The organism is Arthrobacter sp. CC3 (assembly GCF_039907775.1).
Taxonomy (GTDB): domain Bacteria; phylum Actinomycetota; class Actinomycetes; order Actinomycetales; family Micrococcaceae; genus Arthrobacter.
Window position 1 is genome coordinate 1 of record NZ_JARCCY010000017.1, and the last position, 107,072, is coordinate 107,072.

At 64.5% G+C, this 107,072-nt stretch carries 88 protein-coding genes and 4 pseudogenes; 49 read left to right on the plus strand and 43 right to left on the minus strand.

Features of this window, described 5'->3' with window-relative positions:
- The 14 genes from PV761_RS11870 to PV761_RS11935 form a co-directional block, all read right to left on the minus strand.
- Nucleotides 1-441 (minus strand): VanZ family protein (locus tag PV761_RS11870; protein ID WP_347896939.1); only part of this gene is annotated, 441 nt, incomplete at its 3' end.
- 324 nt (nt 442-765) lie between these two features.
- Complete coding sequence (locus tag PV761_RS11875) at nt 766-1,368, minus strand: LPXTG cell wall anchor domain-containing protein (protein ID WP_347896941.1); 603 nt, start codon at nt 1,366-1,368, stop codon at nt 766-768.
- Between the two features lie 171 nt (nt 1,369-1,539).
- A complete protein-coding gene (locus PV761_RS11880; RefSeq protein WP_347896943.1) occupies nt 1,540-2,733 on the minus strand; it encodes a DUF4012 domain-containing protein in 1,194 nt (397 codons plus the stop codon).
- Nucleotides 2,734-3,443: 710 nt separating this feature from the next.
- Entirely contained in the window at nt 3,444-4,757 is a 1,314-nt protein-coding gene (locus PV761_RS11885) for a UDP-glucose/GDP-mannose dehydrogenase family protein (protein WP_347896945.1), read from the minus strand.
- A 48-nt stretch (nt 4,758-4,805) separates the two neighbouring features.
- Nucleotides 4,806-6,245 (minus strand): sugar transferase, encoded by a 1,440-nt coding sequence (locus tag PV761_RS11890; RefSeq protein WP_347897071.1) that lies wholly within the window; start codon nt 6,243-6,245, stop codon nt 4,806-4,808.
- Between the two features lie 108 nt (nt 6,246-6,353).
- The gene (locus tag PV761_RS11895; protein WP_347896947.1) at nt 6,354-7,547 is read right to left on the minus strand and encodes a glycosyltransferase; all 1,194 of its coding nucleotides are present in this window, start codon (nt 7,545-7,547) and stop codon (nt 6,354-6,356) included.
- Nucleotides 7,531-8,832: an oligosaccharide flippase family protein gene (locus tag PV761_RS11900; protein WP_347896949.1), complete on the minus strand. Its 1,302-nt coding sequence runs from the start codon at nt 8,830-8,832 to the stop codon at nt 7,531-7,533. Before PV761_RS11900 ends, PV761_RS11895 begins: the two co-directional genes overlap by 17 nt.
- Nucleotides 8,829-9,791: a glycosyltransferase gene (locus tag PV761_RS11905; RefSeq protein ID WP_347896951.1), complete on the minus strand. Its 963-nt coding sequence runs from the start codon at nt 9,789-9,791 to the stop codon at nt 8,829-8,831. The genes PV761_RS11900 and PV761_RS11905 overlap by 4 nt, the downstream gene beginning before the upstream one ends.
- 11 nt (nt 9,792-9,802) lie before the next feature.
- Complete coding sequence (locus PV761_RS11910; RefSeq protein WP_347896953.1) at nt 9,803-10,873, minus strand: O-antigen ligase family protein; 1,071 nt, start codon at nt 10,871-10,873, stop codon at nt 9,803-9,805.
- 196 nt (nt 10,874-11,069) lie between these two features.
- Nucleotides 11,070-11,834, minus strand: a complete 765-nt coding sequence (locus tag PV761_RS11915; RefSeq protein WP_347896955.1) for a WecB/TagA/CpsF family glycosyltransferase — start codon at nt 11,832-11,834, stop codon at nt 11,070-11,072.
- Nucleotides 11,827-12,393 carry a hypothetical protein gene (locus PV761_RS11920; protein ID WP_347896957.1) on the minus strand — a complete coding sequence of 189 codons (567 nt, stop codon included), beginning with the start codon at nt 12,391-12,393 and terminating at the stop codon, nt 11,827-11,829. Before PV761_RS11920 ends, PV761_RS11915 begins: the two co-directional genes overlap by 8 nt.
- Nucleotides 12,394-13,455: a glycosyltransferase family 4 protein gene (locus PV761_RS11925; RefSeq protein WP_347896959.1), complete on the minus strand. Its 1,062-nt coding sequence runs from the start codon at nt 13,453-13,455 to the stop codon at nt 12,394-12,396.
- 117 nt (nt 13,456-13,572) lie between these two features.
- Complete coding sequence (locus PV761_RS11930) at nt 13,573-15,108, minus strand: polysaccharide biosynthesis tyrosine autokinase (protein WP_347896961.1); 1,536 nt, start codon at nt 15,106-15,108, stop codon at nt 13,573-13,575.
- A gap of 404 nt (nt 15,109-15,512) precedes the next feature.
- A complete protein-coding gene (locus tag PV761_RS11935; RefSeq protein ID WP_347896963.1) occupies nt 15,513-15,977 on the minus strand; it encodes an Lrp/AsnC family transcriptional regulator in 465 nt (154 codons plus the stop codon).
- 159 nt (nt 15,978-16,136) lie between these two features.
- Here PV761_RS11935 and pdhA point away from each other — a divergent pair, with 159 nt between their 5' ends.
- From pdhA to PV761_RS11955, 4 genes are all read left to right on the plus strand, one after another.
- Complete coding sequence (pdhA, locus tag PV761_RS11940) at nt 16,137-17,360, plus strand: pyruvate dehydrogenase (acetyl-transferring) E1 component subunit alpha (RefSeq protein WP_347896965.1); 1,224 nt, start codon at nt 16,137-16,139, stop codon at nt 17,358-17,360.
- The gene (locus PV761_RS11945; protein WP_347896967.1) at nt 17,357-18,469 is read left to right on the plus strand and encodes an alpha-ketoacid dehydrogenase subunit beta; all 1,113 of its coding nucleotides are present in this window, start codon (nt 17,357-17,359) and stop codon (nt 18,467-18,469) included. The genes pdhA and PV761_RS11945 overlap by 4 nt, the downstream gene beginning before the upstream one ends.
- A 4-nt stretch (nt 18,470-18,473) precedes the next feature.
- On the plus strand, nt 18,474-20,012 hold the full coding sequence (locus PV761_RS11950; protein WP_347896969.1) for a dihydrolipoamide acetyltransferase family protein: 1,539 nt from the start codon (nt 18,474-18,476) through the stop codon (nt 20,010-20,012).
- Nucleotides 20,013-20,135: 123 nt separating this feature from the next.
- Nucleotides 20,136-21,119, plus strand: a complete 984-nt coding sequence (locus PV761_RS11955; RefSeq protein ID WP_347896971.1) for an acyltransferase family protein — start codon at nt 20,136-20,138, stop codon at nt 21,117-21,119.
- Between the two features lie 1,355 nt (nt 21,120-22,474).
- Here the strand turns inward: PV761_RS11955 and PV761_RS11960 are convergent.
- Both PV761_RS11960 and PV761_RS11965 read right to left on the minus strand, forming a co-directional pair.
- Nucleotides 22,475-23,638, minus strand: coding sequence for a hypothetical protein (locus PV761_RS11960; RefSeq protein ID WP_347896973.1), 1,164 nt, complete (start codon nt 23,636-23,638; stop codon nt 22,475-22,477).
- A 779-nt stretch (nt 23,639-24,417) separates the two neighbouring features.
- A complete protein-coding gene (locus tag PV761_RS11965; protein ID WP_347896974.1) occupies nt 24,418-24,546 on the minus strand; it encodes a hypothetical protein in 129 nt (42 codons plus the stop codon).
- A 274-nt stretch (nt 24,547-24,820) separates the two neighbouring features.
- Between PV761_RS11965 and PV761_RS11970 the strand changes: the two genes are divergently transcribed.
- From PV761_RS11970 to PV761_RS11985, 4 genes are all read left to right on the plus strand, one after another.
- The gene (locus PV761_RS11970) at nt 24,821-25,168 is read left to right on the plus strand and encodes a hypothetical protein (protein ID WP_347896975.1); all 348 of its coding nucleotides are present in this window, start codon (nt 24,821-24,823) and stop codon (nt 25,166-25,168) included.
- Between the two features lie 415 nt (nt 25,169-25,583).
- On the plus strand, nt 25,584-26,399 hold the full coding sequence (locus tag PV761_RS11975) for an MBL fold metallo-hydrolase (RefSeq protein ID WP_347896976.1): 816 nt from the start codon (nt 25,584-25,586) through the stop codon (nt 26,397-26,399).
- An 811-nt stretch (nt 26,400-27,210) separates the two neighbouring features.
- A complete protein-coding gene (locus PV761_RS11980; RefSeq protein ID WP_347896977.1) occupies nt 27,211-27,501 on the plus strand; it encodes a hypothetical protein in 291 nt (96 codons plus the stop codon).
- 187 nt (nt 27,502-27,688) lie between these two features.
- Entirely contained in the window at nt 27,689-28,258 is a 570-nt protein-coding gene (locus PV761_RS11985) for a hypothetical protein (RefSeq protein WP_028271538.1), read from the plus strand.
- 89 nt (nt 28,259-28,347) lie between these two features.
- On the opposite strand, the gene PV761_RS11990 is transcribed toward PV761_RS11985, so the two are convergent.
- Entirely contained in the window at nt 28,348-28,890 is a 543-nt protein-coding gene (locus PV761_RS11990; RefSeq protein WP_347896978.1) for a hypothetical protein, read from the minus strand.
- 381 nt (nt 28,891-29,271) lie between these two features.
- On the opposite strand from PV761_RS11990, the gene PV761_RS11995 reads away from it, so the two are divergent.
- The 3 genes from PV761_RS11995 (at nt 29,272) to PV761_RS12005 (ending at nt 29,986) form a co-directional block, all read left to right on the plus strand.
- Nucleotides 29,272-29,433 (plus strand): hypothetical protein, encoded by a 162-nt coding sequence (locus PV761_RS11995; protein ID WP_347896980.1) that lies wholly within the window; start codon nt 29,272-29,274, stop codon nt 29,431-29,433.
- Nucleotides 29,434-29,496: 63 nt separating this feature from the next.
- The gene (locus PV761_RS12000; protein WP_347896982.1) at nt 29,497-29,640 is read left to right on the plus strand and encodes a hypothetical protein; all 144 of its coding nucleotides are present in this window, start codon (nt 29,497-29,499) and stop codon (nt 29,638-29,640) included.
- Nucleotides 29,641-29,848: 208 nt separating this feature from the next.
- Nucleotides 29,849-29,986, plus strand: a complete 138-nt coding sequence (locus tag PV761_RS12005; protein WP_347896984.1) for a hypothetical protein — start codon at nt 29,849-29,851, stop codon at nt 29,984-29,986.
- A gap of 398 nt (nt 29,987-30,384) precedes the next feature.
- Here the strand turns inward: PV761_RS12005 and PV761_RS12010 are convergent, their stop codons facing one another.
- The 3 genes from PV761_RS12010 to PV761_RS12020 form a co-directional block, all read right to left on the minus strand.
- A complete protein-coding gene (locus PV761_RS12010) occupies nt 30,385-31,809 on the minus strand; it encodes a hypothetical protein (protein WP_347896986.1) in 1,425 nt (474 codons plus the stop codon).
- Between the two features lie 102 nt (nt 31,810-31,911).
- Nucleotides 31,912-32,382, minus strand: a complete 471-nt coding sequence (locus tag PV761_RS12015; RefSeq protein ID WP_347896988.1) for a hypothetical protein — start codon at nt 32,380-32,382, stop codon at nt 31,912-31,914.
- A gap of 135 nt (nt 32,383-32,517) precedes the next feature.
- Entirely contained in the window at nt 32,518-34,458 is a 1,941-nt protein-coding gene (locus tag PV761_RS12020; protein ID WP_347897073.1) for an O-antigen ligase family protein, read from the minus strand.
- A gap of 1 nt (nt 34,459) precedes the next feature.
- Between PV761_RS12020 and PV761_RS12025 the strand changes: the two genes are divergently transcribed.
- From PV761_RS12025 to PV761_RS12035, 3 genes and pseudogenes are all read left to right on the plus strand, one after another.
- Nucleotides 34,460-34,672, plus strand: coding sequence for a hypothetical protein (locus PV761_RS12025; protein WP_347896990.1), 213 nt, complete (start codon nt 34,460-34,462; stop codon nt 34,670-34,672).
- A gap of 77 nt (nt 34,673-34,749) precedes the next feature.
- Nucleotides 34,750-35,136: pseudogene (locus tag PV761_RS12030) on the plus strand (carboxypeptidase-like regulatory domain-containing protein); the annotation flags it as partial.
- 2,202 nt (nt 35,137-37,338) lie between these two features.
- Nucleotides 37,339-39,306: a carboxypeptidase regulatory-like domain-containing protein gene (locus tag PV761_RS12035; RefSeq protein ID WP_347897075.1), complete on the plus strand. Its 1,968-nt coding sequence runs from the start codon at nt 37,339-37,341 to the stop codon at nt 39,304-39,306.
- Here the strand turns inward: PV761_RS12035 and PV761_RS12040 are convergent.
- On the minus strand, nt 39,303-39,860 hold the full coding sequence (locus tag PV761_RS12040; RefSeq protein WP_347896992.1) for a MarR family transcriptional regulator: 558 nt from the start codon (nt 39,858-39,860) through the stop codon (nt 39,303-39,305). The genes PV761_RS12035 and PV761_RS12040 overlap by 4 nt on opposite strands.
- A 162-nt stretch (nt 39,861-40,022) precedes the next feature.
- Between PV761_RS12040 and PV761_RS12045 the strand changes: the two genes are divergently transcribed.
- Entirely contained in the window at nt 40,023-40,253 is a 231-nt protein-coding gene (locus PV761_RS12045) for a zinc-ribbon domain-containing protein (protein WP_347896994.1), read from the plus strand.
- Between the two features lie 117 nt (nt 40,254-40,370).
- Here PV761_RS12045 and PV761_RS12050 read toward each other — a convergent pair whose 3' ends face one another.
- On the minus strand, nt 40,371-40,628 hold the full coding sequence (locus PV761_RS12050; RefSeq protein WP_028271545.1) for a hypothetical protein: 258 nt from the start codon (nt 40,626-40,628) through the stop codon (nt 40,371-40,373).
- Nucleotides 40,629-40,882: 254 nt separating this feature from the next.
- On the opposite strand from PV761_RS12050, the gene PV761_RS12055 reads away from it, so the two are divergent.
- Nucleotides 40,883-41,575: a TetR/AcrR family transcriptional regulator C-terminal domain-containing protein gene (locus tag PV761_RS12055; RefSeq protein WP_347896996.1), complete on the plus strand. Its 693-nt coding sequence runs from the start codon at nt 40,883-40,885 to the stop codon at nt 41,573-41,575.
- A gap of 75 nt (nt 41,576-41,650) precedes the next feature.
- Here PV761_RS12055 and PV761_RS12060 read toward each other — a convergent pair whose 3' ends face one another.
- Nucleotides 41,651-42,385, minus strand: a complete 735-nt coding sequence (locus PV761_RS12060; protein ID WP_347896998.1) for a GAF and ANTAR domain-containing protein — start codon at nt 42,383-42,385, stop codon at nt 41,651-41,653.
- Between the two features lie 292 nt (nt 42,386-42,677).
- Here PV761_RS12060 and PV761_RS12065 point away from each other — a divergent pair, with 292 nt between their 5' ends.
- Nucleotides 42,678-43,952 carry a MinD/ParA family protein gene (locus PV761_RS12065; protein WP_347897000.1) on the plus strand — a complete coding sequence of 425 codons (1,275 nt, stop codon included), beginning with the start codon at nt 42,678-42,680 and terminating at the stop codon, nt 43,950-43,952.
- Between the two features lie 24 nt (nt 43,953-43,976).
- Here PV761_RS12065 and PV761_RS12070 read toward each other — a convergent pair whose 3' ends face one another.
- From PV761_RS12070 to PV761_RS12080, 3 genes are all read right to left on the minus strand, one after another.
- Complete coding sequence (locus PV761_RS12070) at nt 43,977-44,732, minus strand: NAD(P)H-binding protein (RefSeq protein WP_347897002.1); 756 nt, start codon at nt 44,730-44,732, stop codon at nt 43,977-43,979.
- A gap of 16 nt (nt 44,733-44,748) precedes the next feature.
- Nucleotides 44,749-45,489: a GAF and ANTAR domain-containing protein gene (locus PV761_RS12075; protein ID WP_347897004.1), complete on the minus strand. Its 741-nt coding sequence runs from the start codon at nt 45,487-45,489 to the stop codon at nt 44,749-44,751.
- A 119-nt stretch (nt 45,490-45,608) separates the two neighbouring features.
- On the minus strand, nt 45,609-47,204 hold the full coding sequence (locus PV761_RS12080) for a carboxypeptidase regulatory-like domain-containing protein (protein WP_347897006.1): 1,596 nt from the start codon (nt 47,202-47,204) through the stop codon (nt 45,609-45,611).
- Between the two features lie 287 nt (nt 47,205-47,491).
- Here PV761_RS12080 and PV761_RS12085 point away from each other — a divergent pair, with 287 nt between their 5' ends.
- On the plus strand, nt 47,492-48,817 hold the full coding sequence (locus PV761_RS12085) for a DUF2079 domain-containing protein (RefSeq protein WP_347897008.1): 1,326 nt from the start codon (nt 47,492-47,494) through the stop codon (nt 48,815-48,817).
- Between the two features lie 14 nt (nt 48,818-48,831).
- On the opposite strand, the gene PV761_RS12090 is transcribed toward PV761_RS12085, so the two are convergent.
- Nucleotides 48,832-50,139: a CAP domain-containing protein gene (locus PV761_RS12090; protein ID WP_347897010.1), complete on the minus strand. Its 1,308-nt coding sequence runs from the start codon at nt 50,137-50,139 to the stop codon at nt 48,832-48,834.
- A gap of 255 nt (nt 50,140-50,394) precedes the next feature.
- Between PV761_RS12090 and PV761_RS12095 the strand changes: the two are divergent.
- The 3 genes and pseudogenes from PV761_RS12095 to PV761_RS12105 all read left to right on the plus strand — a co-directional run bounded on the left by PV761_RS12095 (nt 50,395) and on the right by PV761_RS12105 (nt 52,990).
- Nucleotides 50,395-51,613 (plus strand): annotated as a pseudogene (locus PV761_RS12095) (MFS transporter).
- A gap of 78 nt (nt 51,614-51,691) precedes the next feature.
- The gene (locus tag PV761_RS12100) at nt 51,692-52,315 is read left to right on the plus strand and encodes a dihydrofolate reductase family protein (RefSeq protein WP_347897012.1); all 624 of its coding nucleotides are present in this window, start codon (nt 51,692-51,694) and stop codon (nt 52,313-52,315) included.
- 114 nt (nt 52,316-52,429) lie between these two features.
- A complete protein-coding gene (locus tag PV761_RS12105; protein WP_347897014.1) occupies nt 52,430-52,990 on the plus strand; it encodes a DUF1579 domain-containing protein in 561 nt (186 codons plus the stop codon).
- Between the two features lie 139 nt (nt 52,991-53,129).
- Here the strand turns inward: PV761_RS12105 and PV761_RS12110 are convergent, their stop codons facing one another.
- Both PV761_RS12110 and PV761_RS12115 read right to left on the minus strand, forming a co-directional pair.
- Complete coding sequence (locus PV761_RS12110; protein WP_028271557.1) at nt 53,130-53,741, minus strand: carboxymuconolactone decarboxylase family protein; 612 nt, start codon at nt 53,739-53,741, stop codon at nt 53,130-53,132.
- Between the two features lie 153 nt (nt 53,742-53,894).
- Entirely contained in the window at nt 53,895-55,112 is a 1,218-nt protein-coding gene (locus PV761_RS12115; protein ID WP_347897016.1) for an aminotransferase class I/II-fold pyridoxal phosphate-dependent enzyme, read from the minus strand.
- A gap of 345 nt (nt 55,113-55,457) precedes the next feature.
- On the opposite strand from PV761_RS12115, the gene PV761_RS12120 reads away from it, so the two are divergent.
- Entirely contained in the window at nt 55,458-56,297 is an 840-nt protein-coding gene (locus PV761_RS12120) for a hypothetical protein (RefSeq protein ID WP_347897018.1), read from the plus strand.
- Here the strand turns inward: PV761_RS12120 and PV761_RS12125 are convergent.
- Nucleotides 56,275-57,216 (minus strand): phosphatase PAP2 family protein, encoded by a 942-nt coding sequence (locus tag PV761_RS12125; protein WP_347897020.1) that lies wholly within the window; start codon nt 57,214-57,216, stop codon nt 56,275-56,277. The genes PV761_RS12120 and PV761_RS12125 overlap by 23 nt on opposite strands.
- 429 nt (nt 57,217-57,645) lie before the next feature.
- Between PV761_RS12125 and PV761_RS12130 the strand changes: the two genes are divergently transcribed.
- From PV761_RS12130 to argS, 4 genes are all read left to right on the plus strand, one after another.
- Nucleotides 57,646-58,290 carry a hypothetical protein gene (locus PV761_RS12130; RefSeq protein WP_347897022.1) on the plus strand — a complete coding sequence of 215 codons (645 nt, stop codon included), beginning with the start codon at nt 57,646-57,648 and terminating at the stop codon, nt 58,288-58,290.
- Between the two features lie 422 nt (nt 58,291-58,712).
- Entirely contained in the window at nt 58,713-59,753 is a 1,041-nt protein-coding gene (locus PV761_RS12135; RefSeq protein WP_347897024.1) for an o-succinylbenzoate synthase, read from the plus strand.
- A 65-nt stretch (nt 59,754-59,818) separates the two neighbouring features.
- Entirely contained in the window at nt 59,819-61,903 is a 2,085-nt protein-coding gene (locus tag PV761_RS12140; RefSeq protein ID WP_347897026.1) for a PhoX family phosphatase, read from the plus strand.
- A gap of 284 nt (nt 61,904-62,187) precedes the next feature.
- Nucleotides 62,188-63,990: an arginine--tRNA ligase gene (gene argS, locus PV761_RS12145; protein ID WP_347897028.1), complete on the plus strand. Its 1,803-nt coding sequence runs from the start codon at nt 62,188-62,190 to the stop codon at nt 63,988-63,990.
- A gap of 96 nt (nt 63,991-64,086) precedes the next feature.
- Here the strand turns inward: argS and PV761_RS12150 are convergent, their stop codons facing one another.
- From PV761_RS12150 to PV761_RS12175, 6 genes are all read right to left on the minus strand, one after another.
- On the minus strand, nt 64,087-65,712 hold the full coding sequence (locus PV761_RS12150; protein ID WP_347897030.1) for a glucoamylase family protein: 1,626 nt from the start codon (nt 65,710-65,712) through the stop codon (nt 64,087-64,089).
- Entirely contained in the window at nt 65,709-67,643 is a 1,935-nt protein-coding gene (locus tag PV761_RS12155; RefSeq protein WP_347897032.1) for a glycoside hydrolase family 3 N-terminal domain-containing protein, read from the minus strand. Before PV761_RS12155 ends, PV761_RS12150 begins: the two co-directional genes overlap by 4 nt.
- A gap of 52 nt (nt 67,644-67,695) precedes the next feature.
- On the minus strand, nt 67,696-68,673 hold the full coding sequence (locus PV761_RS12160) for a carbohydrate ABC transporter permease (protein WP_347897034.1): 978 nt from the start codon (nt 68,671-68,673) through the stop codon (nt 67,696-67,698).
- 12 nt (nt 68,674-68,685) lie between these two features.
- The gene (locus PV761_RS12165; RefSeq protein WP_347897077.1) at nt 68,686-69,576 is read right to left on the minus strand and encodes a sugar ABC transporter permease; all 891 of its coding nucleotides are present in this window, start codon (nt 69,574-69,576) and stop codon (nt 68,686-68,688) included.
- 86 nt (nt 69,577-69,662) lie between these two features.
- On the minus strand, nt 69,663-70,937 hold the full coding sequence (locus PV761_RS12170; protein ID WP_028271568.1) for a sugar ABC transporter substrate-binding protein: 1,275 nt from the start codon (nt 70,935-70,937) through the stop codon (nt 69,663-69,665).
- Between the two features lie 419 nt (nt 70,938-71,356).
- Nucleotides 71,357-72,478: a LacI family DNA-binding transcriptional regulator gene (locus tag PV761_RS12175; protein WP_347897036.1), complete on the minus strand. Its 1,122-nt coding sequence runs from the start codon at nt 72,476-72,478 to the stop codon at nt 71,357-71,359.
- A gap of 363 nt (nt 72,479-72,841) precedes the next feature.
- On the opposite strand from PV761_RS12175, the gene PV761_RS12180 reads away from it, so the two are divergent.
- From PV761_RS12180 to PV761_RS12200, 5 genes are all read left to right on the plus strand, one after another.
- Nucleotides 72,842-74,263 (plus strand): extracellular solute-binding protein, encoded by a 1,422-nt coding sequence (locus PV761_RS12180; RefSeq protein ID WP_347897038.1) that lies wholly within the window; start codon nt 72,842-72,844, stop codon nt 74,261-74,263.
- Nucleotides 74,260-75,219, plus strand: coding sequence for a sugar ABC transporter permease (locus PV761_RS12185; RefSeq protein WP_028271571.1), 960 nt, complete (start codon nt 74,260-74,262; stop codon nt 75,217-75,219). Before PV761_RS12180 ends, PV761_RS12185 begins: the two co-directional genes overlap by 4 nt.
- A gap of 8 nt (nt 75,220-75,227) precedes the next feature.
- Nucleotides 75,228-76,130, plus strand: coding sequence for a carbohydrate ABC transporter permease (locus tag PV761_RS12190; protein ID WP_347897040.1), 903 nt, complete (start codon nt 75,228-75,230; stop codon nt 76,128-76,130).
- 23 nt (nt 76,131-76,153) lie between these two features.
- Nucleotides 76,154-77,596, plus strand: coding sequence for a glycoside hydrolase family 32 protein (locus PV761_RS12195; protein ID WP_347897042.1), 1,443 nt, complete (start codon nt 76,154-76,156; stop codon nt 77,594-77,596).
- Between the two features lie 353 nt (nt 77,597-77,949).
- A complete protein-coding gene (locus PV761_RS12200) occupies nt 77,950-79,056 on the plus strand; it encodes an IS110 family transposase (protein ID WP_347897044.1) in 1,107 nt (368 codons plus the stop codon).
- Between the two features lie 330 nt (nt 79,057-79,386).
- Here PV761_RS12200 and PV761_RS12205 read toward each other — a convergent pair whose 3' ends face one another.
- Nucleotides 79,387-80,499, minus strand: coding sequence for a LacI family DNA-binding transcriptional regulator (locus PV761_RS12205; protein ID WP_347897046.1), 1,113 nt, complete (start codon nt 80,497-80,499; stop codon nt 79,387-79,389).
- Between the two features lie 169 nt (nt 80,500-80,668).
- On the opposite strand from PV761_RS12205, the gene menD reads away from it, so the two are divergent.
- Nucleotides 80,669-82,495 carry a 2-succinyl-5-enolpyruvyl-6-hydroxy-3-cyclohexene-1-carboxylic-acid synthase gene (menD, locus tag PV761_RS12210; protein ID WP_347897048.1) on the plus strand — a complete coding sequence of 609 codons (1,827 nt, stop codon included), beginning with the start codon at nt 80,669-80,671 and terminating at the stop codon, nt 82,493-82,495.
- A gap of 159 nt (nt 82,496-82,654) precedes the next feature.
- Entirely contained in the window at nt 82,655-83,647 is a 993-nt protein-coding gene (locus tag PV761_RS12215; RefSeq protein ID WP_347897050.1) for a hypothetical protein, read from the plus strand.
- Nucleotides 83,648-83,728: 81 nt separating this feature from the next.
- Here PV761_RS12215 and PV761_RS12220 read toward each other — a convergent pair whose 3' ends face one another.
- The 4 genes from PV761_RS12220 to PV761_RS12235 all read right to left on the minus strand — a co-directional run bounded on the left by PV761_RS12220 (nt 83,729) and on the right by PV761_RS12235 (nt 87,856).
- On the minus strand, nt 83,729-84,541 hold the full coding sequence (locus tag PV761_RS12220) for an amino acid ABC transporter ATP-binding protein (protein ID WP_028271577.1): 813 nt from the start codon (nt 84,539-84,541) through the stop codon (nt 83,729-83,731).
- Nucleotides 84,542-84,552: 11 nt separating this feature from the next.
- Nucleotides 84,553-85,344, minus strand: a complete 792-nt coding sequence (locus tag PV761_RS12225) for an amino acid ABC transporter permease (RefSeq protein WP_347897052.1) — start codon at nt 85,342-85,344, stop codon at nt 84,553-84,555.
- A 94-nt stretch (nt 85,345-85,438) separates the two neighbouring features.
- Entirely contained in the window at nt 85,439-86,242 is an 804-nt protein-coding gene (locus tag PV761_RS12230) for an ABC transporter substrate-binding protein (protein ID WP_347897054.1), read from the minus strand.
- Nucleotides 86,243-86,428: 186 nt separating this feature from the next.
- The gene (locus PV761_RS12235; protein ID WP_347897055.1) at nt 86,429-87,856 is read right to left on the minus strand and encodes a chorismate-binding protein; all 1,428 of its coding nucleotides are present in this window, start codon (nt 87,854-87,856) and stop codon (nt 86,429-86,431) included.
- A 108-nt stretch (nt 87,857-87,964) separates the two neighbouring features.
- Between PV761_RS12235 and PV761_RS12240 the strand changes: the two genes are divergently transcribed.
- The 5 genes from PV761_RS12240 to PV761_RS12260 all read left to right on the plus strand — a co-directional run bounded on the left by PV761_RS12240 (nt 87,965) and on the right by PV761_RS12260 (nt 93,035).
- Nucleotides 87,965-88,750: a demethylmenaquinone methyltransferase gene (locus tag PV761_RS12240; RefSeq protein WP_347897079.1), complete on the plus strand. Its 786-nt coding sequence runs from the start codon at nt 87,965-87,967 to the stop codon at nt 88,748-88,750.
- Between the two features lie 11 nt (nt 88,751-88,761).
- Entirely contained in the window at nt 88,762-90,096 is a 1,335-nt protein-coding gene (locus PV761_RS12245) for a geranylgeranyl reductase family protein (RefSeq protein ID WP_347897056.1), read from the plus strand.
- 9 nt (nt 90,097-90,105) lie between these two features.
- Nucleotides 90,106-91,209 (plus strand): polyprenyl synthetase family protein, encoded by a 1,104-nt coding sequence (locus PV761_RS12250; RefSeq protein WP_028271583.1) that lies wholly within the window; start codon nt 90,106-90,108, stop codon nt 91,207-91,209.
- Nucleotides 91,210-91,254: 45 nt separating this feature from the next.
- Nucleotides 91,255-91,776: a HEAT repeat domain-containing protein gene (locus tag PV761_RS12255; protein ID WP_347897057.1), complete on the plus strand. Its 522-nt coding sequence runs from the start codon at nt 91,255-91,257 to the stop codon at nt 91,774-91,776.
- A gap of 377 nt (nt 91,777-92,153) precedes the next feature.
- Nucleotides 92,154-93,035 (plus strand): DUF559 domain-containing protein, encoded by an 882-nt coding sequence (locus tag PV761_RS12260; protein ID WP_347897059.1) that lies wholly within the window; start codon nt 92,154-92,156, stop codon nt 93,033-93,035.
- A gap of 149 nt (nt 93,036-93,184) precedes the next feature.
- Here the strand turns inward: PV761_RS12260 and PV761_RS12265 are convergent, their stop codons facing one another.
- Together PV761_RS12265 and PV761_RS12270 are read right to left on the minus strand one after the other, a co-directional pair.
- Nucleotides 93,185-93,610 carry a hypothetical protein gene (locus PV761_RS12265; protein WP_028271585.1) on the minus strand — a complete coding sequence of 142 codons (426 nt, stop codon included), beginning with the start codon at nt 93,608-93,610 and terminating at the stop codon, nt 93,185-93,187.
- A 14-nt stretch (nt 93,611-93,624) separates the two neighbouring features.
- The gene (locus PV761_RS12270; RefSeq protein WP_347897061.1) at nt 93,625-94,296 is read right to left on the minus strand and encodes a TRIC cation channel family protein; all 672 of its coding nucleotides are present in this window, start codon (nt 94,294-94,296) and stop codon (nt 93,625-93,627) included.
- A 61-nt stretch (nt 94,297-94,357) separates the two neighbouring features.
- Here PV761_RS12270 and PV761_RS12275 point away from each other — a divergent pair.
- The 11 genes and pseudogenes from PV761_RS12275 (at nt 94,358) to PV761_RS12325 (ending at nt 106,871) form a co-directional block, all read left to right on the plus strand.
- A pseudogene (locus tag PV761_RS12275) lies at nt 94,358-95,162 on the plus strand (CbiX/SirB N-terminal domain-containing protein).
- 54 nt (nt 95,163-95,216) lie between these two features.
- Nucleotides 95,217-96,962, plus strand: a complete 1,746-nt coding sequence (locus PV761_RS12280) for a nitrite/sulfite reductase (RefSeq protein WP_028271587.1) — start codon at nt 95,217-95,219, stop codon at nt 96,960-96,962.
- Nucleotides 96,959-97,690, plus strand: a complete 732-nt coding sequence (locus PV761_RS12285) for a phosphoadenylyl-sulfate reductase (protein WP_028271588.1) — start codon at nt 96,959-96,961, stop codon at nt 97,688-97,690. Before PV761_RS12280 ends, PV761_RS12285 begins: the two co-directional genes overlap by 4 nt.
- Nucleotides 97,687-98,634, plus strand: coding sequence for a sulfate adenylyltransferase subunit CysD (gene cysD, locus PV761_RS12290; RefSeq protein WP_028271589.1), 948 nt, complete (start codon nt 97,687-97,689; stop codon nt 98,632-98,634). Before PV761_RS12285 ends, cysD begins: the two co-directional genes overlap by 4 nt.
- A complete protein-coding gene (locus PV761_RS12295) occupies nt 98,634-100,067 on the plus strand; it encodes a GTP-binding protein (protein WP_028271590.1) in 1,434 nt (477 codons plus the stop codon). The genes cysD and PV761_RS12295 overlap by 1 nt, the downstream gene beginning before the upstream one ends.
- A gap of 166 nt (nt 100,068-100,233) precedes the next feature.
- Nucleotides 100,234-101,244: a hypothetical protein gene (locus tag PV761_RS12300; RefSeq protein ID WP_347897065.1), complete on the plus strand. Its 1,011-nt coding sequence runs from the start codon at nt 100,234-100,236 to the stop codon at nt 101,242-101,244.
- A 68-nt stretch (nt 101,245-101,312) separates the two neighbouring features.
- Nucleotides 101,313-102,479, plus strand: coding sequence for an RtcB family protein (locus PV761_RS12305; RefSeq protein WP_028271591.1), 1,167 nt, complete (start codon nt 101,313-101,315; stop codon nt 102,477-102,479).
- Nucleotides 102,436-103,830, plus strand: a pseudogene (locus tag PV761_RS12310) (aspartate aminotransferase family protein); the annotation flags it as partial. The gene PV761_RS12305 and the pseudogene PV761_RS12310, both read left to right, overlap by 44 nt.
- Nucleotides 103,831-103,932: 102 nt before the next feature.
- Complete coding sequence (locus PV761_RS12315) at nt 103,933-105,096, plus strand: ABC transporter substrate-binding protein (protein WP_347897067.1); 1,164 nt, start codon at nt 103,933-103,935, stop codon at nt 105,094-105,096.
- 64 nt (nt 105,097-105,160) lie between these two features.
- Nucleotides 105,161-105,886 (plus strand): ABC transporter ATP-binding protein, encoded by a 726-nt coding sequence (locus PV761_RS12320; RefSeq protein WP_028272786.1) that lies wholly within the window; start codon nt 105,161-105,163, stop codon nt 105,884-105,886.
- Nucleotides 105,876-106,871 (plus strand): ABC transporter permease, encoded by a 996-nt coding sequence (locus PV761_RS12325; protein ID WP_347897069.1) that lies wholly within the window; start codon nt 105,876-105,878, stop codon nt 106,869-106,871. Before PV761_RS12320 ends, PV761_RS12325 begins: the two co-directional genes overlap by 11 nt.
- Nucleotides 106,872-107,072: the final 201 nt, after the last annotated feature.

Sequence of the window (107,072 nt, forward strand, 5' to 3'; positions counted from 1 at the left end):
GAACCGCCGTATGCGAGGCCCGCACGTACGGTGGTGTGAGAGGTGGGTCGGGAAACCCGACCCACCTACTCGATTAAGCTCCAGGACTCCAGCCCGGGCCGCCAACGCTCCTATGACACAGCCGGCTGTATTTGTGACAAGGTCCAGCGGGCTTGCGAACCGATCGTGAAGAAAGAGCTGCTGCCCCAACTCCATGCAGCCGGAGACCATCAGCCCAAAGGCGCAAAGCTGCCAAAGCCGCTTTGCCGGGTATGCCTGTGAAGCCACTGCGCCGAGCGGCACGAAGAGCACCACGTTGGCTGTGGCCTCGATGAACGCATAATCCACCCAGCCGGGAATGCCCAGGGCGTGGACGAGGAAAAGAAACCCCGCCAACTCGCCTTGGACGGGTTTGTCTACGGGGCTGGGCCAGAAGGCCACCAACGCCAGCGGGGCCAGCATGGCTATGAGGATTGCACGCCAAAGCCAAGGCTGCTCTAGGCGCTTCAAACAGGCCTCAGGACATCCGGAGGAGTGCCAGGGCTGCCACTCCCAGAGCAGCGGCGGCTAGGAGCCCCAAGAGGATGTAGGGGAGTGCCTGCGGAGGGGGGAGCGGTACGGCGAAATTGATTTGCCAGCGTGGTCTGCGCCAATGTCTCCCCATAACTCCTATGAATACCACAAAGGTCGAAAAGTTGGCCTGCGATCTTCGTTAAAAACAGAGGGTGGGTGGTTCTCCGGTTTCCCGGAGAACCACCCACCCTCTTTGGTGCTTGTAGGTTAGCCTTACGCTGCGGCTTCAGCCTTGGCGCGGCGGCGAACCACAACTACCGAGGTTGCGCCGGCAGCCAGTGCGCCTGCGCCCACCAGGGACCAGAGGATCAGGCTGGCATCTGCACCCGTGTTGGCGAGGGCTGCGCCACCACCGGTGTTTGCCAGCGGGCCGCCGCCGGTGTTTGCCAAGCCGGTGCCTTCAACGGTGACGACTGAGGTCGCAGTCTTGCCTGAGGTCAGGCCGGTTGCGGTCAGTGTGTAGGTGCCAGCTGTGTCGAGGGTCAGCGGGACGGCGAATGAGCCGTTGGCGTCAGCCGTTGCGGAGAACGTCTGGGTTGCCAGCGGCAGCGTGATCTTGGACGGTACCGTGCGGCTACCGTTTGAGACGCTGGAGCCGTTTGCTGCCGGGGGGTTGCCCGGAGTCACGGTGATGGTCAGGCCTTCACCGGCAAGGAAGCCGTTGCCGCGGAAGACGAACTGCTCGCCCGGGCCAACAGTGCCGTCAGAAACTGCGGCGTTGGCCGGCGGTGCCGGGTAGGTTGCAGCCATGGAAGGAGCTGCGCCGATAAGTGCAATGGTTCCGGCAAGTGCGAGTGCCGCGAGTGATTTCTTCATGAGTCCCCCTGAGACCGAAATTACGATTGTTGTCACGCATTAGGTGGAGATTTCCGATCCCCCGAGTGACCGTAGGTTGAAATCTCATTTGCTGCCCAACTAGAAGGTAGCACCCCGTGACGGGTGTTACCAAAGTGAATCAAGTCGCTTTACATACTGTTAACGCGATGTCTACTTCCCCGGAATGCATTCTGCCAGTTTCGTCCCAAGAACAACGTCCTTGACTGGCTGCACAGTCGGAGTGACAACCAAGTTCGGTTCGGTGTGCTGGACAATCTTTCCGAAGGTGAGCTCGACCGTGCTGCTTTGGCCAGGCGCCAAAGTTACAGTCACTGATCCAACGGGTCGGTTACTCTGCCTATGCGCGGCGAAGTCCACCTTCCTTCCGTCCACGGTCGACGTTTCAACATTTGCCTGCACGGGACCGTAGGCAATGACGTTTGTCTGTACAGTCCCTGGCGGAACACCGAAGGCACCGTCTCCGGTGACGTAGGCGGGCAGGGATCGGGCGGCGTCCGCGGGTGCTGTGTTGGTACTGGTGACTCGAACTTTAACCTGCCCGTAGTCATCGTCCGTACACTCTTGGATGAGTTGCACTGTGCGCTTGACGTAGTAGTCCATCTTCGCGCCAGTGCCATCGTTGAAGTAGACACCGAACTGTGCTGGAGCGATGCTGGGGCCCGTGACTGAACCTCCTAGAGCGTATTTCGCGATCACTGTCTGTTCGCTGTTATGGGCCGACCAAACAATAACTCGGCCCTCGGCTGTTCCGCGTGTGATTCCCTGGATCAGACCTTTAGGGTCTCCACTACCGCTGGACAGCGCAGCGAAGATTTCCTTCGCCACGCCGGCAAAGTATGCATCCTGTAATTCAGGCTGCCGAATCTTGGCGTAGACATCGGACAGCAGTGTTGGAACAACATTCTTCCCGTTCAACTCAGTAGGCAACCCGTCTCCTGCTAAAGCTATGAGCTCGGGGCTTTTCAATTTGACCGGACCAGTTGCATCTAATACGTACCCAAGGGCGACGGGGTCCAAGGAGAGTACGCCATCCACACGCTGTCCGGTTTTCCTTTCCCACATCGCTTGGGCACTCGTGGCTGCGGTTGGAAAGTCAGGCGTCAGGTTTACGTCCTGCATGAACTTCCCCAGCCGTCCCGAGAATATCTGTGTCTGTTCCGGATCTACTGACAGAGTCGGTGACGTAGTTCCGATGGCACCGGCTGTACTTTGGGCTCCCAGCGTCAGTTTCCCTTTGTCGAGGGTGAGAACAGCCAACGCACCAGGGATTCCACCGGAAGCCCGGACCTCAGCGTTGTTCTGGATCATGATCAAGTAGTTGCGTGGTTGTTCTGCTCCAAGCATGGGAGGAACGATTTGGGCAGCACTAGCCGATGCATCCAATGCGCCCGTCACTGCACGCAACTGCCCCCGGGCTTCAGTCAGTGGCTCAGCTACTTGAGGTAAGAGTCCGCGTACTTCGATTCCGTCTAGTCGTTCAGCCGATGCCCGGACCGCGTGAGCAGCGGAAATAACATTTGGGGAGGCCCTTTGGATCGGTTCCAAGTCCGTCCCGGCACTTTTCGGTAGAAGGCTATCCCAATTAAGGGAGGTGAACACGTTCACCAGAGGCGCCACCCCAAGGGTGGTTACGTCGTCCGCCGCGCGCGCGACTTCGGCTACAGCGCTGAAGTTGGGGCCAATTCCCGGCATTGCAGAAGCCAAGGTCCACAGGGGGTCTCCTGCCGCCTCGTTCGCGGCCGCCGTGTGTGAACGAAGTTTATTGACCGTTTCGGCCGCTTGCTGCGGGTTATCGTTAGCGATGTTCTCCTTAAGAATCGGAATCAACTGAGTTGCGGCTTCGAGCTCGGTCTTTACGACGTTCGCCTTAACGCCTAGCCAAACCGTGGCTATCGCTATCAGAACGGCCACGGCAGCGACCCACACTGTTGTCAATATCAAACGACGGCGCCTCTGACCACGCCTAATCCGGACGCCCGTGGATCTTATGGAGCCGGTTCTCGTGTCATCAGTCTCTGAATCTGTATCGGACCACTCTTCAGTGCGCGCCACGGCTAGGGTCGTCCCAGTCCACGGTAGGTCCAGCCAGCAGCCCGCCATTTTGCAGAGTCGAGGACGTTTCGGCCGTCCAGGATACGCAAGGACGAGACTCGCGATCCGAGTTCGTACGGGTCCATGCTTCGGTATTGCGGCCATTCCGTCAGAAGCAGCAGGACGTCAGCGTTGCCGATTGCTTTATCGAGGTCGACTTCATAGTGAAGCTCTGGGAAGCGCTTTGCGGCGTTTGCCAGGGCCTTGGGGTCGGTCACCGTGACGACGGCCCCCTGAAGTTGGAGCTGGGCAGCGATACTCAGTGCAGGTGAGTCGCGGACGTCGTCACTCTCAGGCTTGAAGGCGGCGCCCAGAACAGTAACCCTCTTTCCCAGGAGCATGCCGCCACAGATCTCGCGGGTTAGTTCAACGACGCGTGAACGACGACGCATGTTGATTGCGTCAACTTCCCTCAAGAAAGTAAGCGCTTGGTCAGCGCCGAGTTCCCCGGCTCTGGCCATGAATGCTCGTATGTCTTTGGGAAGGCAACCACCACCGAATCCAATCCCGGCATGGAGGAATTTACGTCCGATTCTGTCGTCCATGCCTATCGCGTCAGCGAGCCGGGTAACATCGGCGCCTGTTGCTTCGCAAACTTCTGCCATTGCGTTGATGAACGAGATTTTTGTAGCCAGGAACGAGTTGGCTGCAGCTTTGACCAGTTCGGCCGTCGGGTGATCTGTGACAAGGCGGGGCGTCCCTCCTGCCAATGAGCCCTCATAGACCTCATCGAGCACGGCGACGGCTGGATGATCCTCGGAACCACTATCGACGCCGTACACCAGTCGGTCAGGGCTGAGGGTGTCGGCGACGGCGTGCCCCTCTCGCAGGAACTCCGGGTTCCACACCAAGTGGGCAGAGGATTCTTGGGCGCGGACCAGATCAGCCAGTCGCGACGCTGTCCCGACCGGTACAGTTGATTTGCCGACGACTATATTCCCAGGTGCAATGTGCGGCAAGAGCGCAACTGTTGCGGCGTCGACGTATGTCATGTCTGCGCCGTTTTCGCCCTTCTTCTGCGGGGTACCCACGCAGATGAAATGGACGTCGCTCCCGGCAGCGGCTGACATGTCAGTCGTGAAGGATAGGCGACCCGTCTCTTGGACGTCCCGAAGGAGGGATTCCAAGCCAGGCTCGTAAAACGGCGCTGTCGCGTTGGATAGCTCGGCTATTTTTCGTTCATCTACATCTATGCCGACAACTTCGTGACCGAGTTTTGCCATGCAAGCTGCATGGACGGCACCCAAGTAGCCGCAACCGATAACTGAAATGCGCATTGTGATAATTCCTTCCCCCAGAGGGCATTCGTCCGACGTTGAAAGTGATTAGTAGGCGCCAGTGCTGTGAAACACGGCTCGGACAGTTCTTAGAAGGATTACGAGGTCGCCGGCCAATGACCAGTTTTCGACGTAGTAGAGGTCCAGACGGACGGAATCCTGCCACGACAAATTGGAACGCCCGCTGACCTGCCAGAGGCCGGTAAGCCCTGGCTTAACTAACAATCTCCTCCGGACATCGTGTTCATAGGCTTCTACTTCGCGTGGCAAAGGCGGTCGGGGACCGACGAGGCTCATGGATCCAGCAAAGATGTTGAAGAGTTGAGGCAGTTCGTCCAAGCTGTACTTCCGCAGGAATCCGCCGACACGCGTGACTCGAGGGTCGTTCCTTATTTTGAAAAGAACGCCGTTCCCTTCGTTGCGGTCAGCTAGTTCGGCAAGGAGCTGTTCGGCATCGACCACCATAGAACGGAACTTAAGCATCCCAAAATGGACACCTTCGATACCAACCCGTTCCTGTCTGAACAAGATTGGTCCGTGGCTATCGAGCTTGACCATCATGGCAAGTACGGCCATAAGCGGAGCCGAGAGGACTATTAGGACACCTGAGACAACTACATCAAAGAGTCTCTTGGCTACTCGCTGGCCACCCTCCAACGTGGGGGTGGTGACGTGGATCAGGGGCAGACCAGCAACTTGCTGGGTGTGGATTCGAGGGCCCGCGATGTCCGTTAATGCGGGAGCCATGATTAGGCCAACGTTCCGTGCAGCGAGTTCCCAACCCAAGTGACGTAGCGCTTGGGGGTGAAGCTGAACCCCCGCCGACACGGCGACTGCATCAGCCTTACATTCATCGATCGCTTGAAGGATCGACTGTGTATCAGGGCTATATCCCAAGATCGGCAACCCGGAGACTGGCTCGTAGGCGGGAGTTTCTATGGCGCCAGGACTATACGCAGCTACAGGACGGTAGCCGGCGTGCTTAGCACTATCCAGTGACGCCGCCAGGTGGGCAATGGCGCCTGGGCCACCTAGAAGTAGCAGGCGCGACATACTAAGGCCCTGCTGCCGGTTGACGTTCAAGTGTTGGCGTAAGAGCCAGCGGGCAATCAGCAAACCCAACAATCCGACAGGAAGTGCTATGCCAACGTAACCGCGTGCTGTATCTATTCGTAAAACGTAGGAAACAATTGCGACGATTCCGAACAACCACAGGGATGCCGCTGCAACGCGCTTATATTCATCGGGACCTGAACCAAGGACGCGACTCTGTCTACTGTTCCATGCACCGAGCATCACCCACCAAGAAACTGCCAGAGCCATAGACAGCCAGACATAAGTGACTTCATAACCGCTCACTACGAAACTGGGTTCGAGCCCGAACCTGACAACATACGCGCCAGCTACTGCCCAGACCACGACAAAGGCATCAACAATTCCCAGACGGCGGGAGGTTCGTATCCGCCAATCAGACACAATCCCGGCCATCATTCCCCAATGCAGTTCTTTTTCTATTGCGGGCGGATTCCCTGCCCGTGGACAGGATACAGGCGCCCACTGCGGCACGCACAATGTTGCTCATAGACCAAACCATTCTCAAGTAACGCGTTGCCTGGGCCCAGCTTCTACTTTGACCTTGTTCGTTTGCTCATGGCGCACGGCCGCATAGATTTGGTCTAATGAGCGACTCTGAATCGAAATGTCAAATAGTTCCTTGGCCCGGCCCCTTGCTGAGGTTCCCATATTGACGAGATCGTCCTTGTTGGTCATGAGCCGTTCGATGCTAGCTGCCAATGCCTGAGGATCTCGTTCCGGAGATAACAAACCGTCCTTGCCGTCCCGTACAGCTTCCGGAATGCCGGAGTGATACGTGCCAATGACTGGGATGCCTCGCGACATGGCTTCCATGATCACAGTCGGAAGCCCCTCTACGTCCCCACCCGCAGATGCTTTTGAGGGGACCACTACGACGGCAGCTGATGATATTTCGTCCAGAACCTCGGCGTGGCTCAGAGCTCCACGGAATTTGACGTTTAGTCCGAGGGAACTGGCACGGCGCTGCAGGTCCTTCGCGAGGGCGCCACGGCCGATCACAGTGAGGGCGGTCTGCCGCTGTACTCCCGGCAATAAAGATATGGCCTCCAGCAAATCATCAAGCCCCTTCTTCTCTACCAACCTCCCAACAAATAGAAGTCCGCCGCGGTTTGTGAAGGCTGAAACTGCAGCGGGTATTTCGACCCCGACATAGTGGACCAAAGTCACATCGGCCCGGGCTCCTAGCTCTATAGCCATAGCCCGAATATATTCTGAAACACAGATAATGCGACTGGCATACTGCATGGCTGCAGCCAGCTTCCTTCGGTATTTTCGAGCTCGTGAATCCTGTCCGGTCGCCATGGACGAGACATCATAACCGTGCAACGTTATTACGAGGGGTAAGGAATGTCGACGACAAAACTTATATATAGCGTTGGCGTCCGGTCCGAAGTGTGCATGGATAACTTGAATTCCCTCAGCCTTCACGAGGGTATCTAGCCTACGAGACATGCCGAACCGGGAAAGAGCAAAGCGTTGCAACCGCTTCAAAACCCTAAATCGTGACGTGATCGCCCGAGCGCCGAGTCGCAGTCCAATTTCGTCAATCGATAGTCCTGCATATATAGCTTGCGACAATTCGAGATTGCGGGCTTGAAGCTCGATAAAAGTCTCTGAATATGAAAGCCACTCGGTGCGCCAGATTAGAACCTTTAAGTCTTCACCCGAATGCATGTTCTCAAGGCCGATGCTCATGGATTCCTTCTCTTTTCTTCAGCATTCCTTTCATCAAATCGAAATCACTCCTATTTGGAGTGAACGCCGATTTTCCAGAAATGCCGTATCTCTTTGAGTAAAATACTTGATTGAGCGTGCCGCCTAGTCCAGCACAGACCGCCGTGGCAATAGCTGCCCCGAGGGCGCCAAAATGGGGAACGAGCGCAATAACCAAAAGAACGTTCGAAATGGCTGCAATCGTCAGTGAGATGCTCCTGAGATGTGGGTCACCTCGAGAGGCAAGTCCGGCTCCGGCAATGGAACCTGGTGCGCCCACGGTGAATCCAACGGCCATTATGCCAAATAGAAAGGTAGCGAAGGCAAACTCCTCACCAAACAGAGTAGGGAGGAAAAGAAGACAAGCGCCAAAGGAAACGAAGCTAATAATCATTGTGCCGAAAAAAGCGACTCTGCTCGCAATAACTATTCGATGTGGATTCGGACTTGAACTTTCAGCAGAAAACATGACGTCGCGAATTGCGTTGGATCCAACTAGCATCAGCTCGGCAACATTAACCGCCACGGCATAGATACCCAGCTCGTAACTGTTGGACAACGGAAGCATCAAGAGCTGGTCGAACCTCAGGAGCAGGACTCCGGCGAGGGATCCGAACCAGGCGCCCGTAGCGAACCGATAAATTTCGTTGGTTCTAGGACCCTCCAAGGGAATGACGGCGTGCCGTCGTCTAGCGAACCAAAGGTAAAGATACACAACTCCGCCGACAGCTTGAGTCGACACGATAGCCAGGGAAGCCGACAGGACATTAAGGTTATCGGCGGCGATTAGAAACAAGATTGCAAACAGTCGCAAAAGTGCCGTAATGAAGCGTTCCAAATTCACAAGCATCCATAGTTGCCGCCCGGCGGCCATTCCTCGTAAGAGACCTCCGGCCAAACATACGGGAAGAATAAGTGAACATAGGAAGATGGTTGTTGACAGAGACGTGTCTCCACCTGCAAGGAAGTCGTGGGTCAATCCTATGCCCAGAACTCCAACGGTTGAACCGGCGGCAAGCCCTATCCAGATAGACAACAAGGTCCTCTTGGTGTGCTGATTCTTAGACACGAAATAGGTGGCAGCTTCCGGTAGCCCCAGCCCGGCCACTGTCAGAGCGAGGAGAACAGGGGTCGTAGCGGCAGCAACCTCGCCGCGACCGACCGCGCCGAGGGAGCTGGCTAGCAGTGGTGCAGTTATTGCCCCGCTCAGAGGTACGAAGGCGTTCCCGGCTGTGTTGATGAGGGCAAACCGTCCTAGGCGGCTCACGCGGAAGACTCACGGCTAGGCAGTGATGATGACATTTTGAAGCGCTGGGCGCCGAGGGCAGCTGCCCGGCGCAGGCCGGCGTAGAAGTAGAGACCGAAACGAGTCTTTAGGCAGCCAAGTAATTGAAATGCGCGCCAATAGCCGCTTAGCTGCTTGGGTTCGACGTACTCTGACGCCGGCTTGCCGTAGTCGACGTGTCTAGATAAACCTCTAAGCCACAAAGTTGTGAGCCTCAGTTGTCTCTTGAACTCAGATAAAGGATTCTTGGATCCATACGTAAACCACCATTCGCGACTAAGGAGCCGAGCCTCCTCAATAACGGCCGCATTGACGTTACCAGTGATCGTCGACACGGAAATCAATCTTCGTACAACCGGTTCCTTGTGCAAAATAATTCCTGTGGGGAAGACCCTGGCTATTCTGAACCAAATGCAGTAGTCGATCAATCGACGTGCTTTCGTGAAACCGCCGACAGCGAGTGCCGCGTCTCTTCGTATTAGGGTTGCCGAACTGCAGATTGGATTACCCCAAAGCAGATCTCGGTGGGACACTCTTGCTGGCTCAGCCGGAGGGCCTGGCACTTGGTAAGAGACATTCTCAGGGGCCACTTCGGCGAAAGCATGGACAACTGCATCAGGCCGGGCTGCGACCGCGGCCGCGAAGATGCCAGCAGCCCCTGGTAGCAGCTGATCATCGGCATCCAGATAGAGAACCCATTCTGCGTTGGCAAGTGTTAGCAGCACTTGGCGTGTCTCACCCACCCCGTAATTCACGGCATTCTGAACTAACGTAACTGAGGGCTGCGCCGCGGCGACTGCCGCTGTCGTATCTTGGCTGGCGTCGTCGCACACGACCACTTGGAGAGGCTGATGAGACTGATCCACGACCGAAGAGATGGCAGCTTGAAGATGCTCCGAGGCGTTGTATGCGGGGATTAGAACATCCCAATTTAGTTTCATTGGTAGGATCCTCAAATTCTGGCAAGCCACGGTTTGAAGTGAAGGCGTTCACTGTCCGACTGGGGAGATCTCGACAAATTTTTTGCGTAGGTTACTGACAAAATAGTCACCAGGACGGCTATTGATGACGGATACATCAATACTGGATCGAAGAAAGTTGTGACAATGGCAAAGACCCAAAGCAAAGATGCAGTTAGGGAACGCGCGGTGGATGCAATCGCGGAAACTAGAGCGATAGCGAAAATGAGACATCCGACAATACCGGTTTCCACATAAAACTGAAGAAATCCATTATGAACGCCCAATCCTTGGGGCAAATACTTCTCCGACATGCCCCATCCAATACCCCAAATGTTCGGGCGTGGCGCCAAGTCCAGGGCATGCTGCCATTGAATAAATCGCCAGCCACCGGCGTTTGCGGTTCCGGCAAACCCCCCAGTCTGAAAAAAATCTTCGAATCTTGACAGAAAAGTTGCCCCGACGACCACAGCCACAAGAGCTGACCCGGCTACGAAAGGCCAAACAGTTTTTGGGCGCACTGCTACTGCGATAAGCATGACAATCCCGAATACAATAATGGCTGTTCGGCTGCCGCTAAGCATCAAAGCAGCAACTGGTGGCCCGATGAGGACAATTCGCTTGGCCAGAGGTCCAAGTCGGATTACTTGATACAGTGCGTAAAGACCCAAAGTGTATGCGGCGAAATTTGGATGTCCGAAAAGACCGCCATAGCGCAATCCTTCACCTTCGACGTTTCCCCAGGGTGCAGGCCAAGATGTTATCGGCTGTGCGACGATGATTAGCGAAGAAATCATAACTATTGTATTCAGGATGATGCTAATACTTCGTCTATCCTCGGCTGTGCCGAGATAGACCGCAACGCAGAGTAAAGCCACGCCAGCGAATCGAGCAACGTTGAACAATACGTCTGCTCCGTGAGCAGCTATCGATAATGAGAGCAGCGCTACTATTCCGATTGGCAGCACTAGTGGACCCGATAGCTGCACCGCCGGAAACCGCCTCATTAGCGCTGTTCCAAGGATCGCGGCGCCGCACGCCGAAACAACGTTGTCGGCGGTCATTCCGCCAACTGGAATAGTCGAGAACAGGATTGGCCCGGACAAAATAAAGCCGGCCCCCATCCGCAATGGCCATTTGAAGATGATCGGCGCTACAAGTAGGACTCCCAACACACCAATAGCGACCGTGAAATCTGATCGGACGGTCAGAATTGCAATGGCGATCGTAACGACCCCTGCGGCTGCGAAGGGGGCGGCCCTATTTCCCGAGTCGGCGCCCAAGTCCCACTCGTTTCAACATTGCCAGCATTAGCGGGGCGCATTCGAATACATACCGCCGGAACAGACGACGAGGCTCTCTTACCAGCCTATAGAGCCATTCGCATCCCAAGCGTTGGGCCCAAATCGGGGCGCCTGGCGTGCTTCCATGCCACATCTCAATAGCTCCACCGACACCAATCACCATGGCATGAATTTCTGGAGATTCGTGGAGCAACCGGCCCAAAGTCTCGCCCCGTGGCGATCCAAGTGCAGTCAGTATCAGGTCTGGTTGAGTCTTGGCGACGTCGCCCACAATCAAGCCAAAGTCGCACTCGTTAATCTGACGCTCGTTGCGATAGACAATCGACTTGCCCTGAGCTTCGACAACCTTTTGAAGATCGTCGCTGGCCTTTGACGAGCCGCCAATAGTGGCGATGCGAACGTGAGGTGTTTCACCCTCAAGGATCAGGTCTAGCGCTTGGCGGCCTGTAACTCTGTCGATCGCCGTTCCGGACCAAACACGTGTGTACCACCGGAGTGGCCAACCGTCTGCCGTTACTTTTGTTGCCGCGCGAAGATCATCGAGGCTTCTAACTGATTCTGCGGCTACATATACATGCTGCAGGTTAACGGTCTGAATTCTCCCCTTTCGGGTTTGCTCAAGGTAGTTGAGCAAGTTGTCCGTTGAGGTCAGGATATTCCCGTTCGCAGAGAAATCCTCCCAAGTCGAAAGGACAAGCCCGGCGCCGAGCCGCTCACCCATTTTGATCTCCTTGGGGGATTGTTGCTGCAATTGAATCCTCGCGGCGCTTGTTGAGGGTTCGTGCTTTCGATCCGGCGACTGTAACTGAATTGGGCGCGAGATCTTCGAGTACCAGGCTGCCGGCACCAATAACGGAACCATCTCCAATTTTTACATCCCCGAGAACCATGACGTTGGCTCCCATTTCGACATTGCTGCCGATTTTCGGCGCATCCGATCCCGACACGCGGGAACCAAGCGTCGTGCCATGCCTCAAGACGACGTCCGATCCTATGATCGTGGAGGCATTGATGACTATTCCATGAGCATGGTAAACACGACACCGTGGCCCCAGTTGTGTACTGGGGGGCACATCAAACGATAAACCGAATCGTGAGTAGAGAAGATAGGGCAGCACGAATGGAATTGAGACTAGGCGCGCGGCACGGCCGGCGAATGGTAGTCTCTTGCCAAGTTGGGCAATTCTAAACAATAGCAATAAAATTTGAATTTCGGGACGTTCCTTGTTCACCGCCCAGTCGGACAGTAAATAGGATCGAACTTCGCCATTCGGTTTCACTTAGGCAACCCCCTCTGCAGCCTTATAGGCCACTTCCATAGTGCGGATAACGTGCCGTGTCGTGGCATTTTCCATGACCCACTCCCGGGAGCGTTGGCCAAAAGCTGCAGTCCGGTGGGGGTCTTCGGCCAACGCGCAAATCGCATCTGCGATTTCGTCCGGGTCATGATCGACCCGAGTGACACCCTGTTCCTCACCCAATTGGCCCAGTTCGCCTACGGAGGTCGTCACAATGGCAAGGCCACGGGCCATTGATTCGAGGACAAACATGGGTAGTACTTCTCGTCTGGACGGCAGGCAGGCGATTTTTGCGGACGCCACGGCTGCTAGTAGCTCGTGCCGCGAAGCATTACCCAGATATGTCATTCCGCCTGGGAGATTTTGCACCTCGACGTCTGAGAGTGGACCGAAGACCTGGCAAGTCGCCCCGGGGACTTTGTTCGTCACAAGGGGCCATGCCGCCTTGAGCAAGTCAAAACCCTTCCTTTGACTCAGCTCGCCTCCGAAAATCACGGTTGTCGGCCGTTGCGCCATGACTGAAACATCCGAGTCCATGGGTGGGTTGAGGGGATTCGCCAACGTCACCGATCCAGTGTCAGGCGCGATCCCTTTGACGATTGAGGCCGAAACGGGGCCGAGGGAAAAGACAACATCCGCCCGTTTCAGGAGGCGCCTGGCCGCCGTGGAACTCCAATCCCCGTGGTCGTGGACGAAGTCTGCTCCGTGAATGGTTACGGCGAGTCCGCAACCGAGTAGCGACATGAAATGCCCGACCATCCCTTCTCTGATAAAGGATCCACGTTCGCTGACATGTAGGTGCACCCAAAAAGGACCATCAGTAATGCGTTTCTTGACGAGTAGGAGCAATGCCCGCAATGCACGTACCAGCCCGTAATCTCGGTCTGAACTGGACCAGGTCGCCATTGGAATGTGCCGCAATGATCCGTTGGGAATGGAAGTGAGTTCATCAATGACGGTGGAGATTCCGCCAGTCTCCCGCACTGCAGGACCGCAGTGAAAGACGCTTTTCAGGGGAGCCCTGAACCGCCGTGTGTTGAGCATTTATGGTTCCTTCGAGGTTCGGCGACAGGCATGTTTGTTCGGCCGCGCGTCAGGATCGAGCGAAGTGGTGATTACCGGGAATCTTCGACTCAGAAAGCCAGTAGCCGTGAGTAAGGGCTATGCTCGGCGACTTGGGCCGGCCCCACCGCCGGGAAAGGAGACCGGTTCTCTTGCCTCACGATCCTGCAGGGTTCGGTCGAAGGGGTCCGTGGGGTCCCAATCGTGGCCGTTCGCTAGGTGCTCGGAATCCGAGTCGTCCTCAACTCTGCGTTGTTTGGACGAAACTTTTGGAGGGCTGTATGTATCGACGGAGGAATAGTAGGTGTACGAGTAAGCATCCGGTCCCTTAACGGGAAGCCTGTTTAGTACTAGACCCAGAACATCTGCGCCAACCATTTCCAGTGCCGAAAGGGACTTGGCCAGATCGGGCTGACGAACCTTCTGGCTCCCAACTATCAGTACGACTCCACCGACATGTTGAGCTAGAACTGCAGAGTCTGTGACAGGCAAAAGTGGTGGAGCGTCGATAATAACTGCATCGAAATTTGCCTCAAGCTCGACGATTAGCTTTCTCATCTGCTTGGATCCCAAGAGCTCGCTGGGGTTGGGTGGTATGCGACCTGACGTTAGTACGTACAAACGGTCGTCGCCCCATGGTTGCAGGACATCATCCAGTTCTGCTTGTCCAAGAAGTGCAGTCGTTAGACCTACATTGCGTTCCAGGCCAAGATACTCAGACACCATCGGCCGGCGGAGATCAGCATCGACCAGGACTACGGCAAGCCCTGACTGAGCCAGAGAGACCGCGAGGTTTGTGGCCGTCGTGCTTTTGCCCTCTCCGGGGAGGGAGGAAGTAACCAGCAACGATTTGCTGGTGTTGCTGACTTGTGCGAACTGCAAGTTGGTTCGGAGCTGCCTGAATGCTTCGGCACGGGGGCTTTGTTGCCCAGCCTGAGTTAGGAGCGGGTTCTTGCTAGCGTCAGGGTCGAATGCAATGCCCCCGAGAAGCGGCGCTTCAGTCACACGCCGGACGTCAGCCTCACCCCTGACTCTCGTATCTAGAGTCGTTCGGAGAACCGCCGTTGCGAGGCCCAGAACTAGTCCCACGAGGAGTCCGAGAATCAAATTCAACTTAGTATTGGGTGCTGACGGTTCGACCGGGGCTGTCGCCGGAGTGACCACGGACAAATTTACTGGGGATGTCCCGCCAACCGTTGGTTTCTCCAAAGTATCAATGGTTCTTACAAGACTCTCAGCTACGGCTTGGGCAATTGCAGCTGATTGAACCGGGGAAACATCCGAGACGCTGATATTGATAAACACCGTGTTGACATCCCCACTTGACTTCACCCGGTTTGCCAACTCTTGGGGGGTGACGTCCAGTCCTAAGCTGTCAATAACAGGCTGGAGTACCAAGGGCGTTGTGACGGTCTTAACGTAGGACTGAACTCGGGCCTGGCTGAATGTGTTGCCTTGCTGTAGTTCCGTGACCGAGCCGGAGCTCTGGATTGCCACGAAGAGCTGAGTCGTCGATGTGTATGTTGGCTTAACGAGAATTGAAATTACCCCGCTCGCAATTAAGCCAGCCAACGCGAGCGCTATAATTGGCATCCAATCGCGACGTAAAATGCGCACATAGTCACTCAATGCCATTGTTTTAGTTCCCCCGTTGCAGTTCTGGGTAATGCGAGACCAGCCCTAGCTTGCGGCGCCGGCAGTCTGATGCCTGGCGTCGCGCGCCCTACTTGGGCGAGCCCTGACCGGGCCTAGGAGCTATTCTAGCCGAATGCTCCTTAATTTCGACATCGATGCAACGCCCTGTAGCTATCACCTTTCTGGGTCGTTCATCGAGCGCTCAGGGCAGATCTCGGAGGCGTCTAGCGGCATCCCGGATGTCGCGGACTACGAACAACGCCTGTCCAGCGACGCCGAATCCAAATGATGCCGTCTGGTTTCGAAATGCTGGGTGGTAGGACAACGGGTCCGTTTATCGCGGGGGCGTGCTTACACGGCTCATAACTGTGCACTAACTCGACGTGCGAGGGTGTACTCGATACCTATCGCGTATCCACATCCTCAAACACGAGAAACGTCTGCGTATCCAATACCCCAGGCATGGACTGCAGCTGATCGAAAATCACTCGTCGCAGATCCACGTTGTCCACTGCCCGCACCAGCAGGATGACGTCAAAGTCGCCGCCCACCAGGGCAATGTGGTGCACCTCCGGGATGGCCCGAAGAAGCTCGCGCAGTTCTCGCCACGAATGCTGCCTTACCTTCAGCGTCACGTACGCAGAGGATTTGAGCCCGGCCTTAATAGGGTCAACGAGTGCCGTGAACTTGGTCAGCACTCCCTCGCCGGTCAGCCTGGCGATCCGCGTATAAGCGTGCGCCCGTGAGATGTGCACGTTTTCCGCCACCTGGGTGACGGACATCCGCCCGTCCCGGGTCAGCTCCGCGATGATGTTCCGGTCCACGTCATCCAGCGGCACCGCCCTCTGGTCACCGTCGGTCCCTGCCATTTGTCCACACCTCCCGCCGGTAACGCAGCTCACACTTACGATTCGTCTTTCAGACTAGGCCAGAATTCCATACTTCTCCACGATTTGCGCCGGGACTGGGTACGAAAGTTCTTTCAGGGCGATACTTGAAGCGAATAGTGGCTACAGAAGGACGGACCAATGACGATCTCCGCGGACCACACCGCCATCGGGCAGGACGCACCGGAACAGCCGGCCGGGAACCACGTAAGCGAGGGCGCCGCAGCCGAGGCTGTGCGCAAATTCGGCATCACGGTGGAGGACTACATGCTGCCGGCCCGCCACCAGATCCAGATGGTGGACCAGGACGGCACCCTGAACCCCCACACCGAGCAGGGCGCCCAGCCCGGCCACGAATACGCGCTGCCGGGAGACGCCGAACTGCTTGCAGCCTATGAGCAGCTTGTCGTCGGCCGCCGCGTCAACGACCAGAATTCCGCCCTCGTCCGCCAGGGCCGCATGGCTGTCTACCCGTCCAGCCACGGCCAGGAGGCCTGCCAGGTGGCGGCGGCCCTCTGCCTCGCCGACGGCGACTGGATCTTCCCCACCTACCGCGACTCCGTGGCCGTGATGGCACGGGGTGTTGACCCCGTCCAGACCATGACCCTCTTCCGCGGAGACTGGCACAGCGGCTACGACCCAACCAAGCACAAGGTGGGCATCCAGTGCACACCGCTGACCACCCAGCTGCTCCACGCCGTCGGCGTCGCCCACGCCGCCAAGCTCCGCGGTGAGGACACCGTGGTCCTGGCCATGTGCGGCGACGGCGCCACCAGTGAAGGCGACTTCCACGAGGCGCTGAACTTCGCCGCCGTTTTCCACCTGCCCGTCGTCTTCTTCGTGCAGAACAACCAGTACGCGATCTCGGTGCCGCTGGCCCACCAGTCCGTGGCGCCGTCGCTCGCGCACAAAGCCGTGGGCTACGGTATGGCCGGCGAACGTGTGGACGGCAACGACGTGGTCGCCCTCCTCGCCGTACTGGGCCGCGCAGTCAAGCTGGCCCGCGAAGGCTCCGGCCCGCTCCTGGTGGAGGCCCACACCTACCGCATGCAGGCGCACACCAACGCCGATGACGCCACACGCTACCGCCAGGACAGCGAAGTGGCCCAGTGGGTAGCCAAGGATCCGCTGAAGCGGATGCAGACCTACCTGACGGACCGCGGACTCCTCGATGACAACGGCGCCGCCCGGATAGCGGAGAAGGCGGAGGCAGTTGCAACGCAGCTCCGCGAAGGCCTTGGCGAGGATGTCCCCGTCGACCCGCAGGACCTGTTCCGCTACGTCTTTTCCACTCCCACCCCGCAGCTGAAGGAACAGGCCGCCATGCTCGCTGACGAAATCTCCCGGGACGAGGCCGCAAAATGAGCCCCACCGTCACCACTTCCTCCGAGGTCAACGGCAATGTCAGCGCGGCAACCGCCCGCGCCGCCGCCAAGGCAGCAGCCTCGGCCGAATCGACCGGCCCGCAGACCATCACGATGGCCAAGGCACTGAACACCGCCATGGCCGACGCCATGCATGCCGACCGCTCCGTGCTGGTGTTCGGCGAGGATGTCGGCATGCTCGGCGGAGTCTTCCGTATCACCGACGGCCTCACCAAGACCTTTGGCGAGTCCCGCTGCTTCGACACCCCGCTGGCCGAGTCCGGCATCGTCGGCATGGCCGTGGGAATGGCCATGAACGGCATGCGCCCGGTGATCGAGATGCAGTTCGATGCCTTTGCGTACCCGGCCTTCGAGCAGATCGTCAGCCACGTGGCGAAGATGCACAACCGCACCAAAGGTACGGTCAAGCTGCCCATCGTCATCCGCGTCCCTTATGCCGGCGGCATCGGGGGAGTGGAGCACCACTGCGACTCCTCCGAGTCCTACTATGCCCACACCGCCGGCCTGAAGGTCTTTACCCCGGCCACCGTCGCCGACGGCTACCGCATGCTCCGCGAAGCCATCGACTCCGATGACCCGGTGATGTTCATGGAGCCCAAGAAGCTTTACTGGTCCAAGGACATGGTGGACCTGGAAGGACTCCGCGCCGAGCACGCCGCCAACGCCGAGCGGGGAACGTCCTCCGAAGGCCGCGCCGCCGTCGCCCGCCCCGGCACGGATGCCACGCTCATCGCCTACGGTCCGTCCGTGCCGACCGCGCTGGCCGCTGCTGCCGCGGCGGCCGAGGAGGGCCGCTCGCTGGAAGTCATCGATGTGCGCTCCATCGTGCCGTTCGACGACCAGACCGTCTGCGCGTCGGTCCGCAAGACCGGACGTGCCGTGGTGATTGCCGAGGCCCATGGCTTTGCGTCGGTTTCCTCGGAGATTGTGGCCCGGGTACAGGAACGGTGCTTCCACTACCTGGCCGCGCCGATCCGCCGCGTCACGGGATTCGATGTGCCGTACCCGGCGCCGAAACTTGAGCACTATTACCTGCCCGGCGTGGACCGCATCCTTGACGCCGTTGACGACCTCCAGTGGGAAGACTGATCTGATGAGCGAAACGAAAGTATTCCTGCTGCCGGACCTGGGCGAAGGCCTCACGGAAGCCGAACTCGTGAACTGGCTCGTGGCCGTGGGCGACGAAATCCGAGTGGATCAGCCCATCGCAGAGGTTGAGACCGCGAAGTCCATGGTCGAGGTCCCGTCACCGTACGCCGGCACTGTCGCCGTGCTCCACGGGGAACCGGGACAGACTCTTGACGTCGGGAAGCCGCTGATCTCGGTCACACCCATTGGGTCCCCGGTCGCTGAGACTAAGTCTCCGGTCAGCGAGCCCGTAGAAACGCCGGCGGTCGAGCCCGCCGCTTCTGTCGCGGCAGAGACTTACCGTGATGAGGAAAAGGCCGGCTCCGGCAACGTCCTCATCGGCTATGGAACACCAGGCGGACACGGCGTCGCCCGACGAACGCGGGCACGTAAGTCCTCGGCGGCCGGGCCATCAGTGATTGCGGCCGACCGCCCGAGGAATGAGCTTGTCGAAATCCCGGAAGCGGAGAAGGCCGCCGACGATCTTCTGCTCCTGCGCACCCGTGTGCCAGGCAAGCTCGGGGCGGTGATTTCGCCGCTCGTCCGCCGGATGGCCCGTGAACACGGAGTTGACTTGGGAGGACTGCAAGGGTCAGGAGCAAGTGGCCTGATCATGCGCAAGGATGTCGAAGCCGCAATCGCTCCCGCCCCGGCTGTGGAGCCGCTGCGGGCGGATGAGCTTCGTCCGATGCTGGTACCTTTCGAAACCCGTCGCCCGGCCAGTGAGCCGCGCTCCCTGGTCGAGCGTGCCGGAACCGGCACGGAAAGCGACTCCCGCACGGGACTGGGCATCACAGCCCGCACGTCGGTTCGGGGAATTCGCAAGGCTGTGGCCGCGAATATGACCCGCAGCCGTTCAGAGATTCCAGAAGCGACAGTGTGGGTTGACGTGGATGCCACCGCACTCGTGGAGATGCGTGCCGCCTTGAAGAAGGCGGATCCGCACAACACCCCAGGCCTGCTGGCCTTCATCGCACGGTTCGTCACCGCTGGACTGAAGAAGTATCCGGAGCTGAATAGCCGGTTTGTCACCGCCGAGGACGCTGCCGGCGGGGAGAGCCAGGAGATCGTCGCGTTCGATGGAGTCAATCTGGGCTTCGCAGCACAGACGGACCGCGGACTGATGGTGCCGTCGGTGCGCAACGCGGACAAGATGAGCGCCCGTGAACTGGATGCCGAAATTCGCCGGCTCACAGCGGTCGCCCGCGAGGGCAAGGCGACGCCGTCGGAGCTGGGCAGCGGCACCTTCACGCTGAACAACTACGGAGTCTTCGGAGTGGACGGCTCCGCCGCGATCATCAACCACCCTGAGGTGGGAATTCTGGGCGTGGGACGGATCATCGACAAGCCTTGGGTAGTCAACGGAGAGCTAGCGGTTCGTAAGGTTACTGAACTGACACTGACGTTCGACCACCGTGTCTGCGACGGCGGAACGGCCGGCGGTTTCCTTCGGTATGTAGCTGATGCGATTGAGAACCCGGGGTCGGCGCTCGCGGACATTTAGTCGAAGCGACGGCCCCACGCAGGTCACCACGAGCGGGAAGGCGGTAATGCAAGCCCTTTCGCCTAGGACGGGTTCTAGCAGCAATGCGGACATCGCACTGAAGTTTTCTGAGATACTCTGCTCATGACATGGGGAATATCGAAGGGCCTGGCTGCGCCCGTTCAGTTTGGCAATCGATCCGCTGACATTGACGCGGTCCGCGTGGTGGGTATCGTTGCAATCGTTGCTGGCCACATTTGGACGGTCGGCCCGTTCTCGGATTTTCTCTACGCTTGGCACGTACCCGTGTTTTTTCTGCTTACTGGCTATCTTTGGAAGCCTGGGCGGACTGTGCGGGGCGAGATGAGTAGGCGGGCAAGGACTCTTATTGTTCCTTACGCCCTCTGGCTTATTATTATCGCAGTTGCATATTGTGGTTCCCTCTTGGTAGATGGAAAGCCATTCCCCTCAGAGCAAATCCGGAATGCCTTGTACGGCGGATCATTCGCTGTTCGCCCATTTTCGGCTTTTTGGTTTGTTACAGTTCTGTTTTTTGTCGCCGTTATCTATCGAGCGCTCGAGACGACTCCGGTCTGGGTCCCCTGGGCAGTCGCGGCGGCTGGCATCCTTGGTGCGCACGCTTTTGGCCCAGCGATGGCGAAGTCGCCCCTATCCCTCGCGTTGGCTTTCCCATGTCTAACCTTCCTCTTAGCCGGTACGGAACTCCGACGGCTTATCCCGTACATCACCAAACCCTTGGCTGTGGGCCTGCTCCTGACACTCCTCGGCACGGTGCTGGCCATTACAGGTGTCGTAGCGCCCGTCGATATGAAAGGAGGGGACTTCGGTACGCCAATCGCCAGCGTCGTGAACGCCGTTGCGATAAGTTTCGGTCTGATTCTAGTCGCCAGAGGGACAGTGCCGATGCTTTCAGCTGCCTGGCAGAAAGCCCTCACAGCATTGGCTCTAGTCGGGTTCGTTGTAGTACTTTCGCACGCCTTCTTCTTGTTCGTGCTCGACACCCCGCCGACTGGTGGATGGATCGATTTGCCGGTTGCCATAATTGTTCCTTGGATGGTGGCGCTGGGCCTTGCAAGAACACGACTTCGAAGGTGGCTAATTGGTTGAGCCGAAGGGACCACACGAGAGCACCCCGGTGTTTTTTACCTGAACTTAAGTTCGAACGTGGAATGAACCGTGCTGTCAGAGTGCTGTCGGTCTGGCAGAAGGGCCGCGTCCGAAGGCACTGCGTATTTCTACCATTTGGTTGCGTCCGTCAATAGTTGCTTTTGGCTTCTCTTGACCACCACAACAGGTGAATCTTTACAGCTTCGGCCTTGGTCGGCCCGTGTCGAATCGACCTCCGAATAGAGCCCGAATGGCGGCGGCTGGACTTGAACGTTACGTCTATCCAGTTTCCGGTGTGCGCCGTGCGTCTAGATTTTTTGTTGTCTTCCTCATTCGAGAGCGGGGCTCGCGTGGGGCACTGCGTCAACCACAGCGGAGACCGTCGCCCCCAGCGCTGACACACGGTACCCACCATGGCTGAACGACCTGCAGCTGATGCAGAGGCAATGGCCTTAGTAAGTTGCTCGTGTACTTGTCGCCGAAGTCGTACATGTCGGTCTTGGGCTCGGCCCGAAAACCCAGGGCTTCGCCGCGGTCGACAACGATAAGACCGTAATCACGGATTGCCGTTGCGATCATCCGAAGGGTTCTTGTTGCCTGCGCGGAGCCCCCAGAATTGCTAGCTGTAAGGGAGTTCGGGTCGAAAGTCGAGGGGAAGCGCAGCCGCATCCCCTCTCGTACCTGTCCTGTCTCAGGAAGTGTGGAGTCGCGACGTTGGGCCGGCCACCACCACTCGGAGCTGATAACCGGGACGATCAACTGAAGCGCATGTGGGATGACGCCGGAGCGCAGTTCACTATCGAGCATCATCCCAGCAATGACCGGGAGACTTGTCGCGGATGAGCCCCAGCCTGAGTATGAGAGAGGGTTTGTTTCATTGAGGAATATCCCAGGGTTGGACTTGTGATCTGCCATGTAGCCGCCCCATCGCGCTGACCAGCTGCCGCTAACGTCTTGTTGCATTTTCCAGAACTCCCACATCTCACCTGTCAGAGAGTCGACCACAGCCATGTGCATGTCAGTGCCGCTTGCCGCGGTAGCGCCGGACGGCACGGGGACTCCTTTTGAAAAAATCCAAGCCAGGTGAGGCCGCCCACCTCCATTCTGGACGGGAACCGTCGTTGAGACACCGTCGTCATTCATCAGAGCGACGGGAATACGCGGGGTTGTGTGCGGAACCTCATAAATCGGGCATGAATAGGAGCCCCGATTAATCCACCAGGTAACGCGCGAGCTATCTAGGTAACGTTGCAGCTCAGCTGTATACATTTCGCTGTCCGATCTCGCTGGAGTGTCGTCCGGAAGCAACTGGTTCCACGGAGATTGGGATGCACTGAAATACTTGCCAGCCACTTCTACCCCTTCACCTGGTAGCGCACGGCAACGACCATGTCCTTGCCTGTTCCGTCAATCGGTGCGGGCAACAAGACAAGAGAGAGATTGTTTGAGTTAGCGGAAGCGCTCGCTGTGTGGGTTCGTGTTCCGGTAGCGCCGGCGGTGCTGCAACCTTCGTCACTGACTACCACATAGTTGCCCAGCGCACTGCCCACTCGAGACGTATCCCTGGTGTCCGGGGTTACCGTCGCAGGATGCTGCGGAATGCCATTGAAGTGGACCACCATCGAATCCAAGGGAGCTGTCAAGGACGGACTATTGATGCTGGCGGTGAAGGTGGTGTTCTGCGATGTCGCGCTACCAGCCACAGGGTCGCCTGAGACGGCGCACCCGCGGTAGGCGACGCATGCAGCTTTGGTGTTCGACGAAGCCGACGCAGTGAAACTGTAAGGGCCAGGTTCTACGTCGACGCGGTGCCAGAATACAGAGAGTGATTGTCCGCTAAAAAGCGTCTGTGTAAAACCGACCTGCGTCCAGCCCAAAGGTGGGGTGACGGTGGATCCCAAGGTGTCGATGTGGAAACCGACTAGAAGAATATCGCCCGGTTGCGTTCCTGTCGGCTTGGTGACAGAAACGGTCGTACCAACCAATGTTGAGACAATCGAATTAGCCACATAAGTTATGCTTCCCGTCGCGCCGACCTGATCCACGTCGCAGGTCAACATGCCGCCGCCTAACGGAACGGTGGTGATTAGGTCTGCCGCGACGCGTGGGGATGCAGTGGCTCCGGCCTGAATTGTCGGTTGCGTGCCGAAGATGGGTTTACCGTCGAGCCGAAGTGTGATCTTCACAGGACGCGATACCGGCGCAGTACCAAGTGTCGCAATGGCGTCGACGATTTTAGTCCCCACCGGCAGCGGATACTTCGTTGTCCCGGCTGCCACAGCCAGTGCCCCGGTCTTGTTCAGCGTTGCAAGCGCTGCAGTCGTATATGTGTCTGAAAACGAGGCTGACGGTAACTGGCCGGATACCGGCGCTTGTTCCGCTTGGGCGCGGCTTGGAAAAAGAGCCGCAAGTACGGAAGTTCCGGTTACGGCTGTGCCCAACCTAAGTAGACCCCGGCGCCTTATGCCTCTATCGTTTCCTCCGGAGGGCGGGACTTTCTTCCCGATTTCTTCAGTCATGGCTTCACCCGATTGGGCGAGGGTGATAGAGATGAATTCAATCGTGCTTGGCGCCGTACTGTCGAGGGGAGATCCCTCGAAACGATCCCGGCAGCGCCCTGAACACCGGGAAAATCGGCTGCTCGCAGTTTGAGCATTTTTGGCTCGGGCTGGTAAATGGACATGGCCCAACGCTATTTGCTTCATTTAGGCGAAACTACCGTACGAACTACGCGATTAATTCGCTGGGACTACCTAACTTCATTCTCACTGTACGCGTTTTGTCACATTGGCTACATCTGAGTGCGAAGGTAACGGGACTGATTGTTTCCGGGTCGGGTTAGGTAACTGCCGCCGCTCAAACCGTAGCCGACGCTGCTGGAATTATTGCGTCGCGGTCGCCAAGCCACCCAATGATGAGGGTCTTGGATCCCCTCACTCCCGGAACTTTTGTGATAGCCGGAGCAAATGGTCGATATAAAGGACGGAGATCACTCGACTGGGCGCGGGAGCTTTGGGTGACGCAGGGCGCAGAAGCGTTGTTAGGAGATGAAATCCGAGTGGTCTTCGCAGCTGATGCTGATAACCGATGTGCCTTCGCCGTCAGAGGTTTCGTACGAAGTAACATGGTTCGTCGTAACGCCGCACGAATCACAGTGAGTCTTGTGTTGCTTGGTAGCCATACCGAGATCATAAGCACGCGCGGTTTCCCGCGGGTTACCGCTGTGAAACAAAAGAGTTCCGCCAGATCACGGCAAAAAATTGCCCCCAGCCGCAACCATCCATAGTGACCAGGCGATTTATGCAAATGGAGTCAGTGCCGCAGCCACTTTCCAGCCGTTGCGCTCGAAGGGGCCCACCAACTCCAGCGAGCAGAGGGCCAGCACTACACCGACCGCAATGCCCACGATTCCCAGCCACGCCGGCATAACGTTGACCTAGACGATGGCGCACACAACCAGGATCCTCCACGCCCCGGTAAAGAGGTAGCCCATATGCCACCGACCACCACGCCCAGGTCGGTGGCGATGGAAGCGGCGCCGATGTCCCTCTACCGTGCTATTTCGCCACGAAGGACGAACTGGTGGACGCGTTGCTGAACCGGGTTGTGGGCCGGTTCGCCCCGCCGCCGGAAATCTCAAGCTGGCCGGAGGACCTGGCCGCGTTCGTCCGGATTCGCCGTCGGCTGCTCAGGGACCCTCCGTGGACCGTCACCCCGCTGATCGGATACCTGTATCCCGGCCCAAGGCGCTGCCCATCGGTGAAGCCGCGCTGGGCATCCTGCAGCGCGCGGGCATCAAAGGAGGCCTCGCCATTGCTGCCTTCAGCGGCATTGTGGCGCTGAACTATGGCCGGTCCCGTTTCGTCCTGGCCCGCGAGGCAGCCGGATCGGCAATTAATGGGGGAGGCGTGCAGCTGCCGCCGGACTTTTCCCTCACTGCGGCCGTGGCAGGTCCGATGAGCTGCTGCGGAAACGAGGAGCACTACGAGCGGACGCTCAAGCATCTGCTCGCTGGCATCGGAGCGGACAGCCGGAGCCTTACCCCGTGACGTGGCGTGCCCGGAATCTTGAGCGAAACGCCCGGGGGAACTTCGGCCACACCTGAGTTTGGGTGCATAGGCTCAGTGCACAGTTCGGACGAAAGGTGCTGAATGACAATCACCAGCTATCTCATGGGACTGTCGATCATGTTTGTCCCGATGGTGGCAGCCCTCGGTGCGGCCGCCCTCTTGTGGCGGTTCCGATCCGGCCGGTAGGTTTCCGCCGCGCACTGTTCTCCGCTATAAGCCCGGCCAGCCTCCATCGCGGCGCAGAGCTCCGCTAAAGCCTGCGACCCGACAAGGCTGCCGTCCGTTTTGGTCCGGTTTATGCATTCGCCGCGGGCAGTTGTTCAGGCTTCCACCAGCATGGCGTGGGTAGAATCGAGGCCTAAGATCGCCGGAACGCATGAATACGGAGAACAGAATGTCGCGATGGATGGAGGTCGGCCAAGGCAACTTTGTGCTGACCACCGAAGGCTCGAAGCTCAATACCGGACTCATCGTCGGCGCCGAACGCGCCATGGTGATCGACACCGGCGGGGGACCCCGGCAGGGCCGGGAGATCCTAGCCGCCGTGCGCGAAAAGACCGCGCTGCCGCTGGTGGTGGTGAATACCCACGCCCACTATGACCACTTCTTCGGCAATGCCATTTTCGCGGACGACGGTGTCACCGAGTTCTATGCCCACGAAAACTGTGTACGCGAGATTGAGGACAACGGGGACCAGCAGCGCCGCATGGTCGCCCCCCTGGAACCCGAAATGGCGGCGGGCGAAGGCGCCGACGCCGAGCTGGTGGTTCCCACTGCGCTCGTGAAGGACCAGCCTGTCCTGGTGGACCTGGGCGGCCAGACCGTCACGCTGTTCTACCTGGGCCGTGGGCACACCGACGGTGACCTGCTGGTGGGAACGTCCACCACCCTGTACGCCGGTGACTTGGTGGAACAGGGTTCACACCCGTCCTTCGAGGACGCCTTCCCGGAGGAATGGGCCGACGCGCTGCGGCACCTCTCAGCCCTGCGCCACCGCTACGAGTTCCTCATCCCCGGCCACGGGGAACCCTGCAGCGACCAGTTCGTGAAGACCATGGCCAATACCATGTCCACGGCCGTCCGTCAGGCCATCCAGTCCATCCGCGACACCCCCAGCGATGCCACCAAAGCGATCCCCGTGTTGCCGTACGGGCCGGAGCAGTCCCGCTGGTTCATCAAGCGCCTGCAGGAGACCCGGGCGCACCACTAGAATTTAACCGCGACTCGACGTTCCAGCTTTGGCTCGGCCAGGGCCGAGCTTAGGCAGTACAACGGCTCGTCCCGTGCAGATAGAGTTTAGGGCCCGGGCGGTCGATAATTTGGATTATTTCCCCCGCTCTCACTCCAAACCTCGGCGGCTGGTCTCAGTCAGGGGACACAACCGGTTTTCGGGCCGCTGCATTCTCGGGGTAAGAAACAGGTAGCGACTACTCGTGTGCGCGCCTAGGGCTTGTCCATACTCTCGGACCATGACGAATCGAGAGCGTTTGGCCGACCTGGGCCTCAGCATCCTAACCATTGTCGCCGCGCTCTTAATTTTCCCCGTGGTTGCCGTATCTGATTTGGCCCGGTCGGTCATTCCCCGGGCGAGGCGGTAAGCGGGCACCATTGAAAAAGCGCGTCAAAAGAGCAGCTGTCGGCGCGTCTTTCGGGCTTATGAGCCGTCACCAGGGCGTTTTGCGGCAGCGTTCGTTGGGACCGGCGGCGATCTGACCGGCGGTGCGGGAGGTCAGCGTGGACAGGTGACGCTCGTTGAAATCCTTGAACTGTCATTTGCACACTCATTTATGGTTACACGGGCACAGGCTTGGCTTGCGGTTATGGTTCTCCTTGCCCGCTGGCAGCCAAAACCTGGTCACTGGCTCGTTACGAACACACGCGGGCAACAGGGCCTAGGCGCTGACCTTGGAGTCCAAATAAATAAAGTCGTTGTTACACTCATGCTTGACGCGGATTTCGAGGTCTCTGTTTCCCCGCGGTCCGGCTCCTGGGGGACGACGCCCGGCCCCTAGGATTACGCGATGTTTGATGCACTGCGCACACGTCCGTCCGCCCGGCCCCTGATTCCCGCTGTTGTGGCACTGGTGTGCGGCTCCGTGGTTTCACTCCCGGCCGCAGCCGCAGCCGCAGCCGACGATTCGCCGGTGCTCCCAGTCGCACCGGCCGTAGGGCAGAATGCCAGTCCAGGGGCTGCCGGCGCTCACACACCAACTGACCCGTTCATATTGAAGTTCAAGGCGCCGGCCACGGCCGCTTCGGGTCTGCGCACAGAGTCCTCCGGCAAGGTGGCCAGGAACCTTGCGTCCCCGTGAGTGACATCCGTGCCACCTCCGGCGGACCCGCTTCCTGCGTGGCCCTGGCACGAGCGTGCCGGGGCTCCTCGTGTTTTCCTGCCGGCGCGTTGCCCACCGCTGTGTTACGCAAGTGACAGAGCACAACGAGTGTGAGCAGTGATACATTCGGCTAGTGACTACTGGGGAACTTGAAGGAGATAGTTGCATGTTTGAAGGTGTCCCCGACGAGGACGCGTGGCGCAACTGCACCACGCTAGAAGGCGCTTGCGAACTGACCGCCCGCTGGCTTGAGGGTTCCCTCAGCTACGTGCCAGGTTATGCCGCGCCGCAGTACGCCGGCGAGAACGGCCCCATGAGCGAGGCCCTGGCCGCCATCAACCGGCTTGGCTTCCTCACGGACGACTCACAGCCCGGGGCGGAGATGTCCAGCGGCCACGGACAGCGCGCTTTTGTGACCGGCCGGTGCACCGAACAGTCGGCAGCGGTCATCTCGGCAGTGCTCGTGGAAACGGACCTGGTGGTGCTGGTGTTCCCTCCGGGCGAATCCGGCAACGGGCAGATCTGCGTGACCCTGGACGGGGCCAGGGAGTTCACCTGGCTGGGCAGCTCCGGAGGCCCTTCCTACGCCCACGAGACGTACACGGACTGGACCAACGAGACACTCGCCAAATCCCTGGCCGAGTGCTGGGAACTGCAGATCTTCGACCCCGTCTGGGGCAGGAACTCCAAGCTGGTTCCCCTCCTGCAAAAAGCATTGATCAGCGCCAAGGGCTGAGGCCCCTGCAACCGTTGTGAAGGGTGGCGCCGCCCCGGCAGGACCGCGGTGCCGCCACCCTCCACGAGTGGCCTTGTGCTACGAGTCAGCTATTTCGGGCAGCTGTGGGCAGGGTTGTACGCGGCGAACATGCCGTCCGGATTGTCCTTCCACACCCAGGCGTGCAGGGCGAAGGAACCCGGGAACGGCCCGTTATCGAAGTCCAGGCCGGCGATCTCCGGCCGCTCCTTTGCCGTGGACAGGAACTCCACCGCCACCAGCTTCATGCGTCCGCGATCATTGGGCATGTACACCAGGACCTCCGGCTTGCGGGCCTGGGTCTTGTCATCGATCAGCGATTCCTTGGCGTAGTGGAACCCCATCGCTCCGACGCCGTCCTTCTCGATGCATTCGGTGATCTTCTTGTAGCCGTCCTTCTCGGCGTTATCCAGCCAGCGGTAATCGTCCGTGACGTCCCGCAGCGTTTTGACCAGCTTGCGCTGCTGCGAACTCTTCTTCCAGTCATCACTCTTATCCGAGTCGCCGCCGCGGCCGGACCCGTCATGCGCGACGGCCGTTGCGGGGGCGAGCCCAACGGCCAGCACGGCCGCGGCCACCATGGACATCAGTCCTGTTCTGGTGCGATTCCTCATTTTTCTTCCAACCCTCTGAGACCCGAGATTTCATTTTTCGGCACGGGACACGAAGCACGGGGGCGGGAAACCCCGCCTTCGCCAGGATGCCGGCTGACCCGATGGGCACTGCCGGTGTTGAGCCGTCCGGGTGGAAATCATCCATCGATTGGGACGGCGTTAAAAGTATGCGCCTCCGCAGGATAGCGGCGCTAGGTGCGGTGCAAACGATTAGAACCACGGTTTTTCGCCGTAAATGAATGCGCGAAATGCCCGCTAACACTGTTGCTGCTTTCGCGGGGAAACAAGTACCGCTTTCACCCTTTAACGAGTGGTAATGCCCCGAAAAGACGAGTACAGACCACTCTGTCTAGAAGAGTTACCGGCCCGTAGCGTAAGTGCATGATTAAAGCCATCAAGGAAGCGATCCGCCGCTTCGTGGCGAGGAACATCGTTGCTGATGATCCGTACCCCGTCCGATCCTGGCTGGACCAGCAGAACATGCCCCCGGAAACCCGGAACTCCTTCCCGCCCCTGCGGGACGCCAATGGATTCTTGCACTAATTCCGGTGTCTTAAACGTCGTGATTTGTTCTTCCTGAAACATTGTGCCGGTACCATCGCCGTCATGGGGAAATATACGAATGCTCTGACGTCCCGGGACTTGCGGCGGGAGGTGCGGAGGCGGCGTTTCCGCGTTCTGGCCAACGTGGGGCTGGCGGCGCTGGCCGCTGCCACCGCCGTCGTGGTTTGGATGGCGCTGGGGCGCTGAGTCCGTAATCACGAGAACAAAAACCGGCATCCGGTTGACAAGATTCGCGGCGCCCCTATACTGCGTTGGACAAGTCAGCCGCGGCCCGCGTAGGGTGATGAGCGATCCGACATGGGGGATCCCACCGTTCGTTGCCGGCCGTTGACGCGAAGAGTTTTCACTTGGCGTGCCAGCCTCGAGTGCAACGACGCATTCTGGAGGTAATTCCTTGGCCCTGACTGACTATGCCTTGGCGCTCTGCGCCTTGATGGGAACCCTGTTCATTCCGTTCACCGCTTTATACCTGCTGCTCCGTGCCAAGCGCGGCGCCGTTGCGAAGCCCGTTCCCGTAAAGGTCCGCCAGTAGTGCCCTACGTAGACATCAACCCGCACCGCTCCGGCCCCAAATGGCGCGGATACGTGCTGCTGGGCATTCTCCTGGTGATCACCGCGGGCGTGGTGGCAGCGGCGCTGTTCCGCGTCTAACCGCAGCAAGGTAAAGGGCCCGCCATTGGGCGGGCAGGGTGCTCAGCCCCTTCACACCCGAAGGGCGGGCCCTTGGGTATCGCCTGGCCGGAGCCGGGACCCCCTGGGCCTGTTGGCAGCCCCGCTCCGGCCGGAAGCGATGAATCCACACTAGAAGTTGACGCCGGGGCGCTGCACGAGTGCTGGCTACCCGTCTTCCCTACTTGGCACTACTTGTATCAATAGCCCCATACGTATCGCTCCCTAACACCTGCCTCTGTAGGAGCGGCACTGTCCTGGCTAACCGCCGGAGGTGAACTCCGTACTGGTGACGGTTCCAAGTCCGGGGCTCGTTGCGATCAGCGTATGCGCGCCGGCAGGGTTGATAGTCAGGTCACTGAACGTGGCCACACCGCCCACCGCGCTCTGAACAACCGTCCCGCCCAGGTTTCCCTGCTTGACCGTCTTGTCCATGGTCACCGGGGCGACACTGGTGGTCTGCAGGTTGTTGAACTGGTCCACCACCAGCACCGTCACCGGCGTAATCCTCTGCCCCTTCGCCGTGTTGGTGGGCTGCTGCCCGAAGACCAGCTTGGCGGCTGCTGCCGGCGTTATGCTGACCTGCGCCGTGGCCTGACCCAGGCCTGTTGCAGCTGCGGTGATGACGGGCGCAGCCGCTTTCGTGTCGCCATAGAAGAACGACGCCGAGGCGGCCCCTGCCGGAATGGTCACCTTTGTGAGGGGTGCTCCGCCAGCCGTTGCGGCGAAGACTTTGGTGCCCGTGGAGCTCGACGCGAACGTGACCTCAGTGCTGCCGGTGGTTACGGGATTCCCGTAGGCATCCTGGCGCTGCACGGTGAAGGGGCCCACCGTTGCGGTGGCGGAGGCGGTGCCCGAAGCCGGACCGGAAACCGCCAGCTGGGTAGCTGCCGCCGCCGTGACGGTGAACGTTGAGCTCACCACTCCGGCATATCCCGGGCTGGACGCAATGAGGGTGTACGCGCCGGCCTTGGTGATGGCCAGTCCGGTGAACGTGGCCTCGCCCCAGCCGTTGGTGTACGCGGTCAGGGTTCCCGCGAGTGTGCCGCCGCCGGGATTGCTCGCCAGGCCAATGGTCACCGGGACGTCGGACTTCCAGAGGGGCCATCCGAAGGCGGTCCGTAGTTCCACAGTGAATGCCGGCAGCGCGCTGCCCGCCACTACGGATGCCGCCGGCTGAACGCCGAAGCGAAGATCATTAATGCTGGACACGGTGACGATTCCGCTGGCTGCGCTAGTGGCTCTCCACGAGCGGTGCACTGCCGTGACCACGTACTTGTGCGTCCCTTCCGGAACGGAGGAGTCCGTGCAGCTGGTGCCCGTAATCGGCGCAGCCGGGCTGCTGCCGCAGGCCAAAACGGAGGTGGAGCCGGTGATGCGGCTGACGTAGTAACCCGTCGCCGCTGGCGTCCCGGCCTGCCCTGTCCAGGACACGGACACGTTCGAGTTGCTGCTCGACGGGACCGTCACATTGGTGGGCGGCGCCAGGGTGGCGGCTGCCGCCGTCGTGCTTCCCTTTCCGGTTGCCGACCAGGAGGCGGACGCTGCCGGCGCGCCCAGAAGCACCGCAAGAACCAGTGCAACGCTGACCGCAATGCCGCGACGGATCAGGCGCTGAAACAGCACCAGCCCCCGCCGGAAGCCGTGGGGGCTTCCGGGGGAGCTGGTGTTGTGCCTGCCAGACATACGCACCTTCTCGACATCGGCTTGGGGGTGGTGGGGGTGCCACGTTCACCATTGGGGAGTGAACCTGACGGTGTTGAGAAGGAGCGCCAGCGCGCTACCCCTTCACTTTGCTTCGAAGTACAGCGGTACCGTCACGCCCTGGCAATCGTCCTGGTTGGCGGCCTTGTTGACCATCTGGATGGTCACCGTGCCCGAGGCGGTAGCCCCTGCGGCAAGCTGGCCCGTGGTGATGGAGGGCGAGGTGACTGTGAAGTCGGTGGCCGAGCAGGTTCCGGAAGCCCACTCCGTGCCGTCAGCCTTGGCCACCTTGGCGGTGACGCTTGCCAGGTTCTGCGAACCGGTGTTTTCGTTCTTGACCGTGAAGGCAACGGTCTGGATGGGACCGCCGGGGCTCAGGGCGTCGCCGGTGGCCGGGCTGCTGAGGACCTTGAAAGCCACCGTGTTGCCGGCGGTTGCCGCACCGGTGCCGACGCCAACTGCGGACCAGTACGCGAAAGCCGCGCCGCCGCCGATTGCCACCATGGCAGCGGTGGTGATGATGATGCGCTTCTTGCGTCCAGCTACTTTGCTCATTTGAAGTTCCCCTTGAACTTGTGCGGCTTATCCGCAGACCTTTCGAGGCCTGTCCGGCTCCGATAGATCGATTCTTCGGGAGCACTATCAAGTAGGTTCAAAGAAATGATCAAGATTCACTAAAGCTTATTTCTGTCACTCCTGTAACTCCTGTAACTCCTGTAACAGCGGTTCCGGGCGTGCGAGCCGGTCCGCCTGCTCCTGCGCCCGTGCCGCATTGCCGTCCTGGCCGACGCGCTGGTACACCCGCGCCAGCACCTGCCATGGGACGGGTGACTCCGGAGACTGGCCCGCCGCCGTCCGCAGATCCGCGATGCTCTGCTCCGGCCGGCCCAGCCCGAACCACGCGATGCCGCGCTGGACGTACAGGCCGGATGTGTAGGGCGCACGGATAATGAGTTCGTCCAGCTGCTGCTTGGCCGCCGGCAATTCCCCGCTGTTGAGGTAGCCGATGGACAGTGCCAGCCCGGCTTCGACCGAGTCCGGCGTCCTGGACAGTGACACCCTGGCCCACTCCACGGCCCGGGCGGCAGCTTCGGGATCGCCCTCGGCGGCCGGCCCGGCGAAGGCCTGGGCGGCCAGCAGGGCGGTGTCGCTGTCCCACGGCCGCAGCGCCTGCGCCGCCTGGAAGTGGCGCTGCGCCTGGCCAGTGTCCCCGTTCCCGGCGGCACTCACACCGGCCGCCATGGGCCACTCTGCGGCAGCGGCCGGTACGGCAAGGACCAGACCGCCGACGACGGCCAGGGCACCGGCCGCTGTTGCTGCCGTCCGGGCGGCTGGAGCCTTGAACCAGCTGCGGAGTTTTGAGGACTCGGGCTGGGGCGCTTCAGGCTCGGGCGCTTCAGTCTGGGGCGCTGGTGCGACGAGCGCCGACGCGAGGAGGCCTCCGCAGATGAAGGCAGCCAGCGGCGTAGTGCCGGGGGACGTGAAGCCCGTCAGGAGACCGACGCCGTAACCCACGACGGCGGCCAGCGCGCTGATGAGGGTGTCCCGGTGGATTCCCTCCGCGGAACGGATCCGGACCATGGCCGTCTTGAGGGTGGAGGCGGCCAGGAGCAGGGCCAGGAGCAGCAGCGGTATGCCTCCGGCGATCAGCGCCTGAAGCAGCCAGGAGTGCGGAGAGTCAGGCGGAAAATCGCCGCCCGTCTGCACCGCCCATTGCTGTGTCTGGTAGCCAGGGAACGCGTCGACGAAGGCGCTGGGACCCACCCCGAACCACGGGTGCTCCTGCGCCATCTCCAGGGTCTGCTGCCACAGGAGCCACCGGCCGGTCACCGTATCGCCGTAGAACAGGCGGTCCCGTGCGCCGGGGACCAGGAAGATGAGGAGCGCCAGGCCGGCGAGCGAGCCTCCCGCTGCGGCCATCCCCTTCCGGGTGAGGCCTCGCATGGGGGTTTGCCTACTGGGGCGCGTACTGGAGCGCCCGGCGAAGAAGACGCCCAGGACGCTGACGATGACCACTGCCACCAGGCCCAGCAAGGCCGCCCGCGAGCCGGACAGGACGGCGATCAGGACTCCTGCGGCACAGCCTGTCCGCAACAGCCAGGATGACTTCCCCGGCTGCAGCGAAGGAAGGGCCAGGGCGGCGGCGATCATCACACCCGCCAGGCCCTGATCGGAGGCGTTTCCCAGCGTGGCTCCCGGCCTCAGGTCGGCTGCGCCGCCCAGGGGCCGTAGGCCGGCGGACTCGAGGATGCAGATCACGGCAAGGGGGAGTGCGGCCACAGCCAGGGCGCGGTGAAGGACCCGCCACCTGGAGGCGCTGCCCGGGCCGGCCAGGAGCTTCGCGCCCAGCGCCAGCGCGGCGGCGTAGACGGCGAGGACCAACGCCCCTTCGTACCGCGGCCACCGGCCAAGGAGGGCCGCGGCCGGACTGGAGGACAGCAACGCGGCAAGGAGCAGAATTCCCGAGCCTGCGCCCAGGAGAACCACGGTGGACCGCGGCAGGTGTCCGCTCCCGCCTTGGTTGGCGCGTCCGGCCAGGAGCCCTGCGCCCAAGGCCATAAGCACCACCACCACCTTGGCCCAGGCAAATCGGAACAGGCCGCCCGGCAGAAATGCGAGCAAGGAACCCACCATGACACATATGGAAAGCGCCGGCGCCCAGGTGAACGTCCGTGCGCCGACAGGATTTTTCACTTATCTCCAAGTCAAACAATGGGCAATGCTCTTCATTATTGCGCTTCCGGAAGTCTCTTCCGGCCGCGTGGAAAGGAAATATTTTGCTGCAAACGCATTTATTACAATCTTGAGGAAAAACGACGGGAAAATTGATTACGTGGCTATATAGTGCGATCACCTGTGACTAACAGGGTTCACTTGCGGGGGGCAGTGTTCGTCGCATGATTTATTGGGGGAATCATCGTAATGCGCTCGCGCACGCACATTTTCAGGCGAATTATCGCCACTATTGCAGCGGTTCTGGCCGCAACTTTGCTATTCGGAAACGTCCCGGCGCTCGCCGTGGACACCAACACGGCCACCATCAGCGGCACCGTGACCGCGCCGGCCGGGGTTGACCTGGCTTCGGTTTACGTCAACGCGCAGCCTTCGGACCCACAATCCTCATCGTGGGGCTGGGCCAGTGTGGCGTCAGACGGCACCTACAGGATGGAGGGTCTGGCGGCGGGATCCTACAAACTCGCATTTTCCGGGGAAAACAGCGGGGCCGAAACCCAGTGGTACAACAACGCAGCGACCCAGGAAGCCGCCACGGCAGTAACCGTGACCGTGGGCCAGAACCTGACCGGCATCAATGCCACCCTGGTCAAGGGCGCCAGCATCAGCGGAAAAGTCACCGTGCCTGCCGGGGTGGACATGACCAACATGCAGGTCTCGGCGACCACTGCCGACACAGAGTACGGCCCGACCTGGTACAAATCAGTAGCCGCAGACGGCACGTACCGGCTCGCCGGACTGGCCGCCGGTTCCTACAAGCTCAAGTTCTCCGGCTACAACAGCGGAGCGATTACCCAGTGGTACAACAACTCCGGGACGTTCGCCGCAGCGGCAACCCTGGTCCTGGCAAAGGGCCAGGACCTCACCGGTATCAACGCCACCCTGGTCAAGGGCTCGAGCATCAGCGGAAAAGTGACCGCGCCCGCCGGGGTCGACATGACCAACATGCGCGTGGCCTACTATGCGGCCGATTCCCAGTCCAATGAGTCCGGCAGCACCCAGGTGGCCGCGGACGGCACCTACCGCCTGTCCGGTCTGGCCGCGGGCTCCTACAAACTGAAGTTCGACGGGTACCAGAGCGGTGCACTCACGCAGTGGTACAACAATGCGGCGTCCTTCAGCGCCGCGAACGCCATCAGCATCGCCGCAGGCCAGGACCTGGCAGGCATCAACACCACCCTGGTCAAGGGTGCAACCATCAGCGGCAAAGTTTCCGCGCCGGCCGGCATCAATCTTCGCTCGGTGTTCGTCAACGTGGTGCCCACTGAACCGCAGAGCGGCATGTCCACCTCCTTCGTGCAACTGGCTGCCGACGGCACCTACCGTGCGGCCGGCCTGCCCGCCGGAGCCTACAAAGTGGAGTTCAGCGGCTTCAACAGCGGTGCCCTGCCGCAGTGGTACAACAATGCCGAGTCGCTTGATGCCGCCAACGCGCTGACCCTCACGGCCGGTCAGGACCTCACCGGAATCGATGCCACGCTGGTGAAGGGGGCTTCCATCAGCGGCAAGGTCACCGTGCCGGCAGGAATCGACCCCGCCCGCACCTACGTCAACGTATACAGCGCAGACTCGCAATCGCTTCAGAGCTCGGGTGCCCAGGTGTTTGCGGATGGCAGCTACAAGGTGGCTGGCTTGAAAGCCGGTTCCTACAAGCTCCAGTTCTCCGCCGGAAACACCGGAGCCCTCCCGCAGTGGTACAACAACGCGGAGACCTTCGCGTCCGCGACCGCCGTGGACGTGGCAGCCGCGCAGGACGTGACCGCCATCAACGCCACCCTGGCGAAGGGCGCCACCATCGGCGGAACTGTCAGCGCTCCCGCAGGGGTCACCCTCACCGGCGTCACGGTGACGGCGTATTCGGGTGACAACATTGCCAGGTATGCCGCCAGCACCCAGGTGGGCGCCGACGGGAAGTACCAGCTGTACGGGCTTCCCGCAGGGTCCTACAAGCTCCAGTTCTCCGGATCCAACAGCGGGGCGCTGGCCCAGTGGTACAACAACGCAGCCTCGATTGAAACGGCCGCCGCGGTTAACGTGACCGCAGGCCAGGACGTGGGCAGCATCAACGCCACACTCGTCAAGGGTGCATCCATCCGTGGAAAGCTCACCCTGCCGGCCGGCATGGACGTCACGCAGATCTACGTTTCGGCCTACACCGCGGCATCCCAATCGGGCTATGTGCTCTCAGGCGCCGTGGCCGCGGACGGAACCTACCGTCTCCTGGGCCTTGAGGCCGGTTCCTACAAGATCCAGTTCTCCGCCTACAACAGCGGTGCGCTAAGCCAGTGGTACACCAATGCGGCGACGTTCGACGCAGCCGCAGCCGTCGCCGTGACGGCGGGCCAGGACATTGCAAACATCAACGCCACCCTGTTGAAGGGAGCCACCATCAGCGGAAAGGTCACCGCACCGGCCGGTATCAGTGCCTCGAGCACCAGTGTGACCGCTTACCCCTCCGCCTCGGGTGCTGCGGGGATCCCCGCAGCCAACACGTGGGTATCGGCTGACGGCTCCTACAAGCTGGTGGGGCTTCCGGCCGGATCCTACAAGCTTCAGTTTTCGGCCAACAGCAGCGGCGCCCTCTCCCAGTGGTACAACAACGCGGCTACCGCGGACGCAGCCAGCCCCGTGGCCGTCACGGCCGGGCAGGATCTTACCGGCGTCAACGCGTTGCTCGCCAAGGGCGCCACGATCAGCGGCAAGGTCACCGTACCTGCAGGAATCAACCTGGCGAACATCAGCGTCAACGCTGACAGCGCAGACGGCAAATCCATTTACATGGCATTTTCCGGTGTGGCCACGGACGGCAGCTACAAACTGGTGGGCCTCCCCGCCGGATCCTACAAAGTGAGGTTCGCCGGCAACAGCAGCGGTGCCGTGGACCAGTGGTACAACAACGCAGCGACCGCGGCCACTGCCAACGCACTGCCCCTCACTGCTGCCCAGGACCTGACCGGCATCAACGCCACGCTGGTCAAGGGCGCGACAATCAGCGGCAAGGTAGCCGGACTTTCCGTCGGCGAGCAGCACCCCGTGACTGTGCTGGACAGCGCCGGAACCACGGTCAAGGAAGGCTACTCCGATGCCACCGGCGCCTACAGCGTCACCGGCCTGGCAGCGGGAAGCTACAAGGTTGCCTTCAACCGGTCCAGCGGGCCATCCCTGGCCGAGGCTCAGTTCTTCCAGAACAAGGCCGAGTCCGCCGGCGTTGGCGCAGCCAGCTCCGTTGCGGTCACCACCGGGCAGAGCATCACCGGCAAGGACGGCAGCCTGGTCAAGGGCGGCAGCCTCAGCGGCACCGTCACGGACAAGCTCAAGGCCCCGCTTTCCGGAGCGATGGTCCAGGCATACACCAAGGACGGTTCGCTGGTGACCCGCATGGGGTTCACCGATGCGCAAGGCAAGTTCAGTGTCACGGGCCTGACCACCGGGAAGTACCTCCTGGTCGTCACTCCGCCGTTCAACAAGGCCGATCTGGGCAAGCTGTACTCCGGCAGCGTCACCACCGAAACCGCAGCAGTTCAGGTGAGTGCAACGGTTGGAACTGACAAGCCTGCGGGTGAACTGACCTACGGGACAGCAACCCCGGTGCCGGTCACGGATCCAAAGGCAACCATCACACTGGATGCGGCCAAGCCGGCGGAGGCAGCGGTGTCACTGAACAACGCGGCGTCGACGGTCTCCGTTGACTACCACGTCATTGTCAACGGGGACCTGACCCGTCCGAAGGCGACGGTTGCGGCGGGACAGAAGTCCGACGTCGTACTCACCGGGCTGGCGGCCAAGAGCACCGTCCAGGTGCGCATCTACGGCGACGGCAAGGGCACGGGAACGCTACTGGCATCGGCAACCACGCCGGACGCCCCGGTGGCGCCGGTCACGGATCCGAAGGCAACCATCACGCTGGATCCGGCCAAGCCGGCGGAGGCAGCGGTGTCACTGAACAACGCGGCGTCGACGGTCTCCGTTGACTACCACGTCATTGTCAACGGGGACCTGACCCGTCCGAAGGCGACGGTTGCGGCGGGACAGAAGTCCGACGTCGTACTCACCGGGCTTGCCGCCAAGAGCACCGTCCAGGTGCGGATCTACGGTGACGGCAAGGGCACGGGGACCAGCCTGGCCTCGGCAACCACACCGGACGCCCCGGTTGCTCCCGCGCCGGCGTTCACGGACGTGTCAACGGGCAACCAGTTTTACAAGGAGATCACCTGGTTGGCGTCCAGCGGCATCAGCACCGGCTGGACCGCCGGGGACGGCACTAAGACCTTCGGTCCGGTGCTGCCTGTGAACAGGGACGCCATGGCCGCCTTTATGTACCGCTTGCGCGGCAAGCCGGCCTTCACCCCGCCGGCCGTGTCCCCGTTCAAGGACGTGGCCACGAACAACCAGTTCTACAAGGAGATCACCTGGTTGGCGTCCACCGGCATCACCACCGGCTGGACGGACGCCGACGGAACGAGGACGTACGCCCCCGTCCAGGCGGTGAACCGGGACGCCATGGCTGCGTTCATGTACCGACTGGCCGGCAAACCCGCCTTCACGCCGCCGGCCGTGTCCCCGTTCACGGACGTGGCCACGAACAACCAGTTCTACAAGGAGATCACCTGGTTGGCGTCCACCGGCATCACCACCGGCTGGACGGCCGGGGACGGGTCCAGGAGCTATGCTCCGGTCCAGGCGGTGAACCGGGACGCGATGGCAGCGTTTATGTACCGGTACAACGCCAAGTTCGGAACTAGCTAGCGGTTCGAAGGGGCCGGCCGCGGGTGCATGACGCACTCGGGGCCGGCTCCTTCCGCGTCACGCTTAGTTACGGCGTCCGGCTCAGTTACAGGGTCGGGCTGGGCTTCGGCGCGGGACTGGGCATGCGGCGGCTCCGCGAGGTGCGCGATGTGCTGTTCGAGGTGCCGCCGCAGATCCAGCTCCACCTCAAGCTCGGGCCGGGGGAGTCCGCGCACCAGTTCCTCGGCAGTCCGCAGTACGGACCGGCCCCGGGTGGTCAGCCGGACGCTCCTGATCCTGCCGTCGCCCGCCCCGCGCTCCTTGGTCAGGAGCCCCAGGTCCTTCAGCCGGTCCAGGATCTTGCCCAGGCTCTGGGCCGTGATGCCGAGCTCATCGGCCAGGCAATTCTGGGTGGCCGGGCCCAGCTCCTCCACGCAATCCAGCGCATCGAAAGACGACTTGGTGAGGCCCAGGCCAACCAGCCGGCGGTTGATCCTCCGCTCGTCCAGGCGGGCCGCCGTCGACAATAGGCGGTGGGTGGACCATCCTGCCGGTCTGTTCTGGGCCAAAGCCATGTGCGTGTTGCCTGCCTTCCGGGCGACCGCGGCTGGGGGCACGGTGGTGGGTTTGCGTGTAAAACCTCACACCAATAGTAAGCATGATTACTATTGGACCGTAAACACCCTGGCAAACCGGTGTTTCGCCATCCCGGGTCGAGAAAACCCAGAAAGGAAGCCATGCTTCTGCTTTTCGGCCTCAAGACCGTCCTGCGGGCCCTGCCCGGGCGGCATTCACTGTGCCGTTACTGTGGCCAGTACGTGGAGCAGCATCTCGAGGAGCGGGCGTCGAAATTCACCCTGTTCTTCATCCCGGTCTTCACCATGTCCCGCTCGTACCGCATCACCTGCTCCAACTGCGGGCAGCGTTCGTCGCTTACCAAGCAGGGAATGAAGGCGCTGGCCCGTTAGCAATGGCCCGGCGGGCAATGCCCCGGTAGGCGCGGAAAAGGCCGGCTCCCGGGTCAGCCCCCAAGGCTGACCGCGAACCGGCCTTTCGTCGTCGTGCGTCTACTGTGCTTGGGTCTGCTAGACCAGAACGGGGCGGGTGGCCAGGATGTAGTCCGCGGCGGCTGCGCCGGTCATACGCAGGCGGCTGTCCGAAGACCTGATTCTGCGGCTCTTCATCTCCGACCAGAATTCCCCGGCGGTTGCCGGGGCGAACTGATTGAGCATGCACCAACTGGTGTAGAGCCCGTAGAGCTGGTCTTTCCTGAGCGATGCGTCGCCCTCCTGGTCCGGAGTGGTGGCTTCGCTGAGAAAACGGTCGATTTTTGAAACGCCCATGGTTGGCTCTTTCCGTACTGTGCGTCAAGTGCCGCCATTCGGCTACAGCAGCTGAACCTCAGATACCTGCACAAGGCCTGAGGCCTTCCACGCCCTGGATAAGCAGCAGTGACGAGGAGCATCCGGACGTTCTCAAAATGATCCCGCTGAATGCCTCTACACCGTAGACTCTAGGCGTAGACTACAGGTTAAGCAAGAGTGAACAGCCGGATGCGCACGCTCCGACGGCCATCCCCGACGTAAGGACCCCCGCCATGTCAGCCCCGCAGGACACAGATTCCAGAAGACGGCTGAACCGCGAGGCAGTCCTTCAGACCGCGCTCGAATTGGTGGACTCCGAGGGACTTGAGGCGCTGAGCATGCGCCGGCTGGGGCAAGCGCTGGACCGGGACCCCATGGGCCTCTACCGCTACGCGGCCAACCGCGCCGACCTGCTGGACGGGATCACGGAACTGGTGCTCAACGAGCTGGCGATCTTCCCGAAGGACCCCGACTGGCAGGCGCAGCTGCGCAGGATCGCGCACGACCTCCGGCTCCTGGCCCTGAGGCATCCCAACGTTGTTCCGCTGCTGGTGACACGTCCGCTGTCCACCCCGCTGGGGCTCCGTCCACTGGGGACCCTCCGGCCGCTGGAACAGATTCTGGGGCTTCTGATCGAGGCAGGCTTTGCGCCGAACGATGCCCTCCACGTTTACCGCGCCTACTACGGCTTCCTCTACGGCCACATCCTGAACGAACTTCAGGAATTCATCGTGGACCCGGACGAAAACGTGGCCCTGCTGAGGCTCGGCCTTCACCGGCTCCCGGCCCGGGACTTCCCCCACCTGCGCGAACTGGCCCCCGTACTGGCCGACTACGACGGCGAGGCGGAGCTGGATGAAGGAATCAGCATCCTGCTCTCCGGGCTCGCCGAAAGGCTGACCGGCGGGGCTGCGCTGGCTCGCTGACTGTCATGAGAGGGGCACCGGCCGCCTGTGGGGCGGCTGGTAATCAGCTGCCGGGCCGGCGTCGTGCGTTATTTCTTAGGCATCGAAATGGGTCTTGACGTCGCCGCCCACCAGGTTCGCGAGCATCTCTTCGGCCACCACGCGAAGTTTCTGGTTTCGGTGGCTGGACACTTTGGCGAGGATAGCCATCGCCTCAGCCTGGCTGCAGCGGTTCTGGCCCATGATCACCCCGCACGCCAGATCGATGGACGTGCGGCTCTCCAGGGCGGCGGCCAGGTCGTCCGCCAGCGACTGTGCTGAGCCCAGGCGGACCGCCAGCCGGACGGCGCCTCCGGCGATATCCGCAAAATCCGAGGCCTCCTGAATGACAGCAGGAGTGAAAACACCTGACTCGAACGCGAAGAAGTTCAGGGCGGCAGCGGCATCCTCGCCAAGTTCCAGCGGAACGCCCAGGGTGGCCCGGCACCCCTCAGCCTTCAGCGCCGCCTGGTAAGTGGGCCAGCGCGGGTCCGTGTCCATGTTGGCGAGCAGCACCGGCTCCTTCACCCGGAGGGCCTCGATGCACGGGCCGTCCCCGATGCGCTGTTCGATCTCGTCGAGCAGGACCGCCTTCGGACTACTTCCGGCCACCGTGAAGGTCCGGCGCCGTCGCTTCAGGGTCACCCCGCATTCGATCTTGCCGGACGTTTCACGGCTCAGCGCCCCGGCGGCCATGACTGACAGGCGCCCCAGGAACTCGGCGACATTTTCAGTGCCGATGATGAGGTCCTGAAGTTCCAGGACGCGTTCGTGCTCGGGAGAGATGGCCATGCCTCAATCTTAAGCTCGCACCCTGCCCGGGCAACTGTGAATGGCGTCTCTTCTCCCGGGAGTTGACCCGCTTATGGGGGACTTTTGGCCTATTGCGCCTAGAATTGCTCCTTGACCGAAGCCGTAAAGAGCCGTTGCACGCTTTGCCGAAAGTCCTGGGGGGACGAACATGCCCGAATCGGCCGATAAGAACGCACGCGCCACTGCACACAATGCAGGGCAGCCCCAGACGCGCCGTCGCCGCGACCTCCGTCGCCCGGCTGGTGCATCTCCGGATGCCCGGACAGGAACCATGCCCGCCGCTGCCACACCGAACAACAGCCGGACCGCACCCACCCGGCGGAGTTCCTGGGCCGAAGCGGCAGCCGTCGCGGACGCGCAGGCAGAAACTGAAGCCCAGGCGGAAACCGGCTCCGAGCCCGGTGCCCCGGCCTCCGCCACTGTCCAGGCCCGAGTCCAGGAACCAACGCCGTCCCCGGTTCCGGCCGCGGCTCCCGCCCGGCCCGCCGCGCAGCCCGTGGCACAGCCGGCCGCGCCGCCCGCCACCACGCGCAGGGGCGCCGTACCCGCGGAACCCAGCACACCGCCGTCGAACACTACCCGCCAGGCCGCCAAACTGGCGGCGGCGGACGCACCCGTCTCCGACTTCATCACCTCACCCGGCTCCTTTGTCCGCGAACAGAAACCGCGCCCCAAAGGCGGTTTCCGCGGCGCCCTTTTCGCCCTGACCGGCGGAGCGATCAACCTGGGCCCGGGCCCCCGCCAGCGTGAAGAGGACGAGCTGGGCCGGCGCATCTCGCGCCAGCTGCAGGGCAGCTACAACACGGCGGTGCTCAGCCTCAAGGGCGGCATCGGCAAGACCTCCACCACCGTGGGCGTGGGCCTGACCCTCGCCGAATTCCGCGGCGACGCCCCCTGCGCCATCGACGCCAACCCGGACTCGGGCGACCTCGTGGAGCGTGCCCTGGGCGAAGGCATCTACCAGCAGTCCAGCCCGCGCACCATCACGGACCTGCTCAAGAACATCGACTCCGTGGACTCCCTCACCGCGCTGGCCCGCTACATGCACCACGCCGGCCGCCTGCACCTGATCGCGGGGGAGCAGGACCCGGAAGTGTCCGACTCGCTCACGGCTGAGGAATACCTCCGGATCCGCAAGCTCATTTCCGGCTACTACTCCGTGGCCCTGACCGACTGCGGCACCGGAGTGACGCACAACGCCATGAGCGGGATCCTGCAGTCCGCGGACAACCTGGTGATCGCCGCCGGCTACGCGGTGAGCGGCGCCAAGCGTGCCCGCAGCACCCTGCAATGGCTCGCCAGCCACGGCTACGAGGACCTGGCCCGCAATGCGATCGTGGTGATCACGGACAAGGACGAGGTCTCCTCCCGCGTGGACAAGGACGCCATCGAGGAACACCTCGCCGGCATCTGCCGGCAGCTGATCGCCGTCCCGCACGACCGCGGAGTGGCCGACGGCGACCTGGTCACCCTGGACGTGCTGAAGCCGGAGACCCGGCGCGCGTACAAGGAGATCGCGGCCGCGATTGTGGACGGGTACGTGTAGGTTTTACGGCGTGGGCCGCGTCTGCTACTTGGGGGCGGACGGTTGCGTGTCCAGCCACTCCCGGAACGTCTGGCGTCCGACGGCGGCGCCCGGCTTCGGGATCAGGTCGCCGTTGCGCATGGCTTTGCCCATGGAGCCGGGGACAAAGATCTTCACCGCCCGCTTCCGCCTGCCGGTCCGCTTCAGGTAGGCGCGGACCAGGGCGGCGAGTTCTTCATGGCGCGGACCGCCCAGGTCCGCCACCCTGCCCTGTGGCCCTGCTTCCGCGGCATCCACCAGTGCCTCTGCCACCTCACGCGCCGCCACGGGCTGGGTCCGCATCTGCGGAACGAGCACCAGCGGGCCCAGTGAAGCCACGCTGACGGTCAACGGCACAAACTCGTGGAACTGCGTGGACCGCAACAGGGTCCACGGCACGTCCCCGTGCCGGACGGTGTCCTCCTGCACCAGCTTTCCCGCGTACAGCCCCGACGTCGCCCTGTCGATACCCACAATCGAGAGGGCAACATGGTGCCGCACCCCGGCCTTCTTCCCGGCAGCCAGCAGATTCTGGGTGCTGTTGGTGAAGTAGTCCACGGCCTTCTTGGTGGACACCGCCCGGGGGCCGGACACGTCGATGACCGTCTCCACGCCGCGGAGTGCCTCGTCCAGGCCGCGGCCGGTGACCAGGTCCACGCCGTCGGCGCGGCTCAGGCTCACCACGTGGTGCCCCCGGCCTTTGGCGATGCTGACCACATGGCGGCCCACAGTTCCGGTTCCCCCGGCAACGGCGATGTTCATATCGTGCCTCCTTCGCTCACCTCCGGCGGGTGAGGATTTCCCCGCTGCTGGTGAGATGGTCTGCGACGTCCCTGAGCTTGATGTTCGATTCGGAGCTCGCCTTGGTCAGGACCAGGAAGGCCTGCTGGGGAGTGATCTTGAACCTTTCCATCAGGATCCCCTTTGCCTGGCCGATCAGGTCCCTGGTGTCCAGTGCCTGGGTCAGCTGCTCGATTTCCTTGGCATCGGAGAACGCGATGGCGGCATGGGCAGCCACGAGGAGGGCGATCTGTTCCGATTCCTCGTCGAAGACGTTCACCTCATCGCCGTAGAGGTTCAGGGCACCGAGTTTGTCCCCCTCCACGAAGAGCTGGATGGAGAGCATGCTGCGGGCGCCGATGTCATAGGCCGCCTGGGCAAAATCCGGCCACCGCATGTCCTTGCTCAGGTCGGGCACCCGGACCACCCGCTGGTCATACGCGGCGTCGAGGCAGGGACCCTGGCCACTTTCGCTTTGCAGCGCGTCCACCCTGAGGGGAAGTTCACCCGACGCGGCCCGGGACTGGATCTCGCGGCGGCCGATCACCAGGCTGACGGAGGCCTCGGTGACGTGCGGGATCAGTTCCCGGGCGGCGTGGACAATGATGGCCAGGATCGCTTCAGTGTCCTGCTCCTGTTGCAGCTCACGGGCAAGCTCACTAAGCCGGCCGGCCAGTCCGCCGCCGAGGTCAGCTGGCTGTTCAACCGGTTCACGCGTGTTGGCGGACTTCGATGTCATGTCTCGTCCTTAAATCGTCCTAAAGCCGGGAACTGCGAAGACGTGCTCCGCGATACTTCTGATCGTAGTCCGCAAAGGGCCGGCACGAGAGAGGTCCCCGGGGAGGATTCGATCCTGGGCTACACCGGGGTGAACTTGGATGCGAAGCGGTACATGAACGCCGCCATGGCGTCCCGGTTCACTGCCTGGTACGGGCGGAAGGTCTTGGTCCCGTCCGCTTCCTTCCAGCCGGTGGAGATGTCCTGGGCGGCCAGCCACGTGATCTCGTGATAGTACACGTTGTCCTTGGCCACATCCGTGAACGGCGAGGCAGCCGGCGGATCAAAAGCGGGCCTGCCGGCGAGGCGGTACATAAAGGCGGCCATCGCATCACGGTTGACCGGCCTGCTCGGACCGAACGTCCGGGTGCCGTTGCCGTCAACCCAGCCCGTGGAAACGTTCCGGGCCGTGAGCCAGATGATCTCCTTGAAGAACATGTCGCTCGGAGCGAGGTCCGCGAACGGCGAGACGGGCGGCGGCCAGAAATCCGGTTTGCCGGCCAGCCGGTGCATAAAGGCGGCCATGGCGTCGCGGTTCACCGGCCCCAGCGGACGGTACGTCTTGGAACCGTTCGGTTCAATCCAGCCGGTGCTGATGCCCTGGCCCGCGAGCCAGTTGATCTCCGCCTCGAACTGGGTGCCCGGGGGAACGTCGGCGAACACCAGCGGCGAGGCGGGGGCAGTGAGGAGGATGTTTTCCGTCAGCCCCGAAAGGACCTGCCCGGCCTCCACCGTCAGCACGGGCGACTCCACGGACCAGTCAGTCTGGCCGTACCACTGCGGCTCCAGGCCGTCCGCTTCAAAGAGGAGCTTGTACGTCCCCGGCGTCACATGCCCGATATCGAAGTTTCCGCCGGCATCCGTCCGGGCGCTGGGAACCCCGCTGGACCCGTCCTGCGGATTGGCCGTGACGAAGACCCCTGCCGGCGAGATGCCGTCTGGGACCGTGACCGTGCCGCTGATGGCCCCGGCGGCGGTGAGTGACTGGTCCACGTTGTTGATGCCGCCGAGGTGGGGGACCTCCAGCACCTTGGCGGCGGCCTCGGTGGACCCGCCGTAGTAGGTGCTGACAATGCCGCCGCCGGCCCGGTCCTGCGAGGAAAAGGACAGCTGGTACCGGCCGGGCGGGAGGCCCCTCAGCGTGTAGCTGCCGTCGGCCCGCGCATACACCGTGGCGGAATGCAGGTAGCTGGTATGGCCCGTCTCGCTGGCAACAATCCTGACCTTGGAGGCGTCCACGCCCGACGGTACGGTGAGCCGGCCGCTGATGAAAGCGCCGTCGTCGAGCGTTGCCGAAACACCGCCGACGCTCTGGCCGGCTGCAACCGTGATGCTGGTGGCCTGGCTGAACGTGGCACCGTTCTTGTACCACTGCGGGGCGGGACGGGCGCTGTCCGGGCTGGGCCACGACTGGTAGTCAAAACGCACCGTATAGGACCCGGCGGCGAGTTCGCCGAAACGGTATGAACCGTCCGCGGAAACGCCGATCTGCCGGGAGTAATTGGTCCCCGAAATTGCCACGTACGCATTCTTCACATCCGCACCCCGGGGAACGGATAGCGTGCCGCTGATGGAGGCTTCGACTGCCGCGGTGGCCACCGGCGCCGGTGCCATAAACAGCAGCGGCAGAATCACCGCGAGGATTACCGGCCCCAATGTTTTGGGCCGCCCGAGCATTTTCAATTGTTCCCCCAGAGAATGAATCCAAACGGCACCCGGAAAAGTGCAAGTGAGCGAAGTCTATTCGGGCCGGATTAACATGTCGAACAAATGCTTCCTCCAGCCGTTCCATGCACCGCGCGGCGTGTCAGGCCAACCCAGGATCGGGCCGCCGATATGCAGTGAACTCGGGTTAGAGTCGTTTCCGTGATGAACATCTTGTCTGGCCTGTGGCCGCTGTGCAGCCTGCCACTCGCCTAGAGCCAGCCCGCCGCGCTCACGCTCTGTGGATAGCACCGGGCGCCGTGGCAGTTATCGTCGCCGCGGCGTACGTCGTGTTCGCAGCGTGGCAGTGGTCGCGGTTCACGGTGAAGTCGTGGGACCTGAGCATTTTCGCCCAACTCCTCGACCGGTACGCCACGCTACAGGTGCCGATTGTGACGGTGAAGGGTGACGGGTTCAACCTCCTGGGTGACCACTTCCACCCGTTGCTGGCCATCCTCGCTCCGGTCTACGCTGCCTTCCCCCACGCCTTCACCCTCCTCGTGATCCAGGCGCTGTGCTTCGCAGCTGCCGCAGGCATCCTCGCCCGCGCAGCGCAACGACGCCTCGGCCTAGCGGCGGGCATCCTTCTTGGGATCGCATTCGGGCTTAGCTGGGGATTGCAGTACGCCGCGGAAGCTCAGTTTCACGAAATTGCCCTCGCCGTTCCTCTCCTCACCGCCAGTCTCGTCGCTGTTCTTGAGAGCCGGTGGTGCGCGGCCGCGATCTGGGCAGCACCCCTGGTGTTCGTGAAAGAAGACCTCGGGCTTACCGTGGTCGCAATCGGCCTTCTCATCGCCTATCGTGTCCGCAAACCGATCGGTTTCTGGCTGGCCGTGTGGGGGTTCGGCTGGTTCGCGCTGACCACCCTGGTCATCCTGCCTCTGCTGAACCCGAAGGGGGCATGGGCATATGCAGGCAATGCGAACCCGATGGCCATCCTGTCCGACCCCGCTTCGCTCTTCAATCCGTCCAAGGGCGAGACTCTGCTGCTGCTCATCGTGTTCACCGGAGGGTTGATAGCAAGGTCCCCAATTGCGCTCGTGCTAGTTCCGACGTTGGCATGGCGGTTCCTGGCCACCAATGACGGCTACTGGGGGCCCACCTGGCACTACAGTGCGGTCCTCATGCCGATCGCATTCGTCGCCCTCCTCGACGCGATCGATCGCGGACCCGATAGCCGCTGGGCTTGGCTGCGCACATATACCTCCCATGGTGTCGCCATCGCGATCACTGCAGCAGTCGTGCTTCAACCGAGTCTTCCGCTGCGCACCATCACTGACCCGAAAGCCTGGACCAGGCCCGCCCGGGCTGATGCCGCCGCGGCCGTGCTCGCCCCCGTGCCGGCGGGGGCGAGCGTTGAGACAGACATCGGGCTGATGAACTATCTAGTCGATGACCACGACGTGTACTGGATCGGCAACACGAACCCCACCCCGGACTGCATCCTCGTGGACCGGATTGCCGGAGGCATTCCCAAGGAATGGGGCAACCTGAAAAAAATTGCTGAGCGATTGCACCCATCCACCGACTACGCCGTCACTCACGAGATCGAGGGCTATGAACTCGCCTGCCGCATCGACCGTTAACGACCCACGCTGACCTACATGCTGTACAGGCGGTACATGAAGGCCGCCATAGCATCGCGGTTGACGGAGTTGAACGGACGGTAGGTGAACCTTCCGTTTCCTTCGTCCCAGCCGGAGGAGATGCCCACGGAGGCAAGCCAGGTGATCTCCTTGTAGAACTGGGTTGAGGTAGTCACATCCGCGAACGGTGAGGTGGCCGGGGGAGTGAACGCGGGCTCGCCCGCCAGACGGTAGAGGAACGCCGCCATGGCGTCACGCTTCACGGTGGTCAGCGGACGGTACGTGTACTGGCCATTGCCTTCATCCCAGCCGCCGGAGATGCCGTACTCCGCCATCCAGTTCATCTCCTTGTAGAACTGCGTTCCGGGAGCAACATCATCGAACCACGAGTAGTACGGCGGGGTGTAGTCGGGCTGTCCTCCCAGGCGGGCCAGGCGGAACATGAACGCGGCCATCGCGTCGCGGTTGACGGGTGTCACCGGGCGGTACGTGGTGGTGCCGTTCACGTTCCAGCCCGTGCTGATGCCCTTGCTGGCGAGCCAGTTGATTTCGCCCGCGAACTGCGTTCCGGCGGGCACATCCGCGAACGGCCCGGAAATTTCGGATCCGCCGTTCAGGAAGTCCGCAGCCGTGGTGTAGCTGCCGGCCGGGGCAACCTCGAAGTTGAAGAAGTTGACCGTGCCCAGGAGGTACACCTCATTCTGGACGCGGGCGATGCCGACGCCGATGGTGGTGAAGCCGGGGTCGCTCATGATGGCATTGTGCGGGGCTGAAGCGATCCACTGATCCACCAGGCCGGCTCCGGAGTAATCAGGGCGGCCGGCGATGATTTCCGCCGCCATGGTCCAGCGGCCCGCCACCCGGGGATCCGTGTGGAAGCCGGGGTTGTGTCTGAAGCCGTTGATGGCCATGTTGTCCGACCAGTCCTCGGCCATTTCCGACACCGTGGCATTGAACGTCACTGCCTTCAGGCCCTTGGTGGCGCGGAAGGCATTGATGGCGTTGAAGACATCGGTGATCTGCTGGCTGTTCGTCCTGTCGATGCTCCCACCGGCAGGCGTGGCCCCCTCGGTGATGGCACCGCGTTCGGTGACGGCGCCGCTGCCGGCGGCGGGTGCCTGACCGGCGTCGAGCGCCTTAGGAGCGGGTGCCGGTGCGACCGCAGGGGCTCCCACCTGCTCGCCCTGGGCATTGGACGTTTCCGTACCCGGTGCCACCGGAGCCGCAGTGGCTGCCGTGCCGCCCACAAAGAAAGTGGCCGAAAGCAGTGCGGTGCAGGTGAGGGCGGCTGCGGCCTTTGTTGCAGTTCTGGTATTCCGCAACGAGCGCAGACTTGTGGTGAATAGGTGCAATTGATTTCTCCCCGTTTAGACATTTGAGCCGGGGGAAAATGGTGCAGCGATGAGACCTCCGGTAGCCCCCAGTATTCGCTGGCCCCGGAAGCGCAGCGACATGCAAAGAATGCCACAGACATTGCGGCCAAACAATCAAATTCCATTCCGCCACGAAAATCCGTATTGCGAGTCCTGTAGTCGGGCCGGCGGCCACCCGGGCCGGGCCTGCATAGGATGAAAGGGATGACCTCCGCACAAGCCACCAAACCCTTCAGCCTCCGCAGCATTGCCGTCCCCGCGTTCGGGCCTGCGCTGCTCTTCTGCATCGGTGAGGGAGCCGTGCTGCCGGTGGTGGCGCTTTCCGCGCGCGGCCTTGGCGCGTCCGTGGCGGTGGCCGCGCTGATTGTCACGCTGATCGGGCCTGGGGTCGTGGTTCTTCAACCTGCCGGCCTCCCTGATCACGCTCAAATTCGGCGAACGCTGGTCCATCGTCGGCGCCGCGGCGGCGGGTGCCCTGGCACTGACGGCGGCGGGGCTGTCCTCGGTGATTCCCCATGGACTGTGGCTGCTCGCGGTGGCGATGATCGTCGTCGGAATGTCCGCTAGCGTCTTCAGCCTGGCCAGGCAGAAATACCTGACCGAAGCGGTGCCGGTGGCCTTCCGCGCCCGCGCCCTGTCCACCCTGGGCGGCGTGAGCAGGATCGGCATCTTCATCGGGCCGTTCGTGGGCGCCGGCGTGATGCAGTTTGCGGGCATCAGCGGCGCGTACTGGGTGGGGGTGGCGGCCATGGCAGCCGCCGCCGTCCTGTCCGTAACCATCCCCGACCTGCCGGCTGTGGGCGGTTCGGGCGACGCGCACCGCGGCCCGGAGCCCACCATGCGCGGCATCGCCAGGTCCCACGCGGGCGTGTTCCTCACCGTGGGCGCCGGCATCCTGCTGCTCAGCGCCCTGCGCGCCTCCCGGCAGGTGGTCATCCCGCTGTGGGCGGACAACCTGGGCATGGACGCCACGCACGCCTCGCTGATCTACGGACTCTCCGGGGCGATCGACATGCTGGTGTTCTACCCGGCCGGCAAGCTCATGGACCGCAAAGGCAGGCAGTGGGTGGCCATCCCGTCCACGGTGATCATGGGCATCGCGCTGATGCTCATCCCGCTGACGGGCAGCTTTGTGGGCCTGCTCCTGGCCGCGCTGCTGATCGGGTTCGGCAACGGCATCAGCTCCGGCCTGATCATGACCCTCGGCGCCGACTTCTCCCCGGACCGCGGCCGCGGCCAGTTCCTGGGGCTCTGGCGCTTCATTGCCGACGCCGGCGCCACCGGCGGTCCGGTGCTCCTCTCCGGCGTCACCGCCGCCGTCTCACTGGGGGCCGGCGTGTGGGCCACCGGCGTACTCGGGTTCGCCGCCGCCGTCGTATTTGCCATCACCATTCCACGGCTAAAGCACCGCCGCAACTACTGACATCACAGAGCCCCGTGTGCCAGCCTCGAAGTGATCCCGTCGCCGGGGCGACGACGGGCGGCAGAGGAGGAACACGGCATGGGACTGATCCATATTGACTTGTTCACGACGCTCGACGGCGTGGCGCAGGCGCCCGGCGGCCCCGAGGAGGACGCGGCAGGCGGCTTCGAATTTGGCGGCTGGCAGGCACCCCTCATCGACGAGGTGGTGGGCGGGCAGATCCAGTCCGGGATGGCGGGGATGGACGCGCTGCTGCTGGGGCGCCGGACCTACGATATTTTCGCCGCGTACTGGCCGCACCAGAACGGTGAGATCGCGCGGCTGTTCAACAGCATCCCGAAGTACGTTGCCTCGCGCCAGGCGCCCGCCCTCGAGTGGGCCGACTCCACACTGCTCGGCCCTGATGTGGCGGCGGGCGTGAGCGAACTGCGCGACCGGCACCAGAACATCCACGTGATCGGCAGCCTCAACTTCGTGCAGACCCTGTTCGCCGAGCGGCTCTTCGACCGGCTCACGCTGTGGGTGTATCCGATCCTGCTCGGCAAGGGAAAGAAGGTCTTCGCCGACGGGGTGGTTCCGACCAACCTCACCATCATCGAGCCGGTGGTCGTCTCGCCGAAGGGTGCGGTGCTGCATCGCTACGCGCTCGCCGAGGGCACGCCCGGCGTCGGCGATATGTCTGAGGTCGAGCCGGAGGGCTAGGGGGTTCGTTGGGGGTTCCTTGGCGGTCGCTTTGGGGTTCCTTGGCGGCGGTGCGGGCGCCGCGCTGGCGTGGCGCCACTAGCGGTGAGGGCGGATCCGGGACAGACTGCCCGTATGAAAATTGTCGAAGTTTTGGCGCCCTTCACCGGAAGCTGGCAGGGCCACAACCGTTTCCGGTTCATGCCCACGGATGAGTACCAGGAATCAGTGTCGGCCGCGACGGTCGCCGTGACGGCCAAGGACTACGTGACCATCGAGTACACGTGGTCGCACGAGGGCCAGCCGCAGAACGGCCTGCTGCTCCTGGGCTCAGGCCCGGCGGACTCGGGCCCGGCGGACTCGGGCCCGGCGGGTGACGCCAACGCGGCGGGCGAGGCGACGGCGGCAGGCGAGGCGCCGCCGTCGGACTCCCACGCTTCCGGAACGGGCGCGACGGCGGTGTGGGTGGACTCCTTCCATGCGGCGCCGCAGTGGCTCACCCTGTCCGGGACCATCGACGACGACGGCGTGGTCCGGCTGGCCTGCACGTATCCCGCCCCGGAAGGTCCCGACTGGGGCTGGCAGATCCACGTCGAGCCCGGCAGCGGCAACGGCGGACGCATCACCATGCACAACCTGGTTCCGGGATACGACCCGTACCAGGTGGTCGAAGCCACGTACCGCCGGCAGGGTTAGTTAGGGCGCGCGCCATGGAGTCCATCAGGGCACTCGTCGCCTCCGCCGAACACGAATCCCGGCTGCCCGACGGGGAAGACGAGCGGTTTTCCGGTTACGGCCTTGGCGTACGCCAAAGGAACGGGCGACGGCGGCCGGTTCAGTCGTCCCGGTGGCGGGGCTTCGCGGCGGCTCCGTACTTCGCCAGCGGCGCCAGCAGGGCGCTGCGGAGCTGCGGGGAGAGCTTGGTGGGAACGTCCACCTCGGCCGCGATGGCCTGCAGCACGCGGCTCAGGTAATTGCGGGCGCCGGCCGCGAGGGTGATGTCCAGGATTTCCCGGTCGGTGAAGCCGTGGTCCCTGAGCTCCAGCGTGTCCGAGTCCGTCATGTTCACGGCGTCGGTGCTGATCCGTTCGGCGTACTCCATCATGGCCACCTCCGCCGGTGACAGCCCCGCGTTGTGGTAGTCCCGGGCGATCTGAATCAGCTCTTCCTCGTCAATGGCACGCAGTGCCTTCAGCCCGTGGGCAAGCCGGCAGTGGGCGGATCCGAGCGCCTGGGCGGCGGCAAGCGTGACCAGCTCGTAGCGCCGCAGATCCATGTTCTGGGTGATGGCGCTGATGAGCGCCTCGAACGCCAGGTACGCTTCCGGGTTCACCGCCAGATCCTTGGCATGCTTGGCGACGTAACCGCGGGACCGGAGCTCGTCGTCGTAAATCTTCGCCTTTTGGCCGAACGCCTGGCTTTCGGGAGTGGTGGCGAATATGGACATGGGCGATCCTTCTTCCGGCTGGGGCCACCCGCGCTGCACGGCGGCGGGAGCCCTGACAGCGCCGGTGCGGACACCTGCGATATTCCTCCGCGACCAGCGGTGAGTCAACACACGGCCCGGCGTGTTCGACCGAACGGCGGGTGCATTCCGCCCCTACCCGACTTCCGCGAACCGGATTGCCTCTGCGAACACGGGCAGGCTGCGTTCCACCATGTCCTCGTTGGCGGTCAGCGAGATCCTGAAGAACCCTGGTGTTTCAAACAGGACGCCCGGCAGCACATAGACGTTCCGGGTGGCCAGGGTTTCGGTGAAGGCTTCGTCGTCGGGCACGGGCGAGTGCACAAAGAGGTAGAACGAGCCTTCCGGCCGGTGCAGCTGGTAGCCCATCCCGGTCAGTTCCTCGTAGAGGCGGTCCCGCTTCCGCTGCAGCTGCCCGACGTCGATGGTGAACGTCTCCAGCGCAGGCAGCGCGTATTGGAGCAGGGCGTTGGGGTAGATCCAGCCCATGGCAACCTGCAGGGCGCTCAGGATCTCGCGCAGGCCCTCCCGGTCCGGCATGGTGGGTGGCAGCGCCAGGTACCCCACGCGCTCGCCGGGAGCCAGGTGCGTCTTGCCGTAGGAGTATGCCAGCAGCGTGTACGGATAAAACTCGCTAGGGCTGTGGAAGCGGGCGCCGTCATACACAATCCGGTTATGGGCCTCATCGGACAGCAGGTAGATCCGACGCCCGTTCCGCTCCGAGGCGAGTTCCAGCATCGCGGCCAGCTTCACCAGCAGTGTCTCCGGGTAGATCCGGCCCGTGGGGTTGTTGGGCGTATTGACGATCACCACCCTGGTCCGCGGCGTAATGGCGGAGGCAATGGCCATCAGGTCCAGGTCGAACGTCTCGGGGTTGATGTGCACTTTAACCGGCACCAGTCCGGCCTCAACAATGATCGGTTCGTACAGGAACCATGGCGGCAGGCTGTAAAGCACCTCGTCGCCAGGATCCGCCACGGCCTTCATTGCCATGGCGATGGCCGTGAAACCGCCCGTGGTGAGCATGATGTCCTCCGGCTCGAAGGGCAGTTCGAGCAGGCGCTGCAGCGAGTGGGCCGCGGCAACCTGGGCTTCGGCGCCGTTCGTCTTGTACGCAAACCAGCTTTCGTTCCGGGGTTCGAGCTGGTCCCGCAGTGCCGAAACATACGCCTCCTGCGGCATTTGGTGCGGATTGCCCAAAGTGAAGTCGCAGATTCCGGGGTTGTGCTGGCGGCCGGCATGCGTACGCAGGAATCCCTGCACCCTCAACAGTGACGGAATCGACGCAACCGCCCTGGCCCGGGCCGGGAAATCCACGCGGGTGGAGAGCTTGGAATCGTAGATGCCGGCCATGAAAGCAACCCCCTGGATAAGCAGTACGGAAGGCAGCTCGCTGCTGAGCCAGTGGAGGCTGTTGTGCGATTTATTCTGGCCCCCGCCGGCGGCAATGTAAATGGGACAGAACTCCGCCGCGCCATACCAATCAGGCACCCGGCAGGTCAACACTCGTTTTCCGCTTTTCGCTACCTGCCTCAACTTCCGTAAAGTAGGGGGCGGACCTCGGCGCTCCTTGTGCGCGGTCCCACGGGTTGACCGGGAGCTGGGCTCGATCAACTGCGCATCCCACCCGAACGCGGCCTTCGCTGCGCCATGCCTGCCCCCGATCCAACCGGGCCGGCCAGACCCAGGAGTATCGTTTTGCTTCAGATCAACCTTGTTGCCGCCCTCGCGGCACTGCCCCTCCTGCTGGGCCTCGGCACGGCCCCCGCCGCGGCACCGGTTTCGGCCCCCGCCGCGGCCGCGCCGACGGCGGACGTCCAGTCGGGCGTCCAGGCGGCAGCGCTGCAGCCGGCGTCAGCGCGTCAAGGCGCAGCGCGCACCGACTCAGTCCAGGAGGCGAAGATGCAGCCCGCCAAGGTCCGTCCGCCCGCCACCGGCACGTCGGTCAAGGTAGTGGACACCACAGCCGCGATCTCTGATCCCGCCTGGTTCAAAAAAGCGTACGACGCCGGGATCCGGCTTTACGTGATGCACTCCACCGCCTGGGGTACTTGCGACCCGTGGTCCAGGACCCAGGCCCAGCTGAAGATGGCGCTGGACGCAGGCCTGAAGATCGCCGTCTACACGCGGGACGCCACCTGCTGGCGGGGCGGCATCACCGCCGCGGGACCGTATGCGGCCCAGCTTCAGTTCTTCGCCCTGGACGTTGAGCCGGGCAGCCCTCCGGTGACCCGCGAGATGGTGGACGGCGTCCGCAGCATGGGCGTGCGGCCGGTCATCTACAGCGGCAGCGGCATGTGGCCGGACCTCATGGGCAACAGCACGGCCTTCGCCGACGTGCCGCTCTGGGACACCAACACCGCCACCAACCTCAACTACTCCACCTGGACGGCCGACTACCTCGCGCCCGCCCCCGTGCAGTACGGCGGCTGGAACACCGCCAGCACCATGCGGATCGGCATTCAGCAGAAGTTCGAGCACAGCCTCAACGGCGTACCGGTGGACCTGAACTCCTTCAACGCCTCGTTCCTGAACTAGCCGGACTGTCACCCGCCCGCCGTCGTGCGGCAAACGCGAACAGAGCGGTGGTTGCCACAGCGGCGAGGTATCCGGCCACCACGATCAGCGAGATGCCGCCCCAGAAGTAGCTCGTGCCGCTGCCGCCCTCGCCGGGCACGTAGCGGGTGAGCAGGAACGCAGCGGCCGCGGCAAATACCAGGCAGATCAGGCCCGGCAGCCGCAGCCACCAGCGCGACGACGCCCAGTGCCCGCCGAAGCCGTCCCACACGTTCCAGGCGTTCCCGGTGCGGATGATGAGCCAGCCGGCCGGGATGACGAAAGCGCCCACCAGCAGGAAAGCCGCAATTACGTCGGCCGGGCGGTGCCACTGGTTCACCACGGTGGACACCCCTGAAATGATCGCGAAGCTGCCACCCGCAAAACCTGCGAACGGCCGCCACCGTGGTGACGCCATCAGGAAGACCGCGGCCGCGGCGGAGGCAGCGAGCGTGGTGTGGCCGGACGGCAGCGAGTTCAGCTCCAGGGTTTCCACGCCGCGAAACGGCCGGTCCGGCAACAGGGCCTTCAGGACCTGCGTGGCGATGTTCGCGCCGACGCACGCGCCAACGGCAATGCCGGCGGCACGCCAGCGCTTCCGGATCACCGTGACGAAGAGGACGACGACGGCGCCCACCACGAGTGACACCGTGGGCAGCCAGTCCAGGAACCTGGTGGCGGCCTTCCCGGTCGGCCCGTGGATGGCCACGGCCTCCACCAGCGCGGATTCGTCAATGTACTGGCCCGTGGTGGTCCGGACGAAGAAATAGTATGTCGCGATCAGGCCTGCCACACAGGCCAGCGTCGCGAGGATGCACAGCACACCCAGCGCCGCGTCGCCGCGCACCTGCCCGGCGGGCCGCCGTCGTCGGGAATCTCTAAGGTGGGAGCTCATCACCATCAGCGTCCCACAGAAAGCTGCGAACAGGCCGGAGGCCGGTGCTGGACCGGGGGAGGGGAGCACCGTATCCGCCGCCGACACTGGCAACAATCCTGCGTCAAAACAGGTAGCAAATACTCGTGCCGGGCAGTGGCAGTTTTTCCTACGCTGGGACGTAGCGGGCGTCAGCCGATCAGCACTAAGCCGGCGGCCGTAGCGGATGCCAATGACCCGGGACGGTGACACGCCGGGCATTGGCGTCCGCAAAACCATGCCCGTTGACACCCCGGCGACGGCGGCGCTAGCTTGAACGTATTGCAGGCCTGAACACAGCGGCCGCAAGATCACCGCATCACAACTGGTCTCGCCGCCTTGATGGCATTTGATGTTATTACATCGGCAGGACAGGCTCCTGGGCCACCGCTCCTGCCACATTTCAGGAGTGCTGCCATGAACCGAACAATGAGGATTTTGTGCCTGCCCGCCACCCTGTCGCTGGCGCTGCTATCGGGGGTTTCGGCCCCCGCGTTTGCCGGATCCGACGGCGGAGGAGGTGCCGCGGGTCCGTGGCCCCCGCAGGACACCGACGGGAAGTACGTCTCCGTTCCCGATGCGTACTACGCGGACTACGAGTTCGAGGCCTGCGACACCACCATCAAGGTGTCATACGGTGACGAGCGCGAGCTGCAGTACAAGGGCGAGAAGAAGGACGACGGAACCCTGGTGATCAAATATCGGGGCGACATTACCGTGGACCTGACCCGCGACTCGGACAAGGCCACCATCGACGAGCTGGACATCTCCGGGCCCTTCACCATGAAGCTGGCTGCGGATGGCCTGAGCGCCTACCTTTCCGGCCGCGGTCCCGGCCTCGTGTATGCCATGAGTCCGGCCGAGGAGAAGGCCTTTGAGGATGAGGGACTGCCCAAGGCGTTCTACTTCAAGGAAGGGCGGCTGTCCGGCAAGGTTGTCTACTCTTCGACCGACCAGAAGGAAGTAGTCTCCGGCGAGATTACGCACAACAGCATCCGTAACGCCAAGGACATCTGCAAGCTGCTGGACCGCGCCAAGGATGACGACCACGGGCACCGGTAGCCCCGGGTCAAACGCCCACTGAATGCCCGCTTACCGGAGGCGGCCATCATGCGCTGCTGGCGGCGCGTGATGGCCGTTTCCTTGAGTACCTTCCGGCGGTAAAAACGAGTAGCACCCACTCATGCGGGCCCGGAGTCCAATCCCTAGGATTTTATTACCGGCCGGGTTTTACACCGGCCGCCCCGCAACAGACCAGGCGGTTAACCGCAGGGAATGCGTGCCCGGGGCTCCTTGAGCTGGGCCGGCGGCGACGAGTCTCATAAAACGTGAAGCTCGCCCCCAGTCGCCGCCGGCCCTACCAAGGATTTGCTGACCATTTGCTGGCCCAGGATTTGCCGGCCCAGACGCTGAAAGCGCAGGCCCCCTGACCTCAGACATGAACCTCAGCCGTGACCGTCAGACGCGGCCGGTAGAGTGAAATCATGCCCGCCGACGCAGTACGCCAGCACCCTGACTCGTTCCCGGCTTTGCCTTCGCTGGAGCAGCTTGCGGCGTCCGCCCATGTGGTGAGCCTGCCCATGCGCGTGAAGTTCCGGGGCATCACCCGGCGTGAGGCACTGCTGCTGGACGGCCCGCTCGGCTGGGGGGAATTCTGCCCCTTCCCCGAATACGACGACGCCGAAGCCTCCCGCTGGCTCGCCTCCGCCATCGAAGCCGGCTGGCAGGGATTTCCGCCGCCGCTCCGTTCGGTGATCCCCGTCAACGCCACGGTTCCCGCCGTTGCCGCGGACCGTGTTCCCGACGTCCTGGCCCGTTTCGGCCGGGTGGACGCCGTCAAGATCAAGGTTGCCGAACGCGGGCAAACGCTCGACGACGACGCCGCCCGGGTTGCCGCCGTCCGCAGCGCCCTCCCGGACGCAGCCATCCGGGTGGACGCGAACGGCGGCTGGGATGTGCCCGCCGCGGTCGAGGCACTGACCCGGCTGTCCGCCGTCGGGCTTGAATACGCCGAGCAGCCGGTGCCGGACATCGAAGGACTGGCCGAAGTGCGCCGCCGGCTGCTGGCTGCCGGCGTTCCCGTGCTGATCGCCGCCGATGAAAGCGTCCGCAAGGAAGCCGACCCCCTCCGTGTGGCGCGGGCGGGCGCGGCAGACCTCATCGTGGTGAAGGTGGCGCCGCTTGGGGGAGTACGGCGTGCCCTGGACATTGTCGCCCAAGCGGGGCTGCCCGCCGTCGTCAGTTCCGCCCTGGACACGTCTGTGGGAATCAGGGCCGGACTGGGCCTGGCGGCGGCGCTCCCCGAACTGCCCTATGCCTGCGGGCTGGGAACGGTCTCCCTCTTTGAGCAGGACATCACGCTGGATCCGCTGGTGGCCGACGACGGCGCCATCCGCCTCCGCGACGTCGCCGCCGACGCCGGGCTGCTGGAGCGCTACGCGGCTGCCCCCGACCGCCGGGACTGGTGGCTGGACCGCCTCCGCCGCGTCCACGCCGTGCTGTTCACCGGATCTTCACCTGTCTGACAACTGCCGGTAGGGATCCGCTGGAAGGGTGGGCGGGACCGCATCACATCCCTTGGAAGGCCCCCATGTCTGATACGACCGGACGTAAGTTTGCCCTGCTACCCATGCTCGGCCACACCAAAGGCAAGCGCAGCCCCGTCACCTGTGCGCTGAAGTGCGACAACGCCTGCTCGGGCGAGGTCTGCAACACCAGCTCCAACAGCTACTTCCGCGACATCGCCTCTGCCACGATGTCCCGCCGCGCCGCCCTCGGCTTCGGCGCCGCCGGCGCGCTCGCCGTCGTGCTCGGCAGTGCAGTAACGTCTGCCGGGACGGCAGTGGCCGACGGCGGGACCGGCCTCGCCGCCGCTGCAAAGGACGGCTTCGGCAAGTCCAAGCTGCAGTTCACCGCGATCCCGTCCATCGCCGCGGACGTGGACAAAATGACCGTGCCCGCAGGGTTCACCTGGCAGCCGGTCATCCGCTGGGGTGACCCGATTTTCAACACCGCGCCGGACTTCGACCTCAACAACCAGACGGCCGCCGCCCAGGAACAGCAGTTCGGCTACAACAACGACTACTCCGACATCCTGGAGATCCCGGGCAGCAAGGGCCGCCGCGCCGTGCTGTTCGCGAACCACGAGTACACCAACGACGCCATCATGTTCCCGGCCAGCATGCCGGCAGCGGATGTCCGGAAAGTCGGCGCCGCCGCGCACGGCCTCACGGTGGTGGAACTGGAGCGGAAGAACAAGAACAAGCCGTGGAGCTACGTCAAGGGTGCCGGGCTTAACCGCCGCTACCTGAACAGCACCGTCTACGAACTCACGGGTCCCGTTGCGGGCTCCTCCCTGGTTAAGACCAAGGACGATGATGCGGGCCGCTGGATCAAGGGAACCCTCGGAAACTGCTCAGGCGGCACCACCCCCTGGGGCACCATCCTTTCCGGCGAAGAGAACTTCAACGGCTACTTCGTCTCCCCGGGCACGTCCGACTACGACAAGCGCTACGGCCTGACGAACAAGCCCACGGCCCGCCAGTGGGAACTGGACGATCCCCGCTTTGACACCCGCAACACCGGCTACGGGAACGAGGCCAACCGCTTCGGCTGGATCGTGGAAGTCGACCCGTTCGACCCCACCTCCACACCGAAGAAGCACTCCTCGCTGGGCCGCTTCAAGCACGAGGGCGCCAACGTGATCGTGGCCGAGTCCGGCCATGTGGTGGCCTACTCGGGCGACGACGAGCGCTTCGACTACCTCTACAAGTTCGTCTCCAAGGACAAGTACCGCGAGGGCGACCGCAAGCACAACATGACGCTGCTGTCCGCGGGCAACCTGTACGTGGCCAAGTTCACCGGCAGTTCGCCGGCGGCCGAGATCACCGGCACCGGCGCTGTTCCGTCCGACGGTTCGTTCGACGGCACCGGCGAGTGGCTGCCGCTGGTGGTTGACGGCGCCTCGGCCGTGCCCGGGATGACCGTCGAGGAAGTCCTGGTGTACACCCGCCTCGCGGCCGACAAGGTGGGCCCCACCAAGATGGACCGCTGCGAGGACGTGCAGCCCAGCCTGCACACCGGCAAGGTCTACGTGGCCTGCACCAACAACTCCGACCGCGGCAAGGTGGGCAAGGAAGGCGCCACCGAGATCAACCCGCGCAACGCCAACCGCGACGGCCACATCGTGGAGATCACCGAAACCGGCGACCAGACCTCCACCAAGTTCACGTGGAACCTGCTGATGGTCTGCGGCGATCCGGCCCAGGGCGACGTCACCTACTTCTCCGGCTTCCCGGTGGACCAGGTCTCGCCGATCTCCTGCCCGGACAACCTCGCGTTCGACTCCGTGGGCAACCTCTGGATCTCCACCGACGGCGCCCCCTCCGGCATCGGCCGCGCGGACGGCCTGTTCAAGGTGACGCTCGACGGCGCCGAACGCGGCAAGGTGGAGCAGTTCCTGGCCGTGCCCCGCGACGGCGAGACCTGCGGACCGATCATCCACGACGACGAGCGCACCGTTTTCGTCTCCGTGCAGCACCCGGGTGAGGAAGGCACGTTCGACGCGCCCAACTCGTACTTCCCGGACTACGTTCCGGCAGGCACGACGCCGGCACGCGGCCAGGCGCGCGCCCCGCGCCCGTCCGTGGTCCAGGTCTTCCGCACGGACGCCTAGCCCCTACCGGCCTCAGCGCCCCTTCCCGGCCTGCACACCCGCCAGTCCCGACTACTACCGACGCTCTCTCAGTTCCTGCCGGTTTTTCGGGACGCTCTCTCACCTGTGGTGGGTTTTTTCTGAACGTTCTCTCACCTCCGCTGCCGCCGGCAGGGAGGTGAGAGAGCGTTTCTTTTTGGGGCGGCAGAAAGTGCGAGAGGGTTTTGGCTTTAGCCGCAGGAAGTGAGAGAGGGGCGGAAGGGGGTTGGGCTGATAATTTTGAGTTTGTGAATAATCCGGCCGAGATGGTTGTCCCCAGAGTCCAGGCAGCTATTGCCCAAGCGTTCGGCGAAGAATTCCGCGACACCGATCCGGTGGTCCGGCCCTCGCAGTTCGCGGACATCCAGATCAACGCCGCCATGGCCCTCGCCAAGAAGGTGGGCCTCCCGCCACGCGATGCCGCTGCCCGGATCGTCGAGGCGCTGGAACTCGACGGACTCTGCACCGGCGTGGAAATCTCCGGGCCCGGCTTCATCAACCTCACGTTCGACGGCACGTGGATCGAAGAACTCCTCAACGCCCAGGCTGACACGGCTCAGGCGCCCCAGCCGCAAGGCGGGCCGGAGACGCAAGCCCGTCGCGTCGTCGTCGACTATTCCTCCCCAAACGTTGCGAAGGAAATGCACGTTGGCCACCTCCGCACCACCGTGGTGGGGGACAGCCTGGTCCGGGTCCTTGAGGCGCTGGGCCACACGGTGATGCGGCAGAACCACATCGGCGACTGGGGAACTCCCTTTGGCATGCTGATCGAGCACTGGCTGGAGATCGGCGAGGATTCGCCCGAGGCCGCCCTGCTCGTGGAGGACCCCAGCGCGTTCTACCAGGCAGCGCGGGCGAAGTTCGACAACTCCGATTCCGGTCCGGACAGCTTTGCGACGCGGGCCCGCCTTCGCGTGGTGTCGCTGCAGTCGGCCCACGAGGAGACGCTGGAAGTCTGGCAGCGTCTGGTGGACCATTCGAAGGTCTACTTCAATGCCATCTACGCCACGCTGGGGGTGAGCCTCGAGGACGAGCACATCGCCGGCGAAAGCTCGTACGATCCCCATTTAGCACAGCTGTGCCAGGAACTGGAGGAGCGCGGCCTGGCCCGCGTGAGCGAGGGCGCGCTGTGCACGTTCCCCGCGGGCTTCACCGGCAGGGACGGCGAGCCGCTGCCGCTCATCATCCGCAAATCCGACGGCGGCTACGGGTACGCGACGACCGACCTCGCCACCATCCGGTACCGGGTGCACGAACTCCATGCCGACCGCATCCTGTACGTCGTTGGCGCGCCGCAGAACGTCCACCTGCGGATGGTCATTGAAACCGCCCGCGAAGCCGGATGGCTGCCGGACACCGTCGAGGCCACTCATGTGCAGATCGGCAACGTGCTGGGCGAAGACGGCAAGATCCTGAAGTCCCGCTCGGGCACTCCGGTGAAGCTCATGGCGCTGCTGGACGAAGCCGTGGAACGCGCCCGCGCCGTGGTGGATGCGAGCCGTCCCGACCTCTCGGAGGACGAACGCGCCGTGACCGCCCGGCAGGTGGGGATCGGTGCCGTGAAGTACGCAGACCTCTCCGTGGGGCATGATACCGAGTATGTATTCGACTTCGACCGGATGCTGGCACTGAGCGGGAACACCGGCCCGTATGTGCAGTACGCCGCCGCCAGGATCCGCTCCATCCTGCGGAAGGCGGGGGAGGCTGTGTCCGTTGGCGGGGCTCCGGCGGGAGCTGCGCCGGGGACGGCGGAGGCCGGGCCCCTCGAGGGGGAGCCGACGGCGGGAGTAAGGATCGCCGTCGTCGAACCCGCCGAGCGTGCCCTGGCGCTCCACCTGCTGGAGTACGGCGCTACGCTGCGGAGGGTCGGCGAGCTGCTGGAGCCGCACCGTCTGTGTGCGTACCTGTTCGAACTCTCGCAGCTCTTCACCTCGTTCTACGACCAGTGCCCCGTCCTGAAAGCGGACGAGTCCGTCCGCGAGTCGCGGCTCGCCCTGTGCACACTGGTCCTCCACAGGCTCACCGAGGGTCTGGACCTGCTGGGCATCGAGGCGCCCGAGAACATGTAGCCGTAGGTTGCCGGCCCCGGCCCCATTCCCGCCGCCGCCCGGCGCCGGGAAGTGAGAGAGCGTTTGGGTTGGGGCGCCGGGAAGTGAGAGAGCGTCCTAGCCGGCCAGGCCCGCGCCGAACTCCTCGACCTCGATCAGCGGTTTGATGACCGCTTCCACCTCGCCCTGGACGAAGTTGCGGCGGATCACGTTGTTGCCGAAGACGTTGCCGATCGCGCCCAGGACCATGGCCTGGTCCAGCGAGAGGTAGCGCCGGGCGACGGTTCCGGACTTGACGGCCACCGCATCGAAGAAGCCGCCGGCGCCGTATGCGCCGAGGTCGCGTTCGATCTTGACCAGGTTGTCGTACGCTTCGCGGGGCTCGTATTCCATCGCGAGGAATGCGGCGTGCGGAGTCACCACGCCGTCGCCCCAGGCCGGGGTCGGATTGCCGGCCGGGCGGCACCCGTCGAAGCCGGTGTCCACGCTGGTGCGTTCGACGTCGGACGGGTAGCCGTCGCTGCTCATGCCCAGCGCATCGACGCCCCACTCGGAGTAGCCGCCGTTCGGGTGGCTGGCCGGCGAGAAGCCCCAGTACCCGTACTTGGCGTCGTCCAGGCCGAACTCGCGCTGGGCACGGACGGTCAGCGGATGGTTGATGCCCCAGGCCTTCGGCGCCCAGCTGGACTCCGGAACGAACAGGTCCGGCATGAGGGACTCGAACATGTCCCCGCCCCAGCTCGGCACGATCCGCATGCCGCGGTACGTGTAGGCGCCCTCGAAGACGTCGATGCCCTGGTACGTCCGGGTCTGGCCCGCCGGCTTCTGCTCCTGCCACGACCAGTCGCAGCTGTCCGGGAAGACCCGCATGGTGGCGAAGTAGTGCGCCGGCGGCAGCTGGCCCAGGGCAATGCCGATATATGTGGCGATCCGCGGCTCGGAGTTGGTGACGTCGTAGTGGTTCATCGTGTAGTAGACGTCCGGGCCGCGGCCGAGGTAGTTGCCCTGGACCGTTTCCACCGGCGGTTTGACGTCGTAGAAGCCGCCGCGCAGCAGCCCGGCGGCAATGCCGGGCCGGGCGTCCTTGTTGTAGAAGATCCCGAAGTCCATCCTGCCCAGAATGGTGTTGGCCAGCCCGGCCACCTTCGGCTCTGCGTTGCGGACCACCATCAGGGCGGCAGCGAACCAGCCGTTGTCCACGCTGGACATGAACGGCGCCACGGGGTTCCCGTTCTCGGGCCACACGGTGATGACTTCCCCTGTGGCTTCGTCGTACCAGTTGTAGAGCATGCCGCTGGGCTCGTGGTGCTTGAGCCCGGCCAGGGTGGTGAGGGTGCGGGTGAGCCGCTCCCGGCACTCGCTGGCGCTGATGATGTTCAGCTCCCGGGCCACCACGGTGCTCCACATGTAGCCGCCGATGTTGGTGGGCGAGGTGAAGCCGCTGCGCTTCGGCGCGGTGATGGACTCGCCGATGTAGTCGGCCGGCAGGCCGGTTGTGGAATCGGTCATGGCAACCAGCGATTTCCAGGTGTCCTGGGCCCAGCGCGTGATGACGTTGCGGTCCACCCCGCCCAGGTTCCGTGCGCGGGAAAAGTACGACGCCGGTTCCGCACCTGCCGCTGCGAAGCCGGGTTTCGCTGTGGCGGCGGCGAGTCCGGTGACGGCAAAGGCGGCCGCGCCGGCGAGGAGCTGGCGGCGGCTGGCGGTGGAGAATCCCGGGGCGGCTTCGAAGCGCTGGTTCATGAGCTCAGTCCTGACTGGCTAGCGGCGGCGGTTCCGGACCGCGGGGCGTGGGCGGCCAGGACGTGCGGAAGGCGCAGGCCGTGCCCGAACGGGAAGAGGGGATCGGCGGTGTCTCCGGGGACATCCGAGCGCGAAGCACGCACGGCGTCCATGGACCGCGGGATATCGAAGGGCAGGCTGCCCTGCGGCTCAATTCGCCCGAACAGGGCATCGAGGAGTGCCGCGTCCGAGACACCGAAGGTGCCCACCAGGGCCGAGGCGAACTCCGCCAGGGGCGTGAGGATGGCAGGCCGGTCCAGCCGCACGTCGATGATCAGCGGAACCTTCGCGGCCAGGGTGCGGAGCCGGGAAACCAACCCGGGCGGGAAGTCCAGGCTTCCGGCGTGGAAGTGCTGCTCCAGGAACAGGTCGTCGCGGTGGTCCCAGGGGGAGTGCAGCCGGATCACGGCAACATCCGCCTGGTCCGGGTCCTGAACTACAGTGCCGAAACCGTCGAAACTCAGCGGGTCCATGCCCTCCACGTAGACGGCGGGTGAGCCGGCCAGCGGCAGTGCGGTCCCGGCGTCGTGCGTTCCGTTGGCCAGCACCGTGACGGACTGTGCCTGGGCGCGGTGGCCTTCACGCCGGAACTCGGCGTTGCCCACGGTTTCGGCCGCGGCGTCCTCGTCCACGAAGGGGTTGTCGAACAGTCCGAGCTGGAACTTGACCAGGAGCAGCCGACGGGCCGACTCATCGAGCCGTTCCTCGCTGACCAGCCCGTCCCGGACCAGGCCGAGGAGCAGTTCGGTGCATTCCTCGCCGCCGAACTGGTCCACGCCTGCGTTCAGGATCTTCAGCATCCGCTCGGGCGCGGTGAGCTCTTCGACGCCCCAGGCCCGGGCCGGCAGCACCTGGTCTCCGACGATGTTGTCGTTGACCAGCTCCCAGTCGCTGAGCACCACGCCGTCGTAGCCGAGCTTCTCGCGGAGCAGGCCGGTGATGATCTGCTTGTTGTAGCCGAAGCCGACTTCCTCCACCGGTTCGCCGTCCAGCTCGACGCCGATCGGCATGCCGTAATAGGGCATGATGGCGCTGGTCTTCTCCGCGATGGCGGCGCGGAACGGTGCCAGGTGCTCGTCGAAGCGGCCGCCGGGGTAGACCTGTTCGCGGCCGTAGGGGAAGTGGGCGTCCTCGCCGTCGCGCTGCGGCCCGCCGCCCGGGAAGTGCTTGGTGGTGCACGCGACGCTGTCCGGCCCCAGCTCGTCGCCCTGGAAGCCCTGGAGGTATTCGACGACGTACTTGGAGCTAAGGTCCGAGTCCTGCCCGAAGGTTCCGGCCTGCCGGCACCAGCGCGGCTCGGTGGCGAGGTCAACCGTGGGGTGCAGGGCGGCGCGGATGCCGACGGCGGTGTATTCCTTGCGGGCGATCTCGGCGAAGCGGCGGATCAGCTCCGCACTGCCGACGGCGGCCAGTCCGATCGGCTCGGGCCACTGCGAAAAATGGGCCGCAGTGAACGAGACGCCGGAGTTCTCGATGAAGGCGTGGCGGGGGTCGGTGGAGATGGTCACCGGGATGCCGTGCGGGGTCTGCTCGGCAAGGGCCTGCAGGGCGTTGCTCCAGCGGGCCGCCTCGCGGGCGGTGCCCAGCGCGTGGATGTTGAAGTGGTTCATGAACTTGCCCAGGATCACGGTGCTGGTGGGCGACTTGCTGATGTTGCCGGGTGTCTCGAGCAGGGTGCCGTCCGGGCCGGTTTCGATGACGGTGTGGAACATCAGCCCGGCCTTTTCCTCGAGGCTGAGGCGGCCCACGAGGTCGGCGGCGCGTTCGTGCGGGCTGAGGTCCGGGTTTTCGAAGGGATCCATGATCCCGTTGCCGTTGAGGTCCCGGTAGGGGGTGCCGCCGTCAGCCACGGAGGTGACGGGGCGCGGGCTGGTATGGGTGTGTGAAGTCATGGGTGCTCTCTTGCGTCAGGTGAAGTCTGGAAGGGCAGGGGAGAAGGCGGCTCTATTTGATGCCGGTGGCTGCGACGCCCTGGATGAAGTAGCGCTGCAGGGAGACGAACAGCAGGATGATGGGCGTGATCACCAGGACCGATCCAGCGAGGAGCAGGCCGTAGTCGGTGGCGTTCTGGCCGGTGGAATACAGGGACAGGGCCACCGGCAGGGTGTACATGTCCTCGGTCTGCGCCACCACCAGCGGCCACAGGAAGTTGTTCCATGACCCGAGGAAGGTCAGGATGCCGAGGGTGGCCAGCGGCGGCCCGCACAGGGGCATAACGATCCGCAGGAACGTGCGGAGTTCGCCGGCGCCGTCGATCCGGGCCGCTTCGATCAGGGAGTCCGGGATGCCCATGATGAACTGGCGCATCAGGAACACGCCCATCGGGGCGGCCAGGAACGGCAGGATCAGGGCCGGGTAGGTGCTGACCAGGCCCAGCTTGCTCACCATCACGAACAGCGGCACGAACGTGACCACACCCGGGACCATCAGCATGACCATGACCAGCAGGAAGAGGAAGCGCTTGCCCGGGAAATCCATCTTGGCCAGCGCGTAGCCCACCATGGAGCAGAACAGCAGGTTGCCGAGGACAGTGAACACGGCCACCACCACGCTGTTCAGGAAAAACGTGCCGATGTGCAGCTCGTTGAACCAGACCAGGAAGTTGTCCAGCGTGGGCTGCTCCGGCCACCAGGTGATGGGCCGGCGGAGGAGCTCGCCCTGGGTCTTGAACGCGCCGAGGAACATCCAGGCAAACGGCAGGAGAGTCGCGGAAACGGCCACCACCAGGACAGCGTAGGTCAGCGTGCGGCGCGCCGGCGCGCGGCGGCTGGACCGCCGTCGTGCGTTGCGCTGTTGAGGGGAACCACCGGTGGTTCCGGCCGGGATCGCTCCGCGTACGACGGCGGCGGGTTCCGTTCCGGTGGACGCTGCGGCGGGTGCCGGGGCCGCGGGAAGCGGCGCTGAAGTTTCGGGGATCGTCATGGGGATCGGTCCTCAGTCCTTGGATCGCAGGGCTCGGAATTGGAGCAGGCTCAACAGTGCGATGGCCACGAAGAGCACGTAGCTGGCCGCGGAGGCCAGGCCGTATTTGCCGAACCCGAACTGGTTGTACGTGAAGTAGCTGACGGACAGGGTCGAATCCAGAGGGCCGCCCTTGGTCATGACGAACGGTTCTTCGAAGAACTGCAGGAAGCCGACGGAGAGCAGTACGGTTCCCAGCAGGAGCGTGGGGCGCAGCATGGGCAGGGTGATCCGCATGAACCGCTGCCAGGCGTTGGCGCCGTCCACTTCGGCGGCCTCGAGGATGTCGCCCGGAACAGCCTGCAGCCCGGCCAGGAAGATGATCATGAGCGTGCCCAGGTTCCGCCAGACGGCCAGCAGGATCAGGGCCGGCATGGACCAGGTGGTGCTGTTGAGCCAGTCCGGGCCGGCGATTCCCACCCAGCCGAGGATGACGTTCAGGAGCCCGTCAGGCTGCAGGATGAACCGCCACACCACAGCCACGGCCACGATGCTGGTGACCACAGGGGTGTAAAAACCCACGCGGAAGGCGGTGCGGAAACGCGTGATGCCGTTGTTGAGGGCTACCGCAAGAGCGAGGGCAAGGACCGTGGTGAGCGGGATGCCGACCACCACGAAATAGGCCGTGTTCAACACGGAGTGCAGGAACTGCGGGTTCCGGAAAAGCGCGGCGTACTCGTCAATCCCGACGAATCCGACCGCCAGGGGGTTCTCGATGTCGCGGCTGGTGAAGTCGGTGAATGACATCAGGAACGACGACACCAGCGGTCCCAGCATGAACACGGAGAAGATGAGGACGAAAGGCAGCGCGAACAGCCACGCCGTCAGCGCGTTCCTGCGCCGCCGCGTCTGCCCTGCGCGCACCTTGGCGCGAGCCGGAGGCCTGCCGGCACTTTTGGTGCCGGCAGGCGGTTTGGTGCCGGCAGGCGGCGCGTTGGTGGTGGCCACTGTTACTTCCCGGTGCCGATCGAATCTGCGGCCTGCTGCAGGGACTTCAGCGCCTCCGCGGGGTCCTTGCCGGCCTTGACGATCTGTTCGATTTCGCTGTCAGCGGCCGCGGCGACCTGGGTCCACGTGGTGACGGCCGGCGGGTTGTTGGTGGTCTTGAGCTGGTCGCCGAAGACGGAGAGCTTGCTGTCTCCCGCCAGGGACTGGTCCTTCCAGGCACTCTGCTGCGAGGGGAGGTCGCCGGTGGCCTTGTACCACTTGAGCTGGACCTCGGGCTTGGACAGCCACTGCAGGAGCTTCCAGGAAGCATCGCGGTTCTGGGACTTCTTGAACACCACCATGTTGGAGCCGCCGACGAAGGACGTTGAGGTCTTCTCCTTGGGCATGGGGGCAACCTTGTACTTGTCCTCAAAGCCTGCGCCGCCGGCCTTGTTGAGCAGGCCGACGTGCCACGGGCCGCTGATCATCATGGGGGCGGAACCGTCCACGAAGGATGCTTCGGCAGTGGTTCCGGTGGACACGGCCTTGGACGCGAGCCCGTCGGCGAAGAAGCTGGAGTAGTACTTCAGCGCCTCTGCCGCTTCGGGGGTGTCGAGGGTCCACTTGGTGCCGTCGTCGTTCATCAGCTTCGCGCCGTTGGACCACTGGAAGGGGAGGGTGTCCAGGTACGAACCGGCGACGCCGGCGGGCAGCTGGACCCCGTATTTTGCCCCGGCCTTCTCCTGGAGACCCTTGGCGAGGGCTTTGAAGTCATCCCAGGTTTCGGGCGCCTTGGTGATGCCGGCCTTCTCCGCGAGGTCGCTGCGGTAGTAGACCACACGGGTGTCGACGTACCACGGGACGCCGTAGGTGGTGCCTTCGACTTCGGTTGACTTTACCGAGCCGGGGAAGAAGTCGCTGGTGCTGATCTCCTGGGGCGTGGCATCGAAGGAATTGGCGAAATCGCCCATCCAGGTGGTGCCCATCTGGGCGACGTCCGGGGTGGTGCCGCCGGCGATGGCGGTCTGGTACTTGCTGAGCGCGGCGTCCCACGGGATGGCCGTGACGTTGACCTTGACGCCGGGGTTTTCGGCTTCGAATTCCTTGAGCAGCGCCGGAAGGGCTTCGCCTTCGCTGCCCTGGGCCCACAGCGTGATGGTGCCGGATGCCGGGCCCGAGGCAACGGGCTTGGCCGACGACGCGGCGGACGAACCTGCGGAGTCCCGGCCGCAGCCGGTGAGCAGCAGTGCGGCAGCGAGGCCGACGGCGGCTGCCTTCTTGGCGTTCGGATGGATCATCATTGTTCCTTTCATCGGTCCCGCAGGCGCGGCCGGCTTCGGCTTGGCTTCGGGCTCATGCCTGGGCCGGTGCTTCGGCTGGTGCGTAGCGGGGCGGGGCCGGTGAGGGCACCGTTCTGCAAAAGTATCTAAGCGCTTTGATTTATCGCTCGAACCAATCTAAGCGCATTGAATGTGATCTTGGCAACAGGTAGCCGGAAGAAAGTTGTTGCGCGGGGAGTGGGTGCTCGGGCGCGGCTGGGGTGCTCCGGCGGCGCGAGGGAGCGCGAGGGAGGCGCGACGGAGGGTTTCCGGAGTGGCTGCGGACGGGGTGCGCGGGGCGCGCGGGTCGAAGCTCAAGTGGGGGAGCGCGAAGGCGAGGAGTGCCGCGCGGGCAGTCCCGCCGTCGTCGGGCGCTTCTGTTGTTTGCGGCGGCGGGCTTAGCCCGGCTGGCAGCCGCAGCTTTCACGTAGCACGACGCGCACGGGAAGCCTGAGGTTCACGGCAGGCTTGTCGGGATGGTCCAGCCGGTCCAGGAGCAGTTCCACCATGGTGCGTCCCATTTGTTCCATGGGCTGGCGCACGGTGGTAAGCGACGGCTTGATGACCCGCCCGGCAGCGATTCCGTCGAAGCCCGTCACGGCAACGTCCTGGGGAATCCCGACACCGGCGGCGGCCAGGGCGTCCATCACCACCAGCGCGTCCTGATCGGTGGCGCATACGAAGGCCTCGGGCAATGAGCCCTGCCGAAGGATGTCGGCGACGACTTCCGTCAGGGATTGTTCGCTGCCGCACGGGTATTTCGGCTCGCGCGTTGCCGGCAGTCCCGCATCGTGAAGTGCCGCCCGGAAACCTTCGAGCCGTTGCTCATTGTCCGAGGACGGCATGCCGCCAAGGAACAGCAGATCCGAGAGGCCGTGCGCGGAGATGAGGTGTTCGGTGATGGCCCGCACCCCGGAAATGTTGTCCACAGTGACGTGGTCCAACGCGCGGTTGTTCACGTTCTCGGACACTTCCACCACGGGGATGCGGCGGGCGATCCGGGCAAGGGCTTCGCTCGGGACGGAACGCGGAAACACGGCCAGCCCGTCGACGCGGCCGGCAATGTCCGACAGCACGGCCTCGTTGTTTTCCGGGTTTCCGCCGCCAACGAGCAGCGCCTGCCCCCGGCGCCAGCACTCGAGCTCAACGCCACGCTGGACCTCGTCCACATACAGCGGAAACAGCCGGAGATCCTCGTTCCGGCGCTCAAGGTCGGCGGCCGCCGGGTTCTCGGGGTTTTCGGTGTTGTCGGTGTTTTCGGGGGCCGGGCCGTCGCCGCGGATGCCGTCGGCCGGGTCCAGCAGGTAGTCGTAGGCAAAAAGCCCCAGGGCGCCCGTGCGGCCCCTTGCCAGGCCGCGCGCGCTGGCGCTGGGGACGTAACCCAGTTCTTCCGCGGCAGCGAGGACAAGTTCGCGCGTGGACGCCTTCACTTTGTCGGGCTGCCGGAAGGTGAACGAGACGGTCGCGATGGAGACGCCCGCCCGCTCTGCGACGTGATAAACCGTGGGACCTTTTGCCATTGTCGGCCTCCTTCTCCCACGAGTCTATGCGCTTAGCATTCCCCTGTGGAGTGCATGGCGTTTCCAACGCTCTCTCAGGTCCTGCCTGTTTTTGGTGAACGCTCTCTCCCTTCTTGCGCGTTTTAGGGAAACGCTCGCTCCCTGTGTCCCCGACGTCGACGCCGCGGCCCGCCAGGGCGTGGAGGAGGTCAGAACGTGCCGGGCGGGGCATTGGGGTCTTTCGGGCGCCGGGAGGTGAGAGAGCGTTTGGGTTGGGGTGGCAGGAGGTGAGAGAGCGTTTGGGGAGGGGGCGCACGTGTGATTTTTGACACGTGTTAGGTCGTTGATCTACAGTTCCTAACACGTGTTAGGAAGGAAATTGACATGACCGGAGCCACAAACGGGCACCTGCGGGAAATCACCCGCCGTACCGCCCTTGGTGCCCTCGGCGCGGGAATCATCGGAGCAACCGTGGCGTCGTGGCCGCGGCTCTCCGGGACCGACATTCCGGGCCGCGGGGACAACAGCCTCAGCATCGCCATCATGGGCACCGCCGCGGACGCCGCCGCCCGCCAGCGCGCCATCGACGCCTTCACCCGAATCCACCCGGAAATCAAGGTCAAGGTCCAGGCCATCCAGGCCGTCGACTGGAAGGACTTCTTCACCAAGATCCTCACCATGGTGGCCGCAGGCACACCGCCGGACGTGGTCTACGTGGCCACCGAAGGCGCCCAGCTGTTCGCGGAAAAGCTCGCCCACCCGCTCGACGAGTACGTGCGCCGCGACGCCGCGGACATGCGGGAGTTCTTCGAGGACGTCCACCCCAGCCTGGTGGAGGCCTTCATGTACAAGGGCAGCCTGTACCAGCTCCCCATGGACTGGAACGCCGCCAACATGTACTACAACACCACCGCATTCGCGCAGGCCGGTCTGGACCGCCCGGCGGATGACTGGACCCACCTGGACTTCCGCAACAGCCTGGCTGCCATGCGCAAGGCCCGCCCCTCGGACTTCACCCCGTACTACTGGACCAACCGGCTCTTCGGCGGTGTGGTGCCCTGGCTTTACGCCAACGACACCAGCTTCCTGAAGGAAACCCGGTCCTCCGGCGGGGAGTGGCTCTGGGACGGCTTCTACGCCAACGATCCCTCCCGCAGCCTCCGTTCCGGCGGATACCAGTGGCTGGAGCCGAACGCCAACGACGACCGCGTCTTCGAGTCCTTCGACTACCTCCGCGGCCTGGTCAAGGACGGGCTCGGCGTCCGCCCGGAGGAAGGCGGCGGCAGCTCCCTGGTCGGGCTGTTCGCCTCCAACCGCATCGGTACGACGCCGGCCGGCGGCTATTGGGTGCAGGGCCTCCACGAAGCCGGCATGGGCGAAAACGATTTCGACGTCCAGTTCTTCCCGCGCTGGAAGACCCAGCGCCACCAGTTCGGCACCGCCGGCTACGCGATCATGAAGACCGCCAAGGACAAGGACGCCGCCTGGGAATGGATCAAGTTCAGCTCCAGCCGCGAGGCCATGGAACTGATCTTCCCCAACCCGATTACGACGCCGGCGCGCCGCTCCATGGTCAACGAGAAGCTCTACGCCGGCAAGGGACCCGCCAACTGGAAGGTCTTCTACGACACCCTGGACAGGTTCCCCACCACCGGGCCCATCCCGGCCCCACCGCAGCAGGCCGCCGTCGAAACGGCCCTGATGAAGAACGTTTCGCTGGCTGTCAGCGGCGACGAGCGCCAGCTCAAGCAGGCCCTCGCCTCCATGCAGCGCGACCTTGAACTGGCCTTGAGGAGGCAGTCATGAGCACCACCACCCCGCCGCGGGAGCGGCCGAGGCAGGCGGCCGGGCAGGCCGTGCCGGCCCAGCACCAACCCACCGCCAAGTCACGGCACAGCCAGCGCTGGCTGGCCTGGATTTTCCTGGCCCCCACCATCCTCGGCATGGGCCTGTTCACCCTGATCCCGATCGTGGCCTCCGTGGTCCTCGCCTTCTTCCGCTGGGACATCATTTCCGCGCCGACGTTCGTGGGCTTCGACAACTTCTCCGAAGTGGTCCAGGACCCCACCGTCCGGGTCTCCTTCCTGAACACCATCGTGTTCGTGGTGGTGGCGGTGGCATTCCAGCTGGGGCTCGCCCTGGCGCTGGCCATCATGGTGCAGGAGAAGATGCCGGCCTGGCTGCGCGTGTTCTTCCGCTCGGCCTTCTTCTTCCCGCTGATCCTGTCCGCGGCCTCGGTATCCATCTTCATGCGCTACCTCTTCAACGAACAGTTCGGCGTGGTCAACTGGTTCCTGTCGCTGGCGGGCATCCCCGCGGTGCCCTGGCTGACCACACCCGGCGGATCCGCCGCCGTCGTGATCCTTGTCTACGTGTGGCAGAACTTCGGGTTCTCCTTCCTGCTGTTCATCGGCGGACTGGCTTCCATTCCCGTGGAGACATACGAAGCGGCATCGATCGACGGCGCCACCGGCTGGCGCAAGCACCTCCACGTCACGCTTCCCCTGCTGAGCCCCACCACCCTCGTGGCCTCGGTGATGGCGATCATCAGCGCGCTGCAGGTGTTCGACCAGCCCTACGTGCTGACCCGCGGCGGCCCCGGCGACTCCACGCGCACGGCAGTCATGGTCATCTTTGAATCGGCCTTCCAGCGACTCGAGTTCGGTCAGGCGTCCGCCATCGGCGTGCTTCTCACCCTGATCATCATGGCCATCACGGCCGCGCAGTTCCGGCTCAGCAAACGATTCGTCTTCTACCAGTAAGGCCAGCCATGACAACCACTACAGACCACGGCCTGGCTGGGCATTCCCCCCGGCTCTCCGAAGGCCTCCCCGTAACGGCTCCCAGGCGGCGCAGGTTCAGCTGGACCTTCGCCCTCCGCGTGGGCCTTCTGCTGATCGCGGCAGCCCTGACGCTGGGCCCGGTGCTCTGGACCCTGTCCACCTCGCTGCGGTCGCCGTTGGAATCCTTCAAGCTGCCGCCGTCGTTCTTCCCGTGGAACCCGGACTTCACGTCCTACGGTGAAGTATTCCAGCAGCTGAATATCTTCCTCCTTGTCCTCAACAGCGCCTTGGTGACCGGGCTGATCGCGGTGGGCCAGATGGTGTCCGCGGCGATGGCGGGCTATGCGTTCGCGCACCTGAAGTTCCGCGGCCGCGGCGCACTCTTCTCGATCGTGCTGGCCACCATGATGGTGCCGGTCCAGGTCACGATCGTGCCCGTGTTCATGCTGATCCGCGGCATGGGCCTCTCGGACACGCTGCTGGCGCTGATCCTCCCGGCCATTCCGACGGCGTTCGGCACCTTCCTGATGCGCCAGTACTTCATGGGGCTCCCCGCCGAACTGGCCGAGGCCGCCTCGATCGACGGCGCCTCGCCCTGGCGAACGTTCCGTTCCGTATATGCACCGCTGGCGATGCCCGGCATGGCGATCGTGGGAATCCTCGCGTTCAACTTCCATTGGAACGAGTTCTTCCGCCCGCTCATCCTGACCATCTCCGAACAAAACTTCACGCTTCCGCTGGGACTGGTCTCCCTTCAGGGCAACCTGGGAACCGGCAGCATCTCAGTAGTTCTTGCAGGCGTGGTCCTGTCCATGATTCCGGCGCTGGTGGTCTTTATGTTCGGCCAGCGCGCACTCCAGGACGGCCTCACGGCCGGCACCGGAAAATAACCTCCCCACCGAAAGGCCCCGCCATGCCCTCCCCGGACCTCGCCGCCATGCGCTTCGACGACGTCGCCGCCGCCCACCCCGACCCCGCCTTCCCGCGGTTCCACCCGCGTCCCGCACAGGGCTGGATCAACGATCCCAACGGCATCAGCTACATCAACGGCCGCTACCACGTGTTCTTCCAGTACAACCCGGACTCCGCCCGGCACCACAAGATCGCCTGGGGCCACGTGAGCTCCGCCGACCTGGTGCGCTGGGAGGAACACCCGGTGGCACTGCGCCCGCAGCACGGCGGGCCGGATGAGTACGGCTGCTGGACCGGTGTGGTGACGGACGACGGCGGTGTCCCCACCGCCGCTTACTCGGGCGTCCGCGGCGACGGCGGCCACTCGCAGGTGGTCATTGCCCGCGGCTCGGAGGATCTGGTCCATTGGGAGCAGACCGGCCATGTTGCCGCCTCGATGCCCGCCGACGGACAGGTCACCGCCGTCCGCGACCCGTTCATCTTCCGGTTCAACGGCAAGCGCTACGCCATGCAGGGCGCCGGCCTCGCCAACGGGCACGCCGCACTGCTCCTGTACACGGTGGAGGATATGTCCGACTGGAAGTACCAGGGCATCTGGCTGACCTCGGAGAACCCGGTGGCCGCCGAATCCACGCCGGCCGAGATCTGGGAATGCCCGCAGCTGGTGCGGGTTCCGGATGCGTCCGGCGCCTCTTCCGGCGGTGCAGGGGACTCGGGCGATTCCGGAACCTGGCTGATGATGTTCTCGCTCTGGCTCTCGGGGGATGCGCACGAACACGCCAACGGCGTGGGCCACCTGGTCGGTTCGCTGACCGAGGACCCGGCGACCGGATTGCCGGTGTTCACGCCGCGCGGCGGCGGAAAGTCCGACCTCGGGCGCGACTTCTACGCACCCCAGATCGTGGCGCTCGAAGACCGGGCGCTCCTGTGGGGCTGGGCCAACGAGGGACCTGGCCGCGACGGCCGCCGCGGCCGCAGCCAGGACGAAATCGACGCCGCCGGCTGGGCCGGAGTCCTGACTTTCCCGCGTGAGCTCTCCGTGGTGGACGGCACCCTGGCCGTGGGCCCCGCCCCGGAGATCGATGCCTACCGCGGAACGCTGACGGCCAGCCAAGCCGCAGGGTCCGTTGTGCTGCCTGCTTTTGCCGAGGCCCTGGTGACCGGCGGGGCTCGTCCGGGCAGCGGGGACGCTTCCGGCGGCAGCGGGGACTCCGCCGTCGAACTGCTGCTCGTGGGGGACTCCGGCCAGCAGACAGTGTTCAGCGGAACCATCGCACCGGGGGAGGAGCTGCGGGTCTTCGTGGATGCCTCCCTGGTGGAGGTCTACCGGGCCGGTTCCGTGGCCACGACGCTGCGGGCCTACCCGGCTGCGGGGGAGCAGTGGCAGCTGCGGCTTCCGTCCGGGGCCACGGCGGACGTCTGGGAACTGAAGCAGCCCTCGTAGCGACTGGTGTTGCGGCCCGGCCGGCTAAACCGGCCGGGACTTAGACGATATGAAGTGAGCGGTGAGGTGTTCCGCCCGTCCGCGGGCGGCCCATTATCGCCGGGCCGGTCCCGCAGCGCCGGCTTGGGTGCTCAGCGTCGTCTGCGGGGGTTGGCGGCGCTGCGGGGCCTGATTCCCGGCGGTGATGTCCTTTGTCCCGGACGGGCCACGGAACGGGGGCTCAAAGGCTTGGTGAGGCCGGGGCCTTCTGTTTCACAGGGGTCCGTGGGTTGCCATTGACGGCTCCCTTGGCCCTGAGGGCTCGTTGGGGTGCAATGGTAGTGCCACATGTGAAGTTTGGGAGGTCCCGGCTTATGTTTGAGCATACTTTCATTGGGCTGGATGTTCACGCGGTCAACGTCGTGGGCCATGCATTGAACCCGGCCACCGGAGAAATCAGCAACCACACGATGCCCGCTGACCCTGCCTTGGTGTTGGAGTGGGTCCGCCTGTTCGCTCCGCCCGTCAAGGTCGTCTACGAGTCCGGCCCGACCGGGTTCGTCCTGGCCAGGTACCTGCGGTCGGCGGGCATTAACTGTGTGGTTGCGGCGTCTTCGAAGCTGCTGCGGGCCCCCGGGGACCGGATCAAGACCGATAAGCGGGATGCCCGGGTGCTGGCCGAGATGCTTGCGGTCGGCTCGGTCACCGAGGTGCGCATCCCGGACCCGGAGGAAGAAGCGCTGCGGGACCTGTCCCGGCTGCGTTCGGGCACGGCCACAGACCTCGCGCACGCCCGCCAGCACGTGAACGCGATCCTGCTGCGCCACGGCATCCGCTACCCCAAAGAGAGCAGATGGACGAAGGACCACGGGTTGTGGCTGCACCGCCAGCGCTTTGAGGAACCGGCGCTGCAGTTCACCTTTGAGGCCGACGTCGAGCAGGCCGAACTCCTTGCCGGGCACCTGAAACGCATCGACAAGCATGTGGCCGCCACGGCCGCGGCCTGCCGCTACGGCCCGGTGATCGACGCGTTAATGTGCCTGCGCGGGATCCGGGTCACGACCGGATTTGGGTTGGCCGTGGAGATCGGGGACTGGACCCGCTTCACCGGCTCAACGATCGGCTCCTACCTCGGGCTGGTCCCCAGCGAGGAGTCCTCGGGCCAGTCCCGGCACCAGGGCCCGATCACCAAGGCCGGGAACACCTATGCCCGCAAGCTCCTCATCGAGGCCGCCTGGCAGCACCGGCGCCCCTACGCCCGCCCCGGGGACCGGCTGATCCGCCAACTCGATCTCGTCGCCCCGGCAACCCGGATCCGCGCCCTGGAGGGAAACCACCGGCTCCACCGCAAGTGGGAACACTTCGATGAACGGCACAAAATGCCCGTCAAGGCCAACACCGCGATCGCCCGCGAGCTCGCGGGCTGGTGCTGGTCCCTGGCCGCCCCGCTCCAGCAAGGAGAACGCATGAACGCGGCCTGACCCTCCAACGTGCCCCCCGGGGACGTGGTGAAGATGCGGTGGCAGCACATGGAGCTAACTCGAGATCGCGCTATGAGCAGACCGGGTTACACCGTCGACGCCCGAACTTAGACACCGATACGCTCCAGCCGAACAAATCGTCATGCGGTACCAACCCGCGAATGTCAGCCTGACACTGCAGTCGAGAACGACTCGCCAGCACCCCCACCCCACCACCGGGCCGGCACACGATGAGCGGCCCCCGGAACGAAAAGCCAGGAGCCGCTCACCTCTGCCTATTGACAACCGGACCTACATATCAGCGCCCGGCCGGGACGGGGCGCTTGGGCATCAGCGCCCGGCCGGGACGGGGCCGGTGGAATCCCGGACCACCAGGCGGCAGGGGACCATAGTCTCGGAGCTTGACGCGGGCTCAGCGCCGGTAGCGGAACCGCCGCCGGCGCTGGCGCCCGTGCCGCCGTCGTCGTTCTTTCCGTTCGGAACCGCTTCCACCTCGGCGAGCAGCGCCGTCATGGCAGCCTCACCCATTTCCCGCAGCGGAAGGGCCATGGTGCTGAGCGCCGGGACCATCGCCTTGGCGACGCGGAATTCGTCGTCGTAGCCCATAACGGACACGTCCTCCGGAACGTTGAGCCCCAGCCGGTAGCAGGCCAGCACGACGCCGATGGCAAGGCGGTCGTTGGCACAGAGGATCGCGGTGGGACGCGCGAGTGGTTCCACCCCGTCGAGGAGCTTCATGGCGCCGTGGAATCCGGCGTCGATATCCCAGCCCACCTGGATGACCCGGTCCTCATTGACGGGCATGCCCGCGACCTTGAAAGCATCGCGGTAGCCGTCGATCCGCCGCGGCGCCGCAGGAGTCAGGGAGTCGCCGGCAAGGAAGGCGATGTCCCGGTGGCCGAGCGACATGACATGCTCGGCGGCTTCGCGTCCGCCGCGGACCTCGTCGGGAATCACGGACGGAAGCCCGGCCTCGGGGCGGTCGTCGAAGCAGTTGGCCAGGATCGACGGGACCCGGGCCATGTTCGGGGGCACGTGCAGCGGACGCAGGCCCACGGTCACATACATCAACCCGTCCACCTGCCGGTCCAGCAGGGTTTCCACAGCGCTTTCGTCCCGGGACTCGTCCAGTTCCGTGTCCATCACCACGGTGACAAAACCGTGCGACCGTGCCACCGCGTCCGCACCGGCGATGATGTTGCCGTCGAACGGGCTGGTGACCACCTGGTCCGACACGATGCCGATGATGCGCGACCGCTGGTTGCGCAGGCTCAAGGCGATTTTGTTCGGCGAGTAGTTCAGGGCGGCGGCCGCTTCCCGGATGCGCTGCTGGCTTTCGAGGGCAACGTTGCCGTCGCCGCGGCCGTTGAGCACGAGCGACACAGCGCTGCGCGAGACACCCGCCAGCTTGGCGACGTCCAGTGCGGTGGCCTTGCGGTTCATGGGCTGATCCTCCGGATGGGAAACACTGCTTTGCTGCAGTTTACCTAACTCGTGTGAGCTGATGTGCGGCTTGGGATCCTCTCTCACTTCCCTGCGGGGTCTGGGCAACGCTCTCTCACTGCGTTGAGGGAAGTGAGAGAGGGTGCGGGGTTGGTGGCAGACTGGATTGGTGACTTCCGAGAACCCGCTGGACCCGCTCAACACCTACGCCGCCGCCGAGGATGCCCCCCTTTCCGAAGGTGATCCCACCGGCGCCGCCACAGATCCCGAAGCTACCGGCACCCCCGCCGAATCATCAGCAGGCACCCTGACTGCCGTCGAATCAGCCCGGATCGCCGTCAAAACCCTGCTCGACGGCGGCGTGCGGTACGTGGTGGTCTCGCCCGGATCGCGGTCGGCGCCCATGGCCTACGCGCTTGCCGAGGCCGACGCCGCCGGCCGGGTGGAACTGCTGGTCCGGATCGACGAACGTTCGGCCGGGTTCACTGGCCTGGGCCTGGCCCTGTCCACGGGAGCGCCGGTTGCCGTGCTCACGACGTCGGGCACCGCCGTCGGGAATCTCATGCCGGCCGTGATGGAAGCCAACCATGCCGCCGTTCCGCTGGTGGTGCTCTCCGCCGACCGGCCCGACGAACTGCGGGGGACCGGCGCCAACCAGACCACTGACCAGCTGGACCTCTTCGGCGAACACGTCCGGTTCGCCGTCGACGTCCCTGCCGGCACCGACCCGCAGCGCGCGGTGGAGACCGCCCTCAGCGCGGCCACGGGAGCCTTCGAGGACACGCCGCCCGGGCCCGTGCAGCTGAACCTGGCCTTCCGCGATCCGCTGGTCCCGGCCGCCGGCGACCACCTGCCGGAGGCAGCCGGGCCGGGAATCTGGCAGATCGGCCGCGGCCCTGAGCCGCTCACCCTCACGCCCGCCCCCGCCGGGCTGGAGGAACGGCGCACCGTGGTGCTCGCAGGGCACGACGCCGGGCCGGTCGCCGAAGCCTTCGCCCGCGCGCACGGCCTGCCGCTGCTCGCCGAACCGTCCTCCAACTCGCGCTTCGGCCCCAACGCCGTGGGCCCCTACCGGCTCCTGCTGGAGCACTTCGGCCCGGACTCCGCGCAGCCGATCGAGCGCGTCGTCCTGTTCGGCCGGCCCACCTTGTCGCGGCCCGTGGCGCAGTTGCTGGCCCGTGCCGACGTCCCCTCGGCCCTCTACCAGCCCGTTCCCGTGGCCTGGTACGAGCCGGGCCGCCGCACCGAGCTGCCCCTGGACAATCTCAGCGACCTCGCCGATTTCTCCGGCCGGGGCTCAGCGGCGTGGCTGGACGCGTGGCTCCTGGCCGGTGCTGCCGCCCAGCATGCGCTCGACCAGGTGCTCTCCGGGGAAACCGCAGCGTCCGGCCCCTCGGTGGGCGCCCTGGTGTGGCAGCACGCGCGCGGGCAGCTGATGCTGGGCTCCTCCAACGGCATCCGCGACGTGGACCTCGCCGGCCAGCCCACGCCCGGACCGCAGGCCACCGTCTTCGCCAACCGCGGCCTCGCCGGGATCGACGGCACCATCTCCACCGCCACAGGCATCGCGTGGGGCGGCCGGCAGGAAACCACCCTGCTCGTAGGCGACGTCACCTTCCTGCACGACGCCGGCGGGCTCCTCCTGGGCTTCGCCGAGAACGATCCCCTGCTGCGCATCGTGGTCCTCAACGACGAGGGCGGGGCCATCTTCAATCTCCTGGAGCACGGCGCCGTTCAGGAGTCCGGAACGTACGGGAACGCCGTCGAACGGCTCTTTGGCACCCCGCACAGCGTGAACATCGCGGCACTCGCCGCAGCGTACGGCGTCGAACATTGCTCGGTAAGTACGACGGCGGCACTCGCCGAGGCGCTTTCCGCACCGCGGCAGGGCCGCAGCATCATTGAGGTCCGCACGGACCGGCAGGGCCTTCGGGAGCTGCACGGCCGGATCAAGGCGGCAGTGGGAGATGCGGTCCGGGGCGTGCTGGCGCCGTAGTCCGCGATGCGCAAAAGGTCTCATGACGCGCAGATGTCCCGGCGCACCCCGAATAACCCGTGCGCAGGGACATTTGCGCGTCGAAAAAGGCTGCGGGCGTTGTCCACATACGAGCCCAGTCTCCTCGTTTCTGCGGCTTGGTCCTGACAGCTTGAGTGCATGCCGGATCTCCCAACGCTCCTCCTTGCCCGAGACTGCGGGCTGCATGCGCTCACTGCCAAGGACCTCTCGAAGCAGGTGAACTCCGGTGCCCTGGTGAGGATCCGGCACGGTGTGTACGCGGACGGGCCGGCCTGGCGGGAGCTGAAGGACTGGCAAAAGTACCGGCTGCAGATCCAAGCTGCCGCGGAAATGCTCCAGAAGCCAACCATCTTTGCCAGGCATTCGGCGGCAAACGTGTGGGGAGTACCCACCATCGGCGTCCGCCATCCGGTTCAAGCCCTGGCCCTGACGAACGACGGCGGGAGGTCGCGGGCGGGGGTCAGGCGCCACTTCGCGGCCCCGTCAGGATTGGAAGTAGTCCGGCGCGACGGGTTGCTGGTCACGTCCCGGGTCCGCACCGTGCTGGACCTGGCTGCGTTCACGCCGTTCGCGGAGGCTCTTGTCCCGCTGGACCATGTACTGCGGCCGGGCGCTGTACTTCGGCCGGGGACTGCCGCGCAGCCGTCCGCCTTGAGTAAGGACGACCTCAGGGCGGGCATCGGATCCATCCATAGCGCGGCCAGACAGCGCAAGATCCACGCCGCGCTCGACTTCGCAAATGCCCTCTCCGGTTCCGCAGGGGAGTCCTACAGCCGCTCGCTCCTTCACGTTGCAGGGTTCGAAGCTCCGGTCCTCCAGCAGGCATTCAGGGATGGACAGGGTTTGATTGGCTACTCCGACTTCTGCTGGAAGCGGGCCAGGGTGGTTGGTGAGTTTGACGGCGAGGAGAAGTACCTCAAACTGGAGCACCTCAAGGGGCGCACGCCGTCCCAGGCCGTCGTCGAAGAAAAGTACCGAGAGGACCGGATCCGGGCCCTCGGGTTCACGGTGGTCCGGTGGGTGTGGGCCGACCTGATGCAGCCGGGCCGGCTGGAACGGAAGCTGGCGGCGGGCGGGGTGCCCCGCCGTCGTGCGCGTTCTGCCATTCTCGACGCGCAAAATGTCCCGTGACGCGCAAATGCCTTGGCGCACCCGGAATACCAGGTGCGCCAAGGCGTTTGCGCGTCGAAACGCGCGGGCCGGACCCAGAAACTACTTCGAGATGTCGATGTGCGTCGGGTCCAGCACGCGCTTCAGGAATTCCTTGGTGCGGGACTGCGTGGGGGCGCTGATGACCTGCTCGGCCACGCCTTCCTCCACCACAACGCCGCCGTCCATGAATACCACGCGGTCGGCCACTTCGCGGGCGAAGCCCATCTCGTGGGTCACCACCAGCATGGTCATGCCCTCCTTGGCCAGGTTCCGCATGACGGACAGGACGTCGCCCACCGTCTCCGGGTCCAGGGCCGAGGTGGGCTCATCGAACAGCATGAGCTCGGGGTCCATGCTGAGCGCGCGGGCAATGGCCACACGCTGCTGCTGGCCGCCGGAGAGCTGGTCCGGGAAGCGGTCGGCCAGGTGTCCCAGGCCCACGCGTTCGAGGTTGGCGTGGGCCACCTTGTCCGCCTCCGCCTGACCGCGCTTGAGCACCTTGGTCTGGGCGATGGTGCAGTTCTGCAGTGCGTTCAGGTGCGGGAACAGGTTGAACTGCTGGAACACCATGCCCACCTTGCGGCGCATCTTGTCGATGTCCACGTCCGGGTCGGTGGCCTCGAAACCGCCCACGTGGATGGTGCCCTCGTTGGGCTTCTCGAGGAGGTTGACGCAGCGCAGGAGGGTGGACTTGCCGGAGCCGGACGGGCCGATCAGGCAGACAACCTCGCCGGGGGCAACGTCCAGGCTGATGCCCTTGAGGACTTCGTTGGTGCCGTAGGACTTGCGGAGGTCCTTGAGGGAAACTCCGGCGGCATGCACGGCGGAACCGCGGGTGCCGGCTGTGTCTGAGGGATGTACGACGTCGTTCATGACTGTCCTGCCTATCGCTTCGTCCGCGCGGAGCGGCTTTCGAACTTCCGGGCCAAGAGGCTCAGCGGGATGGTGATCACCAGGTAGAAGGCGCCGGCCACGAGGAGCGGGGTGAGCCCTGCGCCCAGGCTGGAAATGCCGTCGCGGCCGAACTTGGTGAGCTCGTACTGGGAAGCGGTGAGGCCCAGTACGTAGATCAGCGAGGAGTCCTTGGTCAGGAGGATGACCTCGTTGGTCAGCGGCGGCAGCACGATCCGGAATGCCTGCGGGATCACGATGGACACCATGGCCCGCCACTGCGGCATGCCCAGCGAGCGGGCGGCTTCGAGCTGACCCTTGGGCACGGCCTGCAGGCCGGCGCGGAGCGTTTCTGCGATGTAGGCCGCGGCCACCATGCCCAGCGAAATCATCACCACGACGGTCACGTTCCACTGCACGCCGAACGCGAGCGGAACACCGTAGCCGAAGGCGATGAACACGAGCAGGGCGGGGATGCCGCGGAAGAACTCGATGTAGCCGGTGGCGATCCAGCGGTAGAGCGGGAAGCTGGAGAGCTTCATGAGCGCCAGCAGCAGTCCGCCGGACAGGCCCACGATGAAGCCCAGGGCCGTGTAGATCAGGGTGTTCTTGAGGCCCGACAGGAAGATGTCCGGAAACATCGGGCCGATCTTGCCGAAGTTGAAGACGCTGGTGCCGATGGTCTTCCAGTCCGTGGCCAGAATCAGCGCGGCCACAGCCACAACGAAGATTCCGGCCTGGACGTACAGGCTGACTTTGGCTCGTTGACGTGCGGTCATTGCCATGGTGTTCTCACATTCGTTTTGCGCAGATGAGGCCCCGTACGGACTGTCGTCCAGCGGTACGGGGCCTCAACTGAGTCGGTCTCAGGCCGGGGTGCTACTTGGCGGCTTCGCCGAACCAGGTGGTCTCGTACTTCTTCAGGGAGCCGTCGTCGGTCAGGCGCTTGAGCGTGGAGTTGACCTGGTCAGCCATGGCCGTGTTGCCCTTTTTGATGGAGATGCCCAGCTTCTCGCCCGTGGCGTAGTTCTCCACGCGCTTGTACTTGGCGTCGTCCTTGATGGCGTAGGCCAGGACGGACTGGTTGCCCAGGGCGGCGTCGATGGTGCCCGCCTGGAGGGCCTGGACCAGGAGGCCGGAATCTTCGAACTGCTGCGCGTCGATGCCTTTTTCCTGTGCGTACTTGGCGCCGGTGGTGGCCTGCTGGACGCCCACCTTCTTGCCCTTGGCGCTGTCAATGTCCTTGATGCCGGAGGCTTCGCTGGCCACGAGGGTCAGGTCATCGTCCATGTACGGGTTGGAGAAGTCCATAACGGCCTTGCGGGTGTCCGTGATGGAGACCGAGGAGATGGAGACGTCACAGCCGGTGAGTGCGGTGCCGGTCTCGATGGCCTCGAAGGAGCTGTCCACTACGCTGAGCTCGGCCTTGAGGTCCTTGGCCACCTCGGCGGCGATGTCCATGTCGAAGCCGACGATCTTGCCGTCCTTCTGGAATTCGAACGGCTCGTAGGGAACGTCGGAGCAAACGGTCAGCTTGCCGGCGTTGATGAGCTGGACGCCGCCCGCGGAGGATGCGGCAGGGGTGGAGCTGCCGCCGCAGGCCGTGAGGGTGAGGGCGCCGACGGCGAGGATTGCGGCTGCTTTGGCGGCCAGCTTTGCCGTGGCGGAGGACATGGGCTGCATAGTTTCTTACCTTTTGTTGCAGGGGTATGCGTGACTAAAACGGCTTATAGTGTATCGCCGAATAAGAGATGTGCATCACAGAAAACTTAGTTTCACTATTGGATAACTAATACCGAGGCTAGCGCAAGACCCCACGCGGCAGCATTGTCTGGAATCCCGGACTCAGGCGCGGGCCTCGCAGCGACTCTAGCTCTTGATGCCCAGCGACTCGAGCATCGGCCGGAACTTGGCCCAGGTCTCCGCGAGTTCAGCCTCGGGATGGGAGCCCTCCACGATGCCGCAGCCGGCGTAGAGCCGCACGGTGTCCGGTGCCTCGACAACGGCGCCGCGCAGCGCGATGCCCCATTCGCCGTTCCCCGCCGCGTCCAGCCAGCCCACCGGACCGGCGTACGGTCCGCGGTCCATGTGCTCCAGCTTGCGGATCAGCGCGCCGGCCACAGTGGTGGGGGTTCCGCAGACCGCAGCCGTGGGGTGCAGCGCGTTGATGAGGGCGAGGCAGGTGGGCACGTGTCCCTCCACCTCGGTCAGTTCGGCCTTCACGTCCGAAGCCAGGTGCCACACGTTGGGCAGCTCCAGGATGAACGGTTCGCTGTGCGCGTTCATCGCCTCGGAAAACGGCGCCAGCTGGGTGGTGAGCGACTGGATCGCGATCTCGTGTTCGTGCCGCTGCTTCTCGGACCCGGCCAGCACGCGCTCGGCAAACTCCAGCGGGGAGCCGTCCATCCCCTCGGCGTCGCGTCGGTCCAGGGTGCCAGCTAGAACCCGGGCCTGCGCCGTGCGTCCCTCCACCTGGATCAGCATTTCCGGGGTTGAACCCACCAGGCCGTCCACCCCGTAGGTCCAGCATTCGCGGTACCGGACGGCCAGCTGGCGGAGGATCTCGGCGGCATTCACGCCTTCGGGAATCGTGGCCACAATGTCCCGCGCCAGCACCAGCTTCTCCAGCTTGCCGGTGCGGATCTCGGCGACGCCTGCAGTCACCGCAGCCATCCAGTCGTGCTCGCTGAGCGATCCGGTTTCAAGTTTGGGTACGACGTCGGCGCCCAGGTCCGCGGCACTCCCGCCGCCGGGACGGTTGCCCTGGGCGAGTACGACGGCGGCGGCCGGGGCGTCGGATCCGTCGCCCTCGTCGTCAATCGGGTCGGCTCCCGGGTCGGAGTCAAGCGGGTCCTCATCCAGCCAGCGGTCCAGGGCGGCGAGGGCGCCCGCTTCGGTGAGTTCGCCGTCGTCGAACGTTAACTGGGTGAGCCAGGCGCGGCCGTCCCTGACCCCCACCACGATTTCGGGGACGATCAGCCGGGAGCGGTGCGTGGACACCTTGGAGAACGCGAAGGAGCCAAAGGCCACGGGACCGGTGCCGGGACAGTCCACGGAGTCGGTGACGTCCGCCTCGAGAACCAGGTGCCGCCACCAGATATCGGCCTCGAGGAAGCGCTCGGGCCCGGTGGCGGTGAAGCGGGCGATCTCGCCGAAGCCCACCAGCCCGGCTTCGCGGCGGGTCCAGCAAAGGACATCGTCCCGTACCAGAAATGACGGCAGCCCCCCGGAGAATGATCTTCCATCCAGGGGGACTGTCAGTGTCTTAATAGTGCCGGTGCGGAGCGTGCTCGTCATGATGAGATAACACTACTCCCGAGTGTGGCCGGCACCCTGTTGAGCTCCGCCGCCGCGCTGCCCGGGCGCCGGTTCGTGGGTCCGCCCAACATTTGAGACAATGTCATGGTGAACCGAGCATCCTTGGATAAGCGTCCGGACGAAGTAGCCACGATGTTTGACGACGTCGCCCCCAAATACGACGTCGTGAATGATGTCCTGTCCATGGGACAGACGCGCCGCTGGCGCCGGGTAGTCGTCGAAGCGATGGATGTGAAGGCGGGCCAGCGGGTGCTGGACCTCGCCGCCGGAACGGGCACCTCCAGCGAGCCCTACGCGGACGCGGGGATCGACGTCATCGCCTGCGACTTCTCCCTGGGAATGCTCAAAGTGGGCAAGCGCCGTCGCCCCGACATCGACTTCATCGCCGGTGACGCCACCCGCCTGCCGTTCGCTGACAACAGCTTTGACGCCACCACCATCTCCTTCGGCCTGCGCAACGTCAACGAGCCCAAGAAGGCCCTGGCGGAAATGCTGCGTGTCACCAAGCCCGGCGGAAAGCTGGTCATCGCCGAGTTCTCCCAGCCCGTGGTTCCCCTGTGGCGCACCATGTACACCGAATACCTCATGCGCGCATTGCCCGCCATCGCCGTGAAGGTCTCCTCCAACCCGGACGCGTACGTGTACCTGGCCGAGTCCATCCGTGCCTGGCCGGACCAGGACCACCTGGCCGGCTGGCTGCAGGAATCCGGCTGGGAAAAGGTCACCTACCGCAACCTCAGCGGCGGCATCGTTGCCGTGCACCGCGCGCACAAGCCCGCCGGTTCAACGCCGGACGGCAGTGCCTCGGCCATCGCCAGCCACACCGGCCCCGTGGCCAAGCTCCGCCGCAACATCACCCGGCCCGCGGGCTAGCCGAACCTGCCGTGAACGTACTGATCGTCGGCGCCGGCCCCGCAGGGTCCACTGCCGCCTACTACCTCGCCAAGGCCGGCATCCCCGTCACGGTGCTGGAAAAAACCAGGTTCCCGCGCGAGAAGGTCTGCGGTGACGGGCTCACTCCCCGCGCCGTCCGCGAGATCCAGAAGCTCGGCCTCCCGCATTCCGAGGAGGCCGGCTGGCGACGCAACAAGGGCCTTCGGCTGATCGCCGGCGGCCGCACCATCGAACTGCCCTGGCCGGAAGTTTCCGATTTCCCCACGTACGGGCTGATCCGCACGCGCCTGGGCTTCGACGAGGAACTGGCCCGGCACGCCCAGGCCGCCGGGGCCACCATCCTCGAAGGGCACAGCGTCACCGAAGCCCTGCGCGCGCCGGACGGCCGCGTCATCGGCGCGCGTGCAGCGCTCCTTGACGAGTCCGGACGCAAGACGGGCGAGACGCGTGACTTCCATGCCGACGTCGTACTGGCAGCAGACGGAAACTCATCCCGAACCGCCGTGTCCCTGGGCATCCAGAAGCGCGACGACCGCCCGCTCGGCGTCGCCGTGCGCACCTACTTCACCAGCCCGCGTCACGACGACGACTGGATGGAAGGCTGGCTGGAGCTCCCCGGCCGCGACGGCGGACTGCTCCCCGGCTACGGCTGGGTGTTCGGCGTGGGCGACGGAACCTCCAACGTGGGCCTGGGCATCCTGAACTCCTCCGCGGAATTCGGCAAGCTCGACTACAAACAGGTCCTGCGCGAATGGACCGCCGGCATGCCCGCCGAATGGGGCTTCACCCCGGAAAACCAGGTGGGCGAGATCCGCGGCGCCGCCCTGCCCATGGGCTTCAACCGCACCCCGCACTACTATCCCGGCCTGCTGCTCCTGGGCGACGCCGGCGGCATGGTGTCCCCGTTCAACGGCGAGGGCATCTCCTACGCCATGGAATCCGCCCGCTTTGCGGCCGAATATGTCATCGACGCCAGCACCTGGCAGAGCCGTTACGCCAAATGGACGCACGACGACGCCGACCTCCACTTCAAGGGGTACGCGGACTATGTGCGCGGCCAGTGGGGGAGCCACTTCACCCTGGGCCGCGCGTTCGCCTCGGTGATCGGCAAGCCGTCCGTGATGAAGCTCGCGCTCCGGACCGGCATGCCGCTGCCCGCCCTCATGAAGTTCGTAGTCCGGCTGATGGCCAACGTCACGGATGAATCAGCCAAGGGATTCGAGGACCGGGTGATCAGGCTCCTGGAGGCGCTGGTGCCTGCCACGTCCAACACCTCCCTGTCCCCGTCCAGCTACACCTCCGCGGTTTCCGCAACAAAAAGTTAGGGTTAACCCGTGACGAACTCTGCCAAGCACAGCTGGACCCACGCCGGACACGGCCTGCCGGACGCCAGGGAGCCCGAGCCCAGCACCACCGCCATCGCCACCGGGCTCCAACTGCCGGCCGGTTTTGCCGCCATCGCCGAAGACCCGGAGCTGGGCCCCGCCATCACCACCAACCTTGCCCGCGTGGAAAAGAAGCTCCGCGAGGCCATTGCCAACTCCGATCCGCTGGCTGACGCGACGTCGCGCCACCTGGTGGAAGCCGGCGGCAAGCGGATCCGCCCGCTGCTGGCCCTGCTCTGCGCCCACCTCGGTGACGCCTCGAGGCCGGCCGTAGTGCAGGCTGCCGTGGTGGTTGAGCTGACGCACCTGGCCACCCTGTACCACGACGACGTGATGGACTCGGCCCCGTTCCGCCGCGGCGCGCCCACCGCCCACGAGGTCTGGGGCAACTCCGTGGCCGTCCTCACCGGAGACCTGATCTTCGCCCGCGCGTCCATCCTGGTGTCCGAGCTCGGCTCGCGCGCGCTGGGAATCCAGGCCCGCACCTTCGAACGGCTGTGCCTGGGCCAGCTGCACGAGACCGTGGGGCCCCGCCCCGACGAGGACCCGGTGGAGCACTACCTGTCCGTCATCGCGGACAAGACCGGATCCCTGGTGGCTGCTTCCGGCCAGCTTGGCGCCATCTTCTCCGGTGCGGATGAAGCGTACGAGCCGCTGCTGGTGGAGTACGGCGAGAAGATCGGTGTGGCCTTCCAGCTGGCCGACGACGTCATCGACGTCACCGGCGTCAAGGTCAAGTCCGGCAAGTCCCCGGGCACGGACCTGCGCGAAGGCGTGCCCACCCTGCCGGTGCTGCTCCTGCGCAACGCCGCCGCCGAAGGTGACCAGTCCGCCGTCGAACTTTTGAAACTGATCGACGGCGACCTCTCCTCGGATGAGGCACTCGCCGCCGCCGTGGCGGGCCTGCGCGAGCACCGGGTTACTGCGGAATCGTGGGTTGTGGCGCGCGCCTGGGCCGATGAGGCCATCGCCGCGCTGGCGCCGCTGCCCGAAGGCGTGGTCAAGTCATCGCTCACCAGCTTCGCGCTGGCCGTGGTGGACCGCGCGAGCTAGTCTTCTCAACGCCGCGTGGAGCCGCGTGAAGGAGAGCCGCGTGCCGTGAGGCCGCATCCGTCAGTGCTTATCGGCCGGGCCGTGGACCTCTACGGCATGGACGAGGTGGTGGAACGGGCCGCGGAACTCCTGACAGGCGGCAGCCCTGCTGGCAGCCCTGCCGGCGGCCTTGACGTCAGGCTGCTCGGCGGCAATCCGGACTGGGAGCCCTACTGGTTCAGGGTGTGGGGTGCCCGGACCTTTCTCTATGTATGGGACCCGCGGGCCGAACTCCCTGTGATCGCGGGACTGGCCGACCCGCACTGGCGTGTCCGGGAGATGTGCGCCAAGGTGTGCAGGCTGCGGGAAATCGCGGAGGCCGCGCCCGCGCTGGTCCGTCTGGCAGGAGACCCTGTCGAGCGTGTGCGACTGGCCGCACTCAAGGCAATCGGCGACATCTGCGAGGCTGACTCCGCGGCGCCGCTCCTTGCGTTGGCCGGAGAACGGGGCCGGGAAGCTGACGTTGCTGCGGCAGCCCTGCAGCGGATGGAAGAGCGCCTGGACCGCCAAGACCTCGGGGACGTGTAGCCGGGGCCTGGTCCGCCGGTTCGTGTGCCTCGGGTTCTGCCGCGCGCGGGGCGATGTCAGGCTTAAACGGTATGGCCCCGGTTCTCTGCAGCAATACGAGTCATACGCTGCGTCGAACCGGGGCCATTTCTCCGTTCGCATCAGATCCACCGGAGGCATTTAGTGGATCCGTGAATTAGTCTATGACAGCTTTGTCACAAATGCGAACCATGATGTTAATCAGCGTGTCACAGTTCTTGGGGTGCCGGCCGCGTCCGTCGTGACCCTGTCTTGCTGGCTGCATCCACTAAATCGCGGCGGACACGGCTTGTCGCAGGTAGTTGGCTTAGAAACAGGGTCGGCACGGCGGCTGAAGTCTGTCCACATAGCCTCGCCGCGTGCTGGTGCAGCCTGAATCGCGGAAGCACCATGGCGGGATGGACCTCCTTGGATTTCTCCGGCATCGGGGCGGAGCGGCAAAACGAAGCCAGTTGCTGGCCGGCGGCTTTCAGCGGGCGGAGCTTGAAGCCGCGGTGGCAGGCGGCCTGCTGATCCGCCCGTTGAGGGGCATCTACGCGACAGCAACCGCGGACGACGCCGTCCTGGCCGCCTTTCGGGCGAACGGCAGGCTCACGTGTATTTCCGCGGCCCCGCTCTACGATCTCTGGGCTCTGCACCAGCCGCGGAATGTGCATTTGAGCTGCGGGAACGGAATCCCGAGGCCGGGAGTCGTGGACCACGCACCTTGCACCCACCCGGGGCATCCGTCACTGCCTGCGGCCGGCCTGGCGGACGTGTTGATCCACGCACTGAGGTGCCTGCCCGAACTCGAAGCGCTGGTGATGGTGCAGTCAGCAGTGGGCCGCGGGCTGATATCGCCCGAGTTCCTCAGGAAGCAGCTGCCGGGGAGGCGGAACGGCAGGGCCCTTTCCGTATTGGACCTCTTGATTCGACGTGCTGACTCGCCGCTGGAAATCTTGGCCCACACTCATTTCGTCCGTGCAGGCCTCAGAGTTCGAATGCACGTGGAACTGCCGGGCGTGGGCGAAGTGGACTGCCTGGTGGAGGAATGCCTGGTGGTTGAATTGGACGGCTCGACCCATTTCGAACCCCGGCAGATCAAGAAGGACCACCGCCGGAGCAGGGTCAGCATGCTCGGGGGAAGGCTGACCCTTCGCTACTACTACGGCGATGTGGTGCACAACCCCGACGCCATGGTGGAGGAGGTTCTGGTCATACTGCGGCTCTACAGGGAAGGCAGGTTCGCCCCCGCGCGGTGAGCCAGGCACAGTGCCTCGCGTCGCCGTCGTGACCCTTTTTCGGCCGGGCCGTGGGCAGACACGCCTGAGCAGGGGCGTGTCGCGGGGCCTTGGGGCTGAAACAGGGTCACGACGGCAGAAGGAGAAACGCGGAAGGCGGCGGCCGGACCCTAGTCCTCTTCGCCCTCGAACGCCCACTCGAACATGTCGAACACGAACTCGGAGAACGTGCCTTCTTCGCTCTTCCACTGGCCGCGGGCGTTGTTGCGGCGGTACACGATGGGGTCCGGGACGCCGAGGTCGCCCACGCGGAAGCCCCAGGTGAACTGTTCTTCCTCATCCTCGAGGAACATCAGGAAGCCTTCGTCATCAACTTCGAGTTCCTCGGGGTCCCAGAAGTAGTGGTACGCCTCCATGAGGTCCTCGCAGCCGCCCACTGCCAGGTAGAACTCCCGCAGGACCAAGGGGACCTGGAACTGGTGCTCGGACAGGGCCTCGTCGAGTTCTTCGGGGGACAGCCCGTCCTCTTCCTGCCATTCGTCTTCGAGATACTTCGGAACAAGCGCGCGGAACTTCTCGAGGAACATGTCAGTCATGGTTCTTATCCTAGCTAATCGCGGCCGCCCTTTTCCGCCGCCCCCAGGCCCAGCCGGTGCCACCCCCGGACGGCCAGCGGAACGTACCAGGAACGGCGCCACGCCGTCACCCGGAAGGCGAATACGACGGCGGCAACGGCGCCTGCCGTGAGCGCGTTGAAGGAACCCGAAACCCACAGGATGGTGGTGAGGGCCGCCCCGGTGAACGCGGGGAGCGCATAGAGGTCCTTGGGGTCGAAGAGCTGGGGCACCTCATTGGCAGTGATGTCGCGCAGCAGGCCGCCGCCCACCGCCGTCGTGACCCCCAGCAACACGGCCGCTACCGGGTTCATCCCGGCGGACAGCGCCTTCAGCGTGCCGGTGATGCAGAACAGTGCCAGCCCGCCGGCGTCGAACAGGATGAGCAGCGACGTGTAGCGCTGGACGCTGGAAAACAGGAAGTACACCAGCACGGTGGCCAGCAGCGGGGGAGCCAGGTAGGCCGGGTTGGTGAACGCCGCGGGAGGGCCGCTGTTGAGGATAATGTCGCGGATCACGCCGCCGCCCAGGGACACCAGGGAGGCGAGCAGCAGGGACCCGAGGAGGTCGAACTGCTTCCGCGCCGCCAGCAGGGATCCGGAGACCGCGAAGAAGAAGACACCGGCCAGATCCAGCCAGACCTGAACGGCGTCGAATGAGATGGTCAATGGTCGTCCCGGTCAGTGTGGAAGGGGCGGATGGGGCTGCTCCAACGTTACGCTAGCCCCTATGAATAGCCCCATCATGATCGCCTGTGCCCACGGAACGTCCAGCCCGCTGGGCGGCGCCGAGGTCAACGGCCTCCGTGCCGACATCAGCTCGCTGCGCCCCGGCCTGGATGTCCGGGAAGCCTATGTGGATGTCCAGGACCCGGACCTGGTGGACGTCATGGCCGGGCTGCCGGAAGGGGAAGCAGCCGTCATCGTGCCGCTGCTGCTCAGCGTGGGCTTCCACACCAAGGTGGACATCGCGAAGGCGGCGCGCAGCAGGGAAGGGTCCAGTGCCTCGGAGCCGCTGGGGCCGGACCCGCGGCTGGCGGAGATCCTCGACCAGCGGCTGCGGGAGGCCGGTGCCACCGAGCACGACGCCGTGGTGCTGGCGGCCGCCGGATCCACCAACCCCAAAGCATCGGTTAGCGTCGAAGAGCTCGCCGAACACCTCCGGGCGCTGCGGGGCAACAGGATTGTTCCCGCCTACGGTGCGGCCGCCAAGCCGTCGGTGCCCGACGCCGTCGCCTCCCTCCGTGCCGAATACCCCGGCGGGGAGGGCCAGGGCCGGGTCATCATCGCCTCCTACCTGTTGGCACACGGCTTCTTCCACGACCAGCTGGCCAAGGCTGAAGCGGACATCGTCACGGAGCCGCTGCTGCCTTCCAAACTCATGGCCCAGATTGCGCTGGACCGTTATGACGCGGCCGTCGCTGCTGCGGACGCGGCCGTCGCAGCGGGCGGTTAAAAGCCCCCCGGACCATGCACAGGCACCGGGCTTCTTCAAGGCTTTTCGGCGATTCATGACGAAATGTTTCCCTAGGTGACCTCGCGTTTCTGACCCTTTGTGACGGCTTTCCGGTGGGACCTACAGTCGATGCATGACTGATACAGCTCTAGCCGGAGCGTCCGCGGACTCCGCTGCCGCAAAGCGACCCGCACGCGCCAACCGACCGGCAGCGAAGCCGCACGGCCAGTGGAAGGTGGACGGCACCACGCCGCTCAACGCCAACGAAACCTGGAAGCAGGAGGACGACGGCCTCAACGTCCGCGAGCGTATCGAGTCCATCTACTCCAAGGACGGCTTCGACTCCATTCCAGGCCAGGACCTGCACGGCCGCTTCCGCTGGTGGGGCCTGTACACGCAGCGCAAGCCCGGGATCGACGGCGGCAAGACTGCCACGCTGGAGCCGCACGAGCTCGAAGACAAGTACTTCATGCTCCGCGTCCGGATCGACGGCGGTGCGCTCACCACCGAGCAGCTGCGCGTCATCGGCCAGATCTCCGTCGACTTCGCCCGGGACTCCGCGGACCTCACCGACCGCCAGAACATCCAGCTGCACTGGATCCGCGTGGAGGACATCCCCGAGATCTGGCGCCGCCTCGAAAGCAACGGCCTGTCCACCACCGAAGCCTGCGGCGACGTTCCCCGCGTCATCCTGGGCTCGCCCGTGGCCGGCATCGCCAAGGACGAGATCATCGACCCCACCCCGCTGATCCACGAGCTGGGGGAGCGGTTCATCGGCAACCCGCTGCTGTCCAACCTGCCGCGCAAGTACAAGACCGCCATCACCGGCCACCCCAGCCAGGACGTGGTGCACGAGATCAACGACTTCGCCCTCGTCGGCGTCAAGCACCCCGAACTCGGCATCGGCTACGACCTCTGGGCCGGCGGCGCGCTGTCCACCAACCCCATGCTCGGCAAGCGCCTCGGCGCCTTCGTCACGCCCGAGCAGGCGGCCGACGTGTGGCTCGGCGTCACCAGCATCTTCCGCGACTACGGTTACCGCCGCATGCGCACCAAGGCACGCCTGAAGTTCCTGATGGCCGACTGGGGTCCGGAGAAGTTCCGCCAGATCCTCGAGGACGAATACCTCGGCTACAAGCTCGCTGACGGTCCCGCGGCCCCCAAGCCCTCGACCCCGGGCGACCACGTGGGCGTGCACGAACAGAAGGACGGCAAGTTCTTCATCGGCGCCACCCCCATTGCCGGCCGGCTCTCCGGCGCCCAGCTGGTGAAGCTCGCGGACACCCTCGAGGCCCGCGGCTCCTACCGCCTGCGCACCACCCCGCACCAGAAGCTCGTAGTGCTGGATGTGCCCAAGGACGAGGTTGAACCGCTCGTGGCCGAGCTCGACGCCCTGGGCCTCTCCGCCCGGCCGTCCGTGTTCCGCCGCGGCACCATCGCCTGCACCGGCATCGAATACTGCAAGCTGGCCATCGTGGAAACCAAGGTCACTGCGGCAACCGCCGTGGCCGAGCTGGAACGCCGTCTGGCCGACCTCGCCGAGAGCGGCCAGCTGCCCCACGCCCTGTCCCTGCACATCAACGGCTGCCCCAACTCCTGCGCCCGCATCCAGACCGCGGACATCGGACTCAAGGGCATGATGCTGCCAACGCCCGACGGCGATCCCAGCCCCGGCTTCCAGGTCCACCTGGGCGGCGGGCTGGCTTCCTCCACCCGCGAAGAGGCCGGCCTCGGCCGCACCGTCCGCGGACTGAAGGTCTACGTCGAGGACCTGCCCGACTACGTCGAGCGCGTCGTCCGGAAGTTCGTGGCCGAGCACGCCGAAGGCCAGACCTTCGCCGAGTGGGCCCACGCAGCAGATGAGGAGGCACTTCAGTGAGCAAGCACGCCCTGGGGGTAGATCCCGTACTCCGCTCGCACGACGAGCTCAAGGCCCTGGCCGAGGCCGGCGCTGCCGAGCTCGGCTGGGACGCCCCGGCCCGCGACGTCATCGCCTGGGTTGCCCGGAACTTCGACCTGCCCGCCGTTGCCGTGGCCTGCTCCATGGCCGACGCCGTCCTGCCGGCCCTCGTTGCCGACCAGCTTCCCGGCGTCGACGTCCTGTTCCTGGAGACCGGCTACCACTTCCCGGAAACCTACGCCACGCGCGACGAGGTGGCCGCAAACCTCCGTGTCAACGTGGTGGACGTGCTCCCGGAAAACACCGTGGAGCAGCAGGACCGGCTCCTCGGCAAGGACCTCTTTGCACGGGACGCCGCCCAGTGCTGCGCCCTCCGCAAGGTGGCCCCGCTGCGCCGCACCCTCGCCGGTTACGAACTGTGGTTCACCGGTGTGCGCCGCGACGAAGCCCCCACCCGCACCAACACCCCGCTGATCACCTGGGACGAAACCAACGGCCTGGTCAAGGTCAACCCGGTGGCAGCGTGGAGCTTCGACCAGCTGGTGCAGTACTCCGACGACAACCTCCTTCCCGTCAACCCGCTGCTTTCACAGGGCTACCCGTCCATTGGCTGCCAGCCCTGCACCCGCAAGGTAGCGCCCGGCGATGACCCCCGCGCCGGCCGCTGGGCAGGAACCGACAAGACAGAATGCGGACTACACGTATGAGCACTTACCTAACTGAGGAGCCCACCCAGGTGACTGACGCTGCCGTTTCCACGCGCCTCTCCAGCCTGGACACCCTCGAGTCAGAAGCCATCCACATCATCCGCGAAGTCGTGGCCGAGTTCGAGAAGCCTGCGCTGCTGTTCTCCGGCGGCAAGGACTCCGTGGTCATGCTGCACCTCGCCACCAAGGCGTTCTGGCCGGGCAAGGTTCCCTTCCCCGTGCTGCACGTGGACACCGGCCACAACTTCCCGGAGGTCATCGACTTCCGCGACCGCACCGTGGAGCGCCTGGGTCTGAAGCTGGTTGTCGGCTCCGTGCAGGAGTTCATCGATTCCGGCGAACTGGCCGAGCGTGCCGACGGCACCCGCAACCCGCTGCAGACCGTCCCGCTGCTGGACGCGATCCAGCGCAACAAGTTCGACGCCGTCTTCGGCGGCGGCCGCCGCGACGAGGACAAGGCCCGCGCCAAGGAGCGCATCCTGAGCCTCCGCGACGAATTCGGCCAGTGGGATCCGCGCAACCAGCGCCCCGAGCTGTGGAACCTGTACAACGGCCGCCACACCGTGGGCCAGCACGTGCGCGCATTCCCCATCAGCAACTGGACCGAGCTGGACGTGTGGCGCTACATCGAGCGCGAAAACATCGAGCTGCCCGGCCTGTACTACGCCCACGACCGCGAAGTCTTCGCCCGCGACGGCATGTGGCGGGCCGTGGGCGAGGTCTCGCAGCCGCGCCCGGATGAGGAAGTCATCACCAAGACCGTCCGCTACCGGACCGTCGGCGACATGTCCTGCACCGGCGCTGTTGAGTCAGCCGCCGCCACGGTGCGCGACGTCGTCATTGAAGTTGCCGCCTCCACCATCACCGAACGTGGCGCCACCCGTGCGGATGACCGCATCTCCGAGGCCGCCATGGAAGACCGCAAGAAGGATGGCTATTTCTAATGAGCACCGAAATCGATACAGCCCGCGCGGCTGCCCTTCTTGACGAGGCACCGCTGGCGCATGCCTCGCTGTTCCGCTTCGCCACCGCCGGATCGGTCGACGACGGCAAGTCCACACTGGTGGGCCGGCTCCTGCACGACTCCAAGGCCATCCTCGCCGACCAGCTGGACGCCGTTGCCCGCACTTCCGCGGACCGCGGATTTGGGGGACCCGGCGCAGCCGGTGTGCAAGCGATCGACCTGGCACTGCTGACCGACGGCCTGCGTGCCGAGCGCGAGCAGGGCATCACCATCGACGTCGCCTACCGCTACTTCGCCACCGACCGCCGCAGCTTCATCCTGGCGGACTGCCCCGGGCACGTGCAGTACACCAAGAACACGGTGACCGGCGCGTCCACCGCGGATGCCGTCGTCGTACTCATTGATGCCCGCAAGGGCGTCCTGGAGCAGACCCGGCGTCACCTGTCCGTGCTGCAGCTGCTGCGCGTGGCCCACGTGATCGTGGCCGTGAACAAGATCGACCTCGTGGACTTCAGCGAGTCCGTGTTCCGCGAGATCGAAGCCGACGTGCAGCAGGTGGGCCGCGAGCTCGGCCTTGGTTCCGATGGGATAACCGACCTGCTGGTGGTTCCGGTATCCGCCCTCGACGGCGACAACGTGGTGGAGCGCTCGGAGCGCACCCCCTGGTACACCGGACCCGCGCTGCTCGAGGTGCTTGAGACCCTGCCCGCCGCAGACGAGCTGGAAAGCCACCTCGAAAGCTTCCGCTTCCCCGTGCAGCTGGTCATCCGGCCGCAGGGCGCGCTTGCTCCCGACGCTGTTGCCGGTGGACTGGACGTCGAGGCATACCGCGACTACCGCGCGTACGCAGGGCAGATCACCGAAGGCTCGGTGAAGGTGGGGGACAAGGTCAGCGTGCTGACCCCCGGCCAGGACCCGCGCACCACCACGGTGACGGGCATCGACTTCGCGGGCGCCTCGCTCACCGAAGCTGTTGCACCGCAGTCCGTGGCGATCCGCCTTGCAGACGAGTTCGACGTCGCCCGCGGCGACACGATTGCCGCTGCCGGCACCGTCCGCGAAGCCTCCGCCGACCTTTACGCCGCGCTGTGCTGGCTGTCCCCGAAGCCGCTCCGCGAGGGCGCCAAGGTGCTGGTCAAGCACGGCACCCGCACGGTGCAGGCCCTGGTCCGGAGTGTCAGCGGCAAACTGGACCTCGCCACGTTCAAGCTCGAGGGCGCGTCCAGCCTCGAACTCAACGACATCGGCCACGCGCAGCTCCGGCTGGCCGCCCCGCTGCCGCTGGAAAACTACCTGCACCACCGCCGCACCGGCGCCTTCCTGGTGATTGATCCGCTGGACGGCAACACCCTGGCCGCCGGCCTGGTCAACGACCACCCGGGTGACCACGAGGACGAGCGCTACTCGATCTGATATCCATGAACCGCGGCTTGTTCGCAAAACCTGATCTTCAAGGACGGGTTCTGCGAACAAGCCGCTGTTTTTTCCGGGGGACCTGGAAGCCCGGCAGTAGCTGAAACCCGCCGCCTTGGATACCCTGCTTGGTAGATGCGCTGCGCGCTGATCTGAGGGGGACCGGTTGGAAGATCATGATTCGGTTGTTGCCAGCTCCCTGGAGCATTACAGTGCGCTGCTGCCCCGGCTGAATGCGGCGTCGGATGCCATCGGGCATGCGATCCGCGCCCGGCTCCGCGACGACGGCCTCAACCACCACACCGTGCAGGCGCGGGTCAAGGACCCCGGTTCGGTGAAGGGAAAGCTGGACCGGCTCACTGCGGACGGCAGATTCAAGTATGAACACGGGCTCGAGCAGCTCGACGACCTCATCGGGGTCCGGGTGATCATGTTCCTCGAACCCGACATTGCCGACGTTGCAACGGCACTCAAGGGGCAGTTCAACTGCCGCGAGGACGATGACAAGACAAGCTCCCAGCGGCGCAACGGCCAGATCGGCTACGCCGGCCGGCACCTGATCCTGGAAGTCCCCCACGAAAACGTTCCCGTGGGCTGCCAGCCGTTCATCGGGGAGCGCTTCGAAGTCCAGATCCGCACCGTGCTGCAGCATGCGTGGGCCGCCTTCGAGCATGACATCCGCTACAAGAGCCTCGCGGAGGCCAACGCGGAAGTGGACCGCGCGTTCACCATGGCGTCAACCCTCATCGAACTCGCGGACGCCCAGTTCTCGGCGATCAACGACATCGTCAAACGCCGTCAGGCCGAAAGCACGGCCGAGTTCGCCGCCAACCCCGCCGCTACCGAGCTCACCGGGGACATCCTCCAGGACATGCTGGCCCGCTTGCTCTCCGAACACCCCAGGAGCCAGGCCCGGCAGTACGGCTGGCTGGGGGACCTGCTGGCCGCCAACGGCGTGCGGACGGTGGCCGACGCCGAGGAGCTCTTCGGTGCCGCCGACTGGTCCGGTGTGGCCAAGAGAATGGACTACAAGTTCCCCGCCGGCCACGTGCGGATCGCCGACGACTTCCTGCTGAAGACCTGGGGCGTGGACTACATTGCCCGCACCAAATCCCTGGGGGACGACCCCAAACGGGAAGCGAAGCTGACGTACCGGCTGGAGCGCATGCAGGACTAGAGCCGCGGGGTGTTGACACTGCCGGGCCGCGGCCTTACTTTCGCCCTATCCCGCCGGGAGGGAAGATCGTGGAACGCATCAACAGCCGGCTCATCAACTGGGCTTCCATCCTGGACGCACAGACGCGGGAGCAGGCAGTGAGAACGTCCCGGCTGCCCTTCATCTATCCGCATCTGGCGCTGATGCCGGACGCCCACCTGGGCAAGGGCGCCACGGTGGGCTCCGTGATTCCCACCCTGGGCGCCGTGATTCCGGCGGCCGTGGGAGTGGACATCGGCTGCGGCATGATTGCCGTCCGGACGCAGTACTTCCTCAAGGACCTCCCGCCGGACCGGAAACGGCTGCGGGAGGCCATCGAGCACGTCATCCCGCTTTCGGCCGGACACAACAACCGCAGGGTCCTGGCCACGGCCGAACCGCGCATCGCCGAGCTGAGGCGGCGGGCTGCCAAGGCCAGGTTTGATCCCGGCCAGTACGTCCCGAAGTGGGAGCTCCAGCTTGGCTCGCTGGGATCAGGCAACCATTTCATCGAGGTCTGCGCCGACGAGAGGGATGCCATCTGGCTGTTCCTGCATTCCGGTTCCCGCGGCGTCGGCAACAAGATCGCGCAGCACCACATCAGCGTCGCCCAGCGCGTGACGCGGGAGAAACGGATCGCGCTTCCCGACGCCGACCTCGCCTACCTGGAAGAGGGCACGGCAGAGTTCAGGCGGTACATCGAGGAGCTGCACTGGGCCCAGCAGTTCGCCCTGCTGAACCGTGAGGAAATGATGGACCGCGTGATCAGCCAGTTCGGCAACTGGACGGGCGGAAAAGTACTGGAACGGGAACGGATCAACTGCCACCACAACTTCACCCGGCAGGAGACGCACTACGGCAAATCCGTGTGGGTGTCCCGGAAGGGTGCCATCAAAGCCGAGCGCGGCGATCCCGGACTCATTCCGGGGTCCATGGGAACGGCGTCGTACGTGGTGGCCGGGCTCGGGAACCGCGTGGCCCTGAATTCCTCGCCGCACGGTGCGGGCCGCGAGTACTCGCGGACGGCGGCGCGCAAGGCGTTCTCCCTGGCCGAGCTGAAAAAGGCCATGCAGGGGATTGAATTCCGTGCCACCGAAGCCTTCATCGACGAGATTCCGGCGGCGTACAAACCCATCGACGTCGTGATGCGCGATGCGGAGGACCTGGTGAGAATCGGCCACCGGCTCCGGCAGCTCGTCAACGTCAAGGGCGACTGAACCCCGGGCAGCCCACAGAAAAGAAACGGAGGATGTCATGAATCTCGACGACCTGGTCTTCCACCCCTGGGCCGTGCAGGGGCCGCGCGACGTGCCCACCCTGGTCGGCGGTTCCGGGAGCTACGTGGTCGACGACGCCGGACGGCGCTACCTGGACTTCGGCTCGCAGCTGGTGTTCACCAACCTCGGCCACCAGCATCCGCGCATCGTGGCTGCGATCAAGGAGCAGGCCGACCGCCTGTGCACGCTCGCACCCGGCCACGCGTCCGATGTCCGGGGCGAGGCGGCGCGGCTGATTGTGGAGGTGGCACCGAAGGGCCTCGGGCATGTGCTGTTCACCACCGGCGGGACAGAAGCCATCGAGCATGCGGTCCGGATGGCGCGGCTGTACACCGGACGGCCCAAGGTCCTCGCCGCCTACCGCTCATACCACGGCTCGACGGCGGCCTCCATCCACCTCACCGGCGACCCGCGCCGCTGGGCCTCGGACACGGGCTCGGCGGGTGCCGTCCACTTCTTCGGTCCCTTCCTGTACCGGTCGGCGTTCGGGTCAAGCACCCCGGAGGAGGAGTCGGAGCGGGCACTCGCCCACCTCGAACAGGTCATCCTCCTGGAAGGCCCGTCGACGATCGCAGGCCTGGTCCTGGAATCTGTGATCGGCAGCTCGGGCGTCATCGTGCCGCCCGCCGGCTACCTGCGAGGAGTCCGCGAACTGTGTGACCGCCACGGCATCGTCTATATCGCGGACGAGGTGATGGTCGGCTTCGGACGCACGGGAGCCTGGTTCGGTGTAGACCACGACGGCGTGGCGCCCGACCTGATGGCGTTCGCGAAGGGCGTGAACTCCGGGTACGTGCCGCTGGGCGGTGTGCTCGTGGGGGACGCGATCTATGAGATGTTCACCAGACGGCCCTACCCGGCGGGCCTGACCTACAGCGGCCACCCGCTCGCCTGCGCCGCCGCCGTCGGCGCCATCAATGCCATGCACGAGGAGGGCACGGTCGCAGCAGCTGCCCGCCTCGGCGCGGACGTCCTGGGGCCCGGGCTCAGGGAGCTCGCCGACAAGCACGGGTCCGTCGGGGACGTTCGCGGCATCGGCGGCCTCTGGTCCCTCGAACTGGTCCGCGACCGGCAGACCAAGGAGCCGCTGGTGCCGGCCGGAGCTACGGGCACGGCAAACGCACCGATGGCCTCCGTCGTCAAGGCTTGCCGGGAACGGGGCCTGTTGCCGCTGGTCCTGGGCAACCGCGTCCATGTGGCCCCTCCGCTCAACGTGGACCGCTCCGACGCCGCCGCGGGCCTTGCGATTCTTGATGACGCCCTAGCCGCAGCCGACGCCTACGTCGCCTAGGGATGCTGCCGGCGGGCGTCCGAATGTGACGCTAGATGAACCCGCGTGACCCCCCGTTTCCGCTTCATTGAACGGGTTTATGTCACTCCCTATGGTGAAACAATGACAAGTCCCCAGCCCGGAATGATCCGCATCGTGGCAGGAGAGAGCAACAACCCGAAGCGCAAGCGCGCCGTGGAGGTCCTGGTTGCCCTCGGCCTGGTGCTGCTCATTGCCGCCGGTGCCGTGGTGGCGTCAACGCTTTCCCGTGATTCCTCAGCCCAGGCAGCAGCCCCCGCTCCGACGCCCGCTGCGGAGTTGAAGCTGGGCTATTTCGGCAACGTCACCCACGCCCCGGCGCTGGTGGGCGTGAAGCAGGGTTTCTTTGCCAGGAGCCTGGGCGATACCAAGCTCAGCACTCAGGTGTTCAACGCCGGCCCGGCCGCGATCGAAGCCCTCAACGCCGGTGCCATTGATGCCACCTACATCGGCCCGAACCCGGCGATCAACTCGTTCGTGAAGAGCAAGGGCGAGTCCGTGAGCATCATCGCCGGTGCCGCGGCGGGCGGCGCGCAGCTGGTGGTGAAGCCGGAGATTGCCGCCGCGGCGGATTTGAAGGGCAAGACCTTGTCCACGCCGCAGCTGGGCGGGACCCAGGACGTGGCGCTGCGGGCGTGGCTGGCCGCGCATGGCTACAAGACCAACACGGACGGCAGCGGCGACGTGGCCATCAACCCCACCGAGAACGCCCAGACCCTGAAGCTGTTCCAGGACGGCAAGCTCGACGGCGCGTGGCTGCCCGAGCCCTGGGCGTCCCGGCTGGTGCTGCAGGCCGGCGCCAAGGTGCTGGTGGACGAAAAGGACCTGTGGGACGGGTCCCTGACCGGGAAGCCGGGCGAGTTCCCCACCACCATCCTGATCGTGAGCACGAAGTTCGCCACCGACCACCCCGACACCGTCAAAGCCCTCCTCAAGGGCCACGCCGAATCGGTCCAATGGCTCAATGACACCCCCGGTGCGGAAAAGGCGAGCGTGTTGAACACCGCGCTGAAAGAGTCCGGCGGAGCCGAACTCCCTGCCGACGTTATCGAGCGGTCGCTGAAGAACATCGTGTTCACCGTGGATCCGCTGGCCGGCGCCTACAAGAAGCTGCTGCAGGACGGCGTTGACGCCGGCACCACCAAGCAGGCGGACATCAGCGGCATCTTCGACCTCACGGCACTGAACAGCGTCAGCGCCGAAACCGGCGGCAGCAAGGTCAGCGCCGCCGGACTCGGCAACGACTAACCGGCACGCAGCAGAACCACCCCCACAGCATCAACTCCAGCCCCAACAACGTAAGGACAGGACCATGCCAGTCGTACTGGAAAACCTGGGTAAACGCTTCGGCGACGGCGCCCCGGTGCTGGACGACGTCAACGCCAGCATCGCCCAAGGCGAGTTCGTCGCGCTCCTGGGTGCGTCCGGCTGCGGCAAATCCACCCTGCTGAACATCATGGCGGGACTGGAACTCCCGACGTCGGGCGCCCTTGAAGTCCCCAGCGACGGCGCGGCCTTCATGTTCCAGGACGCCGCCCTTTTCCCGTGGCTGACGGCCCGGGAAAACATCGAGCTCGCCCTCAAGCTGCGCGGCGTGGGAAAGTCCGAACGGCGCACGAAGGCCAACGAACTCCTGGACCTGGTCCACCTTGGCGGAGCAGGGGACAAGCGCCCGCACGAGCTCTCCGGCGGCATGCGCCAGCGCGTCTCGCTGGCCCGGTCCCTGGCCCAGGACCGGCAGTTGCTGCTCATGGACGAGCCCTTCGCCGCGCTGGACGCCATCACCCGCGACCTCCTCCACGACGAGCTGGAACGGATCTGGAAGGAAACCGGCCGCACCATCGTTTTTGTGACGCACAACGTCCGCGAAGCCGTCCGGCTGGGCCAGCGTGTGCTGTTGCTGTCCTCACGCCCCGGCCGCGTGGTCCAGGAATGGAACGTCACCGAGGAACACCGAACCGACGCCGGTCTTGCCGGACAGCTGACCGGGGTCATCACCGCCCGGCTGCGAGAGGAGATCCGCCGCCATGCCAAATAACCCAACGCCCCTGGCCGAGCCCGTCGAGAGCCCGATTTCGACAAGCTCAATCTCCGGCCAGGCAGGGTCAAACACCGCTGAGCCCGAGAGCCGGAAGGTCCACGCGGCCCTGACCCGGTCCTCCACCGGGAACGAAGACCTGCGCGAGCTCGAATCCGGCCTTGACTCGCTGCAGTCGGACGCAGCCCGCGCGGCGCGCATCGACTGGAGCCGCATCCTGCTCCCGGTGGCGGCGCTCGTGGTGCTGGTCCTGGCCTGGCAGTTCTACGTGTCCCTTGGCTTCAAGCGGCGCGATCTGGTGCCCGGACCGCTCGACGTGCTTGGCCAGTTCGGCACCCTGTGGGCTGATGGCTCGCTGCAGGAGGCCGTGTGGACTTCGCTGCAGCGCGGAATCGTCGGCTTCCTGATCAGCGTGGTCATTGCGACGCCGATCGGGCTCCTGCTGGCCCAGGTGGCCCCGCTGCGCCGGGCGTTCGGCCCGCTCATCTCCGGCCTGCAGGTGCTGCCGTCCGTGGCGTGGGTGCCCGCGGCCATCATCTGGTTCGGCCTCACGGACGCCACCGTGTACTTCGTGGTGTTCATGGGCGCCATCCCGTCCATCATCAACGGCCTGATCTCCGGCGTGGACCAGATCCCGCCGCAGTACCGGAGCGTCGGCACGGTGCTGGGTGCCAACCGGCTACAAATGGCCCTCCAGATTGTCCTTCCGGCCGCGTTGCCGGGATACCTGAGCGGACTGAAGCAGGGCTGGGCGTTCTCGTGGCGGTCGCTCATGGCCGCCGAAATCATCGCCGTGGGCGGCACCATCGGCTTCGGCCTCGGCTCCATGCTGAACCAGGGCCGTGACTTGGCGGACATGACCATCGTGATGTCGGCCATCCTGCTGATCCTCGCCGTAGGCATCCTGATCGAACTGCTGGTCTTCGCCCCGATCGAAAAGCGCCTCCTGCGCCGCCGCGGCCTCCTCGCCGGCAGCACCCGCTAGGAGGCTGCTGAACAACGCGGTTGCGGGGCGGGTGGAACGCCACCAATGGCCGTCTAGCGACGTGTTCTGGTCAGTACCCTTGGGTGTGACAACGGGATCGGTCCGCCCGCTTGGTTTCATTCTGCCCCTGATTTGGGGCGTCATCCAGTGGTTTTATTGATGGGTCGGGTTCGAGAGGTGGATTATCCCAGCGCCCATGAT

Coding starts and splice junctions, on each gene's coding strand:
- pdhA (WP_347896965.1), top strand. CDS start 16,137: ATGACGATCTCCGCGGACCACACCGCCATCGGGCAGGACGCACCGGAA.
- PV761_RS12205 (WP_347897046.1), bottom strand. CDS start 80,499: ATGAACCGCAAGGCCACCGCACTGGACGTCGCCAAGCTGGCGGGTGTC.
- PV761_RS12140 (WP_347897026.1), top strand. CDS start 59,819: ATGTCTGATACGACCGGACGTAAGTTTGCCCTGCTACCCATGCTCGGC.
- PV761_RS11890 (WP_347897071.1), bottom strand. CDS start 6,245: ATGGCCGGGATTGTGTCTGATTGGCGGATACGAACCTCCCGCCGTCTG.
- PV761_RS12265 (WP_028271585.1), bottom strand. CDS start 93,610: ATGACTGACATGTTCCTCGAGAAGTTCCGCGCGCTTGTTCCGAAGTAT.
- PV761_RS12150 (WP_347897030.1), bottom strand. CDS start 65,712: ATGAACCAGCGCTTCGAAGCCGCCCCGGGATTCTCCACCGCCAGCCGC.
- PV761_RS12160 (WP_347897034.1), bottom strand. CDS start 68,673: ATGACGATCCCCGAAACTTCAGCGCCGCTTCCCGCGGCCCCGGCACCC.
- PV761_RS11995 (WP_347896980.1), top strand. CDS start 29,272: ATGATTAAAGCCATCAAGGAAGCGATCCGCCGCTTCGTGGCGAGGAAC.
- PV761_RS11885 (WP_347896945.1), bottom strand. CDS start 4,757: ATGCGCATTTCAGTTATCGGTTGCGGCTACTTGGGTGCCGTCCATGCA.
- PV761_RS11905 (WP_347896951.1), bottom strand. CDS start 9,791: ATGAAACTAAATTGGGATGTTCTAATCCCCGCATACAACGCCTCGGAG.
- PV761_RS12105 (WP_347897014.1), top strand. CDS start 52,430: ATGAAAATTGTCGAAGTTTTGGCGCCCTTCACCGGAAGCTGGCAGGGC.
- PV761_RS11935 (WP_347896963.1), bottom strand. CDS start 15,977: ATGGCAGGGACCGACGGTGACCAGAGGGCGGTGCCGCTGGATGACGTG.
- PV761_RS11960 (WP_347896973.1), bottom strand. CDS start 23,638: ATGACTGAAGAAATCGGGAAGAAAGTCCCGCCCTCCGGAGGAAACGAT.
- cysD (WP_028271589.1), top strand. CDS start 97,687: ATGAGCACTTACCTAACTGAGGAGCCCACCCAGGTGACTGACGCTGCC.
- PV761_RS12070 (WP_347897002.1), bottom strand. CDS start 44,732: ATGAACATCGCCGTTGCCGGGGGAACCGGAACTGTGGGCCGCCATGTG.
- PV761_RS12170 (WP_028271568.1), bottom strand. CDS start 70,937: ATGATCCATCCGAACGCCAAGAAGGCAGCCGCCGTCGGCCTCGCTGCC.
- PV761_RS12215 (WP_347897050.1), top strand. CDS start 82,655: ATGCCGGATCTCCCAACGCTCCTCCTTGCCCGAGACTGCGGGCTGCAT.
- argS (WP_347897028.1), top strand. CDS start 62,188: ATGGTTGTCCCCAGAGTCCAGGCAGCTATTGCCCAAGCGTTCGGCGAA.
- PV761_RS11990 (WP_347896978.1), bottom strand. CDS start 28,890: ATGAGGAATCGCACCAGAACAGGACTGATGTCCATGGTGGCCGCGGCC.
- PV761_RS12080 (WP_347897006.1), bottom strand. CDS start 47,204: ATGCTCGGGCGGCCCAAAACATTGGGGCCGGTAATCCTCGCGGTGATT.
- PV761_RS12220 (WP_028271577.1), bottom strand. CDS start 84,541: ATGAACGACGTCGTACATCCCTCAGACACAGCCGGCACCCGCGGTTCC.
- PV761_RS12045 (WP_347896994.1), top strand. CDS start 40,023: ATGCTTCTGCTTTTCGGCCTCAAGACCGTCCTGCGGGCCCTGCCCGGG.
- PV761_RS11955 (WP_347896971.1), top strand. CDS start 20,136: ATGACATGGGGAATATCGAAGGGCCTGGCTGCGCCCGTTCAGTTTGGC.
- PV761_RS11945 (WP_347896967.1), top strand. CDS start 17,357: ATGAGCCCCACCGTCACCACTTCCTCCGAGGTCAACGGCAATGTCAGC.
- PV761_RS12175 (WP_347897036.1), bottom strand. CDS start 72,478: ATGGCAAAAGGTCCCACGGTTTATCACGTCGCAGAGCGGGCGGGCGTC.
- PV761_RS12155 (WP_347897032.1), bottom strand. CDS start 67,643: ATGACTTCACACACCCATACCAGCCCGCGCCCCGTCACCTCCGTGGCT.
- PV761_RS11980 (WP_347896977.1), top strand. CDS start 27,211: ATGTTTGATGCACTGCGCACACGTCCGTCCGCCCGGCCCCTGATTCCC.
- PV761_RS12320 (WP_028272786.1), top strand. CDS start 105,161: ATGCCAGTCGTACTGGAAAACCTGGGTAAACGCTTCGGCGACGGCGCC.
- PV761_RS11875 (WP_347896941.1), bottom strand. CDS start 1,368: ATGAAGAAATCACTCGCGGCACTCGCACTTGCCGGAACCATTGCACTT.
- PV761_RS12100 (WP_347897012.1), top strand. CDS start 51,692: ATGGGACTGATCCATATTGACTTGTTCACGACGCTCGACGGCGTGGCG.
- PV761_RS12000 (WP_347896982.1), top strand. CDS start 29,497: ATGGGGAAATATACGAATGCTCTGACGTCCCGGGACTTGCGGCGGGAG.
- PV761_RS11925 (WP_347896959.1), bottom strand. CDS start 13,455: ATGCTCAACACACGGCGGTTCAGGGCTCCCCTGAAAAGCGTCTTTCAC.
- PV761_RS12230 (WP_347897054.1), bottom strand. CDS start 86,242: ATGCAGCCCATGTCCTCCGCCACGGCAAAGCTGGCCGCCAAAGCAGCC.
- PV761_RS11915 (WP_347896955.1), bottom strand. CDS start 11,834: ATGGGTGAGCGGCTCGGCGCCGGGCTTGTCCTTTCGACTTGGGAGGAT.
- PV761_RS12195 (WP_347897042.1), top strand. CDS start 76,154: ATGCCCTCCCCGGACCTCGCCGCCATGCGCTTCGACGACGTCGCCGCC.
- PV761_RS11985 (WP_028271538.1), top strand. CDS start 27,689: ATGTTTGAAGGTGTCCCCGACGAGGACGCGTGGCGCAACTGCACCACG.
- PV761_RS11975 (WP_347896976.1), top strand. CDS start 25,584: ATGTCGCGATGGATGGAGGTCGGCCAAGGCAACTTTGTGCTGACCACC.
- PV761_RS11930 (WP_347896961.1), bottom strand. CDS start 15,108: ATGGCATTGAGTGACTATGTGCGCATTTTACGTCGCGATTGGATGCCA.
- PV761_RS12035 (WP_347897075.1), top strand. CDS start 37,339: ATGGCATTTTCCGGTGTGGCCACGGACGGCAGCTACAAACTGGTGGGC.
- PV761_RS11880 (WP_347896943.1), bottom strand. CDS start 2,733: ATGCTTGGAGCAGAACAACCACGCAACTACTTGATCATGATCCAGAAC.
- PV761_RS12110 (WP_028271557.1), bottom strand. CDS start 53,741: ATGTCCATATTCGCCACCACTCCCGAAAGCCAGGCGTTCGGCCAAAAG.
- PV761_RS12060 (WP_347896998.1), bottom strand. CDS start 42,385: ATGGCCATCTCTCCCGAGCACGAACGCGTCCTGGAACTTCAGGACCTC.
- PV761_RS11965 (WP_347896974.1), bottom strand. CDS start 24,546: ATGCCGGCGTGGCTGGGAATCGTGGGCATTGCGGTCGGTGTAGTGCTG.
- PV761_RS12065 (WP_347897000.1), top strand. CDS start 42,678: ATGCCCGCCGCTGCCACACCGAACAACAGCCGGACCGCACCCACCCGG.
- PV761_RS12185 (WP_028271571.1), top strand. CDS start 74,260: ATGAGCACCACCACCCCGCCGCGGGAGCGGCCGAGGCAGGCGGCCGGG.
- PV761_RS12200 (WP_347897044.1), top strand. CDS start 77,950: ATGTTTGAGCATACTTTCATTGGGCTGGATGTTCACGCGGTCAACGTC.
- PV761_RS11950 (WP_347896969.1), top strand. CDS start 18,474: ATGAGCGAAACGAAAGTATTCCTGCTGCCGGACCTGGGCGAAGGCCTC.
- PV761_RS12325 (WP_347897069.1), top strand. CDS start 105,876: ATGCCAAATAACCCAACGCCCCTGGCCGAGCCCGTCGAGAGCCCGATT.
- PV761_RS12125 (WP_347897020.1), bottom strand. CDS start 57,216: ATGGTGATGAGCTCCCACCTTAGAGATTCCCGACGACGGCGGCCCGCC.
- PV761_RS12050 (WP_028271545.1), bottom strand. CDS start 40,628: ATGGGCGTTTCAAAAATCGACCGTTTTCTCAGCGAAGCCACCACTCCG.
- PV761_RS12130 (WP_347897022.1), top strand. CDS start 57,646: ATGAACCGAACAATGAGGATTTTGTGCCTGCCCGCCACCCTGTCGCTG.
- PV761_RS12180 (WP_347897038.1), top strand. CDS start 72,842: ATGACCGGAGCCACAAACGGGCACCTGCGGGAAATCACCCGCCGTACC.
- PV761_RS12135 (WP_347897024.1), top strand. CDS start 58,713: ATGCCCGCCGACGCAGTACGCCAGCACCCTGACTCGTTCCCGGCTTTG.
- PV761_RS12190 (WP_347897040.1), top strand. CDS start 75,228: ATGACAACCACTACAGACCACGGCCTGGCTGGGCATTCCCCCCGGCTC.
- PV761_RS12055 (WP_347896996.1), top strand. CDS start 40,883: ATGTCAGCCCCGCAGGACACAGATTCCAGAAGACGGCTGAACCGCGAG.
- PV761_RS12115 (WP_347897016.1), bottom strand. CDS start 55,112: ATGGCCGGCATCTACGATTCCAAGCTCTCCACCCGCGTGGATTTCCCG.
- PV761_RS12010 (WP_347896986.1), bottom strand. CDS start 31,809: ATGTCTGGCAGGCACAACACCAGCTCCCCCGGAAGCCCCCACGGCTTC.
- PV761_RS12225 (WP_347897052.1), bottom strand. CDS start 85,344: ATGGCAATGACCGCACGTCAACGAGCCAAAGTCAGCCTGTACGTCCAG.
- PV761_RS11895 (WP_347896947.1), bottom strand. CDS start 7,547: ATGAGCATCGGCCTTGAGAACATGCATTCGGGTGAAGACTTAAAGGTT.
- PV761_RS12040 (WP_347896992.1), bottom strand. CDS start 39,860: ATGGCTTTGGCCCAGAACAGACCGGCAGGATGGTCCACCCACCGCCTA.
- PV761_RS12015 (WP_347896988.1), bottom strand. CDS start 32,382: ATGAGCAAAGTAGCTGGACGCAAGAAGCGCATCATCATCACCACCGCT.
- PV761_RS12025 (WP_347896990.1), top strand. CDS start 34,460: ATGACACATATGGAAAGCGCCGGCGCCCAGGTGAACGTCCGTGCGCCG.
- PV761_RS12315 (WP_347897067.1), top strand. CDS start 103,933: ATGACAAGTCCCCAGCCCGGAATGATCCGCATCGTGGCAGGAGAGAGC.
- PV761_RS12280 (WP_028271587.1), top strand. CDS start 95,217: ATGACTGATACAGCTCTAGCCGGAGCGTCCGCGGACTCCGCTGCCGCA.
- PV761_RS12295 (WP_028271590.1), top strand. CDS start 98,634: ATGAGCACCGAAATCGATACAGCCCGCGCGGCTGCCCTTCTTGACGAG.
- PV761_RS11910 (WP_347896953.1), bottom strand. CDS start 10,873: ATGACCGCCGACAACGTTGTTTCGGCGTGCGGCGCCGCGATCCTTGGA.
- PV761_RS12075 (WP_347897004.1), bottom strand. CDS start 45,489: ATGACATCGAAGTCCGCCAACACGCGTGAACCGGTTGAACAGCCAGCT.
- PV761_RS12235 (WP_347897055.1), bottom strand. CDS start 87,856: ATGACGAGCACGCTCCGCACCGGCACTATTAAGACACTGACAGTCCCC.